Consider the following 115,343-nt stretch of genomic DNA (forward strand, 5'->3'; position numbering starts at 1 on the left):
AAATTTAATGAAAAGAGAAATATTCTTGCCCAGGTATGATTTTCGGACTTTTTAAAACTATGTATTTTTTTATACTACATTTTGAAGTGCGGAATCTGGGTTAGAGAATGCCCGTTCAACAGGAGATTTAGGTTTAGCTTATCCCATTGAAATTGTCATCAAAAAATTACAGGAATGGGGAATATTGAAAGGAGTTCGGAATTAGGATTTAGGAGTTAGGAGTTAAAGTTTTGATAGGGAGACTGGGGGAAATTGATCAGATAAAATATGATCAGTAAAAGATATAGCAGGACAAAGATTAGTGAGGATATTTTTGTTTGTTTATCTGTCATTCCGAAGAACGAGGAATCTCCTAAACATCTGAGTTATATAGCAATCAGGAATTATTTATAAAAACTTCGAGACTTCGAGATCCCCCTTCAGTTCCCCCCTTTAGTTCCCCCCTTATTAAGGGGGGAACTAAAGGGGGGATAAGAATTCACTTAATTCTCACAACTGATAACTGATTGCTATAATATGTGTTGCTATTGTTTGTAGCTTTGATACTCTCTAATGATTATGAAAAAGAAAAAATTACTTTTATCCCGTTTATTTCCCTTCTTCATCAGTGTTTATCTATTAAATATGACAAGTTTAACTGCTAATGCTTGTCCCACAGGTAGACCAAGAGATATTAGTTATATTCGTCGAGATAATAACCGTTGTGAGGGAATATTAGATAGTCGACCTATTAGTAATAATTTTGAATTAGTTGCCTTTTCTAGCAGCAATCTTACTAATTATCCTGATACCCTAAAAATTAGAGTTCCTGGTACGGGAAGAGATAAACCAATTATTAGTATTCAATCTTATACAAAAAATTATCGATTGGATGAAGTAGAAGCAATATATAGGGATTCAGGATTTATATTTGATCTCAAAACAAATACTATTTTACAACGGGTTAAAATTCCTTTTAATAGTTTATTACCTTTGGCTTTTGTTGAAAAAAATTCTAGAAGGATTTATTATCCTGTAATTTTAGAACAACCATCAAACGCTTATAAATTTGTTATATATACGCGCAATCGCCGAACTTTTCCCAAAGTAGAAATTAGTCAAAACGGTAGAATTATTCCCAGTAATCTCCAACCGAGAAATATTCCCAAGCGAGGACAAATTACCTTTGATTGGCAACCTAGAAATAACCCGGCAGGAACCTATCAATTTTATTTAGAAGATGGTAATGGAAGATCCATAAGTTTTTCTTTTAAACATGATCTCAATTGGTTATAAATTATTCATTATTTTTTGATAAAATCTAAACGGTAGGGTGGGAAAATCAGAAATTTATCTTAACAACTCATCATCTATAAAATTTTGCCCACCTAAAAAAATGGTTGTTAATTGTACTTTTAAAAAAAGATTATAACTTCTAATTTTTGACTACTATTCTACCTCAAATTTATAAATTTGATGCTTCTATGGCTAATATATTTGACCGTTTTAAAGAAAAATTTGATAATTGGTATGGTTCCTTAACAACGATTAGAACCATAGATAAATTTTTTGCTATTTTTTTGTTAACTATTTGGATTATTATTCTTGTTAGTTATTTTATTCCAGGTAATTATATTTTTGAAGGAAACTTAATCATTGAATCTTTAAACTTTACCTATAATGGAAATGATGATAAACTTTTTTTACAAAAGATTGAAGCTATTAAATCTATTGATTTTCAAGGAAAATTAGAACAACCCATTGCTTTATCTGGGACTTTTTCCACTGATAATGATCCTGAGTTACAAAATAAGTTAGCTAACATCGATACATTAACCGTTGAATTACCTTTTCCTGAAAGTCGTTTTATTATTAATCAGAAAAATAATCTAGAAACAACACAAGTATCATTAATTGAACTACGAATTGAACCAGAAACAAATATTAATCAACTAAATTATAACAATACAAATAATAGTTTAGAATTTTGTTTGCATTCAATAAAACATAGTTCAGAATATTGTGAATTTCCTGAAAATATCGATAATTATGAGCTACCTGTTAACATAGGTCAATTAAGATTAGAATTAGGACAAGATACCCTAGAAATACAACTGGGACAAATTAATATTCCTGAACTCAATCTTAATCGCACAGAAGAAATAACTCTACAATTTACCCCTAATAATAATGACACAATAAATATAAATTTACTCTCCTCCCATCAATTATTTATTACCTTACCTAAAGAAAAAGATGAAAATAATGCAATAACCTGGTTTAGAAAAGATATTGATGTCAAAAATGTTCAATTTAGTCGCTATAAAACAACACAAATAGTTACAGATGAACTAAAAATATCAACCATTTTACAAGGAGAAATACGCTTGGGTAAAGAGAAAATAGAGCTAGAAAAAAATCAATTTTTAACAACCAAATCACCAGAAACAGCCATAAGAAAAATTAGATCCTTAACCATCACAAATGATCCGAAATTACCCCCAGGAATACAAACATTTATTACAGGAGAAACTAATAGTATTTCCGTAGGACTTTATCCTGATTTTCCCGTAGAAAGCATCCAACCTAACCTCTTATCGAAACATCTATCCTCAGAAGCAATCACAGCTATTATCACCTTCATAACTACCCTAACAGCAGTTTTCCTACCCCGTCTCTTCCCCTACTCACCCGACGACTGATAACTAAGCATTCCTGAGAATTAGGTGATTTCCAAGAAAAAGTTTTCCACCCATTCTCAGAATCTGTTTGTAGAACATCTCAAATAAGCGAAAAGGGAAAAATAAAAAGTTGTTCGCGGATACTTTCCGCGAACAAAAACCTCTTTTTTACATCCACTATTGACTGATTGTAATCCTAAACACACTATCCCAGTTCGTTTTTCATGTAATCCAAGTTGAACATTTTTTCTCCCCCCAACAAACACGATTTCGGTTTGTCTGGCACTTCCTCCACAATACTTGAGACACATTTCAGCTTGAAATGAACGACGCTCTGCTCCCGTCATTTTTGAGGCTGCTAAACGTAAATCATCGACCATCGACGGGGTTAAGGGATGATTTGTCTGTTTTAGCTTCAATTTACTCTCTCTAATCTTTTTACCTCTTCATTTTAATCTATTTCTTCTGTTTTTTCAGACAAGCCAATTATGAAATTTTAAAGTTGTGTACCAAGATCCGCTAACTCTCTGTTCCTTTTATTTCTTGAAAGCCTTTAGTCCAAGCGATTACCCCCTATGGGAAAAGCTTTCTCGGAAATTACCTTGGCCGAAAGTGTCCATGTAGGAGTCTGTTACTTCCCGACGGGTGGCGACTAACAACACTTGTATTTTTTCGATGCCATCTTCGTCTTCAAAGAAGCCCAATTTTTGATAGTCCAAATCGACTTCTTCTCTGGGATAGGGTAAATACAAGGCAGCTTCGTGGTTTAAAACCATATCTCGTAATTCTGCTTCGTCTAATTCCGCAGGAACGGGAATGATGCGGATAATGGCTTCTCGCATGGGAACAGCAGTGGCAATCTTTTTCGCTTTGATCTTATGTTCGGCAAAAAATTCCTGAATCAATTCTGCTAACCCTGGAGAATCGATAATTTTACCCTCTTCAAAAATGCCTTCAGGCACTTCCGTACTGCAAAATTTTGCTATTTTATAACCTTAACCTTGTTTGGCTAGTTTAGCTAGGTTCAGTCTCTCTGGTGTGATTTCTAAACCAACCCCATCCGACTTTCCTGCAAATAAACCGCCAATCTTATCTTGGATACGGCTTAACATATCTTTAACTAAATGAATCTTGATCGATGTGCTAATGGATAACCCTAGAAAGCAATGTTGATCGACATCACATTGTAGTGGCTACCGTTCTAATGTAACTCAATTTTTCCTAACGTCCCAGGTTGAACAAAATCGTTTCGCGCAGTCCCCATCTAATTTATTTTTGCTGAAAATATAGTCAAATCAATAAAAAGGTGTTATTTAAATCTATTCTACTGGGTAAACTTCTTTGACACGGAGAAAGTAAAGTGTGAGAAAGGACCGAAAAAATCGACTAATCCAACTCACCCTAAAGATCAAGAATTTTGGTTAAAGACTTCCCCTATTAGAAAAAATCTGTTAAGATTGTTTAAGAGTACAAGGGGCAAGCCAGTAACCCAAACATCATCTTTAGCTAAAAAGCTATACTGGAGGATTTGCTTGGTTTTTAGCCCCAGTGGAAGATAAGGGGTAAAACCAAATAATACATGGGCAACAAGCCAACTATTGCTATATCTCACCTCGGTTGTGAGAAGAATCGTATAGATTCAGAACATATGCTAGGCTTACTAGCAGCCAAAGGTTACGATATCGATGCTAATGAGGAGTTAGCCGACTATGTTATAGTCAACACTTGTAGCTTTATTCAAGAAGCCAGAGAAGAGTCAGTCCGCACTTTAGTTGAACTGGCCGAAGCCAATAAAAAGATCATCATATCTGGTTGCATGGCGCAACATTTCCAAGAGGAGTTATTGGAAGAGTTACCCGAAGCTGTTGCCTTAGTGGGAACAGGAGACTACCAAAAAATCGTAGAGGTTGTTCAACGGGTAGAAACAGGGGAAAGAGTTACAGAAGTTACTCAAAATCCTAGTTTTGTCGCTGACGAAACCACTCCCCGTTATCGTACCACCAACGAAGCAGTTGCCTACCTTAGAGTGGCAGAAGGATGTGATTATCGTTGTGCATTTTGTATTATCCCTTATTTGCGGGGTAATCAGCGATCGCGTTCTATAGAATCTATTGTTAGGGAAGCACAACAACTAGCAGAGCAAGGAGTACAGGAAATTATCCTCATCTCTCAAATTACAACAAACTACGGCTTAGACCTTTATGGAAAACCCAAACTAGCTGAACTCTTAAGAGCATTAGGACAAGTGGATGTTCCCTGGATTCGTATCCATTACGCCTATCCCACAGGACTAACCCAAACAGTCATCGATGCTATCAGAGAAACCCCAAATATATTACCCTATTTGGATTTACCTCTGCAACATTCCCACCCAAATATTTTAAAATCCATGAATCGTCCCTGGCAAGGGCAGGTGAACGATAATATTATCGACAAGCTAAAAAAAGCAATTCCTAATGCTATTTTTAGAACCACGTTTATAGTGGGATTTCCTGGAGAAACAGAGGAATATTTCGAGCATTTAATAAAATTTGTAAAACGACACGAATTCGATCATGTGGGTGTTTTTACCTTTTCTCCCGAAGAAGAGACCCCTGCTTATCAAATGCAGAATCAAGTTTTACCAGAAATTGCTCAAGAAAGACGCAACTATCTAATGGAAATACAACAACCTATTTCCGCTCAAAAAAATCAAAATTATGTTGGAAAAACAGTCGAGGTATTAATTGAACAAGAAAACCCTCAAACCCAAGAACATATTGGACGTTCAAGTAGATTTGCCCCCGAAGTTGATGGCGTTGTTTATGTTCAAGGAGAAGCCCCATTAAACTCGATCATTCCCGTCAAAATAACCCATGCTGATATTTACGATCTCTATGGAAAAGTTATCTAAACAGAAAACTAAAATTCTGTAGAAAAACCAGTGGTAACTAATAGTTACTTATGCTAACATAGGTAATAATAATAAGCAGTTTGAAAAGCCACTATAAAAAAATTTAGCTGCATCTGGCCGAATGTTTAAACCATAGTCAACTTAACCAAGAAAGCGACCTTATGACCATTTCCTTCGAGAACTTAGGACTATCCGACGCCCGTGTAAACAAGTTACAAAGACTGGGCTTTGAAAGTCCTACCGAGATTCAAGAAAAAGCAATACCCTTAATTTTAGAAAGCAACGATATCTTAGGACAATCCCAAACAGGAACGGGAAAAACTGCGGCCTATTCCTTACCTATTCTGGAACAAATTGATACCAAAAATCCTAATGTTCAGACATTAATACTAACCCCAACTCGTGAACTTGCTCAACAAGTTGCCGAGGCGTTAAAAGATTTTTCGACAGAACGTCGTCTATATATTTTAACGGTTTATGGGGGTCAATCCATTGAAAGACAAATCCGTAGTTTAGAACGAGGGGTACAGATTGTTGTCGGAACACCAGGACGAGTTATAGACTTATTAGAACGGAAAAAATTGGTTCTAGACTGTCTGCGTTGGGCGGTTCTCGATGAAGCAGACGAAATGTTAAGTATGGGCTTCATTGATGATGTAAAAACGATCCTGAGAAAAACCCCTGAAACTCGTAATACAGCTTGTTTCTCTGCCACCATGCCCCGAGAAATACGAGACTTAGTTAATCAGTTCCTCAAGTCTCCCGTCACCGTATCTGTAGAACGCAAGCAAGCCGCCCCTACACACATTGACCAGCATCTCTATTATGTTCCCAGGGGATGGTCAAAACGCAAAGCCCTACAACCGATCTTAGAGATGGAAGATCCAGAGTCGGCCATCATCTTTGTCCGTACTAAGCAAACTGCCTCAGAATTAACCACCAGGCTACAAGAAATCGGTCATAGTGTGGACGAATATCATGGTAACCTCTCCCAGTCCCAAAGAGAAAGATTAGTCTATCGCTTTCGGGACGGAAAAATTAAGTTAGTGGTAGCCACAGATATTGCGGCTCGGGGTTTAGATGTAGAAAATTTAAGTCACGTTATCAATTACGACTTACCCGATAATAGTGAAACCTATATCCACCGTATTGGTCGTACAGGACGTGCAGGAAAGACAGGGACAGCTATTTCCCTCATCGAACCGGTTGATCGCCGTATGGTAAGACAAATTGAGCGGAAACTGCGACAAAAATTAGAAACCTGCAAGATCCCCAGTCGTTCTCAAGTAGAAGCAAAACGCATCGAGAAACTGCAAAATGAGATTAAAGAATCTTTAGCAGGAGAACGCATGGCCTCATTTTTACCCTTGGTAAGGGAATTGAGTGATGAATACGATCCCCAAGCGATCGCAGCGGCTGCTTTACAGATGATCTACGATCAAGACTGTCCCGAGTGGATGAAAACCGATTGGGAAGTACCAGAGTCCGCCGTACCTAAACCCGTCATTAAACGCAAAGGAAAATATAATCCCAATAATTCTAAGCGTCATGGCAATTCTAACCGAGGTAATCGCAAGAAAGTTATTCATCCACAAACTCGTTAGAAATTAATAAAAACTCAACTCTTATAGCTCCTATCCCTTGGATAGGAGCTTTTTCAATACTGGTCGGTCGAGAATATCATCTCTCTAGATAAAACTTCTGTCAAAATTATACCCACCATAACAAGCTGGTGGGTTATTGCTGTAGAGCTAAAAGCAGATATTATCCTTGAGTTGTTGGAAAAGCAAGCGAGTGGCATAGAACGTTAAGCGCATAATAGCATCTTTCCCCTTAGCTTGCTTAGCGTCCTTGAAATTGTCCCATTTCTTCCCCAACTTTTTCCCTATCTCTGTATTTAACCGCTTAGGTGGTTTAGGACAAATACTGGATAGACACCATATATAATAATGTGACCGCATCATTTTTGAGTTAAACCACCGTATATTCTCTTTATCTCCTGATTGCTCAACTTGACGGGACAATCCTAAGTAGGATTGAAAATGTTGTAAACTGCGGTTGCGCTTTTGTCTCCCATTGTTCTTAGTTTCTATCCACTCAACCACAGGAAATCCATCTACTAAGAACTTCTCGAAAGGGTACACTTTCATTAATGTTAAAGCTTCCATTCCTATCCCCCACCGAAACCCCTTAAAAGCTTGTAGGTAGGGATTGGACTTTGGACAAAAAAAGTTTGTTAGCGTATATTTTACGCTAAACTAAAATTCCAAAATATCGGCTCTGTATCAGTCAATAAAATTGGCTGACAAATAGGGCTAATCTATAGATTCTGAGGAAAACTAAGGAGCTTTTAAGTTTTCAGTTGATTTTTTGCTCCCTTTCTTGATAACATCATGACGAGTTCGTGGGGCTTTTTTGTAACCTTTAATACGTCCGGAAGAAAAACCTCGACGTTTGGGAAATTTGGCGAAAGTAATCCACCAGATTTTTACAGAAACTTTCGTGACTAGCCACGACAATGTGTTTCAATGAAACTAACGGAAGAATCTCGAAGTTGATGTCCATGATAAAAGCATTGCCAATTAACCTCTCCAACCTACAGAAAACAGTACTCCAACAAATAGTGAGAGGGACAACAAACCCCTATCGCCTTGTTAGACGAGCCAAGCTAATCTTAGCCGCAGCATCAGGAGAGAGCAATAGTTCGATTAGTCGAAGATTAGAATTAGACCGGGTACAAGTGCGTCAGTGGCGATCGCGATGGTTTGAGGAGAGAGAAAAACTGAGTGCCGCCGAAGAACAACAGGTAACGGAGAAAGCATTAATGGTCTTGATCAAAGGAATTTTAAGCGATCGCCCAAGACCTGGAACAACAAAATCCTTTACGGTCGAACAAGTAGTCCAGATTGTAGAGATCGCTTGTGAAGAATGTGAAAAATCAGACAGACCAGTGAGCCATTGGACACCTTCAGAGTTGGCGGATGAAGCCATAAAAAGAGGAATTGTCGAAAAGATTTCCCCCCGTAGTGTGGGGCGTTTTTTAAAAAGAAGCGACATTACAACCACATCTCGTTCGTTACTGGTTAAATGCCAAAATTGATGATCCCTTAAAATTTAAAAAGCAAGTCAAATATATCTGTGAACTTCATCAAGAAGCTAAAACTTTGTTAGAACAAGGAATTCATTTAATTAGTACAGATGAAATGACAGGGATTCAAGCTCTTGAGAGATTATTTCCGAACAAAAGAATCAAGCCTAAACAAGTAGAAAAAATCGAATTTGAATATGAAAGACACGGAACTTTAAGCTTGATTGCGAACTGGGATGTGGCAAGAGGAAAAGTTGTTAGTCCCTCTATTGGACCGACAAGAACAGAACAAGATTTTTCTGAACATATCCAGAGAACGATTAAGATTGATGAAAAAGCAGAATGGATTTTTATTGTAGATAAACTCAACACTCATAAATCGGAAAGCTTAGTCAAATTAGTAGCAGAAAGCTGTGGAATTACTATTGATTTGGGGAGAAAAGGAAAGGAGGGGATTTTGCAATCTATGGACAGCAGAGCAGATTTTTTATCAGATGAATCTCATCGAATTCGCTTTGTTTATATTCCCAAACATACATCGTGGCTTAATCAAATTGAGTGTTGGTTTTCGATCTTAGTCAGGCGTTTACTCAAAAGAATTACTGTCCGTTCAACTGAAGAACTATCCCAAAAAATTCTCAATTTTATTGATTACTTTAATCAACATTTTGCTAAGCCGTTCGTTTGGAAATTTAAGGGCTTTAAAGATCATAAGTGACTGGTGGATTATTTTTGCTAAGCTACACTAGTTTGTTCCCTGCAACTTAGTGTAAACCCTGTTCTTAACCATAGGCTTTTATGGGTTTAGGTGTTAAAAATAAGGGGTTGAGGAATACATTGTCTAACCCCTTATTTAATAATTATAGTAGTTTTAAACTTATTCAAAACTAATAAACTATCAGTTTACATTGTTTATTTATCCTATTTTCATCAACCGAGACTACATAAGTTAAGGTTCTAGGTTTCAACGGTTGTTGAACCTTCAGAGAATGTGTAGGGGTTAACGGCCGTTAACCCCTACTTTGGGAAACTGGTCTTATATCTAAGAAATTAAACTCTTTTAAAGAAAAATGATGCAACTTAAACTATCAATTCAAGATAGCAAAAGAGTAAATCCTATAGCATTTTTAACTCTTATTATCGCTTTAATTTCCATCTCATTTTCTCCGATTTTTATTCGTATTAGTGAAATTGAACTAGGTGCAAATGGGACTGTTTTCAATCGGTTACTGATATTTTTTATTATTTTTGGCTTCGCTCAAACTATTAGACAGCGATTTAATTCTCCTGAAGATATATCAACAAAATCACCTTTAACTACTAAAGATTGGCTGCTTTTATTATTAGTAGGTATAATTTCAATTACCTCTTTAGGACTCTGGGCAATCTCTTTAGAATATACCAGTGTTGCTAACTCTATGTTATTGAATAATATGACTCCTATGTTTACCAGTATTGGGGCTTGGTTATGCTTTGGAAAACGCTTTGATAGTAAATTTATCTTAGGCATGATCTTGGCGTTATCAGGGGCAATTTTTCTTGGCTTAGAAGATTTACAAGGGACTGGCGGTCATTTGATTGGGGATTTTTATGCCCTATTATCGGCAGTTTTTTTGGGTATTTATTTTTTAATTGTTGAATAGTTAAGAAGCAGGTTTTCTGCTACAAATATTTTATTATGGCGGTGTGGAATTGGTAGTATTTTATTAGTTCCTTTTGTTTTACTAACAGAAGGACAGTTGTTTCCCATAACTTTGCAAACTTGGTTAGCAGTTATAGGATTGGGAATTATTTCTGAGGGTTTAGGACAAAGGTTATTAGCGGATTGTTTGGATAAATTTTCCTCTAGTTTTATTGCAATGTTTTTATTATTAGAACCCATTGTAAGTGCGATGTTAGCTTGGTTTATTTTTGCCGAAGCATTAAGTTCAATAACATGGATTGGTTTTGTTATTATTTTAACAGGTATTTATCTAGCACAATCGAGTAATGCGGCTGTTCATGAAGGATAATTATTAATCACTATTGATCAATTTGTAGGGTGGGTTAGGTAAGATTAGTTTCTCTCAAAGAACCATAATTAATCTGTTACGAAATAACCCACCAAATTTTTGATAGTTTATTGTTAAACCACTATAATTACCTTATTAATTATAGTCATTTTGAACACACTTAATGGTTCTTAAAATTGCGGCTGCGGTATAGTCCCGTTTTGCTGGTTCATTAGGAGCAAAATTAGTTCCCTCTTCATTAAGAGGGGAAGCAACACCACAATAGGCAGACATTTGTAGGGTTAACTGCTGATTGTACCCTGAAACATCGCTAAATTTAACCGCGCTTTTGTTGGCACTTAAAACAGTTTCTCTACCTAACTTCGCTTTGAGAAGTTCTGCCGAACGACGGAGAAAACCCAATAATTCTGCTCGAGTAATATAGTCAGTCGGGCGGAAATTTCCTGTTGCCGTTCCTTCGGGAATAATATTCCATTGCGCCCAGTTAATTTTAGTGGCACTCCAACGGGAAGCATCAACATCCAGAAAAGGCCGCACACGACGGGTGGGTTTTTCATTAATATTGACGGCAACCAAGGTCTGAAGTCCGTCTATAATCATAGAGATTGCTTGTTCTCTGGTTACAGTTTCTTGAGGACGAAAGGTTTTATCAGGAAACCCCGAAATAATTAGCATTTTAGCCGCTTGGTCAATTTCCGACTCATAGGGGTTCCCCTTGACATCTGTGAATTTTTGAGCAGAACTAACTGATGTTAAACCCATCCAAAAAGTTGCGGCCGTAGCTGCGATCGCTATTTTTTTTAACACTGTTTTACTCCTCCTATTTGTTTAAGTATATTTTGAAAATTTCATAGCTCACTGATAAGGTAGAATCCTTACTATGAGTTGATAGAATTCTCACAGACTTAAATGTTCCCATGAAAAGTGCCATTAAATATGCCTTCGTCCATGAGTGGTTAACCCCCAAAGCAAAAGGGGGTTCAGAATTGGTAGTCAAAGAGATTCTCAAGCATATTAAAGCCGATATCTATGCCTTAATTGACTTCGAGTCAAACAACCCCGAGAGTTATCTTTACGGGCGTACTATTGGTCACACATTCTTACAAAATTTTCCCTTCGCTCGTAATGGGGTACAAAAATATTTACCCCTTCTGCCCTTAGCTATGGAGCAGCTAGACTTAAGAGAGTATGATGTAATTCTTTCCTCTTCCCATGCAGTAGCCAAAGGAGTCTTAAGCAGTCCCCAACAACTCCATATATGTTACTGTCATACTCCCATGCGCTATGCTTGGGATCTCACCTTTGACTACCTCAATCATTCTCAGGCCGGAAAAGGAATACCAGGAATTTTCACCCGTTACCTATTGCATCGTCTCAGACAATGGGATGTGATTTCAGCCAACCGTGTTGATTATTTTATAGCCAACTCCCATCATACTGCCCGTCGCATTTGGCGTTGTTATCGACGGGAGGCAAAAGTAATTTATCCCCCTGTCAATGTGGAGAGATTTCCCTTTAGCTCAGAAAAACAAGACTTCTACCTGACGGTTTCTCGATTAGTTAGTTATAAAAAAATTGCTTTAATCGTGCGAGCTTTTAATCAATTAGGTTATCCTTTAGTTATTATTGGCGATGGGCCCGATCTGGCCAAAATTCGTCAAATGGCTCAAGGGAATATCAAAGTCATGGGAGCGCAGAACAATCAAGTGGTAGAGCAATATATGACTCAAGCCAAAGCATTCGTCTATGCTGCCTGTGAGGACTTTGGCATCGCCTTGGTGGAAGCCCAAGCCTGTGGAACGCCTGTTATTGCCTATGGAGGAGGAGGTGCCTTAGAAACCGTAATTGATATTCGTCAAGATCAAGATCAAGGGACAGGGATTTTCTTTTTCCCTCAAACCCATCAAGCTCTGGCAGAAACCGTTGAAACTTTCTCTAGGTTTCAGCATCAAATTAGACCAGAGAGTTGCCGTAACCAGGCGGCAAAATTTACTCCCAAAGTCTTTGAAACGTCCTATCTGGCGTTTTTGGAGCAGTGTTATCAGGACTTTACTAAAACAGTTCGATAACTCAATTTTCGATCAATCTGATCTTTATTGCTATGATTTATGTCATTGGGCTTTAAGATCATGATTAGTGTGGTGTGATGTGATGTGAAGGAGTAAGATGACTGCTAATAGCCAATTTATTGCTGTTAAGGCTATACAAGCTTTGACAAGAAGGGGCATACCGGCCTCAGTTTCCCGAGGAATGGATCGTAAGGCCGACTCGGGAGCAAGATTAAACGATCAAATCGTTAAGAGAACCTTTGATATTGTCTTTTCCCTGGCGGTGCTGATTGTATTTTCCCCTCTTTATTTCTTGTTGGGACTATTAATCGCCGTAAGTTCCCCCGGTCCAATTTTTTACTACCAAGAGAGGGCAGGGAAAAACTTTAAAAAGTTTAAATGTATCAAGTTCCGAACAATGGTGCAGAATGCCGATCAGGTTCTAGAAACTATGATGGCTAACTGTCCAGAAATGCGGGCTGAGTTTGAAGATAACTTTAAGCTCAGAGAAGATCCTCGTATTACTTGGATCGGTAAATTTCTGCGTCTAACCAGTTTAGACGAATTTCCCCAGTTTTGGAATGTTCTTAAAGGAGATATGAGTGTCGTCGGTCCTAGACCCTTAGTGCCTGAAGAATTGTGTAAGTATGGCAGTAAGATTGAAAAGGTACTGACAATTCGCCCTGGAATTACCGGATTATGGCAGGTTTCAGGACGTAATGATATTCCTTATCCTCAACGAGTACAAATTGATGTTTACTACGTCAACTACCATAATTGGTTGATGGATATCTGGATCATTGTCAAGACCATTGGAGTGATTCTTTTCCCGAAAAACAACGGTGCTTATTGAATATACACTACAATGAGTCTATAGCCTCACTAACAAGCTTTCTCTACTATAGAGGGAGCTTTATTTTTTTGCTGAAGTGGTTCCCGAAGCTTGTCATTGTGAAGTAAAGTCTGTTATCAAGACTCAAGCGGATTAAAAAACTTAATTAATTTTTTCTCATATTTTTAGGATAACTAACTCATGACCGAAACAAAACGCGCCCTGATCACTGGTATTACTGGACAAGATGGTTCTTATCTCAGCGAGTTGTTATTAGAAAAAGGTTACGAAGTTCATGGGATTATCCGTCGAACCTCAACCTTTAACACCGATCGCATCGATCATATGTACATTGATCCCCATCAAAACGACGCTCAGTTATTTCTCCACTACGGAGACTTAACCGATGGGACTACCCTGAGACGTATTTTAGAAGAAGTACAACCCTTTGAGATTTACAATTTAGGGGCCCAATCTCACGTTAGGGTTAGTTTTGACTCTCCAGAATATACCGTGGAATCTGTGGGTATGGGAACTCTCCGCATCTTAGAGGCGATCCGAGACTATCAACAACGAACTGGGATCGAAGTCCGTTTCTATCAAGCTGGCTCCTCAGAAATGTTTGGTAAGGTTCAAGATGTCCCCCAAAAGGAAACCACCCCTTTTTATCCCCGTAGTCCCTACGGCTGTGCTAAAGTATATGCCCATTGGCAAACCTTGAACTATCGTGAATCCTACGATTTATTTGCCTGTAACGGTATTCTCTTTAACCATGAGTCCCCCCGTCGTGGAGAAACCTTTGTGACTCGTAAAATCACCAGGGCGATCGCTCGCATTGTGGCTAAAACTCAGAAAAAACTCTATTTAGGAAACCTCGACTCAAAACGAGACTGGGGCTACGCCAAAGACTATGTCAGAGCAATGTGGTTGATGCTACAACAGAATGAAGCTGATGATTATGTTGTGGCCACAGGAGAAACCCATTCTGTGCGAGAATTCTTGAAAATTGCTTTTGAATACGTAAACTTGAACTGGGAAGATTACGTAGACTTTGATAAGCGTTATCTACGCCCGGCCGAAGTAGATTTATTAATCGGTGATCCCAACAAAGCAAAAACAAAATTAGGATGGGAACCCTCTGTCACCTTTGAGCAGTTAGTTCACCTCATGGTAGAAGCGGATCTGACTGCTTTAGGTCTCTCTTCTCCTAACGAAACATCTAATGACAAAGCGTTACTCTTCAAGGATAATGCTTATGTGCGTCAACCTATGAGTGTCATGGTGGACTAATTTCAGTGGTCAGTTGTTGATAAATTAGAGGTTAAGTTCACCCTTGACCACTAATTTATGAACAACTTTTAACTTCAGGGATCAAGGGAGTATCAAGACAATGCTAGATTTAACGGATAAAAGAATTTTAGTCACCGGTGGGGCTGGTTTTCTCGGTAAGCAGGTGGTTAACGAGTTGGTAACTGCCGGCGCACAACTAGAAAAAATTACCATTCCTCGATCCCGTGATTGTGATCTCAGGAAACTCGATCACTGTCAACGGGCAGTACAACAACAAGATCTTGTCGTTCATTTGGCTGCCCATGTGGGAGGGATCGGCTTAAATCAGGAAAAACCGGCTGAATTGTTCTACGATAATTTAATGATGGGCGCACAGCTAATTCATGCAGCCTACGAAGCTGGAGTGGAAAAGTTTACCTGTGTGGGAACCATTTGCGCCTATCCTAAGTTCACCCCTGTTCCTTTTAAGGAGGATGATATTTGGAATGGTTACCCAGAAGAGACCAATGCACCCTATGGTATCGCTAAAAAGGCTCTATTGGTTCAATTAGAGTCCTATCGTCAACAATATGGGTTTAATGGCGTTTATTTACTACCAGTTAATTTATATGGACCGGAGGATAATTTTAACCCCAACAGTTCCCACGTTATTCCTGCTTTAATTCGTAAGGTCTATGAAGCACAAAAAGAGGGAGAAAAAGAACTTCTTGTTTGGGGTGATGGTTCTCCAACTAGAGAGTTTTTATACTCTACCGATGCCGCACGGGGCATAGTTATGGCCACCCAATCATATAACGAATCTGAGCCAGTAAATTTAGGAACTAATGAAGAAGTCCCTATTAAATATTTGGCTGAGTTAATTTGTGAGTTAATGGGGTTTGATGGAAAAATTATTTGGCAAACTGATAAACCCAACGGTCAACCCCGTCGTTGTTTAGATACACAACGAGCTAAGGAAAAGTTTGGTTTTGTGGCTAAAATGGACTTTAAACAAGGGTTGAAAAATACCATTGACTGGTATCGACATCATCCAGGATAAACTTTTCACTAAACGCCTCCGACAGTTTAATCTTAACAGTCCCATGAAGCAGAACTCCCCTCCTGAAACCGTCACCATAATATTAAAAGGGGAGGTTTTAAACCTCCAATTAATCAATTGTTAACTCTTAATTGTTAATTCTTAATTAATAAGCTTTATGACTTCAGAAAAAAAACAAAATAACCAATTAAAATGGCGGTTAAATCCAGGTTATTTGATAGAAAGAGGCTCGGATTTAGAATCAACCTTAATATTCTTCGGTCGCTTTCTGGCTGATCGCAGTTCTCAAGATCCTCTACCAGAAAAAACCTTATTCAGTGAACAAGGAACTTTTGAATGGGGAGAGATACCTCCTTTAGAAAAAGTTATTAATTCTGAGGAAGATTGGCAGTTTATTCTGCAAAATCCCCAAATTTTTCGTAGTTCTTTATTTATTATTGAACCTTGGGATCATGTGGGAATCAATGAGCTTAGTGAAACCGTCAGAGCCTCTAAAAATATTGCCTTCATAGCACAAAAAATTGCTGATTGTGACTCCATTTTGTTTCCAGTTTGGCAGACAGGAACCCTGAACCTAGATTCAGTTATTCCTATTTTGTCAGCCAGTATGGCAGTAATTTTAGAAGGGGGAAATGCTTCAGTTCATAACCCAACTGAATGGACTTATCCCAACTGTTCAAGGGAAAATATGTTGACATTAGTTGAGCATCTTCTTTTGTCACGATCTCCCCAAAGTGCGCCTGTTATTATGATTTGTGTTAGTCATCAACTAGCAGCAGAAAGCAATATTCGACTACTACAAAATGCAGTTAACGATGTTATAAACACAGAAAAAAATTCTCGTGATGAAGACGATGAAGCCTTGCTCTGTCTCAAAGCAATTTGCGAAAAAATTCGCTCTGTTGGAGAAAATATTAAGATAGAAAAACGAGATGGTCGCATTGTTGCTCAAGGGTGGAACGATATCAATTTTTCGGTTGTTCTTAATGAAGATAAAGAAATTGCTGAACGTCATTTACTACCCTATAAAACCCCCAAGGCTAAAAATTCAATGATTCCTATTGAATTACTCGAAGCACATCAGGTAATGGCTCATGAATATGAGGGCATTATTGATCGGATGATTTTAGAACATGGCCGAGATGTGGCTATTTCTATGTTTCATTACGATGAAGTGAACGAAGAGTCAATTCTCTTTGCTAACTGGGCTTATATGGCTCTCCATAATGCCATCGTTCCTCATCGCTATATTATTGCAGGTAGCCATCTTTCTTGGTTATTACAATTACCCTATTCTGTGAAAATCTTGGCTTCCACTGAAGCTAATGGGGAAATTTTAACGGAATGTTCTTGTACTTGTATCAACTACAAAGATTTTGAAACTAATAAAATTCGCCGTTCTTTTACTTGTCAGTTTCATCCAGAACTTTTAAATGACCTCCGAGAAATTGGCAAACGCCCTGAACCTTCCTACTCAGAACTTAAAGAAAGCGATGGTATTAGATTATTGATTAGATTGCTTTATCATGGAATGCAAGAATAGAGGATACTAAATTATTATGCTCAACCCAATTAGAGAAAGAAAACTAAGTCATTTATTTCACATTTTAGATCGCAATCACGACGGGGTACTGAGTCGACAAGATTTTGAACAGGTTATTGAGGAGATTACTAATATTAGACAATGGAAATGGGGAACATCTGAATACGAAGAACTCCATTTTTTTTGGATGGGTTTTTGTAATCGTTTGGAAGTTTGGGCTGATCGCAATGGTGATGGCAAAGTTACAGAAAGTGAATGGTTATGGTATCTAGAACAAATGTTAGATCGTTTTTCAGCTTCCTATATCCAACAAGCTTTTATTAATATTAGCTTAAAAGTCATGGATTTTTCCCGAGATGATCGGGTAAGTCTCGATGAGTTTAAACAATTTTATCAAATCTATGAAATTGACCCCCAAGAAGCTGCTCAGGCTTTTGTACACTTAGACTTAAATCAAGATGGCTATTTGACAAAAGATGAATTAACCAGTCTATTTCAGGAATTTTTTTACAGCGAAAATCCTCAGTCTCCTGGGAATTGGTTATGGGGAAATATCGATGGATAACCAAAATCCAACTCATCTTGTAAAATTAAGTTAAGAACATTAACTTAATTTTTTATTTTGTGTTATGGAACAAACATCTTTAAACTTAGTAGCGATCGCAGTTTTTGTCATGACTTTATCGGCGTTACTGAGTCCTGTCTTAAATATATCTCCTTTCATTCCTGCGGCCACCACCTTCGCTGTTTTAGGACTAGCTACCGTTGATAGTTTCAGTTGGGGAGGAAAAGGGTTAACCTTATTTTTGGACTTATTCACTTCTTCGGAGGAACGTAAACGCATTATCCATCATGAAGCAGGGCATTTTTTAGCTGCTTACTGTTTAGGTGTTCCCATCACCGGTTATAGCTTAACTGCTTGGGAAACCTTTAGACAAGGGGAAAAAGCAGGAATAGGAGGGGTACAATTTGATTTTAGCCTCTTATCCGATCAAGAAAAAGTAAGTAGAAATCCCTTAATTGTGGAGCGGACTTTTACTGTTTTAATGGCTGGTATTGCCGCCGAGAAAGTCATCTACAATAATGTTGAAGGAGGAGAAGAAGATAAACAAAATTTACGAGAACTACTCAAAATTTTAGGACTTCGTGCTGAGCTTTACCAACAAAAAGAAAATTGGGCATTGTTACAAGCCAAAAATTTACTCATTCGTCATCAAACTGCCTATGAAGGGTTAGTGAAATTGATGGAAAGACGGGCATCGGTAGAAGAATGTCAACAACTAATTCAAGAAAAAATGAACTGAACTATAGCAACCAGTAATTATATCTAGGAAGTTAACATATATAGCAATGACAATCATGATTCATGAGATATGATTTTTGTTTATCTGTTATCTGTTCTCTGTTTGCTGTTTCCTTGTCCTCAAAGTTAATTCTCACAACTGATTACTGATTACTATATTAAGCCATAATGGTAGTAGCTCCCTACAAGTATATCTTTGTAGGGAGCTAAGACTGTATTTGATCTCTAATCTCGATTTCCGAAGTCGTGCTTAAATATTCTTAAACTCTAGGTGAACACTTTGAGAAAATTTTGGGAATACTAACTATAGTTACCAAAAAAACAGCAGAACATGAAAGCCAGGTCATTTTAAGACTTGGATGAAAAGCCACCTAACCATGAATGTCATCAATTTACCCTACTAAAAATTATTATGAGTAATTGGAAACCTGGAACAAGATTACAAAATGGTCGTTATGAAATTCATAAAGTTTTAGGATATGGTGGCTCAGGAATTACCTATCGTGCCAAAGAACATCCTTATGGACATCCAGTTGCGCTCAAGACCCTCAATGCCACTATTCAAAATAAACCTGATTTTAATAAACATCAAGAACAGTTTATCCAAGAAGCGTTTTGTCTAGCAAAATGTAATCATAACCATGTTATTAAAGTTCATAACGTCTGTCAAGAAGGACACATTTGGTGTATGGTTATGGACTATATCGCAGGAGGAAACCTTAAACAATATGTTAATTATAAACATGGTATTTCCCAAGACGAAGCAATAAAATATATTCAACAAATAGGTTCAGCTTTAACCTATATTCATGAACAAGGATTTATTCATAGAGACGTTAAACCTAGTAATATTATGCTTCGTAAAAAGGATATGCAAGCTATTTTAATTGACTTTGGTTTAGCTAGAGAATTTGTACAAGATAAAACCCAAATTCACACCAATTATAGGACAGAATCTTTTGCTCCTTTAGAACAATATGAATTAACAGCTAAACGGGGATCTTATACCGATGTTTATGCTTTAGCTGCAACTTTATACTATGTTCTCACCTTAAAGTTGCCCTTCCCTGCCCCTTTTCGTCAACAAGGAGCTAATCTTATTCCTCCAAAACAGCATAATCCTCATATCAGTGATACTGTTAATCTTGCTATTCTTAAAGGGATGGAATTGCGGTCAAAAAAGAGACCGCAATTGATCCAAGAATGGCTAAAATTATTACCAAAAAAAAAGCCAAAAGTAGTCGAAGATGTAATTGGAGACAAGCTCGGAAAATCATACTCGATCCTGCCAAAAAGGAGCAATTACCCACGGCAAAAGTTTCTCAAAATTCCGTAAAAAAAGCCCCAAAAACATCTATTATTCAATCCAGAAAACAAACAATAAAACCTCAAGAAAGTTCACAGATAGTGGCTATTTACAACTCAGAAGATGATTGTATAAAATTAAGAGAATTACTAATGCTAGGTAAGTTAAAAGAAGCAGATCAAAAAACAGCACAAATCATCTTAAAATTAACCAACCGAGAAAAACAAGGATGCTTATATCAAGAGCATCTTGCAGATTTACCTTGTCATCAATTGAAAATTATTAATCAAATTTGGTATGAAGCTAGTAATGGATATTTTGGCTTTTCAGTGCAGAAAAAACTCTATCAAGATTTAGGAGGAAAGCATTATTATGACCCTAAAATCTGGTGTGCTTTTGGGGAAAAAGTGGGTTGGAGAAAAAACGATAACTGGCTATCTTACACAGACCTTAATTTTAATCTTTGGGCCCCTCAAGGTCATTTACCCATGCTAGGAATGCAGTTTTGGGGGTTGAGAGGATGGTTAACCCTATTGATTAATAGATTGAACAGTTGTCAAATTTAGCTCAAAAATAACTGATTAGTCGTTCTATTTTGAATCAAGGGACAATGTTTGGTAAAATAGAAAACAATCAGTAAAAGAAACTAAAAGAAAATGAACTTGTTATTAGCAACCTCCGGACAATTCCCCACCTATTTTGTCATCGTCTATGTTGTAGGTTTCATCGCTGCTGTCACCATTGGCTCTATTGCTTGGTATAATTCAAAACGTCCTGCCGGCTGGGAAAATGCACAAAAGCCCGATTACATCCCCGATGTAGAATCAGAGGAACCTGCGGATAGTAATTCATAGATTAGCGGCTCAAACTTTCTTGAAAAAATATTGAATAATCCTTGAATTATTATCGTGAAGTCTACAAAAATAGATCAGTTATTACAAGACTTGAAAAAAACGGATGAAGTAGCCCGGCAAAGGGCTACCTCTCAATTGTGGCAACTATGGTTTACACAGAAAGGAGAAATTGGCCGAGAATTGTTGCGGCGATCTCAATCTTTTCTAGACAAGGGAAATTTCCAAAAAGCTGAAGAGTTACTAACAGAAGCGATCAAAAATTATCCTGATTTTGCTGAAGCTTGGAATCGAAGGGCTGTACTTTATTTCTCCCTGGAAAGGTATGAACAAGCGAAAAAAGACTGTGAACAGGTGATCCAATTGATACCGTATCATTTTGGGGCTTTACACGGTTTAGGGTTGTGTTTACTAGCCTTGGGAAATTACCAAGATGCGATCGCAGCCTTTCGTCAAGCGTTAGAGGTACAACCCTATGCTTTAATCAATCAAAAATTGATTTTGGAATGTACGGCACTGCTTTAAGGTTTTTCTGCTTCAGGGGGATAATAAAGCTCCTTGTACAATAGCCAACCTGTTTGCTGCTGTACATAAGCATGGGTACTAAGTCCCAGCTTTCGAGCCGTTTGGGCAACTTCACGATAGTTCATTCCTAGATATTCGCATAACTCTCGTTGACGTAATCCGTGGGAGGGATGATTAGATTGAGTCATCAGAAAATTTGGGTAGAAACCCCGTCGTTCTACGACGGCTTTGTATTAGAATGTAAATGGCCAAGTACCCACCCGAGACGATGGATTCAGAAAGCCTAACGAGCGAAGTCCAGTTAGACTGGCTGCGCAGAAAAATCGGTAGACCGGGAAAAGAGGATAGGGCAATGGGTATAAGCATCCCTAGAATCAAAAAACATAAGAACTCTCGTGTTTGAGATTTCAACACATAAAAATCGCAGGGCTTGCGGGGATAGTCTGTGGAGCGAACGTAAGGCCATAAAACTCCTTGTGGGTAGAGGCAGTTGCATTGAAGCAGAAACCTAAATCGTGAGGTTTAGGAATCACCGCCGTTTTACGGCGCGTGAGGATGTCAATTGATCAAGTTTTTCTGGAGCGTTGCTGCAAAATTGGAAAGAATCTGTAATCCATTATCCGATGATTTTTCCGGGTGAAATTGTACCGCCATCAGATTATCACGGGCGATCGCTGCTGTAACTGTTTGGCTCCCATGAGTCACAACAGCAGCATTAATCTCAGCATCAACGGGATCGACATAATAGGAATGCACAAAATAGACATAGGGATCGGGGGTTAACCCTTGCCATAAAGATAAATTTGCTTGAGCCAATTGTAACTGATTCCAACCCATGTGGGGTATGGTTAAATTAGGCTCGGATTTGAAACGACGTACCATCCCTTTGATAATGCCTAACCCTGGTTCTTTCCCTTCTTCTGAACCATCAAAAAGAATCTGTAAACCCAAACAAATACCTAAGAATGGCTTACCTTCAGCGATCGCCTTTTTGATAGGTTCCTCTAAATTACGCGATCGTAAATTTTGCACCGCCGGATCGAACGAACCCACTCCGGGCAGAACAATGGCCTCAGCTTCTGCAATATCTTGGGGAGAATTGGTTATTTTTGGCTGAATTCCTGCTTTTTCTAGCCCCTTACAAGCGGAGTGCAGATTACCCATGTCATAGTCAATAACAGCCAGAAAGCCCATAAATATTCCTTGTGATTAATCTTTCCTATCTACCATCATAACCTGATTGAGTTCTGCTTCATGAAACCTAGACAAACCTAGACAGGCTTGATGTTCAATTCCTGCTTCAACCAAGGGAGACGGCTCCTTCTTGTCCACAGACGTTCACCCTTCGACTTCTAGAGACTTCGCTCAGGACAAGTCGCTCTGGGTTTACCGATAAGCCATCGGCATTGTTTGTCCAATTTTCGAGATTAATTGACGCATTTAAGTCCCTATCCATAACTTGACCACAATTTTGACAGTGATAAACCCTTTCACATAAGGGCATATCTTGTATATTTCCACACACGGAACAAGTTTTTGAACTGGGAAACCACCTATCTACTATAGTTAGCAAAAAACCAAAACATTCTTGTTTATAACTCAATAATTCTCGAAAACGATATAATCCTAAATTAAATAAGGCATCAGATAATTTGTGGTTAGCCATCATGCCTTTAACGTTTAAGTCCTCTACGAGAATATGTTGATAAGTTTTAGCTAATAATGTGGTGGTTTTTTGCAGAAAATCTTCTCGAATGTTGCTTATTCTTTTATGCTTTTTTCTTAGTTTCTGGTAATATTTAACCGCATTTTTAGATGCTTCTATTCCAGAACGACGGTTGGTGAGCATCCTTATTCCTGTTTCTCCACTGTATCTTTCCTAGCTTGGTTTTCGCTTTTTTTATGGAAGATGGAGATTCAAAGGTGTTTCCGTCACTAAGAGTAGCAAAAGTTTTTATTCCTAAATCAATTCCTACTTTTTTATAGCTGTGTTTCATCTCAGGTATATAAGATGCTGAAACAGCAAAACTTACATACCATTTCCCTGCTTCTCTCGAGATAGTAAAGGTTTGAGAAACACAGTTATAAGGGATGCTTTCTTTTAAGGAGAAAGTTCCCAAGGTAGGAATTTTTATCTTTTTTCCCTCCTGGACTAATACCTTGCCATGAGAACTATCTACTGTAAAACTACAGTTATGTTTCTTCTTTTTAAAACGAAGTAAGTCTGCTTTTATTTTAGGCTCTCTCCAACGAGAAAATGCTTTTTTCAAGTCTCTAAACGCATTCTGATAGATGCGAGATGAATATTTATTTGTCCATAAATATTCTGTCTGCTTTTTAGTAATGTTTGTAAAGACTTTCTTGATAGCATCTAACCGTTTTGAGTCACTGCCACAAATTTCGGGAATATCCCAGGTGGATTTTAGTAAAGATAGTCCATGATTGTACACAAAGCGAGAGAAGCCAGCACAGCCAGCAAAAAAGCTCTTTTCTTGATTATTTAGCTTTAATTCCCTTTTGATTGCGTACATATATGAATAGTGTTTATCTTATATTTTATTATATCTGAATAAATGCTCTATTGAATTGACAATTTTCGTGGAGCGGACGAGATATCCTAGACATTATGTACAGGTATGTCTAGGATTGTACAGGTTTTTGTCTTCTAGAAGAAACTCACAGCTTTTTAGGTTTGGGTTGTAACGAAACGCCTAATTTCATCTGTTTTGAAACCAATAGCCATCGGTCGTCTAATTTGAGGCAATACTTCTACATCATATAATTCTTCTACTACTCCTTCAATACGTAAGGAATGGACAATATCTCCTGTTCTTAAATCAATAATGAGTAATCCACAACGAGGATTGGCTTTTTTCTCTTTTAAACGTTCGTCTAAAGGCAACCCATGAAAGGTTTTATTGTGTCTAGGTTCAGATATTCCCACCACAGCGAAATCGTTGTACAAGGAAAATCCTCGTAAATAACCAGGACAAAAAGTAACGGGGTTAAATTTACCTGTTTCTTTTTCAATAAATCCTAATTCACCAGTTCCTGAGTTTAAAATCCATAATTTTTCTTGATACCATCGAGGAGAATGAGGCATAGATAATCCTTCTGCAATGATTTCATTATTGGTAATATCCATGACACAACCCCCGTTAATACGATGTTCTCGCCACCCGTCAGCAACATCAGATTGGCTTACCATTGTTACAGAATAAGGTTTTCCCTCTCTCATAGCTAAACCGTTAAGATGACAGCGATCTTCGGCCGCTAATTTAGAGATAAAAGGGGGTTTCCAAAGGGGTTTAAAACTATGGGTTTCGCTCACTGTTGCTAAACAACTAAAGAGGGTATTAATAAAGACCGGTTTTTTATTGTTCTGAGCTACTCTAATATCATGAATATCAAGATTCCCTGTTACGTATGATAATTGGGGTAGATAAATAGCATCATAGTTGTTGTAAATTTGTCCTTTTTCTAAGGTATTTTCAAATCGCCATAGTTGATAGAGGGTACTAACATATAAACTATTGTCGTCAAGACATAAACCCATACAACGATCTAGGATTCGTTCAAAGACTGATAGTTTTCCATCCGGTTGTAATCCAATAAAAAATATTTTTCCTGCTTGATAAGTGGTAAAAACAAGGCTTACTTTTTGCTCATATAACCAGGATGTAAATTGACGGGAGGCTGTAATTTCTAGATTTGGTTTTGCTTGATTCATTGTGGTTAAAATCTTTGATGAGCGATGGGGTTAGGGTTACTAACTGTAAGTAGTAATCTATGATAATTTAGTATTATCTATGATTTTCTGCTCTAATCCTCTGACTAGCTCCCTTAATACATCACTTTGGGTGCGCTCCTCTTGCTGGCAAAACCTTTTTAGTATTAAATGTTCTTTCTTAGAAACGTTGACATTTAGTCTAGTGCAGCTTAGCAAAAATAATCCACCAGTCACTTATGATCTTTAAAGCCCTTAAATTTCCAAACGAACGGCTTAGCAAAATGTTGATTAAAGTAATCAATAAAATTGGGAATTTTTTGGGATAGTTCTTCAGTTGAACGGACAGTAATTCTTTTGAGTAAACGCCTGACTAAGATCGAAAACCAACACTCAATTTGATTAAGCCACGATGTATGTTTGGGAATATAAACAAAGCGAATTCGATGAGATTCATCTGAAAAAAATCTGCTCTGCTGTCCATAGATTGCAAAATCCCCTCCTTTCCTTTTCTCCCCAAATCAATAGTAATTCCACAGCTTTCTGCTACTAATTTGACTAAGCTTTCCGATTTATGAGTGTTGAGTTTATCTACAATAAAAATCCATTCTGCTTTTTCATCAATCTTAATCGTTCTCTGGATATGTTCAGAAAAATCTTGTTCTGTTCTTGTCGGTCCAATAGAGGGACTAACAACTTTTCCTCTTGCCACATCCCAGTTCGCAATCAAGCTTAAAGTTCCGTGTCTTTCATATTCAAATTCGATTTTTTCTACTTGTTTAGGCTTGATTCTTTTGTTCGGAAATAATCTCTCAAGAGCTTGAATCCCTGTCATTTCATCTGTACTAATTAAATGAATTCCTTGTTCTAACAAAGTTTTAGCTTCTTGATGAAGTTCACAGATATATTTGACTTGCTTTTTAAATTTTAAGGGATCATCAATTTTGGCATTTAACCAGTAACGAACGAGATGTGGTTGTAATGTCGCTTCTTTTTAAAAAACGCCCCACACTACGGGGGGAAATCTTTTCGACAATTCCTCTTTTTATGGCTTCATCCGCCAACTCTGAAGGTGTCCAATGGCTCACTGGTCTGTCTGATTTTTCACATTCTTCACAAGCGATCGCTACAATCTGGACTACTTGTTCGACCGTAAAGGATTTTGTTGTTCCAGGTCTTGGGCGATCGCTTAAAATTCCTTTGATCAAGACCATTAATGCTTTCTCCGTTACCTGTTGTTCTTCGGCGGCACTCAGTTTTTCTCTCTCCTCAAACCATCGCGATCGCCACTGACGCACTTGTACTCGGTCTAATTCTAATCTTCGACTAATCGAACTATTGCTCTCTCCTGATGCTGCGGCTAAGATTAGCTTGGCTCGTCTAACAAGGCGATAGAGGTTTGTTGTCCCTCTCACTATTTGTTGGAGTACTGTTTTCTGTAGGTTGGAGAGGTTAATTGGCAATGCTTTTATCATGGACATCAACTTCGAGATTCTTCCGTTAGTTTCATTGAAACACATTGTCGTGGCTAGTCACGAAAGTTTCTGTAAAAATCTGGTGGATTACTTTCGCCAAGCTGCACTAGGGACAATAACACCCTTGCTAGTAGCAACCTCAGATAAGTGATTATCCAATGAAGCATTAAAAGCTTTGTTTTCACTTTCTTGTAATTTAGATGTCAATTCTTCCATTTGAGCTTTGAGGATTGACATCTCATCGGTTGGCTTATTATCTTTCTTTGGTTCTTCTTTCTGAGGAGGAGGCTCGGTGATAGCTGCTTCAATGGGGGCTAAAGAACCATCGACATATTCTTTCACTGAGGACTGTAAATCAGTGAGGAGTGGTTTAATTGCTGATAATACTTCTTTTAGAAACCCTTCTTTATCGAATTCCATATATAGAAAAATGCCTTAGTAGTGTAATTTCACTAAGGCAATTGTCCTAATTTAGTAAGGTCTTTATAATAATGATAAGTAAATTTAATTAATAATATATTGATACTGTGTGAGATATCGGTTACTATATAAGAGTAGTCAATCACAAAGAGGTCAAACACCATGTCCTCTTTGGGTTTTGTCAACCAACAAAAAATAGGGAGGAACAGCCAAGCTGCTCTCCCTAACTACAAATGTATCTATTTCCATTATGCTACAAAACAAAGATTTTCAACCCACTCAAGGGTTGCAACCATATGCTATGTGCGCTGATTGTCCGATGTTCTCTGACTTCCAGGACTCACGCAATCGAGGGTGGTGCAGTGCGTTTGAAAAACTGGCAAGGACTCACCATCCCCGTACCAATAGCTGCGAATTTGCCATCAAGGAGTACGAAGAACAGAACTCTATTGAAGTGGCTGTAACTCTGTGTAGCCACGAGTTAGACATTGATGACGATGGGGCTATTTTTCCCAAGGAAGAAAGGATTATTTCCTTGTTTGTAGAGGAAATTACCAAAAAAGCAGTCTATGAAGCTTTTGAAGCACATCAACACGATTTTCCTGGATTCTATATCCTTGCTTATCATCGCTGTTATCCTGATGCCGAATTCTAGGCAATGAAAAAATCGAACCCCCCCTACCACTGGGGGAATTGTAAATCAAGGGGGAATTGAAACTCTGTAACCCAATCAGCGTAAGGGATACAGAGATTTTTTTACTTAGAAGTGGACACGCTGTAACCCGCATTCTCTCGTGTCCACTTCTCAAGGATATCAAGCCCCTTACTATATAGTAGCCCCAAGAGAAGTGGACACACAGTTATAAATTTTCTCTGTAATTGGTTATGTGTACACTATATATCACTGAAACTGTCTCAAACACTGATGATATATACGTTACACCGTGTCCACTTCTTTTCATCGTGCTATATAGTAAGGGGCTTCATATCAAGTAGAAGTGGACACGGTGTTATTGGATATTTGCCCTTGTGTATTGACATTTATGATTTATATGTATAAGACCAAGATTAACGGTGTCACTTGTGAACTAAGAGAACCTATTATCAAAGACCTTCTATTTATCGGTGATAAGATTGATACTCTAGGTAAATCAAGGGTCTCCGATATTCAATCAGCATTGTTGCTATTTTCTTGTCTCTGTGTTAAATGGGGCAACAAAGATGGTACCACCATTGAGGAGTTAGAAGCGTTGCCCCTTAATGCTTTTAAGGAGTGTCACTAGTTAGAGATAATGTTTAATTTTGATGCTTCATTACATAAATCACAGTTAGAAGTGTTTAATGACCCTCAGAAATTTCAAGTTTTAGTTTGTGGTCGGAGGTTTGGTAAATCACATTTACAGGTTACAAAGCACGTTATCGATTGTTTAATGTTCCCTAAGCTAATGCCTGGATACAACGTTAAACAACAAACTATGGAAACGGCTGTACTTGTAGGTATGCCAACCTTGAAACAAGCCCGTAAGATTTTATGGAAACCACTGGTTAAAACACTGGAAAATTGCCCTTATGTTGACAAAATATCTCGTAGCGATTATACTATAAGGTTTAAAGGTAATAGACCCGATATCATACTCGCAGGCCTTAATGACAATGCTGGGGATAGAGCAAGGGGCCTTAAACTATGGCGTGTGTGCATCGATGAAGTTCAAGACGTAAGGCCTTCAGTTATTGACGCTGTAATCATACCTGCAATGGCTGACACACCCCACTCAAGAGCTTTATTTACTGGTACTCCCAAAGGTAAAAATAATCATCTATACAACCTATTTACAATGGAAAGGGATAATGATGATTGGAAGTCTTATAACTTCCCCACATGGACTAATCCTTTGATATCAAAGGATGAAGTAGAGAGAGCAAGAAAACGACTATCACCTCGTTTATTTTCCCAAGAGTTTGAAGCACAGTGGAAAGAATCCCCCGTTAAACTGCGTTGTAACGGGGGAGTATGTCAATTCTTGTAGCCTCTATCGCTGGAAAAAATGACAATGAGATTGAGGTATCAGGGCTTAATGAATTTGACCTTGATATAGTAACATCTACCTTGGAGAATGCAGAGAAAGTTACTAAGGTAGATAAAAACTTGACGGAAACTGCTAAGAAACTATACTGGAAGTCAGTAGCTAAAACTATAATTCCTGATTTATCCAATGAAGATGAGGAAACTATTAACATAGAGTACGAGTTTTTCTCATTTTCTGACGCTCTCGAAAAGCCCTCTGCTTCTCAGAATTCCAACGATGACCCTCAACAGTCTTCTTAGGATAACAATGACTGCAACAACCTATATATTTGGTACCCGTCTCAATGCAAGTAACTTCTCTGAGGCGGTTTTTACTACTCTTCATTACAGCGTCACAAAATGAGCAAGTAGGCAATTCAATCCCATCTTTTAATCGTTCTCTATAAGCTCTAGTATATTCCTTGCTAGTTTTCATAGTAAATATCTCCAATGTAATTTAGTCTATGTAACTATTATATCACAGTACATCAAAAGTGGCATCAACCCCGATGATATATACGTTACACCGTGTCCACTTCTATTCATCGTGCTATATAGTAAGGGGTTTTATATCAAGTAGAAGTGGACACGGTGTTATTGGATATTTGCCCTTGTGTATTGACTTCATAGCACTTATATGTTAATTGCCGACATCAAGGTAAAATTATTTTTCCCCGTAGATGAGGGAACCCTTGAAGCATTAGATATACCTATTGATTACTTCCTGATTGAGTACCCTGACTTATCACCAACTAAGGAGTATTATCACTTATTCAAGTCAATTAACAACACGGTAACTTATATCAAAGAATTCTCTTTAATCAAGGAGTTTAAAACGAAAGAAGAAGGTAGATACTGGTTACGATTGTTTTTTGATACTTTATCTCTCTTAGACGTACTTTATAGCGAGTTCTTTATATCTTACACCGAATAATATGGTAGAATGTTTAATTACTGGAAAATTTGATGATAGTGGGTCTTTTCCCATTGATGGAAAAGTAGTGGTGACACTAGATGCACCTTTGATTGCTACAGACATGACTGTCCATCTCCCTATCCCCCAAGAATATCCATTTACTAATGGTGAGTTTTCATTTACCCTAGAATCCTCAGACACACAGCAGATAACTTATTTCTTTGAAGTCTATAATCAGTTAGACGACTTATCTTACCCTGTTGAGGCTATCTATAGTTTTCATTCAGTAGTGCCTGTACTGACTGAGGTTAATTTCAGGGATTTAATACCCTCTCAGATTTCTACTGACCAGTTACCCTCAAACATTCGCCGTCTTCTACAACTCATTGCGTTTGACCCCAACTATAATAACCTTTTAAGATGGGGTAGACCTGCTGGTTTCTATTCTCCCTCTACTCCTTATGTTTACGGTGATATTGTAACTTATGACGGTAGTAGCTACCTTTGCATCAACGAAAATGGTGCTTTAGGCGATAATCCTTCGATTGTTGAGAATGAATACTGGCAGCCATTAGGAATTCGTGGTGAGCCGGGTACTGGTACAGGTGGTAATGACACACCGTTTTCTTTTGCAGCGTGGACATCACAAACCGATGCACCCACTAGGAATACCTTGTCTAATGCTCTCATTGACCGTAATGACCCTAGAGTTGTTGACCTCAGTGATGGTATTGACCTTGACACTTTACCCGATGATAAGTTAGTCCCTGCAAAATATTTAACTAAAATGTCGGGCTAAGTCCCACCCTATAAACGAGGGGGATACATCGAACCGCAGGTGAGTACCCCCAATGTTTTAGGGTTGGTATACAGCCCGACCAATGTATTAACGTGCTACAGCACAACCTTGCTTAAAAAGTTGTACTACCATGTTATTTTTTTATGGTAGAATGTTATCATGACTCCAACACTTAACTACTCATACCGAATTTATCCTGATAGCAAACAAGAGACAATGTTAGACGAATGGCTAGAGATTTGTCGTCGTTCCTATAACTATGCCTTGCGAGAGTTAAAAGACTGGATTGCTTCGAGAAAGTGTCCAATAGATCGGTGTTCGTTGGAGTCAGAATATATTATGGCTGCAAGCTATCCTTTCCCTGGCTATCACCAGCAACAAAACCAATTACCAAAGGCTAAAAAAGTATTTCTTGAATTAGCTAAAGTGTCAAGCCAAGTCTTACAAACTAACATAAGAAGATTACATGATGCTTGGGATTTCTTTCGTAATAGAGGTTTTGGCTTTCCGAGATTCAAAAAGTATGGACAGATGAAGTCTTTGCTGTTTCCTCAATTCAAAAGCAATCCCTTAACTGGATGGCAAATAAAATTACCAAAATTGGGAAAAGTTCAAATTAACCTTCATCGTCCAATACCTGATGGTTTTGTCATCAAGCAGATACGAGTTGTTAAGAAAGCAATGGGATGGTTTGCCGTAATTAGTATCCAGTCAGACATTAACTTACCTGAAGTTAATGCTCCTTTTGGGCATCCTTTAGGGTTAGATGTTGGGTTATCTAGTTACTTAGCTACCAGTGATAACTATGTAGAAAAAGGGCGTAAATTCTTCAAGACCGAACACCGTCGGCTGAAAGTGCTACAACGTCGGTTAAGTAGAAAACAAAAGCGTTCTAATAACTACGAGAAGGCTCGGAAAAAGGTAGAAAAGCAACACAATCATATTGCTTTCAAGCGTAAAGATTACCAATTCAAATTAGCGCATAAAGTCTGTGATATGGGAGACAGTATCTTTATGGAAGATATTGACTTTCGCACAATGGCTAAGGGCTTTCTGAGTAAGCATACTCTAGATGCAGGTTTTGGGCAATTCAGGGATATTCTGAAATATGTATGTTTGATAAGGGGCAAATATTTTGGATTAGTTGACCACCGAGGAACTAGCCAAACCTGTCCTAATTGTCGTACAGAAGTTAGGAAAACTCTTTCTGATAGAGTTCATGATTGTCCTGAATGCCACTATCGCTGTGACCGTGACGTGGCATCAGCCCAAGAAATCTGTAATCGAGGCATAGAAACTACTACTCTGGGACTCAGAGGAAAGGAAACCGTCTGTCAAGTCGAGGTGTCGGGGGTGATGAGCCTAGATAACTGGCGTAGGGGAATACCTCTGTGGGCAGAAATATCCCGTCGTGAGTCGGGAAGCCCACGCTATACTGCCTAGCAGTTAGCGTGGGAGGATGTCACCTAACTTAGTTCTTGATGATGATGTCGTTAACATCATCTATATTGATGACCAAGGTGATTTACGAAAATCATCGACCGCCCCACAAGTAGGATTATTGATTGCAAGGGCAGAAACCAGTGGTGGTTCTATATCAGGGCAAATTGAAGACTTAAGGCCGAATGTTAATATGCTGGTTCAACCACTCGTTGACAATGTCGGTTCTATAATACCGAAATCGAGTATTGTAGTATTCGGTGGTGCGGTTGCCCCTAACGGTTGGTTATTTTGTGATGGTACACCTTATGACCCTTCTACTTATCCTCAGTTATTCAGTGCCATTGGTTATGGTTTTGGTCAGGTGGGTTCATTATTTCGTGTACCTGACATGAGGGATAGAAGTCCCGTCGGCGCGGGTATCTCCTTCGATAGAGGCACTTTCGGAGGAAGTGCTACAACGAGTTTATCTGTGGATAATATGCCAGCGCATAGTCACAACGTCATTGACCCAGGACACACTCATTCTATGAATCACGGCCCGGGGCAACATTCCGCTGTTGCCTTAGACTATCATAATGCGGGTAATGGAGTTGATGCTTATGTTCCACAGTGGGGAGGGCATGCCCATACTATTTATGCAAGCGGTGTAGGGATATCATTAGAAAACACTGGCAGTGGTACGCCAGTGTCTGTTCGTAACCCTTATGTAGGGTTTGCTGAAAAAGTTTCTCCAAAATTTATGCCACTTTTGACCAAGAATTTTCTGACAAATCAATAAGTTTTAGTACATAAAAATTGTTTAAAGTATAATCAAAATTAATGAAAGGCGGTTTGATGAGTTCCCCTGTTCTATTATTAGTGAATAAGGACAAAAAAAGCGACACAAACTGCCTCAGAAGTTTAGAAAGATTGACAACTAAAAATGTAATATCAATAGATGTAATGGAGGTTTCAGGGAGTTTTGTTATCACGAAATTTAGGCTAAATCTTCGTTTAGCTTGTCCAAACTTTCCCTCAATAGCATTACGGAAGCATTCATCGGAGTGGGCTTGTTTCTTTTCTTCTTCACTGACATTTTTCGGAGGTCTTCCTAACTTCGGATCACTGATTCTTATCCCTCTTTCCTTACACCAATTTCTGTTTTCCCTAGTTCGATAAATTTTATCTACATGGACGGATTCGGGATAATAGCCAAACGTTTCTTTATACTTTTCTACTTGTTCTTTTAAATGACAAGATTCATTGAAGTTTTCCCAACTTATTTTGTCTAGAAACACATAGTTATCTACACAGCTTACTGAGAGTTTAGCTCCAAACTCTATTGGTTTTCCTGCTTTTCCCCTCACTATTGGACGAATATGCGGTTGAGTTAAACTTACAATTCTTTGAGGAACACTCTGGGTCTTATTCTCCCACATTGACTGTTGTTGTTCATAAACTTTTTTGATAGTCTCTAGACAATTTTTCTGTTTTTTACTCAGATTTTCCAGGGAAGCCCCAGCTTGAATTAAGTCTTCTATATTTCCTAAATTTTTCTTAAGGTATTTTAACTGTTTCCCGATAGCTTTTCTTCTTTCTTGATAAGATACTTTTCGTTTTTTAGCTACTTTTAAGTATTCCTTTCTAGCAATTTTTCTAGAAGTTCTCGGCTTTTTTCTCAATTTTACTCTTAATGGTTTATAAAGATTATCTATTATTCTTTCTGTCTCAATTCTGGCTTGATTTAATATGCCTAAATCCGTTGGGTATTTGATGTCTGCTGGCGCACAAGTCGCATCTAAAATTAGTTTACCTTTGTTTTTTATTTTTTCTCCTTTTTCTTGGAGACAATCCTTTTTTTTTACTTCTTTATCACTCTTGTCTATTTCTCTTTTTACTATTTTTTTATTGATTTTGTTTATCAATTCTCCATCAATTCTTTTCCTAAAATGAACTAGCATTGAAGATTCCAGTGGTGGCTCTTGTTGATAACAATTTAAACCTATAAAGTATTGTAGATAGGGATTTTCTCTAATCTGTTCTATAGTTTCTCTATCACTTGTTCCTAATTTTTCCTTAATAATTAATGTCCCTAATGCCATTCTAAATAGTTTGGCTGGCGCACCTTTTTCTGCTGAAAAAAGTTTAGCATATTCTTCCTCAAAATCATCCCAAGGTATCAACTCTGCCATGATTACCCAACGATTATTGGGGGACAATTTGCCCTCGAAAGGTAATTCAAATTTTTCTGGGGGCGGTAAAGGTTGCTCCTCTTTTCGATACATTTGTTCTTGACCAACAACTGGGAGGTGTTTCTACCAATTATAGCGGTTTGTAGCCGACAAAGCTGATCTTTTTTGCGATCGCGAATATGGGTGTAACCTTTTAAAGAATAGGGTTTTGCTTTTATTCAGCAAACCCTAAATAGTCAAAATCATCTAAAAATGTCAAGAAATTCGTTGATTTTTTTAGTAAGTGGTTTAGTTTCTGCATTGATCTCTTTTTCTAGTTATTCTCAACCTTGTCCTAGTCCCAGCAATGTTTTGGATACCAGTTATAGTTGGAGGCGAACCCACTGTGAAGGAATTAAGAAAGGAGAAGAAGAACAAACTCGTAACGGAAGTTTTCGTTTAGTTTCTTTCTCAACTGGGAAAATTCAGAAATATGATAATAGACTACACTTAAACATTCCTAGTAGTAACCCAAAGCAACTTAGATTAAAAATAGAATCTTGGTTTAACGATTATGAAGCAAATTGGCAAAAAGTTTCTCTTCCTTTCTCTTTAGAAACAAGAATTTTAAAACGGGAAAAAGTACCTCCAGAAAATTTAAGATTCCTTGCCTGGGAAAGGTTGAATAGTAATCAGAGTATCTATTTACCCGTTATCCATAATAATAATACTGCAACCACTTATGAGATAGTTTGGTATAGTCGCCATAAGACTAACATTAATCTTTTTGAAATTAGAAGTCAAAGTAATTAAACTATTTTTTCTTGTGGGGAGGATGTTAGTTATCCAGCTAATAATGAAATTTCCTGTCAATGGGAGGCTCAAAATACTCCAGTAGGAAAGTATTTAATGTATCTAGATATTGAACAATTTCCCTATAATAAAGATAAAAGAGAATTTACAAGAGAGATAACATTTTTCCATGATCCCCAATGGTTAAAGAAATGATAAGTTATGAATATTGTTCAAAAACTGTTTACATTAATAGTCAAAATAGTAGAAATCTTAAAACACTTAATAAAAATACTCTGGGGATTTATTTCCAGTATTGTTATGATTCTTTTAGGTGAACACAGAACCTTTTTTTTGAATTTAAAGCTTTTGATTGTTTCATTTTTATCAATCATTCTATTCTTTTTGACAAGTTTTTCGGCTCTTAATTATTTTGAGGGAGAAGTAATTACTAATCAGTTAACGTTCGTTTTAGATGAAAAGAAAAATTTTCTTAAAGGACTAGATGACCTTAATTTGAGAAAAATTAGTTTTTGGGGTTTACCTGAACTAGAATTATCAGGAGAAAAGTTTAATTATAAAAATTTTACTGAATTGAATCAAACAAAAGTTATTAAACTCAAAAAAAATGAAGGTCAAAATATTACTCCTCAACTGGAAATAAAATCATCTAATAAGGAACAAGAAAATTATTTAAAAGTTTTATTAATTGAGTTATCTAAATCAATCGCAGTTAATTGTCTCAAGTATGATAAGAGTCGTAATTTAATTGAGTTGTATCTAGATTTTGATATTGCAAAATCCTGTTCTTTTCAAACAAATTATAATGATTCAAAAAAAATTGCTGATATTGAAATTGAACTAGGTAATCAACCCTTTGATGTTACTTTACAGGGATATGAAATACAGCAACCCAAACTTCGTAATCAAACGAATTCAATGAAATTAGAATGGACACACAAATCTGGAAATAAAACCCTAGATTTTGAAGTGATTCACCCTCTTTTTATTGAACTAGAATTAAATGAAGATGAAACTAAAGACAATGATATTCTGCTTCAAAGAATTTTATCAGTTACAGATACTCGCTTATTTCATCAAGAACAGAAAGATTATGTTACCAACATTATCAAGGGTAGTGTTCGTATGACTGATCAAAAGCTGAATATTGAACCTAGTCAATTTCTACAGTTTCAAGGTGGGAAAGGAATTGAAAGACTATATAATATTAGTCTAACTTCTCAAGGAATTAAAGTCTTGTTTAATGGAACTGCTAGAAAAGTTTTGAGTGGACTTAATTTTGACTCACCTGGTTATAATATTCGAGGTGAGTTTTTGGCTAAGTTTATGTCCAAAGAACAAAGAATTGCTATAATAGGTTTTTTAATAGCTATAGTTTCTACTCTATTAATAGAATGGATTAAAGAATTTTCTGAAAAATTATCTAATAATAACAATGAAGATTAACTTAAGTTTGTTTAAAATCTCATCTTCTATCATCAGTTTATTGGTGATGGTTGATATTTTTACATTTACTCTGGTAAGTAATGCAGTAGAAAACAAAAAAGTGACAGCAGACTGTAGAACGATTCCTGATGTGGCAGATAATAGTACCGTAAAAATTAGTCCTGTTGACGATGAACCTAGTTCGGGGGTAATTATTTCTAAAAAAAGTAACATCTATACAGTTCTAACTGTTGCTCATGGTGTTAAATCTCAAGATATATTAGATTATAACCCTCTTAAGATACAGTCACGATATGATGAATATAATGTTATCGCTGGTCAACTGTTAGATGAAGGAGTTAAATCTCTTGATTTAGCAATTATTCGTTTTGAAAGTTCAAAAAATTATATACCTATTATTTTTGGAAGTTCTCAACAAACTCAAAAATGGGATAAAGTAACTATTTTAGGTTATCCCATTACTTCTACTAATAGGACTGGTCAACCACAAATTTATCCTCTAGAAACAACTCTTATAGAGATAAATGCTAACAGAGGAAAAGGATATGATATGAGTTATGCTGGGAATGGATGGGAAGGAATGAGTGGGGGAGCTATTATTAATGATTGCGGTAGATTATTAGGGATTCATGGTAGAGGTGATAGTCTAGGAACAATAAAAAATGAAGAAAGCAACGAAGAAATGTCCCTTAGAGGTCCCTTCGCAGCAGGTATTCCTATTGACTATTTTGTTAATTTATTACCTTTACCCAATTTAAAGATATCTGAAATTGCCATTAATATAAAACCTAATTTCAATTCATTAGTTAGTGAAGATGTACAAAAATCTTTCATTGATCTCGGTCTTTCTGAATTAGAGTCTAATAATTTGGGATCAGCAATTAGTTATTTTACCCAAGCTATTCAAAAAGATTCTAAAAATCATCTAGCTTATTCTTATTGAGGATTAAGTTATTCATTGATTGGGGATAAGCAGCAGGCAATTAAAGACTATTCAAGAGCAATTGAGTTAAATTCTAACTTATCGAATGCTAGATACAATCGAGGGTTAATTCTTTCCCGTGATTTGAAACAATACGATGAAGCTTTAAGGGATTTTGAGGAACTAATAAAAAGAAACCCCAGAGATGCAGATGCTTTGTTTGAAAGAGGAAATATTTATTTTCAAAAAGGAAATAAACAACAAGCATTAAATGACTATACGACTGCTATTCCTCTTAATAAACAGCTAGGAGACGCTTTTTATAATCGAGGAATTATTTATCATCAAAAGAAGAAAAATGAGCAAGCTTTAGAAGATTTAAGACGTGCAAGAGATATTTTTGCATCACAGGAAAATCTTAAAAAGTTTGGTCGTGCTAATGATGCAATTATGGACATTCAAGGAGGAGTAAAGAAATAGAGGTGTAGGTTGGGTTGAGGAACTAAGTTAAAATCAACAATAAATAAGGTTTTGTTGGGTTAAATGATAGTGAAAACCAACCTACAAAATCTAATTGACTCAACTAAAATACTTTCCAAATCTCCTCAACTTTTTGACGTAAATCGTCTATTTCTTCGATGACATTCTGGGTATCTTCTATTACGTCTTGTGTCGTTCGTGAAGGCGATTCCTCTACATTATTTTCAATGATTATCTCTTCAGGTACATTATTAGGGGAAGAAACATAAATTTTATTTTCTTCAATTGTTCCGAATAGCATTGAAGCATCAACAATATAAAAATAATGGTCTGTATATGCTTGCTCAGAATATTCAACTTCAATTGCCACACTATTCACATTCTTAATGTCAAGTGCTGCTGTGTGTAATTTTCCCCTAACAACCGTCCAGGGATCTTTTAATTGTCCATCTAGATAAATTCTAACCTGCATCGTATTTATTTTATAGTAATTTTCTCCATCTTCAATGCCAAATTTTAACCTTAAAGTTGAAGGATTATAGCCTCTAGATCGGATAATTCTACAAGACATTATCACCGTGTTTCCTCTAGAAGCATCCATCCTGAAAAGATATTCAAACGCTTGTTTACCAACCGAAACTAATTCACCATTTCCATACCGATGATCTCCTCCACTTTCCCTACAATGATCTTTTGATATTAAGGATCTTATATTAGGGGAATCCGTTGGCCGTTGACCATAACTTATTGGACTTATACCTAAAACTAGACCGAGAGAAATAAGTCCAGTTAACCCTAATTGTTGGATAGAATGAATTATTTTCATTGTTGACACTCCTCTATATCGATTGATTAAGTTAGATGATGATAATAAACTTGTTTAGATTAATTGTTAAACAGTCATATTATACTGAAAATTTGACGTTAGTGGTAATAATTTCTTTGTAATTGGGGGAATCTATCTGCACCTGAATTATGCCTAGCTCTGTACTAATTCTGTCATAACGACGGATCACTTCTGCACCTTTAGATCGATAAACAGTAAACCCCACATTAGGATTATTGCCAATACTAGGATCATTATCTCCTTGCCAGGTTGTAATATCTTCAAATAGTTCCTGTGTGGGTAATAAAAGTTCGCCAACTTCTGTAGGAGAAAATCGATGTTGTTCTTTTAATACTTTACTCGCTGTATTGATTCCCACAACAGTTGAGGCAGTAAAAATAGAAGGAGCAACATAATAATCTAAATCATTAGCGATCGCAAAACCAGGGTTAGGAATATGAGAACGAGAATCAGGATCAAATTCTCGCTTTTCATCTCCAAACATAATGCTTTGATCCCTAATTTTTCCATATTCCGTTCTTTGCTCTCTAAACCCATTTTCAGTTAACGTATTTTGAGCAACAGTAATCGCTTTTTCTGTAGCTGGTTTAGGGGTAAAAATTCTATCAATAATCCTAACTCCAGCATGAACTACCAAACCCGTAAGCATCTTACGAGAACTAGCATCTTTGATCAAAAAATCTAGGTTTAAAGACTCAGCATGTTTAGGAAAAAATATGCCCGAAGAAGTTGCACAAGAAGCACTACTTAATAACGCCAATTTAGTGAATTGTCGACGGTTTAAAGTCATGTTAATTTATCCCTCACAGCCTAAATCAAGGTTGAGGATCTATTTTAACGAGAACTTGCATGATAATTGTGCAAATCTTGACCTGGTACTAAAGCGCAATAGAAGAGTCGAGAATTAATATCTCACCCCTTGAGCAATTTCAACTTGTCACCTCAACGTGATATCATTACCACTGGTTTGCTATAAAACGTTGTATAGCGTTTTCTTTATGTCTGTATGCCATTGACCCAAACCATATCCCAAACTACCGAAACAGCATCAGCGAAAACTGATTCTATGCAAGACTACTATCGCTTGCAACGAAACCTGTTGTTGCTGAGTTTAGTCTTAACCGGAATTATTTTTGTGTCTGTGTGGAAATTCTACACCCTCAATTTAGCCCTCAACTACCTGTTAGGGGCTTGTGTTGGCATTGTTTATCTAAAACTGCTGGCAGGAGAAGTAGAAACAATTGGCACATCTAAACAAAAAGTTGGCACCAAAGGGTTAGCCATCTTTGCTGCTATGATAATTGTCGCCAGTCAATGGCGACAACTGCACATTATCCCAGTTTTCCTGGGATTTTTGACTTATAAAGTCTCTATAATCGCCTACACAATTCAAAGTGTCATGGACCTAGAGTTAAAGTAGGGATTAAACCTTGATTTTGTAACCAGATTCGGTATCCTAGCCAATGACAATGTTAAATGGTTTACGCATTATAGACACCTTGCCCCTTGCTGCCTTAGAAGTGGGTAAGCACTGGTATTGGGAGATCGGCAACCTCAAACTACACGGACAGGTATTTATGGCCTCCTGGGTAGTGATCGCCTTACTGATTATCGCTTCCTTGTTAGCAACCCGTGACATCCAAAGGGTTCCTAGCGGAATGCAAAATTTCATGGAATACGTCCTGGAATTTTTGCGTGACTTAGCGAGAACTCAGTTAGGAGAAAAACACTATCGTCCTTGGTTGCCCTTTATCGGGACCCTATTCTTATTCATTTTCGTTTCCAACTGGTCAGGATCTTTAGTACCTTGGAAACTGATAGAAATTCCCGAAGGAGAATTGGCTGCTCCCACCAACGACATTAACACCACCGTAGCCTTAGCCCTGTTAACCTCCCTAGCGTACTTTTATGCAGGTTTGAGTAAAAAAGGACTAGGATACTTTGCCAACTATGTCCAGCCTATTCCCGTTCTCCTGCCCATCAAAATTCTCGAAGATTTTACCAAGCCTCTCTCCCTGAGTTTCCGTCTATTCGGGAACATTTTGGCCGATGAATTGGTGGTAGCTGTGCTAGTATTTTTAGTCCCTCTGTTTGTGCCATTACCCTTAATGGCCTTAGGACTATTCACCAGTGCCATCCAAGCCTTAGTATTTGCCACCTTAGCAGGGGCTTATATCCATGAGGCCATTGAGTCAGAAGAAGAAGAAGAAGAACCGGCTTAAAAGTAAAATCTTTTGGAATAAACAAGAGACAGAGCAATATCTCTTGTTCAAAAGTGACCAAAACGTAAGACAATAACAGAGAAGTCCAAGAGAGAAAAATTAAACCAATCTTTTCTCTGACATCTCAAGTCCTTACAGATTGGGATTTCCCATACTTCGTAACCCAAAAGGGAAACTTCTCGCTCCTAAACGTTTAAGCTAACCATTAGCTTGCAACTTATACTGTAAATAAAATCGAGGAAGAATTAACATGAATCCCACCGTTGCTGCTGCTTCTGTTATCGCTGCTGCTTTAGCTGTAGGTTTAGGTTCCATTGGACCTGGACTTGGTCAAGGAAACGCTTCAGGCCAAGCTGTATCTGGTATTGCGCGCCAGCCCGAAGCAGAAGGAAAAATTCGCGGAACTTTACTATTAACCCTAGCGTTCATGGAATCCTTAACCATCTATGGTCTGGTTATTGCCTTAGTTCTTTTATTCGCTAACCCCTTCGCTTAAAACCTAAGCAATGGTAGAGACAGTAGCTATGCTGTCTCTGCATCAAATAAAAGCGTTAAACCAACCAAGACATAGATGGGTGAACCATGTTTGATTTTGATGCAACTTTGCCCTTGATGGCATTGCAATTTATTTTATTGGCGATCATTCTCAACGCCATTTTTTACAAGCCCTTGAATAAAGCATTAGATGAAAGGGCAGACTATATCCGCCAAAAACAAAGCGGTGGACAAAAAGAGTTAGCTGAAGCCAAGGAACTAGCCGCTCAGTATGAGCAGCAATTGGCCGAAGCCCGTAAACAGTCTCAAGAAATTGTCGCCCAAGCTCAAAGCGAAGCTAAGCAATTGGCCAGTGAAGCTGTGGCCGAAGCACAAAGAGAGGCCATAGCTAAAAAAGAAGCTGCTGCCCAAGAAATTGAGCAGCAACGTCAAGAGGCTCTAAAAACTCTAGAACAACAGGTTGATACTTTAAGCCGTCAAATTCTAGAAAAACTCTTAGGGCCAGAATTAGTCAAATAACAATACTGTCCCTTGACTTCAATAACCGGTATGATCGATTCTTTTTTATTATTAGCCACCGAAAGTCAGGCTGAAGGGGAAGCTCTGATTAGTTTCCACTTTGACTTCTTAGAAAGTAACATCCTCAATTTAGCCATTTTGGTAGGGGTTTTGTTCTTTTACGGTCGCAAAGTTGTGGGTAATATCCTCACAGAGCGACGTAATCAAATTACCCAAGCTATCCAAGAGGCTGAAGATAAACAACGTACAGCGGCCGCCGCTTTAGCTAAAGAACAAGAAAACTTAGCTCAGGCCAAGAAACAAGCCGAGGATATTGTTAAAGCTGCCAGTGAAAGAGCTAAAACAATTACAGCAGAAATTAAGGCACAATGTGAACGAGATATCGCTCGTCTCAAAGAAACAGCCGCAGCTGATCTGTCCTCCGAGCAAGAACGGGTAATGGCGCAGTTGAAAAAACAAATTGCAGAAGAAGCCATTGCTCAAGCAGAAAGTCAACTCAAAGCACAAGTTGACAACAATGCTCAGCAGCGACTGATCGATCGCAGTATCGCTACGTTAGGAGGTTAAAGGTGAAAGGATCTCTATTTAGTTCAGAAATAGCTGAGCCTTACGCTCAAGCATTAATGTCCCTCGCACAATCCCAAGACATTACCCGCTCCGTTGGGGAAGACTGCCGTAGTATTTTGGAAATGTTAGGTCAATCTGCGGATTTACAGTCCTTTATTAGCTCTCCTGTCATTAAGGATGAGGATAAACGAGCGGTTTTAAATCAGCTACTAGGAGATGATATCCATCAGTATTTACGCAACTTTATTATGTTGTTGGTGGATAAAAGACGCATTGTTTTCCTAGAAGCTATCTGTGAACAATACTTGGCTTTACTGCGGAAATTGACCAATACGGTTCTCGCTGAAGTCACCGCTTCGACGGAGTTGAGCGATGGCCAACGCCGGGACGTGATCGACAAAATCAAGACATTGACCGGCGCAGAATCCGTAGAACTCAAAACCGATAATGACCCCGAATTAATTGGCGGTGTCATTATCAAAGTCGGCTCCCAAGTATTTGATGCTAGTTTACGAGGACAACTCCGTCGCATTAGTGTCAGTCTTGCCGGAGCTTAATCAGTTTAACCCATTGTAATTCATTTAATTGCGAAAAAGATCCCACTATGGTTAGTATCAGACCTGACGAAATCAGCAGCATTATTCGCCAACAAATCGAGTCCTACGACCAAACTGTTACCGTGTCTAATGTGGGAACCGTTCTCCAAGTTGGGGACGGAACTGCCCGTATTTACGGCCTAGAACAGTGCATGGCTGGGGAATTATTGGAATTTGAAGATGGAACCATTGGTATTGCCCTCAACCTAGAAGAAGATAACGTTGGAGCAGTATTAATGGGAACCGGTTTCGGTATCCAAGAAGGGAGTACCGTTAAAGCCACAGGCAAAATTGCTCAGGTTCCCATAGGAGAAGCTATGATCGGTCGGGTGGTAGACTCCCTCGGTCGTCCCATCGATGGTAAAGGCGATATTGCCACCACAGAAAGCCGTTTAATCGAATCCCCTGCCCCCGGTATTATTGCCCGTAAATCTGTGTGTGAACCCATGCAAACAGGGATCACCGCTATCGATGCTATGATTCCCATCGGTAGAGGACAACGGGAATTAATTATCGGTGACAGAAAGACAGGAAAAACTGCGATCGCGATCGATACCATCATTAACCAGAAGACAGAAGATGTTATCTGTGTTTACGTTGCCATCGGTCAAAAAGCTTCTACTGTAGCTCAGGTGATCGGAACCCTGGAAGAAAAAGGCGCAATGGACTACACCATTGTGGTTGCTGCTAACGCCAACGATCCTGCTACCCTACAGTATCTTGCTCCTTATACCGGTGCAACCCTGGCAGAATACTTCATGTACAACGGTAAGGCTACTTTGGTGATCTACGATGATTTATCCAAACAGGCTCAAGCATACCGTCAATTATCCTTGTTACTAAAACGTCCCCCCGGACGGGAAGCCTATCCTGGAGACGTTTTCTACATCCACTCTCGCTTATTAGAAAGAGCCGCTAAACTCAGTGATGCTCTTGGTGCTGGTAGTATGACGGCTTTACCTGTGATTGAAACCCAAGCAGGGGACGTATCCGCTTATATTCCCACCAACGTTATTTCTATCACCGACGGACAAATATTCCTATCCAGTGACCTCTTTAACGCTGGTTTCCGTCCCGCCATTAACGCAGGTATTTCAGTGAGTCGGGTGGGTTCTGCTGCCCAAACCAAAGCCATGAAACAGGTGGCTGGGAAGTTAAAATTAGAACTGGCTCAGTTTGCTGAACTAGAAGCCTTCTCTCAGTTTGCTTCCGACTTAGACGCTGCCACACAGGCACAGTTAGCACGGGGTCAACGGTTACGTCAAATCCTCAAACAGCCCGAAAACTCTCCTTTAGCGGTTTGGGAACAGGTAGCTATCTCTTACGCCGGACTCAACGGTTATATTGATGAAGTTCCTGTGGATAAAGCCACGGAGTTCGCTGCTGGTTTAAGGGAATATATCGCCGCCAGTAAGCCCAAATATACTGAAATCATCAAGAGTGAGAAAAAACTCACCGATGAAGCAGAAAGCTTGCTCAAAGACGCGATTACAGAATACAAGCAAGCCTTTGGTGCTTAATAATGTCGAGTTGTTGAGTTAGTGGTTCTATCATGGATCACTGACTCAGGCCTATAAGCTAATTATTAATCAAAAATCACTCTCACATTATGCCTAACCTAAAAGCCATTCGTGATCGCATTCAGTCGGTGAAGAATACAAAAAAAATTACTGAAGCCATGCGCTTAGTGGCCGCCGCTAAAGTACGTCGGGCCCAAGAACAAGTTATCTCTACTCGTCCTTTTGCTGACGCTTTAGCAAACGTCCTTTTTAACTTACTCAACCGTTTAAAGTCGGGGGATGTTAGCTTACCTCTCCTAGAACAAAGAGAGGTAAAAACCGTTGCGATCGTCGTTGTTTCAGGTGATCGGGGTTTATGTGGCGGTTACAATAGTTATGTCATCCGTCGCACCGAACAACGGATTAAAGAGTTACAGGCACAAGGTATCGGTTATCGTTTAATTACGGTAGGCCGCAAAGCCACTCAGTATTTTAGCCGTCGCTCTGCACCCATCGAAAATACATATACAGGGTTAAACCAAATACCTACCGCCGATGAGGCAGCTAGTATTGCCGATGAGTTACTATCCTTGTTTTTATCGGAAACAGTGGATCGTGTTGAGTTAATTTATACTCGTTTTGTCTCTTTAATTAGTTCTCGTCCTGTGGTGCAAACCTTAGCCCCTTTAACCATACAAGGTTTAGAAACAGAAGACGATGAAATTTTCCGTCTCATTAGTAGTGAAGGAAAATTAGGGGTTGAAAGATCAAAAGTTACTCAAAACATGAGTAGTTTTCCTCAAGACATGATTTTTGAGCAAGATCCTGTTCAAATTTTAGACGCTTTGTTACCTTTGTATGTTAATAACCAGTTACTAAGATCATTACAAGAGTCAGCAGCTAGTGAGTTAGCGGCGAGAATGACAGCAATGAGCAATGCTAGTGATAATGCTGGTCAATTAATTGGTACTTTAACCTTATCTTACAACAAAGCCCGTCAAGCAGCTATTACCCAACAGTTAATGGAAGTGGTTGCCGGTGCTAATGCTTTGTAACTTTTGGCTTTATTTTTGTGAACAAATTGGGCGTTTAGAAGTTTCTAAACGCTTTTTTAACAAAATTATTGGCAGAAGTACCCACCTATACATTTTCCAAGAAATACTCATATTTTAGGTGGGAAATACTAGAATCCATGTTATTCAAAGCATGGAGAATTCAAACTAATACAAACCCAAATCTTCGATGAGTAGTCAATTAAGCGAAAGAGCTAAACAATTAATTCCAAAAGCCAGAATTGTGAGTTTTAACCGTTGGAAAAGTTCACATTCAGATGAAGTCCTGCAAATTTTTCAGCAAGCAGATGATCAAGGTCGCTATCTTACAGATGAAGACTTAAATAACATTAAAACTCTAAACACAGAGCAGTCATCAGCAGTTGAAAAAGCAAGATTTTTGCGAGACAACGCCGATTTAATTGTTAATTACGCCAGAGAACAAGTTTTGGCCACGTATCCTCAAATTACAGAGTTAGGTGGTGGCCTTTACCCCCCTGAAAGAGCGGAAGCTTGCTGGCGAGATTTCTGGCATTTTCTACGCTGTATCACCTATGGAATTGCTGGAAACAGTTCTCAATTTACTAGCCTAGAAGGACTGCAAAATATGGATTTGCTCTATCAAGAATTGCAGGTTCCTCTTGATGCCATGATCTGCGGCTTAGAAAACTTGAAAATCTATAGCTTACAGCAATTCAAACCTGAACAACAGCAGGAACTGACTCCTTATTTTGACCATTTAATTAGTCATCTTAAGGATTTTCACAGAAATCCTATCTCAGATAAAATTTAGGATTTTTTCACTACATGGGAATCACTACCGCTTTAGCTAAGATGCGTCAAAAAAACTTGATTTTCGTAGTTTAGATGAGTTTTTATAGGACATAATACCATTATGTCCTATAAATATACCCTTGTAGGGATTTAACACTGTTAAATCCTGAACACTGTCACATCCTGAACTATATCCTATGCAAAAATAACTAAAGATTGACCAAGTAAGCGATCGCATAGGAAAATTAGGATAAGAACAAACCGAAATAATCTAGATGACTGCAACCCTACAAGCACCCCCAAAAACCCATCGCGTTGTCTTTCCCTTCACTGCCATTGTCGGTCAAGAAGAAATGAAACTGGCCCTCCTCCTCAATGTCATCGACCCCAAAATTGGTGGTGTGATGATTATGGGCGATCGCGGAACGGGAAAATCTACCACTATCCGCGCTTTAGCTGACTTACTCCCGGAAATCGATGTGGTAGAAAATGATCCCTTTAACTCCCATCCCTCTGACCCCGATTTAATGAGCGATAGCGTGCGTCAGATGCTGGAAGAACAGGGTTCTTTGCCCATTTCCCACAAAAAAGTCATTATGGTTGACTTACCCCTTGGAGCCACAGAAGATAGGGTTTGCGGTACCATTGATATTGAAAAAGCTTTATCAGAAGGGGTCAAGGCGTTTGAACCTGGGTTATTGGCTAAAGCTAACCGAGGGATCTTATATGTAGACGAGGTTAACTTACTCGATGATCACCTGGTGGACGTATTATTAGACTCTGCTGCCAGTGGATGGAACACGGTAGAAAGGGAAGGTATTTCTATTCGTCACCCGGCCAGATTTGTTTTAGTGGGATCAGGAAACCCAGAAGAAGGGGAGTTACGGCCTCAATTATTGGATCGCTTTGGAATGCACGCAGAGATCCATACAGTCAAAGAGCCTAACCTACGAGTACAAATTGTCGAACAAAGATCAGAATTTGATGGAGATCCCCAACAATTCTGTGAAACTTATCAAACACAACAAGATGACTTACAAAATAGTTTAGTGCAAGCGCAAAATTTACTCCCTTCCGTTAACATCGATTATGATTTACGGGTGAAAATTTCGGAAGTTTGCTCAGAATTGGATGTGGACGGGTTAAGGGGTGACATTGTAACCAACCGTGCATCAAAAGCTTTAGCAGCGTTTGAAGGACGTACAGAGGTCACTGTGGATGATATTCGTCGAACCATGGTTTTATGTTTGCGTCACCGACTTCGTAAAGATCCCCTAGAAACCATTGACTCAGGTTATAAAGTAGAAAAAGCATTTAATCGAGTCTTCGGTATAGAAACAGAAGAATAACACAGTCTTCTAGACTATCCTCATGTTGAGTGATAACAAGCAAGATGCTTATGTTAAAGTGCATAGGTAGGGTCAATTGATAAGTTGATCCTACTGGTTTCTCTTGAGTCCCAATACACTATGAAAACCCTCACCAAACCACAGGCAGAAAATTATATGATTTTGTATCCCATCAGTTGGGAAACGTTTGGACGGATGAGTGAAGAATTAAGTGAAAATTCTGCTAAAAGGTTGACTTATGACGGAGAATATTTACAGATTATGAGTCCTTTAGTGGAACATGAAAACAATAATTGGTTTATTTCTCGTCTTATTTTTATCATGGCAGAGGAATTGGATCTGAACATTAAAAGTGTTGGGTCTCTAACCCTAAAAAGAGATGATATTAAGAAAGGAATAGAACCAGATGCTTGTTTTTATTTAAAAAATGAACCATTAGTTAGGAATAAACAATATATTGATTTGAATAAAGGAGATGTTGCTCCAGACTTAGCCATTGAAATTGATATTACAAGTGGTTCCCTTGATAAGTTCCCTATTTATGCTGCTTTGGGTGTAGAAGAGATATGGCGATATGATGGTCAAGTTTTACGATTTTATGGATTGAATAAAAACAGAGAGATTTATGAGGAAATGAGTAAAAGTATAGCTTTTCCTAAGTTAGATATTGCCTTGATTCCTCAATGGTTAGAACAACGTTTAATTATTGGAGAAACAGCAGTTCTTAAACAAGTAAGAAAATGGGTAAAAGAACAGAAAAATTAAACCATTTAACAAAGACTTATGAGAGTGTTTTTCACACTCTCAAACTTTAATTTTACTAAGCTGCCTTTGCGGTTTCTGTTTCTTTTTTAGCTGATCCCTGGGTTCCTATTTGAATCAACTCAACCTTATAACCGTTAGGATCTTCTACAAAAGCAATAACTGTTGTCCCGTGTTTCATGGGACCCGGTTCTCTGGTAATATTGCCACCTTGCTCTCTAATTTTTTCACAAGTTCCATAGATATCATGGACTCCTAAAGCAATATGTCCATAAGCATCACCCAAGTCATAGGAGTCAACACCCCAATTATAGGTTAATTCTATAACTGAATTATCGGACTCATCACCATAACCAACAAAAGCAAGAGTAAACTCACCCCCTGGATAATCTTTTTGGCGAAGTAGTTTCATGCCTAAAATATCACAATAGAATTTAAGGGATTCTTCCAGGTCTTTAACCCTTAACATCGTATGTAAAAGACGCATAATTTATTTTCAAATTAAACAACAAGGTGATCACTGGGATCGTTATTCTTCATATTACCATTTGTAAACCAAATTTTTTGTTGTGGAACAGGTAGGGGCAAACCTTGCTTATCAAATTCCATTTTCAGACGACGACGAAACTCCCGAGAAACCAACCATTGTTTGAGGGGTTTTGTTTTAATCCAAACCCGAATAATTAACCCTCGTTGTTCAAAGTTATTGTAAATAAACAACGACCATCCAAGCGAATGCAAGTGGTTACATTTGTCTCTTGAGATTTGTCAGATAGCCAGCTATTACTATCTGTAATTCCTGGTAAAAAAGGGATTAGTTGGGGTTGTGCTGTTGCTGGTAATTTTCCTTGAAATATTGTTGTTAATAATAAGGCCGTTGTAAAAAGTTTGTAACGTAAAGAATGAGTGTATGAGGATTGATTTTTCAAAAATTCAAACATAAGTTCCCAGTAAACGAAATTGTTTAGTTTCCCTTTGATGTTATGAGTTCATACCTATCATTATAAGGGTGATGGTTTCTCTAACAAATCCATACTAGATAACTAAACTTTTCTGGTTATAAGAGCCTTTTTCTTAAATTTAGCCTATTAACTGTGACCATTAAAAAGGAAATATGTTGCTTCATAAAACTGTCCATTATTTAAGCTTTTAAAGCTGGTTTGTAATTCAAGACACGAATTAATGTTCCTTCTTTGGGTAAATCTTCAAATCTTAAGCGAAGTTGATTATTATTAACCTGTTTAATATTCATGTCTTCAACTAGGTTCAAAAAACCAGCTAAGGGATCAATATCACAAGTTTCTTCATCGGCGGCTGAGGTGCGATAATGGGTAGGAATCATCACCTTAGGACGCAACGTTTCCATTGCTTGTTTTCCCTCGTTAGCATTATAGGCTTTTGGACCACCCCCAACAGGAATTAAAGCAACATCTGGACTACCTAATAAAATTTTTTGTTCTATATCAATGGGAGCAGCAGCACCTCCCAAATGGACCACACGGATACCCCCTTGAGTCCAACGCCAAGCCACATTAGTTCCGAAACGTTTACCACCCTGGCGATCGTGGGCAATACCAACCCCTTGTAGTCGGAAACCATTAATTTCGTAAACCCCTGGTTCATACAATACTTTGGGGTTTCCTGGTAGGTTTTCAGCCGCCCCTTCATCCCACATTTGACTACTAATAATTACTAGATCCGCCTCAACCCGAGGTAAACGATAACCTGCTGTACAACCGATCGCTCGAAAAGGGTTAGCTAAAATTCTGATACCACCACCAGTAAATAAGAAGGCGGTATGACCTAAATATTGAATTGATAAAGAGTCTTTACTTTGGGCTGAAACTGTTTGAAAACGAGAGGATACAGACAAACCAGTGGCTGCCATAGCACTCGCCCCAGCATAACGCATAAATTGTCGCCGTTTCATAATTAATCTTAAAAATAGAATTTATTGCGGGTTTAATACTTTGAGAAAGTTCTCTAACAGGGATTTTCCCGATGTGGTTAAGATACTTTCTGGATGAAATTGTACCCCTTGGAGGTGCGGATAGTCTTTATGTTGTAGTCCCATAATGGTTCCATCTTCAGTCCAAGCTGTAATTTCTAGGACATGGGGCAGGGTTTCTCGTTCCACTACTAAACTATGGTAACGAGTGGCTTCAAAAGGATTATCTAAACCCTGAAATACCCCTTGATCATTGTGATAAATAGGGGAAGTTTTCCCGTGCATCAAGATAGACGCAGAAACCACTTTCCCCCCAAATACTTGCCCCATACTTTGATGGCCTAGACAAACCCCTAAAATGGGGACCGTTGGCCCAAGTTCTTGGAGTAGGGCTAAAGATACCCCTGAGTCTTCGGGGCGGCCTGGCCCTGGAGAAATAACAATGCCATCTGGGTTGAGATGACGAATTTTAGGGATATCGATTTTGTCATTACGGTAGACCTGGATATCCGAAGCGACGGGCCATTTAAAGCCTAATTCCCCTAGATACTGCACTAAGTTATAGGTGAAACTATCGTAATTATCGATAACGAGAATCAATGCTTATCTCCTCGATGATGGTTATTAATGCTTTTAGCTTAGAAAGGAAAGACGATGGCGACTAAGGGGGGAGCAATAATGAACCCGGCTACTAACAAAGCAGCTAGGGCTGAAATCATTACCGCACCGGCTGCGCAGTCTTTGGCAATTTTCGCTAATTCATGATAAGACTGACCGACGGTTAAGTCTACCACAGATTCTAAAGCGGTATTCAATAATTCTAAGACCATAACCAAGGCACAAGTTAAGGCAACGATCGCCATTCCTAGAGTATTGATGTGGAGAACTAGGCCAATACTCAAAGCTATGGCTGTCATAGCGGTATGAATACGGAAGTTGCGCTGAGTCATGAAGGCATAACAAACACCTGCCCAAGCGTATTTGAAGCTAGAAAATAGGTTGGGGGCGATGTGCCAAGCAGTATTTTTTCTTATCTCTGAAACGCTTTCTTCTCCTGAATATTGGGGAAGATGGGACTGTGTTAAGGTTGCTGCACTGGAAAATAAGGGGCTAGGGGAGGACTGACTCATTTTAAAATCGGCTTTCATAATTTTAAGTTTTACTAAGTTTGGTACAGAATAATTAAATATTTTTACGAAGTCTGTTCAATTAGAACATACAGTTTAGCAATTTTCCACTTAGAGACCGACTAATCTTAATAATGTTTCCTGTTGTTGAAGCATTTCTTCTAAACTCGGTTCATCTGGGTGGTCCCATCCTAACAGATGTAGGAAGCCGTGGGTGGCTAACCAAGGGAGTTCTCGCTTAAGGGGGTGATCTTGTTGTTGTGCTTGTTTTCGAGCCGTTTCCACGGAAATAATAATATCTCCAAGGTACAAAGGTTCTAACAAGTCTTCTGGTGGAGTAACAACAGGAAAATCCCACTCTAGGGTAGCAAAGGCCAAAACATCAGTTGGTTGGTTTTTCTGACGATATTGGGCATTTAAGCTTTGTATTTCCTTATCTCCAGTTAATCTCAGGGTTAATTCATAATTAGAGGCTACTGGGAGATGAAAACCCAGGGTTTTGCACCATGTTTGAAACCACTGCTTCCAAGTTTGAGGGGAAATAGGGTTGGCTATTGTCCTTTGCTCTGAATTAACCCAGAAAACGTCTTGAATATTTAGCTCGATCACTATATTTGAAGTTTCAGAAGCTATCATCCTGTTATATTAGCGAGTTAAATAAGAAATGCCTATTAAGAAAGCTAAAAGTCCCAGGGTGGTGAGAAAAAAGTGCTTCAGGGATAGTCCTCCCTTGCGAACCATATTACGCATCGCTAGTTTTGTATAACTGGGTGGTGGCTCACTTTTAGGGGTGTCTGCGGTGTTTTCTGGGATAGATGGGGGTGTATTTGTCATAGAACTCTTCCGTATTTTTCCATAAGTTCGTCTTTTAATGTAACAGTTTGTTACGAAAGATCAATGATTTTGGACAAATTGCTCATTGATCTCAATCACATCTCTATCCTTAAGGGTTCCCAAATTTGCCCATAGCACTATCAATGTCTTTGCTGTGTTCTTAGTATTGGCAGGGGTTATGGCTTATAATTTATTTTGTAAAGAAAAAACCTAAAATTAGCTCATTTATGCTAAGGAATCTAATTATCCCTTCTACCCTTGTTATTAGTACCGTTGTTTGGGTGGAGATTGTCCGGGACTGTTATCATGTCCTTTCCCATGTTTGGCAACCGTTATACCGTCTTCATGGTTGGCATCATAAGGTATTTAAGCCAGACTTAACTCGGGTCAGTGAAGAAATTTACCGTAAAGCACACTGGTATAATGATATTCCAGAAGCTTTGGTTATGCTCACTCTAAGCTTAATTCCTGGGGTGATCTGTTATTACTATAACATCTCCTATGGTTGGTTGGCTTGGTCGGGATCTATTTATACCTTGACTTTTTTGGGTGGGGCGATCGCCAGAGGTGCAGGGGTTCCCTACATCGATGAGTTGACGGATATTACTCACCGTCCTGGGGATTTTACCACACTTCCTAATCCTTGGTTTGTCAATCGTTCTTATCATTGGCGACATCATTTTGATGATCAAAAGGCTTATTATTGTGGCACATTAACGTTAGTTGATAAAATTATGGGAACTTCTTTATCTCTTAAAGGAAAGACTGTTGCTGTTACTGGTGCATCGGGAACGTTAGGTTTAGCTTTATTGAAGGAGTTACGGTTAAATGGGGCTAAAGTTGTTGCTTTTACTTCTCAAAGGAAAACAATCAATTTAGAGATTGATGAGCAATTTGTTCCTGTTAAAACTTTAACTTGGAAGGTGGGGAGAGAAAGCGAATTATTGGAAGATTTGGCCAAGGTAGATATTTTAATTATTAATCATGGCATGAATGTTCATGATAAGAGAGATCAATCTTCTATTATTAATTCTTACGAAGTCAATACTTTTTCTGGTTGGCGATTGATGGAAACTTTCTTTCAAACTATTAAAACAAATAAGGATAAGGTTTGTAAGGAGGTTTGGATTAATACCTCAGAAGCAGAGGTAAACCCGGCAGTTAGTCCCCTTTATGAACTGAGTAAAAGAACTTGGGGCGATTTAATTACTTTGCGGCGTTTGGATGCCCCTTGTGTGGTCAGAAAGTTGATTTTAGGACCATTTAAAAGTAATTTGAATCCTATTGGGGTGATGTCAGCAGACTGGGTTGCTAAGCAAATTATTAAGGGTGCAAAATCGGATATTCGTAATATTATCGTTACTATTAATCCCATTACTTTTATTGCGTTCCCTATCAAAGAATTTTGTCAAAGTTTATACTTTAATTTGTTTACAAATTCTGTTGAAGAATGAAAAAAGTAGCTGTATTTGGTAATACTGGTGGGGGTAAATCTACCTTGAGTAGAAAGTTATCTGAGATGACAAATTTACCCCTTTATGTCTTGGATAAAATTCAATATAAACATGGAGGTGTTGCGGTTCCTTATGAAGAATTTAAACAAAATCATGCGGAAATTATCAACAAGTATGAATGGGTAATTGATGGTTTTGGTTCTCTAGAAACTGTCTGGTTAACCTTGGGAAAAGCAGACACTTTGGTTTATATTGATTTGCCTTTACCTGTTCATTTTTGGCGGGTGACAAAACGGTTTATTACAGGGTTTTTTGTACCCCCAAAAGGTTGGCCAGAAAATAGTCCTTTGTGGAAAAGTTCTCTGCAAAGTTATAACAATCTTTGGTTATGTCATCAGCGTTTAACTCCTAGATATCGAGACTATGTTTTAGAAGCAGAAAAGACTAAAAAAGTTTATCATCTGAAATCAACTAAAGATATTAAAGAATTTTTTGAGTCAATCGCTTAAATTTGTATTACTTTTCTATTATTAGGTATTCAAGTTATGAGTTATTCCTCTACTCTTACCTATACTACCGCAGAAATACTTAAACGTATTGAGGATAATTATTAGAATATATCCGTGGAATTCCGAGGGACGAGGAATTTATTTAAACCTTTAAGAACATGAATAAACAACAATTACAAACCTATTTTAATCCAATCCAAGAATTGCTAAACTGTCCTCAAGGGGAAGAAACCGCCATCCTGCAACAAAATGATGGGTTAAGTAATCAAGAGTTTATCCCAGTAGTTAAGCAATATGCAGACTTATGGCAAAAACAAGAAACAGAAAGCAATAATGCTGCTTGGTTAAGTAATATCCCCCAAACATTAACAGAATATCTCAAGGGCAAAGGAAATAAAATCCAAGACTATCTCAACTTTTTACAACAAGCATTACAAGCAGAAATAGAAAGTAATAATAACCCTGCGGTGGTTTATCCCATCTTACAGCAGCATCAACACCTATTAGATGATGTCTTTGCCCAACTCCTGCCACAATGGTTAAAAAATACAGTTTCTCAAATGAACCCAGAAGAAGCTACGGCCATAGTCGAGGTGATTGAAAATTTATGTATTGATATTAATGAGTTTCCTTTAGGGAGTCGGGCAAATAATCTAGAAATTGCCATTAAAGGGTATGAAACGGTGTTAGAAATGCGTCCCCGTGCAACAATGGCAGAACAATGGGCTATGACACAAAATAATCTGGGGAATGCTTATTATAGTAGCATCCGAGGGGAAAGAGTCCAGAATATAGAAGATGCTATCCAAGCTTATGAGCAGTCGTTAGAAGTCTATACCTGTGAGGCTTTTCCTTATGAATGGGCTATGACACAAAATAATCTGGGGACTGCTTATAGCGATCGCATCCAAGGGGAAAGAAACCAGAATATAGAAGCGGCCATCCAAGCTTATGAGCAGTCTTTAGAAGTCTATACCCATGATGCTTTTCCTTATGAATGGGCCACCACACAAAATAATCTGGGGACTGTTTATAGCGATCGCATCCAAGGGGAAAGGAACCAGAATATAGAAGCGGCTATCCAAGCTTATGAGCAGTCTTTAGAAATAAGAACCCGTGAGGCTTTTCCTTATGAATGGGCCATGACACAAAATAATCTGGGGACTGTTTATAGCGATCGCATCCAAGGGGAAAGGAACCAGAATATAGAAGCGGCCATCCAAGCTTATGAGCAGTCAACAAAAGTCTTAACCCTTGAAGAATATGAATGAAGAACCATTACAAATATACCTTAATCTAATCGAAGAATTATTAAACTGTCCTCAAGGGGAAGAACCCAAGATCCTGCAAGAAAATGAGGAGTTAATTAATCAAGAGTTTATCCAAATAGCAAACCAATATGCAGACTGGTTGGAACAACAACAACCAGAAGGCAATAATGCTGCTTTCTTACGCAATATAGCCCGAACATTAACAGAATATCTCAACCGTAAAGGAAACTTGGACTTTGGACAAAAAAAGTTTGTTAGCGTAAAATATACGCTAAACTAAAATCCCAAAATATCGGCTCTGTATCAGTCAATAAAATTGGCTGACAAATAGGGCTAATCTATAGATTCTGAGGAAAACTAAGGAGCTTTTAAGTTTTCAGTTGATTTTTTGCTCCCTTTCTTGATAACATCATGACGAGTTCGTGGGGCTTTTTTGTAACCTTTAATACGTCCGGAAGAAAAACCTCGACGTTTGGGAAATTTGGCGAAAGTCCCCAAGGTCGTAATTATTCTTGAAAAGTCTCTTTGAACTAGACTAGGGGTGATTTTGATGGATTTATTAGTCTTCAAATACTGTTCCCAATCACGGGGTAAAACCACAGCTAATTTTCTGGCAGCCCACAAATTTACATAAGAAAGAAGTGTTAGTTTAAACCAATTTTCTTCATGATGTACATCGGGAGTTAAATAAGATGTCATCAATAATCTTTGTTTACCAAATCGAAAAAGATGTTCCATGTCATAACGTTGTCGATAACACTGATAACAATCAACTAAACTTAACTCATCGCGCCGAGAACCAATAACAATAAGCCACATAGGTTTCCAAATACTATTTCTTTCTTGATCTCTGACAACAATCTGGAGTAAAGTAAAGGGGTGATTGTTCATTTTATAGTTTTTAGTTCCTCTCATTAACATCTGTTTCCATCCCGAAATAGTCACTGTTAATTGACGACCTTTTTTCGTTGTAAAGGGAACATGATGAACTTCATCAGGTTCAGTCCAAGGTTGGTCATCTTTAAGGTCAAATTTATCCCCATACCAACGGGGATGTCCCGAAGTTTTGGCTTGATTTGGGTCCCGAATAAATTGACGATAAAAAACTCGGTCACTTCTAACTCTTGTAATAGTAACTACGTCTTCATGCTTAACTTGTTCCCCAATAAAATCCTTTTGGCTGTAGTCACTATCAGCCACTAAGACAGATAATTTATCAGAAAATAAAGAACTTTGCCAGATTTTTTTTAGTTGTTGATTGCCTTGATTTACTCCTTTATGTTTAGAGGGGACTCGCTCTCCTGATAAGGGGACAGCCCAAGGGACTTTTTCTGTGTCTATTTGGTCAGGTAAAGCGCAGACAACGGAATAACAATGTCCAATATTAATGGGTTTATTTCCCTTAATTGGATTGGGGTAATGAATAAAGGTTTTATCCGCTAACGTTTCGGCAAACGGTCGTGTACAGGGAGTTGTGTCAATACCAAATAAGTTATAATGTTTTGAAGTGGGAGGAATTGTTCTCGATACCGCTGAAAATAAAGTCTCAATTCTCTGTTCATAATTAGGGTTTGCTGAAAAAGTTTCTCCAAAATTTATGCCACTTTTGACCAAGAATTTTCTGACAAATCAATAAGTTTTAGTACATAAAAATTGTTTAAAGTATAATCAAAATTAATGAAAGGCGGTTTGATGAGTTCTCCTGTTCTATTATTAGTAAATAAGGACAAAAAAAGCGACAAAAACTGCCTCAGAAGTTTAGAAAGATTGACAACTAAAAATGTAATAGCAATAGATGTAATGGAGGTTTCAGGAAGTTTTGTCATCACGAGATTTAGGCTAAATCTTCGTTTAGCTTGTCCAAACTTTCCCTCAATAGCATTACGGAAGCATTCATCGGAGTGGGCTTGTTTCTTTTCTTCTTCACTGACATTTTTCGGAGGTCTTCCTAACTTCGGACCACTGATTCTTATCCCTCTTTCCTTACACCAATTTCTGTTTTCCCTAGTTCGATAAATTTTATCTACATGGACGGATTCGGGATAATAGCCAAACGTTTCTTTATACTTTTCTACTTGTTCTTTTAAATGACAAGATTCATTGAAGTTTTCCCAACTTATTTTGTCTAGAAACACATAGTTATCTACACAGCTTACTGAGAGTTTAGCTCCAAACTCTATTGGTTTTCCTGCTTTTCCCCTCACTATTGGACGAATATGCGGTTGAGTTAAACTTACAATTCTTTGAGGAACACTCTGGGTCTTATTCTCCCACATTGACTGTTGTTGTTCATAAACTTTTTTGATAGTCTCTAGACAATTTTTCTGTCTTTTACTCAGATTTTCCAGGGAAGCCCCAGCTTGAATTAAGTCTTCTATATTTCCTAAATTTTTCTTAAGGTATTTTAACTGTTTCCCGATAGCTTTTCTTCTTTCTTGATAAGATACTTTTCGTTTTTTAGCTACTTTTAAGTATTCCTTTCTAGCAATTTTTCTAGAAGTTCTCGGCTTTTTTCTCAATTCTACTCTTAATGGTTTATAAAGATTATCTATTATTCTTTCTGTCTCAATTCTGGCTTGATTTAATATGCCTAAATCCGTTGGGTATTTGATGTCTGCTGGCGCACAAGTCGCATCTAAAATTAGTTTACCTTTGTTTTTTATTTTTTCTCCTTTTTATTGGAGACAATCCTTTTTTTTTACTTCTTTATCACTCTTGTCTATTTCTCTTTTTACTATTTTTTTATTGATTTTGTTTATCAATTCTCCATCAATTCTTTTCCTAAAATGAACTAGCATTGAAGATTCCAGTGGTGGCTCTTGTTGATAACAATTTAAACCTATAAAGTATTGTAGATAGGGATTTTCTCTAATCTGTTCTATAGTTTCTCTATCACTTGTTCCTAATTTTTCCTTAATAATTAATGTCCCTAATGCCATTCTAAATAGTTTGGCTGGCGCACCTTTTTCTGCTGAAAAAAGTTTAGCATATTCTTCCTCAAAATCATCCCAAGGTATCAACTCTGCCATGATTACCCAACGATTATTGGGGGACAATTTGCCCTCGAAAGGTAATTCAAATTTTTCTGGGGGCGGTAAAGGTTGCTCCTCTTTTCGATACATTTGTTCTTGAGCAACAACTGGGAGGTGTTTCTACCAATTATAGCGGTTTGTAGCCGACAAAGCTGATCTTTTTTGCGATCGCGAATATGGGTGTAACCTTTTAAAGAATAGGGTTTTGCTTTTATTCAGCAAACCCTAATTAAGATGCTCCTCAAAACTATACTCAATAATAATTATTTAGGATCAGACTCAGAAAATTCTGCGTCAATGACATCATCGCCACCGCTAGAAGTTCCGCCACCAGGAGGGGTTCCAGCATCAGCACCAGGGGCCTCACCAGGCGCACCACCAGCTTGTTGATAAACGCTGCTACCAATGCTGTAAAGCAGTTGTTGTAACTCTTCGGTTAAAGACTTGATTTTATCATCATCGTCTTGGGCGATCGCATCTTTGAGGTCTTTGATCAACCCTTCAGCTTTAGTTTTGTCTGCTTCAGGAATTTTATCCCCTAACTCACTCAGTTGTTTATCAGCTTGATAAACTAAAGAGTCAGCTTGGTTCTTACGGTCAATTTTTTCCCGACGTTCCTTATCTTCATTAGCATTAGCTTCCGCTTCTTTAACCATGCGATCGACTTCGTTATCCGGTAAGGTAGAAGCCCCGGTAATACTAATGGACTGTTCTTTACCGGTGCCTTTATCCTTGGCAGTCACATTGAGGATACCATTAGCATCGATATCAAAGGTAACTTCGATTTGAGGAACGCCACGAGGTGCAGCAGGAATACCATCTAAGCGGAATAAACCTAAGTCTTTGTTATCATTGGCCATTTCCCTTTCCCCTTGCAGAACATGAATTTCTACATTACTTTGGCCATCAACCGCAGTGGAGAATACCTCGGATTTTTTGGTGGGAATGGTGGTGTTACGGGGAATAATTTTGGTCATGACACCGCCCAAGGTTTCTACACCCAAGGAGAGAGGTGTTACATCCAACAGAAGGATATCTTTGACTTCCCCGGCTAATACACCCCCTTGAATGGCTGCACCCATAGCCACCACTTCATCGGGGTTAACCCCTTTGTTGGGTTCTTTGTTGAGGATTTTTTGGACTAACTCTTGTACCGCAGGAATACGGGTGGAACCCCCAACCAGTACCACTTCATCGATGTCGCTATTGCTGAGTTTAGCATCCTTCATAGATTTTTCTACGGGGATGCGACTGCGATCGATGAGATCGGAACAGAGTTCTTCAAATTGCGCCCGTGTTAAAGTAGTGTCGAGGTGTTTGGGACCTTCTTGGGTAGCGGTGATGAAGGGCAGGTTAATTTCGCTTTGGGTGACGCTAGAGAGTTCAATTTTGGCTTTCTCGGCTGCTTCGGTCAACCGTTGTAAAGCTTGTTTATCTTTGCGTAGATCAATCCCTTCATTTTTTTGGAATTCTCCGGCGAGAAAGTCGACAATTTTTTTATCAAAGTCGTCCCCTCCTAAGTGGGTGTCTCCAGAAGTAGCTAATACTTCAAATACACCGTCCCCTACTTCGAGAATGGATACGTCGAAGGTTCCACCCCCTAAGTCAAAGACGAGGATGGTTTCGTTACTCTTTTTATCTAACCCGTAGGCCAAAGAAGCGGCGGTGGGTTCGTTGATAATCCGTTTTACTTCAATTCCGGCAATTTTTCCCGCGTCTTTGGTAGCTTGACGCTGAGAGTCGTTAAAATAAGCAGGAACGGTAATTACTGCTTCGGTAACGGTTTCACCGAGGTATTTACTGGCATCTTCGACTAATTTACGGAGAACCTGTGCCGAGATTTCTTCGGGGGCAAATTGTTTGCTTTGGGCCGGACAATCTAGTTTAACGTTGGCGTTGCTATCTCGTAAGACTTTATATGATACTTCTGTAGCTTCGTTGGTCACTTCTTCGTGTTTACGACCAATAAAGCGTTTCACTGAATAAAAAGTGTTATCGGGGTTCATTACCCCTTGACGCTTAGCGATCTGTCCCACTAAGCGATCGCCGTTTTTGGCATAAGCGACTACAGAGGGGGTGGTTCTAAACCCTTCTGCGTTGGCGATAACGGTGGGTTTTCCCCCTTCCATTACCGCTACACAAGAGTTAGTGGTTCCTAAATCAATACCGACAACTTTTCCCATATCCTAGACTCCGTAATTACTATATGACTTACTCAATGCTGTTAATCAGCCTAAGTATTAATAATGGGTTTTCTTGAGTATTTATGACTCATATCTATGGTGACTGGATCGGGGTTCTCTAGGGTAGTGTAGTTTTCCGAACCTAGAAATGACGGTTTGAGGGATCACTGAGTTCTTAGATTTCTCCTTTTTCTAATTGTTTGATGGTATTTAAAAATTTTTCGGCATGATCTGTGTTACCTTGTTGCCTAAATAATTGTGCTGCTTTTCTGAGATCGGCGATCGCTTTTTCTTTTTCTTCTAGTTTAAATCGAGTTACTCCTCGGTTATGATAAGCATCAGCAAAATTGGTATTAAATTGAATGGCTTTACTGTAATCTTCCACTGCTTGTAAGGATTTGCCTAAACGATTATAAGCTAAAGCACGATTGTAATAAGCTTTGGGGTTATTGGGGCTAATAATTATGGCTTGGTTATAGTCCAAAATAGCTGCTTCGTGCATTTCTAAATCATCTTTTGCATTGCCCCGATAAATATAAAAGTCTCCATATTTAGATTCTAATTCAATGGCTTTTGAACAATCGGTAATGGCTTGTTCATGATTTTTTAGTTGATAATAAGCATAACATCGGTTTCCATAGGCATAGGCAAAATCGGATTTTAATTCTATGGCTTGATCGTAGTCCTCAATGGACTCTTCAAATTTCTCTAAAACTAGGTAAGAATAACCCCGATTATAATAAGCGTCTGCATCAGTTGGGTCGAGTTTAATGGACTCACTAAAGGCTGCGATCGCTCCTTGATAGTTCCTGGCTTCTATTTCATCAACCCCTTTATTATACCAATCTATAGCTGTCAAGGATGGGGTTTCTTCTGGTTCTTCTAAAACATTTTCTTGGGGGGTTTCTGGGTTGTCTTGAGCAAAACTCTCTGCAAGATTTAAAGCGATATTTCCAAAAGAAAAACAACCACCAATGAGCAAGGTAATATATATTTTTTTGAGTTTAATCATGGTTTTAAAATTAGGCAAAATAATCAATATTTTGTTATTAGTCTTCACCGTAATCTGCCTTATTATAAATGACGAGGACTAGAAACGGCAACCACCCCTAACACTTTAATACCATTATCCCGTAAAATTTTAGCAGCTTCTTTAAACGTTGTTCCTGTGGTATAAATATCATCAACTAATAAAACTGGTCTGGATAAGGAATGTTTTTCTAGGGTTTTTCCTAGTTTAAATGCTCCTTTAATATTGTTTCCTTTTTCTTGAAAAGTCAAACTAAACATAGCTTTGGTTTGACGTATTCTTATTAAACCTTTTGGGTTTAAAGGATATTTTGTACCTTGACAAAATCCCCTTGCTATGATCTCTGCTTGATTAAATCCTCTTATTTTTTCCTTTGCTTTGTGGAGAGGAATTGGAATAATTAAAGGTTTTATTTTACTATTAATTAAATAATTTTTTCCCCAACTTTCTGCTAACCAAAACCCTAAAAGTTCTCCAATTTGAGGACTTTTATCGTATTTTAAGGCTGCGATCGCCTGTTTTAATTTACCGTCGTATTCTCCCCAAACAAATAAGGGTAAGTCCCCTTGCGAAGATTTTTTAGGATCTTTTAGTTGGTGACTTTTAAGTTGTTTCTGACAATATTTACAAATTTCTTCCGTGGTTGCTCTTTCACACAAAGGACAATTTGGCTGGAGAAAAATTGAGAGAATATTTTTTAACATAATCAATTGCTCCAGTTATCAGTTACCAGTGATCAGTGAGCAGTTTTCTTGACAATTTACCGATCACTGTTAACTATCTTAACTATTAACAGGAACTTCAGGATAGAAGCCTAATTCTTTTGATAATTGACGGGCGACGTGGATTAAGAATTTTGCTCCATCGGGGTTATTTTCGTGGGCCATCATAGTAGAAACTTGGACTAAAGATTCTATAAAACCCTGATCCAATAATTCACTATTGGAGGTTAATACGTTGGGTTCTTCTCCATTGGGACAACGCATTAATTGATCGATCAAATTAAAATACTGTTCTCGACGAGATTCTGTCATGATGTCTCCTTAAAATATGAGAGATAAGAGTGATGATGTAATGTGTGCCTTCATTCTAGCGGTAAGTTTTCGGTTTCTTGGATAATTCTTAAGCTTTTTTTCGCAATTTTCAGGGCAATTTGTCCCCTATTGATTTAGGATTTAGAATATTGGGAGATAATCAGCAAATGCTTTACTATAGCAATCAGTTATCAGTTGTGAGAATTAATGTTGAAACTGATCCCCTCTAACCCCCAAACCCCATCGTTAACGACGGGGTCTTAAGGGGGGTTAGGGGGGATCTCGATAATCTCATGAACCATTACTGATTGCTATATCTGCAAGTCTATAGGAAATGTCTTCTTAGTATTCCCAAATTAAGAAAAATAATTACCATTATTAATTAACTAATTAAATAGGTAAAGTTTTCTAAATAGATTTAACCAGTTTGGCAACTAATCTATTCACTACTTAGTTATAATCTCTGTTGACCAATGTTAATATTTTTATTAAATTAGTAATTAAAATAGGTAATATTTTCTCAAATTAACAATAATTTTAAAGAGGTTTTGTATGAAAATTTCCAATCGGGCTAATTTCTTATTTTTCGGGATTGTTCTTCTAATTTGCTGTCTCTGGGGTAACTTAAATAACGCCCCCATTTACTCAGCAGTTCCATCTTATACTACTAGAGTTAGTCAAATAGCCCAAACTAGCAATGGTGATTTTGTTCAAGCTCCTTTACCTTATGATTACAATGCTTTAGAGCCTTTTATAGACGCTAAAACTATGGAAATTCACTATACTGGGCATCATGGAGGCTATCTCAAAAAGTTTAAGAAAACCCTGGAAAAACACCCAGAATTAAAGGGAAAAACCCTTGAGCAAATACTAGGAAATATTGACAACATTCCCTCAGATATTCGTACTTCAATTCGTAATAACGGTGGTGGTCATTACAATCATACTGTATTCTGGGCGATTATGACTCCTAATGGTGGTGGTGAACCCAATGGTGAGTTTGCTACAGCTATTAATAATTCTTTTGGTAGTTTTGAAGAGTTTAAGGCGCAATTTAAGGCTGAATCTTTTAAACGTTTTGGTAGTGGTTGGGTTTGGTTAGTTAGAGATAAAAATGGTCGTCTAGAAATTACCAGTTCACCAGGACAAGATAACCCTATCATGGAAGGAAAATATCCCATTTTAGGTACTGATGTTTGGGAACACGCTTATTATCTCAATTATAAAAATTCTCGAGGAAGCTATGTCGATGCTTGGTGGAATACCATCAATTGGGATGAGGTAAACGCGCGATTTAAAGAATCACAAACCGTTTAATTTTGAACAGCTTATAGGATTTTCATCAATTTAGACTATAGATGTTTATATTGTAGGGGTTAACGGCCGTTAACCCCTACTTTTTGAAATTTATATTATTTAATAATCATCATCATCGGGGTCTTTTGTTAATACTTCAAACACAGTTGTAGCACAAGATTCTCTTTTTTCATCAATAGTTTTTACTTGTTCTGTAATAAATTTTGCTTGTTCAATTTGACCCATTTTTGCTAAGATATAACCTTGACAGGCATAAGCATTGATATAAAGTCTGATATTTGCTTCTTTTTGACGCTCCTTTAAAATGGGCTGTAGTTGCTCCCATTTTAAAGGTAAATTTTCTTTTTTTTCGATGAGTCTTAAGACTTCTCTAGCAATTTTTAGAGCAATTTCTGTCTTATTTTTATAGAAAAAGAAACGATAAGCTCCCACCAAAACGTCCATATTATTCCCTGCTTTTTCCAAAGCTTGGTTAATATATTGTTCAGCTAAACTGCTATTTTCCCAGTTATCTGTTGCTAATATTAATAGTTCTTTTACTTCTTCTGACGCATCGTACCAAGAAAGTTGATTCATAATGTTAAGCTGTATCATTTATAGCGAGTCTAAATAATTGATGAACAGTAACACAGGTATCCTGCATATTACAAGCTAGAAGCTTGTGCTACATTTTTTACTATTTATTTAGACTAACTATAGCAATCAGTTATCAGTTGTGAGAATTAAGTGAATTCTGATCCCCCCTAACCCCCCTTTGTAAGGGGGGAACTAAAGGGGGGATCTCCAAGTTCTCATGAATCATTCCTGATTGTTATATATATATTATCTTCTAAGATCGCAGAATTCCATCAAATTTTAAAGAGAATTAAAGTATTAAAGAGCGCACTAGATCCAGTTCTCTATTTTTAGGTCGGGAATTCTTTCAAATTATCGAGTATTATTAGTAACTAAGATATAATCTTGACTTTGACAATGTGCTGCAATCAACATATCCATGTTACCAATAGGAGTCCCTTTTGCTTCTAAATAATTACGAATTTTACTGTAGCATTGTACTGCTGTTTCTTGCCATGGTAAAACTTGCAAGCGTGAGATAAAATCATCTAAAATCTCTTGATTCTTACTTTTAGCATTAGATTTATCCACACCATATTGTAATTCAGCTACAGTCATCACAGAAATATATACATCTTCGGAAGCAACCGCTTGAAAAGGAGTTAATACAGTGGATGGACGCTTTTTAATGATATAGATACAAATGTTAGTATCTAACATATACATTTAGAATAAATCCTCTCTAGTTTGAAGAGGTAAATCAATTCTTTGTTCCATAAAATCTTCTGAGGGTAAAGGGGTTTTTTCAAAAAAATCTTCCCAGGTAGTAGGTTTAGGAGATGGGATAACTTTTCTATCTTTCCACATCCCCACAAAGGGCTGATTTTCTAGAGAAAAAGAAGCAGAAGATGAGACGGTTAACTCTTGTTTTTCTACTTCATTAAGAATTATTTTAGCAATTCTTTCTTGTTCAGACTCGGGTAACTGCTCAAGTTTTGTCATCACTTTATTAAGAGCTTCAATCATATTTATCTCCATTCAATTTAACTTCCCAGTATCTGGAATAACAGAAATTAAAACAAAATTTCCCATTTTCTTCTAGATTAAAATAGAATTAAAGTAATTAAATAATTCATAATATTGTTGGGTTGAGTACCGAGCCCAACCTACAATGTCGATGCACTGCTACGGGTATCTAACATATACATTGAGAATAACTATGCTCACAAAAATATTCACTCGGCCAAGAAATGATTAAATAAGATAGAATAATCAATATATTAATTTATGCAATGATTATGGTAGAACCAATATCTTTAACTGTTTTAGCTACATCTATTGTGGGGTTTGTCTTTACAACTGCTTCAACAACAGTGGTTCAAAAAGCAACGGAAGCAACCCTTGAAAAGATTAAGACATTAGCAGATATGGTTAAAGAAAGATTAAAGTCTAACCCACAAGTTGTAACTGAGTTAGAGAAGGAGTCAGATGAAGACAAAGATTTAGAAACTATCCGATTTTATTTAGAAAGTGAACTTAGACAAAATAAAGACTTCAGAGAAGATGTTCAGCGTCTCTATGATGAGATTAATCAAGCATTAGAAAATGAAGGAGAAGGTTCTAATATTATGAACGTTTATGGGGGAAAAGCGTATCAACAAAATCAAAATAAAGGAAAGATTTATAACGCTGATCAAATTACTATTAATGAAAAATAATTATGAATAAGTCTTATGAGCAAACTGGGAATAAAGGAAGGATTTATAATGCTGATCAAATTACTATTAATGAAGCATTAGCACCCCCTCAAAAGATAATTGGAATACCTGAAAATATCCCTTATACGGGGACAGAGATTTTTATGGGTAGGGTAAAAGAGTTAGAAAAAATTGATGAACTTTTGAGCGATGATCAACCATTAGCTATTACTTCGGTAATAGGTATGGGAGGTGTGGGAAAAACAGAATTAGCTCTACAATATGCTCTCAGATATCAACAAAAGTATCAAGGTGGTATCTGTTGGGTAGAAGCAAATAGAAGCAATAGTGATGTTTCAGGACAAATTATTTCTTTTGCTCAATCATCGGTTAATGTTATTATTCCTGATCACTTAAATACTCTCAAGGAACGTCTACAATATTGTTGGAGTCATTGGCAAGAAGGGAATGTTTTGGTAATTTTTGATAATGTAGAAAATTACAAAAATATCAAGAATAGTTTACCAACAAAAAATGAAAAGTTTAAGGTTATTGTTACCAGTCGCCAGAAGTTAGGACGATTACAAAAGTTAGAATTAGAAGTATTAAAACCATCAGAAGCTTTAAACTTATTAAAACAAATTATTGGGGAAAAAAGGGTTAATGATGAATTAGAAATAGCGCAAGAATTATGTCAATGGTTGGGTTATTTACCGTTAGGATTAGAATTAGTTGGACGGTATTTAATTATTTATGAGGATCTAACTTTACGTAAAGCTTTACAACGACTCAATAAAAAACAATTACAAGCAAGAGCATTATTAGATCCTAAAGATAATGAAGCAGATATGACAGCGCAATTAGGAATTGCTTCTGCGTTTGAATTATCTTGGGAAAAACTATCACCAGAAGGGAAAAAATTAGGCTGTTATCTCAGTTTATTTGGTTCGGAATTATTTGACTGGTCATGGGTAGAATTCAGTCATTTATATCCTAATGAGGATGAAGAGGAGGAAATTGAAGAATTAGAAATATTAAGAGACGAAGAACTGCGAAACTTCAATCTTTTACAAAGCAGTAAACAAACTAATAAACAAGCAATTTGTATTATCTATTATTTAATTATTAATCATTTATACCAACTTGCATTTTTAAGTTTACTAGATTATCGTAAGGAAAATGCTAAGGCGAAACCCTTATATAGTTATCATCCCCTGATTAGTTATTTCTTTAAAAGCAAGTTAAATAATACAGATAAGAGTAATTTTATTGAGTTAGAAGATAGAAAAGCATTAAAACATAAATTTTGTAAAAGTTTGATTCCTGTTGCTCAGTCTATTGATTATGATCCAACTTTAAATGATATTAATAAATTTACCATTGCTGTCCCTCATCTGGAGATGATAGCAACATAAATGAGAGATAATATTGATGATGAAGATATTAAGTGGCCGTTTGTCGGACTGGGAAGATTTTATCAAGGACAAACCAATTATCAAGAAACAGAAAAATGGGATAAAGACTGTTTATCGGTTTGTAAACGGCGTTTTGGGGAGGAACATCCCGATGTTGCTAGTAGTATCAATAATTTAGCAGCACTGTACAAATCACAAGGAAAATATAAAGCAGCTGAACTTCTTTTCGTCAATGCTTTAGGTATGATGAAAAAGCTTTTAGGGGAGGAACATCCCGATGTTGCTCTGAGTATGAATAATTTAGCAGCACTGTACCAACCACAAGGAAAATATAAAGCAGCAGAACCTCTATATGTAGATGCTTTAGCTATGAGAAAAAAGCTGTTAGGGGAGGAACAGCCCGATGTTGCTCTGAGTATGAATAATTTAGCAGCACTGTACGATTTACAAGGAAAATATGAAGTGGCAAAACCTTTGTATGTAGATGCTTTAGCTATGAGGAAAAAGCTGTTAGGGGAGGAACATCCCGATGTTGCTCTGAGTATGAATAATTTAGCAGCACTGTACGATTTACAAGGAAAATATGAAGTGGTAAAACCTTTGTATGTAGATGCTTTAGCTATGAGGAAAAAGCTTTTAGGGGAGGAACATCCTGATGTTGCTCTGAGTATGAATAATTTAGCAGCACTGTACAAATCACAAGGAAAATATGAAGTAGCAGAACCTTTGTATGTAGATGCTTTAGCTATGATGAAAAAGCTTTTAGGGGAGGAGCATCCCGATGTTGCTAATAGTATGAATAATTTAGCAGCACTGTACAAATCACAAGGAAAATATGAAGTAGCAGAACCTTTGTATGTAGATGCTTTAGCTATGAGAAAAAAGCTGTTAGGGGAGGAACATCCCTATGTTGCTAGTGCAGCTTGGCGAAAGTAATCCACCAGATTTTTACAGAAACTTTCGTGACTAGCCACGACAATGTGTTTCAATGAAACTAACGGAAGAATCTCGAAGTTGATGTCCATGATAAAAGCATTGCCAATTAACCTCTCCAACCTACAGAAAACAGTACTCCAACAAATAGTGAGAGGGACAACAAACCCCTATCGCCTTGTTAGACGAGCCAAGCTAATCTTAGCCGCAGCATCAGGAGAGAGCAATAGTTCGATTAGTCGAAGATTAGAATTAGACCGAGTACAAGTGCGTCAGTGGCGATCGCGATGGTTTGAGGAGAGAGAAAAACTGAGTGCCGCCGAAGAACAACAGGTAACGGAGAAAGCATTAATGGTCTTGATCAAAGGAATTTTAAGCGATCGCCCAAGACCTGGAACAACAAAATCCTTTACGGTCGAACAAGTAGTCCAGATTGTAGAGATCGCTTGTGAAGAATGTGAAAAATCAGACAGGCCAGTGAGCCATTGGACACCTTCAGAGTTGGCGGATGAAGCCATAAAAAGAGGAATTGTCGAAAAGATTTCCCCCCGTAGTGTGGGGCGTTTTTTAAAAAGAAGCGACATTACAACCACATCTCGTTCGTTACTGGTTAAATGCCAAAATTGATGATCCCTTAAAATTTAAAAAGCAAGTCAAATATATCTGTGAACTTCATCAAGAAGCTAAAACTTTGTTAGAACAAGGAATTCATTTAATTAGTACAGATGAAATGACAGGGATTCAAGCTCTTGAGAGATTATTTCCGAACAAAAGAATCAAGCCTAAACAAGTAGAAAAAATCGAATTTGAATATGAAAGACACGGAACTTTAAGCTTGATTGCGAACTGGGATGTGGCAAGAGGAAAAGTTGTTAGTCCCTCTATTGGACCGACAAGAACAGAACAAGATTTTTCTGAACATATCCAAAGAACGATTAAGATTGATGAAAAAGCAGAATGGATTTTTATTGTAGATCAACTCAACACTCATAAATCGGAAAGCTTAGTCAAATTAGTAGCAGAAAGCTGTGGAATTACTATTGATTTGGGGAGAAAAGGAAAGGAGGGGATTTTGCAATCTATGGACAGCAGAGCAGATTTTTTATCAGATGAATCTCATCGAATTCGCTTTGTTTATATTCCCAAACATACATCGTGGCTTAATCAAATTGAGTGTTGTTTTTCGATCTTAGTCAGGCGTTTACTCAAAAGAATTACTGTCCGTTCAACTGAAGAACTATCCCAAAAAATTCTCAATTTTATTGATTACTTTAATCAACATTTTGCTAAGCCGTTCGTTTGGAAATTTAAGGGCTTTAAAGATCATAAGTGACTGGTGGATTATTTTTGCTAAGCTGCACTAGCCACTCAATCATGAAGACATTGTTCGCCAACTGTTCATCGGCGATAGCTCTAACTAGCTTTGAATCAATGGTAGCATTTGTGGTCATAACCCCCACTATACATAAAAATCCCCGATTTTACCTTTATGTTGTCAAGACAGATTCTTTATTGCGGTGAGCAATTACCCCAAAACTGTTAGTCTGACAACACATTGTTAGATATTAATAGGTTTTTAGTAGGTGCTTACAGTTAGTTGGGGAGGATGTCACTAGATTGCAACGCCATTTCCATAAAGGTTTTTTGAGAACTTTGTTCATACTCTTTGCTTTGAGGTTGACGTTGAATATAACTACCATCGGATTGTAATTCCCACCCTTGACGGTTATCTGCTAACATAACCCCTAAAATTTCTTGTAATTGTTGAGCAATTTTCGGATCTTCTACAGGGGTGATCGCTTCAACTCGACGAGAAAGATTACGAGTCATCCAGTCTGCACTACCAATATAAATCTCTTCTTCTCCCCCATTATGGAAGTAAAAAATTCGTGAATGTTCCAAGAAACGGCCAACAATACTAATAACATTAATATTATCACTCACCCCCTTGATACCGGGTTTTAAACAACAAATTCCCCGTATAACTAAATCGATATTAACCCCTGCTTGACTAGCTTTATAAAGGGTTGCAATGATTTGTGGATCTACTAAAGAATTCATTTTTGCCACAATACGACCACTCCCTCCATTGCGACAATGTTCTGCTTCTCGATTAATCATAGAAACCATGCGCTCGCGCATATTAACAGGAGCAACTAACAATTTACGATAGGATTTTTGTCGAGAATAACCAGTTAAAAAGTTGAATAAATCCGTTAAATCTGCCCCTAATTTCTCTCGACAACTTAATAGACCTAAATCCGTATACAATTTAGCAGTTTTAGGATTATAATTACCCGTGCCAATATGAACATAACGACGTATTTTCTCTCCTTCTTTACGCACAACTAAAATAATTTTTGTGTGGGTTTTTAATCCCACCAATCCATAAACAACGTGAACCCCTGATTGTTCTAAACGACGGGCCCAAATAATGTTATTTTCTTCATCAAATCTAGCTTTTAATTCCACCAAAGCAGCCACTTGTTTCCCATTAGCAGCAGCAGCAATTAAAGCATTAACAATGGGTGAATCTCCTGACGTTCTATAGAGAGTCATTTTAATAGTTAAAACATCGGGATCATAAGCAGCTTGAGTAATAAATTGTTGCACAGAAGCACTAAAAGATTGATAGGGATGATGAACTAAAATATCCTCCTGACGAATTAGAGAAAAAATATCCTCTCCATCCTGTTGAATTTTCCCGTCATCGTTACCATCTATAATCTCTTTTATACGTTGTAATTTAGGGGGAACTACTGCGCTCCAGGATTTATCTTTCAAGTCTGGACAAGGAAGAGACATAAAATAAAATAGGTCTTTTAATCCTAATAAACCCTCGATATCATAGACATCAATTTCCTCTAAGCCTAAATCTTCTATCAGTTGTTTTCTGATGGGTTCAGGGGTCGCTGCATGAATTTCTAATCTTACCGCAGACTTACCAATATGTCTTTTTCTTAACTCTTGTTCAATGGCCAAAAGTAGGTCATCTGCTTCGTCTTCTTCCACGGAGAAATCTGCATTTCTTGTCACTCGAAAACCATGACACTCTTGCACAATCATCCCAGGAAATAATGCCTCAAGATTGTGGGCAATAACTTGTTCTAAAGGAACCCCCGTCCAAATAGCTGTTTGCTCGTCTTCTTGATGTCTTAATTCTGGGGGGAGTGCCACAAAACGAGGCAAAACTCCAGGTACTTTTACCCTTGCAAAATGTTCTTCTTCTGTATCAGGATCACGAACCACCACCCCCAAGTTTAAACTAAGATTAGAAATGTAGGGGAAAGGGTGAGAAGGATCAACTGCTAAGGGGGTTAAAGCAGGAAAAATATTATCTTCAAAATACTGATGTAAATAAGTCCTTTGTTCTTGATCTAAGTCTACATAATTAATTAAATAAATGCCTTGATTAATTAATAAATTTCTCAGGGTATATTCAAAAAGATGATCTTGATCTTTCACTAAAGGACGAAGGCGATCGCTAATAGCTTTTAATTGTTCTAAAGGGCTTCTTCCATCGGCGCTTAACTTTCTTACACCTGCTTTAAGTTGTTGCTTTAATACAGCAACCCTAACCATGAAAAATTCGTCTAGGTTAGAACTAAAAATGGCGGCAAACTTCAGTCTTTCTAACAAAGGAGTCCGACTATCTAACGCTTCGTTTAAAACACGATGATTGAATTCTAACCAACTCAATTCACGATTAAAATAGTATTGGGGATCTTTAAGATTGATATTGTCTTCTTTAACTTTTGCCTGTGCCATAGTTCCAAGTATTTATGCAGCTAGATATAATAGTAATTGCTCTCGATTTTAGCTTAAATTATCATCGAGAGCTTTATTATGAGGTTAAGAAAAAAATGTTATTCTTTCTTCAAATTTTCTAACCCTGATACCACTTTAGCCGAGTCAATGCGATCGCCTTGTTTAATGGCATCTACCACATCCATTCCTTGAGTCACTTTTCCAAATACAGCATAGTCTCCATTAAGAAATTCTAAATCTGATAAGGCAAAATAGAATTGAGAGGAAGCTGAGTCGGGCATTCCTGAACGAGCCATGGCCACTGCTCCCCGTTCGTGCTTGAGGACTACTGGTTGAGAGGCCACTGTACCGCTTCCCTGTTGACCCAATGCTTTGCTGTAGGTGGGTGTTTCGTCTCCTTTTAGCTTAATTTCTAAAGGAATACGTCGTTCTTGTTGGGTGTCAGGGTCAATAAACCCCCCCGTTCCGTTTCCTTTGGGATCTCCTCCTTGGGCCACAAAGGGTTTTGGATCTGTAACCACACGATGGAAGATCAACCCATCATAAAAGCCTCTTTCAACTAGATCCACAAAGTTTCCGGCGGTAATAGGAGCATCTTCTCCTTTAATTTCGATGGTAACAGGGGAACCCTTAATAGTCATTTGTACCACAGCATTACCCTCTAATCTGGGAAAAGAGATTTGTTCATTGTCCGTTGTATTAGCACTGGATATGGTTTCGGAGTTGCTAGGAGCATCAGAACACCCAGTTATCATCAACCCAGAAACTAGGAGCAGACAGACTAAAATGTTTAACCAGCGTTTTTTGGGGTTTCTCATGGATATTTTCTCAGTTATCAATTATCAGTTTTTCTGTTTCTCAAGTCTTATAACCCTTCCAGGGGAACTCCTAAGAAACTAGCTAACTCCGCTCCTTCGTTTTCCAGTTCAGAGAGGGACATGGGTACGCCTACACGGGTTAGGGGAACGTCTCGTTTTTGTTTAACCCGTAGATAAAGTTTTCTCTTGGTATTTAACCCTTCTTGGATGTCCGCTTTAACTGCTTGTACATCTTCTAGGGGACAAGTAAATTCAACTCGACGATTCTTGCCAGGAAACCCCCAGCGAAAAATTGTTAGTTTGTTGGTTTGTTTATTGAATTCGTTGTAACCACCCCCAATATTCAAAATGACCGTAAACCATTGATAAAGTGCCAAAAGAGATCCGGCTATTCCATAGAACAGTAAGGCAACTCCTTGAGGTATGAATTGTAGGGAGGAGGTGTCGCTAACAATGAGTAGGTTGGTTTGTAAATAACTCGAAATTCCTGCTAAAAGGAAACCAATACCGCCAATGGAGGAAACTGCCGCCCACCAGTAATTACTGAAGCGACGAGAACCGAGAACGTCTTGACGAAAAATGAGGCGATCGCTTGTCATGGCCGCTGCTTTTGTTCAATTTTCCTAGATAGTATCCGCCCCATTGTATCATTGTTTTGAATAACTAATTAAGTTATTTCTCACCAGTTAACCTTCACCAAGCTTTGGGTTTAAAACCCATTTACTTCTATTTATTAAGAAGTATTACAAAGGCTCAAATCCTTAACTATTCACTATTCACCAATGCCTTATAATACTATCTGCAGAGTATCGTTACACCTCATACAAGGCATAAGCATTCATGACATTTTATCAAAGAGCCAGTGGGATTTTGTTGCACCCAACCTCTTTACCCAGTCGCTTTGGTATTGGTGACTTAGGTGAAAGTTCCTATCGCTTCATTGAATTTTTAGCAGCTAGTGGGCAAAATTTATGGCAAGTCTTACCCTTGGGACCCACAGGATTTGGCAATTCTCCTTATCTATCCTATTCGGCTTTTGCTGGCAACCCTCTATTAATTAGTCCAGATATTCTCTGTGGAGATGGTTTACTTACCAAAGCTGACTTAGATGCTTATCCAACTCTACCAGATGATCGAGTTGATTACGATTTAGTCATTAAGCATAAGTTACCCTTACTAAAAAAAGCAAGTGATACCTTTAAAAATGGCAATTTCCACGAACTAAGAGGACAGTTTGACCAATTTTGCCAGAGTAATACCTATTGGTTAGATGATTATTCCTTATTTATGGCTATTCATGACGATAACCCTGAAAAAGCATGGTCCGAATGGGATCGAGACATTGCTAAACGGGAACATCACGCCTTACAAGCTTATGGGACTAAGTATGCAGAGGCAATTTTTTATCACAAGTTTTTACAGTTTGAATTTGTGCGTGAGTGGAAACGGGTAAAAAAATACGCCAATGACCGCAACATCAAGATTTTTGGGGATATTCCTATCTATGTGGCCTACGATGGCGCAGATGTTTGGTCTCATCCTGATATTTTCTGTGTTGACTCGGAAACTTTAGAAGTGAACTTAATGGCAGGTGTTCCCCCGGATTATTTTAGTGAAACTGGTCAATTATGGGGCAATCCCGTTTATAACTGGCAAAGACTTAAGGAAACGGGTTTCAGTTGGTGGATTGAACGGTTTAGAGGGACTTTAGAATACTATGACGTGGTTAGGGTTGACCATTTCCGAGGGTTTGAAGGCTATTGGGCCGTTCCTAAAGGGGAAAAGACTGCTATAAATGGCCAATGGTTACCAGCTCCAGGAAATGACCTTTTTGCCTGTCTCAAGGAAACATTGGGAACCTTACCCATCGTCGCCGAAGATTTAGGGGTGATCACCGCCGAAGTGGAAGCTTTGCGGGATAGGTATGAGTTTCCAGGGATGAAGATATTACACTTCGCTTTTGATTCGGATCGGTCTAATCCTTTCTTGCCCTACAATTATTACAATCGTAATTGTGTGGTTTATACAGGAACCCATGACAATGACACAACCGTTGGCTGGTTTGCTGAACGAAATTTTGAACAACGAACGAGGGTAACAAATTATTTGGATGGTATTTCTCCTCAAGGGATACACTGGAGCTTAGTTGCTTGCGCTATGAGTTCGGTAGCGAATCAAGCGGTGTTCCCTTTACAGGACATTTTGGGTTCAGAAAGTGATTGTCGTATGAATACCCCAGGTTTAGCTGCTGGTAACTGGGAATGGCGATATCGTCAGGAAATGTTGACCCCAAAATTAACAGAATATTTGCATCAAATGACCCAATTATACGGAAGACTTCCTTCTTAATGTCTAGAATGTAATAGCAGTAAAGAGACAGGATCGGTCTATCTATGGGTTTTTCACCTGAACGCTCTGTTGATGACAAGGAGAGCAGAGGAAAGTTCATCGGCTTTACTTTCTTTTGTTTAGCCATTGTTATGGTGACTTATAGCACTTTTGGCTGGTATGTAGGTAGTTCTGCGATCGCCTGGAGTCATTGGTTAGCTAACCAAGGGGAAGCTTGGGGATGGGTTTTAAAGGATGAAGTAATCTTCTTGCTGCTTCATCTTCTAGCAGCAGGAGTCGTTTTACTAATAACCGCTAGTTTAGCCGCTCCTGTCGCTATCATCACCATTGTTTTTGGTAGTAGCTTTAAATCGGATAATAAAGCTATTATCGCAGTGTTATTATGGTCGTTTGTGGCAGTCGTCATGCTGCGTTGGATTGGGGATTTTTCCCGCATTCTTTTGTTACTTTCTGCTGCTATTTTAGCTAAACTAGAGTTACAAAAACTAGGGTATCCTCAATGGCTAGTTATGTTTCTCTTAATCATCATTTGTTTAGGTGGGTTTACTTTAGGATTACTGGGTTATTACCAGTTGCAATAACTTTTATTTGTACTGAGTCAGAGGTTTCTCTTGGCGAAGGGCGCGAGTTTGTTCTAGAATGTTCTCAATATTTTCTTGGGAGAGATTTTGAATATAGTTTATCTTAATTTCTTCCAATAGATCATTGAGTAAAGATTCAATTTGTTCAATACTATGTTCTGCTTGTAATTCGCTTCCTAAAGATTTACTAAATTTCTCAACCAACTTTTCTAATAGTCGATCAAAGTCTGGATCTTCTATTAATAGTCCTTGCAGTCCAACGGATAACCCTTGATACAGTTGAGACACTAATCTTTCTGTTAGTTGGCTTTGCATTACTTTAACCCCTGGCACGTTTTCTAAGCCTTGATAAGCAGGGGTTTGGGTTAACGCCTTGTCTACATTATAGCGTAAAAATTCCTCTGCCTCGGTACGAATTTCAGGAATAACTTTATTAATAATTAAATTAGCCATGAGTTTCACTAATTCTGAAGTCTCATTAACATCGTTAATATCAATATATTGCGTGGTATTTTGTTTAATTAGAACTTCACGAATGGTTCCATTATTAATAGTTCCTTGAACTTGATCCACAACTTGAATAATAACAACTTCTGTAATATCTTGGGCAATTCCTGCTACAAATCCTTGACTTGCTTGTTTTTTAATTGCTTTGAAATCAATTAACTTTGCCTGGTCTAAACGAATAGTTAAAGGAATAATTCTTAGGAAACGAAATATAGGGATAAGCAAGAAAATATCGTACCAACGCCATAAGGTAGCATCGAACCAACTAACCCCAGCATGACGACGGCTAATGAACCATGTTCTTGCTAAAAATCCTGTCAAAAATAACAGAAAGAAAGGGGTATCAATTAAACCAAAATTATCAAAAGGTTCCCCACTTTCTCCCACAGGACGAAAGTAGTTAGTTGCAATTAAAGGGGCAATCTCTTGGTCAAAAAAATCTAGTTCATTTCGCCAACCATTTTGCTGGAAATTTTTAGCACTCCAAAACTTCCTAAAAGAATCTTTTGCCGAACTTTCTGGGTTATCAAAGACGTGTCTTCGAATCTTATTTTTAATGCGTTCTAATGTCCCTGTTTTATTAGCTATTTGAAAGGGATTTTGTTTGACCATTTCCACACTTCTTTGACGGAGATCAACTAGGATTTCATCAATATTTTGCTGAGTTTCTTTTGTTTCTGTTAAATTAGAATCCGTAAATGCTTGTTGACTGATAAGCTGATTAACAGCTTCATTCAAATCTTCTACTCTTCGTAAATATTGATCAGTATCTCGATAAGGCTCAATGCCTTTGATAATATCGTACTGAGTAATTAATTGTGATAAACGACTAGGTATAGGTAGTAGAGTAATTTCTCTTTCAAATGTACCAATTTTTATGGACCAGGTAATTCTCTCCTGTATCAAAAAATCTCGCAAAGGAATATAACTTAAATCAAAAATTACTAATATATAATTGGCTAAGACTATCGAGGCCATAATTTTCTCAAACCAAAGACGGGGGCGCAAGAATTTTGTTTGAGATCCTGGAGACACTTTTGTTATTGTCATAGAGAAATCACACCACCTATAAAAATTTTACTAAAGTTATTATAAAGGAACTTTCTCATTTGTCTAGGAAGTCTAGACTTTTATTACTATAGTAAGAGATATCTGACTGAGATGATAAGTTAGCTATTTCTTCATCTTAGTTCTCATACTCTGTCACTAACTCAATATTAAGAATGACTGCAAATATTCAAAAATCCTATAGCTATAAAGTGGGTGGAAGTCTAGGTTTTGCTCATCCTACTTATGTAGAAAGACAAGCAGATCAAACCCTTTTAACCGCTTTAACAGCAGGTAAATTTTGCTATGTTTTTAACTGTCGTCAAATGGGAAAATCAAGTTTAAGAGTACGTGCAATGCACCAACTACAAGCAAAAGGAATGAGTTGTGCTTCTGTTGATATTACCAGTTTAGGCAGTGATATTAGTCAAAAACAATGGTATAGCGGTATCATCACCCAATTATTTTTAGGGTTTAATTTAATTGGCAAAGTTAACTTAAAAGTTTGGCTCAGAGAACGAGAAGAATTATCAGGTATTCAAAAATTTAGTGAGTTTTTAGAAGAGGTATTACTGGTTCATTGTCTCGGAGAAAAGGTTTATATTTTTATCGATGAAATTGATAAGATTCTCAGCTTGAATTTTTCTCTAGATGATTTTTTTTCCGTGATCCGTTTCTTTTATAATCAAAGGGCAGAAAACCCTAAATTTAATAGATTAGTATTCTCTTTATTTGGAGTTGCTACCCCAACAGATTTAATTCAAGATAAAACCCAAACCCCTTTTAATATTGGCTTTCCTATTGAATTAACTGGATTTACTTCAAAAGAAATAGAACCCTTAGCCCCCGGTTTAACTTCTATTACTGACCATCCTCAAAAGGTTCTTGAGACAATTTTAGACTGGACAGGGGGGCAACCTTTTTTAACCCAAAAAGTTTGTGATTTACTGTTAACTCAAGGTAAGATTATTCCTGCTGGTCAAGAAAAAGAATGGGTCAATAAACTCATCAGAGAGTTTATTGTTGAAAATTGGGAATCCCACGATGAACCCGTGCATCTAAAAACCATTAGAGAGCGAATTTTTAGGCAGGAAAAAAGAGCAGGAAGACTGTTAGGTATGTATCAACAAATCTTGCAAGAGGGTTTCTTAAAAAGTGATGAGAGTTCGGAACAAACAGAATTAAGATTATCTGGTTTGGTGGTTAAAAAAGATGGCAACTTAGTTGCTTATAATAAAATATATCAATCTGTATTTAATGAAGAATGGGTAAAAAAAGAATTAGAAAAGATTAGACCTTATTCTGAAATGTTAACAGGTTGGATGAATTCTAATTATGAAGACGATTCTCGCTTATTAAGAGGTAAACTTCTCAAAGATGCTCTAAGTTGGGCAATGGATAAAAGCTTGAGTGATCTTGATTATCGATTTTTAACCGAAAGTCAAAACTTAGATAAACGGGAAGCAGAAATTAATCTCAAAGCTCAACAAAAAGCTAATGAGATTTTAACCAGAGCGAACCAAAAAGCTCAACGAATGATCCGCTTAGGCATGACAATTTTAGGGGTTTCTGTAGTAGGTGCAACTTTTGCATTTACTCAAGCTAGGATAGCCTTTCAGAAGCAAAGAGAAGCCCAAATAGGTACTCAACTAGAGCGAAGTGGAGATAGTGCTTGGCGACAATTTGAATTTGAACAATTAGACGGCTTAGTATCAGCAATAGAAGCTAATCAAGAATTAAAAACTATTGTCAAAGATCAACGACTTTTAGAAGATTATCCCGCCACTAGCCCTATTTCTGCTCTAGAACAAATTCTTAACCGTATCCAAGAAAAAAATAAATTAATCGGCCATCAAGATGCGGTTAATAGTGTTACCTTTAGTCGTGATGGTCAATGGATAGCCACCGCTTCCAGTGATGGAACCATTCGTTTATGGAACCGACAAGGGCAACAAAAAGCTGTTTTAAGGGGCCACGAAGGTAATATTTATGGGGTAGCTTTTAGTCCCGATAGCCAAACCCTGGCCACTGCGGCCCAGGATGATACTGCTAGGGTGTGGAACCTACAAGGGAAACAACTGGCCTTGCTTAAGGGTCATGATGCTTCGGTTTATAGTGTTACCTTTAGTCCAGATGGTCAACGTCTTGCCACCACTTCACGGGATAATACTGCCAGAGTTTGGGATAAACAAGGAAATTCCCTCTTAGTGTTGAAAGGTCATAAGAAATCCGTGGATGACGTTGCTTTTAGTCCCGATGGTCAATATATTGCTACGGCCTCACGGGATGGAACCGCCAAGTTATGGGATAGTCAAGGAAATTTAAGGAAAACTTTACAGGAAAAGGCAACACCTTTGTTTAGTATTAGTTTTAGTCTCGATAGTCAACGTATCGCCGCAGGGGCTAGGGATGGAACCATTTACATTTGGGATAAACAGGGAAATTTGACCTTAAATTTGAACGGTCATCAAGAATTGGTCAATAGTGTTGTCTTTAGTCAAGACGGCAACTTAATAGCCAGTGGTTCGAGTGATGGAACCGCTAGACTTTGGAGTACAGAGGGAGAAGAGATAACAGTTTTAAAAGGTCACCAAGATCCTATTTATGATGTGGCTTTGAATTATCAAAGCACAGAATTAGCTACCGCTTCCAGTGATGGCAAGGTTAAATTGTGGGCTGTTAAACAAACTCTAAATAATGGGTTTAATACCTTAGATAGTTATGTTACCAGTGCTGACTTTTCTGAGGATGGTAAATTCTTAGCGATCGCCGATGAAAGGGGTCAGGTTTATACCTGGAATTTACAGGGAAAAAATCTAGAAAAATTTGAGGCGCATGGTAGTGGAATTAATGCCATTCGTATCGCTCCCAATGGGCAAATAATGGCTACAACTGCTAATAATGGGGTGGTAAAAATATGGGATTTACAAGGGAATTTATTGGGAAATTTGAGGGATAATAAGGTGAGAATTTATAGCCTTGATTTTAGTTCTGATAGCAAAAAGTTAGTCCTGGCAAATCGTTCGGGAGAAGTGGAACTATGGGATTTAGAAAAGCAGCCCTATCAATTAATTAAAAAATTTCAAGCTCATGAAGATACCATCAACCATATTGTTTTTAATCAAAACAGTACCAAAATAGCCACTGCATCCGCCGATAAAACCGTCAAAGTCTGGGATAAGCAAGGGAATTTAGAACGATTATTATCTGGACACCAAGAGAGGGTTAATTGGTTGAGTTTTGCTCCAAATAGCAACTATTTAGCCACAGCATCGGAAGATAGCACTATCAAGTTATGGGACTCAAAAGGAGAATTGATTACCACATTAAAAAGCGATTTATTTCCTATTTCCCGTGTGAATTTTAGTTCTGATGGAGAGTATTTTGTCACCGCTTCTCAAGATGGAACAGTAAGATTATGGGATCGAGAAGGAAAACTACATACAAAGATGAAAGGTTATCAAGAATCCCTGGAAAGTGTCAAATTTACCCCCGATAATCAAACCATACTGACAGTGGCTAGAGATGGTACAGTAAAAATGTGGCCTCTAGAATCAGAATTTGTTCGCTTAAGTTCACTTTTAGAGCAGGGATGTCATTGGTTAAAAGATTATTTAATTAGCCATCCCTCTGAGCAGCCTAAATTATCCAGTTGTCCTCATTCAAATGATGCCAAAAAACCCTTAACTCAATATTAATATTTCATTTTGTTACAAAATATAGGGGTTTACACTGCCCAAGTTGACCAGGCTATGTTAGGGTATAAATGATTGAGAGTTTTTCGAGTTCGGTTTCAGCATTGGTTATGATTAGTAATTGGTTCTTTCCTGTCTACATCGCCTGGTGGGTTTCCGAAATTTTAGTTGATTCTCTCGTAACCCTATAACTAATTTTGGAGATATCCCATGACAATCTATGTAGGCAATATATCTTATGATGTAACCCCTGAGGATTTAACAGAGGTTTTCGGCGATTATGGTACGGTTAAACGAGTTTCCCTGCCCACAGATCGTGAAACAGGAAAACCTAGAGGATTTGGTTTTGTAGAAATGGACAACGATGACGAAGAAACGGCCGCCATCGAAGAGCTAGACGGTGCTGAATGGCTAGGAAGACAGATGAGAGTCAACAAAGCAAAACCTCGTGAGAACAAAGGTGGAAGTTTTCCTAAGCAGAAAAGTTTTTCTTAGTAAGATCCGACTAAAAAGTATCTATAGTTTCCTTAATTACTCGCGCTTTTCGTCCTCAAAAAAGCGTGTTTTTTGTTATTGAAACAAAAGAACTAGGTGTCAAGCATATGATATATCAACCCATATTTCCCATGGGCTGAAGTTGAGAATGGCAGGAAGAAGCCTAAAATGTAGTTAGATTTGATAGTATTTTTAGATGGGGACTTCTTGTAACATTTTTGTTAATGTAATGGTGTCTTTTTGCCAAAACTTTGTTATTAACTAACCTATGGACTTTTCTAGTAACGTTGCCAGTCAACTAAATGCGGTGACAATTCTACCGGAAGGAATTGTTATCATTACCTTGATGCTGGTTCTCATTGGTGATCTGATTGGGGGTCGTAATGCCAGAACATGGCTACCCTACTTCGCTATCGCTGGTTTATTAGCGGCTTTATTTGCCCTTTACCGAGCTTGGGATAGCCCTGATACCTTGGGGTTTCTCGGGGCGTTTGATGGGGATAATTTAAGTATTGTCTTCCGCGGGATTATCGCCTTATGCACTATTGTCACCCTTCTCATGTCTATTCGCTACGTGGAACAGACGGGAACCTCCCTGGCGGAATTCATCGCCATCATGTTAACAGCTACTTTGGGGGGAATGTTTCTCTCCGGGGCTAATGAGTTGGTGATGATTTTTATCTCTTTGGAGATGTTGAGTATCTCTTCTTATCTGATGACGGGATACATGAAGCGAGATCCTCGTTCTAATGAAGCTGCTTTAAAATATCTGTTGATCGGAGCTTCGAGTTCGGCTATTTTTCTCTACGGTAGTTCCTTGTTATACGGTTTATCGGGAGGGGAAACCACTCTAAACGCAATTTCAGAGAAAATTTTGACCAACGATAGTAGTTCTTCTTTGGGACTGGCGATCGCTTTAGTATTCATTGTTGCAGGTATTGCCTTTAAAATTTCTGCTGTTCCTTTCCACCAATGGACCCCCGATGTCTATGAGGGTTCCCCAACTCCGGTGGTGGCGTTTCTCTCGGTGGGATCGAAAGCAGCAGGGTTCGCCTTAGCTATTCGCTTACTTGTAACGGCTTTTGCTTCTATTGTGGATCAATGGCATTTAATTTTCACCGCCTTGGCTATCCTCAGTATGGTTTTGGGTAATGTGGTAGCTTTGACCCAAACTAGCATGAAACGGATGTTAGCCTATTCTTCCATAGGCCAAGCTGGGTTTGTGATGATTGGTTTAACGGCCGGAACCGATGCTGGATACTCTAGCATGGTGTTTTACTTATTAGTTTATCTGTTCATGAACTTAGGAGCCTTTAGTGGGGTGATTTTGTTCTCCCTACGCACCGGAACTGATCAAATTAGTGAATACGCAGGACTTTATCAAAAAGATCCCCTTTTAACTTTAGGGTTAAGTCTTTGTTTACTGTCTTTAGGGGGTATTCCTCCCCTGGCTGGATTTTTTGGCAAGATTTATATTTTTTGGGCTGGTTGGCAAGCAGGACTTTATGGCCTAGTTATACTGGCTTTAGTAGCTAGTGTGGTATCTATTTACTATTACATCCGTGTGGTGAAAATGATGGTAGTAAAAGAACCCCAGGAGATGTCCGATGCAGTTAAAAACTATCCCGAAATTCAATGGAATTTACAGGGAATGCGTCCTTTACAAGTGGGATTAGTGTTATCGGTCATAGCCACCTCTCTGGCAGGGATTTTATCTAATCCTCTCTTTACTTTAGCCAACAATTCTGTGACCACTACCCCGATTTTACAATCATCGGTGGTTAATACTCGTATTTCTCAAGTGGAAACTCCTTCTCCTAGCATTAACCCATAATTTTCTGTAGTGTGGGCATTGCCCACACTACTACTTGATAAACTTACAAACCTGAGTTCGATATAAGGAAATTTATAGACAACTGGTCAAAATTAAGAGTCTTAAACCCTGATTATCTGATGGAAAAAACTCGAACTCCGAACTCCGAACTCCTAACACCGAACTCAGCTTACAAGTAATCCTTCAAATAAGATCCGCCCTTCTGTTGCCCTTGTAAGGGGATCAGAAGCCCTTTCCGGGTGGGGCATCATTCCCAAGACATTACCCTGTTTATTGCTAATTCCTGCAATATTAGAAAGGGAACCATTGGGGTTTGTATCTTCGCTTATTTCTCCCGATAAGTTGCAGTAGCGAAAAATAATTTGTTGGTTATCTTCTAACCCTTTGATTGTCTCTTCATCCCCATAATAACGCCCCTCTCCGTGGGCAACTGGGAGGGTAATGACTTGTTGAGGGGTGTATTTTTTTGTCCAAGGTAATTGATTATTTTCTACCCTGACTGGAATGCGATCGCAGATAAAATGTAAATCTCGGTTACGGATGAGGGCCCCTGGTAATAAACCTACTTCTGTTAACACTTGAAAACCGTTACAGATCCCTAACACTAATTTACCTTGGTTAGCGTGTTCTATGACCGATCGCATCACAGGGGAAAAACGAGCGATCGCCCCACAGCGAAGATAGTCGCCATAACTAAACCCTCCAGGGATGACCATAACATCAATATCGCTGATATCCGTGTCTTGATGCCAGATCATGCGGGTGGGTTGATCGAGTAATCCTTCTATAACGGTTACTAGATCGCGATCGCAGTTTGATCCAGGAAAAACAATAACTCCAAACTTCATTAGTGACTCCCACTGGTTGTTAGTGCAGTGATTTCATAACTATAATTTTCGATCACAGGGTTGGCCAAAAGGCGATCGCACATTTCATCCAGTTGGGTTTCGGCCTGGGTTTGATCTTCTGCGGTCATGGTAAGCTCAATGTACTTCCCTATTCTTACTTTTTCTACACCTTCGTATCCTAGCTGATGTAGTCCTGATTGTACTGCAACACCAGCCGGATCTAAAACCGACGGTCTGAGGGTGACATATATGCGACAATGGTATTCTTGAGACATTGGCAGTCAGTAATTAAGCTATATTTTCCAATATTAAATCTACTTGTTCTCAGACTAACATGATTAGAACAGGAAATTAATTTATAGGCATAATATTATTATGTCCTGATTCCCATAGATTAGCTTATGGCAGAAGAACCTAAAAAAGATCCTAAATTATCTGAACAGTTAACGGATGCTTTAATTAAACTATTGGTGGCAGGAAGTGGCGGATCTTCTCTTTATTTTTTGTTTACTGATAGTATTCCTAAAGCAATAATTGCAGGGGCGATCGCTACAGGGACAAGTTTATTAACTGGTTTTTGGCAAGGGGTTATCGGTGTGCTGCAACCCCGTTCAAAAAGTTTAGGAGAGCAAGCTGGAAAAGCCATAGAAAAAGGTTTAAGTGGTTTTAGTTCTCAATTGTCTAATTTTTCCGAGTTGTACCTAGAATCCTTGAAAACCTATTGTTATGCTTTAGAAGTCGAGGGATTTCAGGACTTGCCAGGTTTGGCGTTAAAGGATGTTTTTGTTCCCCTCAATGTTTACTCAAAGGAGGGAATAATAGAACAAGGATTTAAAGAAATTTGGGATTTTTTACCAAGTCAACAAGCTGAAAATTTACCCCATAGACGGATTATTGTTATTGCTGATCCAGGTTTCGGTAAAACAACTTTAATGCGTCATTTAGCTTATTCTTATAGTACAGGAAATTATAGAAATACAAAATATTTTATTCCTATCTTGCTACGGTTTCGAGATATTTATTCCTTTATTCTTTTAATGAATTCTGAATCTGAGTCAGAAAAGAATAATTTTGTTGATTTAATTAGTTTGATTATTACTCATTTAGAAAGACAACCAGAATTTAAAGAACTTAAACCTGATCGTATCTGGTTAAAAAATAATCTAGATAATGGTAACTGTTTAGTTATTTTTGATGGGTTAGATGAAGTACCAAAAGAACAACGAGAGAATATAAGACGTTGGACAGATAGCGTTATGAAAGAATATCAAAATACTCAATTTATTTTAACTTCTCGTCCTCACGGTTTTGAATTAAATGCTGATCAACCTAGCTATCCTATTAAAATTGATTTAAAGTTACGCATTCGAGAATTTACTAATGATCAAAAAGAGCAGTTTATTAATAAATGGTATCGTACCGTTATGTGGGAAATGAAATGGAAAAAACTCTATGAAAATAGTTTAAATAATCCACCCAATGAACAATTAACGAAAAAGGTAACGAGAATTAGAAGTGATCAAGAAGCACGAGAAAATGCTGAAGATTTGAGAAAACAATTGTTTGCTAATCTTGCACTAAAAGATTTAGCTCGTAATCCTTTATTAATTACAATGATTACTACAACCCATCGTGCTGAAAGAACTTTACCCACAGAACGAGAAGAGTTATATCGCAAAATCACAGATTTATTACTATCAACTCGTCCCCATCATAAGAATACTTTACTAACGTTAAAACCTGTAAAATAATAAGATTATTTTACAGGTTTTAGCTTGGCATTTAATGGAAGCAGAAGAAACAACTTTTACCCCAGAAGAAGGAATTCAATGGATTGAATCAACTTTAAAAGATTGTTGTCAAGAAAATTAGTCTTTAACAGGAAAACAATTTTTAAGAGAAATGTTAGAAATCACAGGGTTATTACAAGAAAGAGAATTAGACACTTATGAATTTAGTCACTTAACTTTTCAAGAATATTTTGCTGCTTTATATCTTAAGGATCTAGGAAATGAAGGACAAGCAAAAGTTATTGAAAGATTAGGAGATAAAACATGGGAAGAAGTGATTTATTTTTATATGAGTTTAGCCGATGCAAACCCTATTATTACTGCAATTTTAAATAATCCTAATTACAATACTTTATATATAGCAAATCAGTATAAATCTTGGTCACTCGTAACAGCTTCAATTAGAGAAAAAATAAATGATTGCAATAAATCTTATTATGCTAGTCATGAAGATCATCCCCTTATTTTTTATGACCAAATTCTTGCTTTGACAACCTTGGAAAAACACTTTAATAACTTAACAGCTATCGATGAAAAAACGCTATTTCTGAACCCATAACTTGGGTAGAATATAAACTATTTTTGGACGCACAAATATCGGGACAGTTTCATTCTACTGCTGAAGTGATTGATATTTCTGATAAGATTTTTAATAGCCCTGTTATTGGTATAAAATGGCAGGATGCACGTTGGTTTTGTGCTTGGTTAGCGACTCGAAAAGACCTACAATCATCAGAGGAAGTTTATGATTATCGTTTACCTACTGCTGATGAAATGTTGCAATCAGCAAGAAAGGGGATAACGGAAGATTATGAAGGGATAGGAGACTTTTTAAGAGTGGTACGAGTTACTATTCCTTCTTACTACCAAACCTTAATTAATTACTTGTCTTCTGGACGTTGGAAAGACGCAGATGAAGAAACTGTTCAAGTCATACTTCAAGTTGCTAACCGAGTTAAACAAGGATGGTTAGATTTTAAGGATATCGATAACTTTCCTTGTGAAGATTTACGTATTATTGATCAACTTTGGGTGAAGTATAGTAACGGACAATTTGGTTTTTCTGTCCAAAAGCAAATCTATATGGATGAACTAGGAGGGACAAAAATGTATAATGAATAAATATGGGACAAGTTTTGTGATGTTGTTGGGTGGAGAATAAGAGAAGAATATCTAGATTACTTGGACATGACTTTTAAATTAGGGGATACTACACCAGTAGGACATATCCCAACTTTTTTGTTTATTCGTTTGTCAAGTGTAGGGCGGTTATTCTTTCGCGAAAATACTTGTCAACTGTAGCGTATAAACTTTACAATCTTTTGTAAAACCATGAATATTCGCTCTTTTTTACGAGTTTGTTGGTTTTAAGAGTATTAAACATTGATAGCAACATTCTTATAATAGAAAGTATCAAATATTTTGACAAGAGAAATGAAAGATATTTATAAATTACCTTTAATTTTGGAACCTCAACCTGAAGGTGGTTATACGATCACCTGTCCTTTAATTCCTAACTTAATTACAGAAGCAGATAACTTAGAAGAAGTCATCCCCAATGTATCTGACGCATTAGCAGCATTAATAGAAACCTATGAAGATTTAACCCAACCTTTAATATTTTGGCTAAAATTAAATAATATACATAACAATAGAGAATGAACCAATGAAAAAGAAATATGTTTATTGGCAAAATGACGATATGTGGTTAGGATATTTTGAAGAATATCCTGATTACTGGACACAAGGAGAAACAGAAGAAGAATTGAAAGAAAACCTCCTTGATATTTATCATGAATTAACCAGTAATAATCTTAGCCATATTCGTAAAGTTGCAGAACTTGAAGTATTATGAAGCGAAGGGATTTAATTAAAAATTTAGAGAAAATGGGTTGTATTTTTGTTCGTCATGGATGGAAACATGATTGGTATCAAAACCCTAAAACGAAAATTTCGCAACCTATTCCTAGACATCGAGAAATTAAAGAACAACTTGCTAAACATATTATCAAAATGCTGACTGATAATGAAAATTCAAATGCTTAAACCTCTATTTTCTAATGATAAACTAGAATTAAACTAATGCTGTAACGCTCCAGAATTTTCACTTTTCTAATAATTCCCAAGCTAGTTTAGCTGCACCCACCATTCCTGCTTGATTACCTAATTTTGCCGTTAATAGCTGTAAATTTTCGCGAGAACTGAGCAAAACCCGTCTCTCTATCTCTTCTAGAGTCGCCGGAAAGAAAAACTTTGTACTGCCGCTAATACCTCCTCCAATAACGATCGCTTCTGGGGTCAAAACATAGATCAAACTAGCTAAACCTGCACCCAATAAACAACCGTAGCTTTCCCAAAATTCCAGGGTTGGTTTATCACCTCTTTCCGCCAATTCTCCCAATTCTGCTGGTTCTTTCCCCGTCATACGGCGTATCGCTTGAATAGAACCATACTGTTCTAGAGAGCCATTATTACCACTGTTACACACCGGACCATCAAAATTCAGCGTAATTAACCCTAATTCTGCGGCCGCCCCCAAATGACCGGTAAATAGATGGCCATTGAGGATAATAGCACCACCAACCCCCGTTCCCAAGGTCAACATAATCAGGTTTTGATAGTCTTTCCCTGCACCTAACCAAGCTTCCCCTAAACCGGCACAGTTAGCATCATTAGCGACGGTTGTGGGTAGTCCGGTTTGTGCCTCTAACCAGTCTGCCAGAGGAACATCTTGCCACCCAGACAAGTTAATAGCTGCCTTAGCAATCCTACCACTTTTATCAGCCGGGCCAGGGGTTCCTACCCCTAAAGCGAGACAGTTTCCAGTGGGGGTAAGTTGGGCGATCGCCTCCACCATACTTTTTACCACAGCTTCGGGGGTTGCCGGTTGGGGGGTAGCAACGGTTAAGGAGTTGATGCAGGTACCATCTGCGAGAAACTGTCCGAGTTTAATGGCAGTCCCACCGAGATCAAGGCCAATGACTGAGGGTTTTTCCATACAATTTAATTAATCTCTTTAATTAGATAATTTTACTAGAATAGACTGAAAGCTATTCTAGTCTTTTGTTAATTTTAAATGACTATCTACCTGTTGAGGATGGTGGTTATTATCGATAGTAATCACTAAATCGACTAAAGTTGGGTTTTGGGCTAAAGGTGTTATAAATAGTTCAGGATGTAAAGCTTTCCAAAAATAGTTAACAAAGTCTTCTACTTCTTGATCATCCATCCCTGTTTTACCTGATAAAATCATTTTTTGTTCTGCTTCTTTGCGCCATTGTTTACTAAAACGATAATCTTTAGGATAGAGAATAATCAGGCGATCTAATTTTTCCCATAAAGGTAAATAAGCTTTTAACTTTTCATTGATATCTTTAGCAAACTGTCTATCTTCTTCTGTCTTAATAGGTAATGGTGCATCATGAAATTGAGTTTCATTGATGGGTTGAACTCCCAGAAAACAGCCTTCAAATAGGATAATATCAGGCTTCTTATTAATCATTTCTGGTTCTTTTCTATCCCCCTGACCATTCCATAAAGATTTATCAAAACGAGGAATAGAAATAGGTGATAAATGATTAGGATATTTTAACTGATTTAAAATCTTAATTCCTAATTCTATATCATGGGTTCCTGGAGGTCCACGCCAAATCAAACGGGGGTCAATTTCTCGTAATTTTTGACGTTCACTATAGGTTTTATAGAAGTCATCAATGGAGATAGTAATGGTTGTATATTCTAGTTGTTTTAAAATTAAACAAAGAACTTTTGATAAAGTTGTTTTTCCTGTTCCTTGTCCTCCTAAAATTCCTTGTATTAACGGTGATTTTTGTTGACTTTTTTCTTGACTTAATTGAACAGCTAAAGGGAGCAATAGTTTCCACATAAATGACATTATGTCAAGAGTATTAAAGCCTAAATCATGACAATATTGAGCAATTAAATGATAACTTTTACCCAATAAATCAAGACGGTTATTTATTTTTTCTCTACCATTTTCTGGATTTATATTAAATATATTACAGAAAGATTTATCTTGTAATTCTTCCTGTAATAAAGTTTCGATTTCAGAAGGAGACAAAGCAGAAGATTGATTGATTTTTTCTAGTAACTTAAGAGATTCCATGCTATTTTATGAACCCAGTTTGAGGGCTTCAACATATAAACTATAAGTTACCCCAATTTTAAAAAGATTGAGAATATCGAGACTTAGTGATCGCCCTTCCTTTTTACTTCTACTATAGGTGATTCTGCTAATTCCTTCAGTAAAAATTAACAGAAAAATTCCTACAGTAATATCCCAATAAGTCTGTTGTCCTGCTGTAATAGAAACAGCTTGGCCAACAAAAAAGCCTAAAAGAACACTAATTAAACTTAAAGAAATCCGTCGCCAAGGATTACTAAAAGTTTCGTTAAACTTAGTTTGAGTAACTTCTACTAAAGTGTTTAATCTCGTTCTTTGCATAGGTTAATTCTCCTCATGTTTTTTTGTGACTATCTATCCAAACGGTCTAATAAATATAAACCCACAACAATACCAGCAAAGTGACAGAGAATGGTGTGAGTATTAGCAAGAAGCAATAAAATTTCGCTAGGAGTCGGTAACTTACTGGTATCATAAACCGCTGCACCTTGAGGAATATTAGAAAGTTTGCGCCACAAAATACCAACAAAACCTTCTGCACCAATAATTGAGAGGAAAATCCCTACTAAATTTGATAGTAAACCGACCCGAATTAATTGTAGTGTAGATGACTTTTTCGGCCGTGATTTTGCTTCGGGGTTTCGCATCAATTGGGCAATTTTTTTATAACGAAAACAAATTAAAATACTTATCACCAGTGCGATAACGCCAGCAATAGAACAAAATACACTAAAAGAAGTCCCTTCTGTTGAGGTTTCTTGAGCTACTAAACCAGCTAAGGCCAAGAATAACAGAGCAGCAGCTAGTACCCCTAACACTAACTGTCCCCAGAAACCAATATTTCCGGACCATTGCAGAATTCTCGCAGCACGTTTGACATTGGGGGGAAGGGGAGGGAGGGGTCGAGAAATTTCGTAGTTTTTACTCATAATCTGATGGTGAAAACTTTGATAGTTTTAACTCTGTGGGTTCTTCTTTAATGATGACACAGTTGAACTATTAAGTCTGGGTTCGGAGTTCAGAGTTCGGAGTTCGGAGTTCGGAGTTCGGAGGCTCGATATTAGGTGTACCGTTCGGAGCCGCGCTCACGGCGAAGCCTCATGAGTCCGAGAAACGCTATATATTAAGGTCAAAATTTCTGTTCAGGAAGCGTTTAGAAATAACTTTTTTGACTCATCCTAAACGATTGGACTTTGGATAAAAAACAATTGTTAGCGTAAATTTTACGCTAAACATATCTCCAGAGCTAAAATAGAGAATTAAGGTGATTTTAAAAACTCCCTTTCCATCTTTTTAGGGGATTTTAAATATTAAATAGCTTCATTCAGTTTCGGTTCCAATATAGATATCTAAGTAGCTTTCAGTTAGAGATTGAATGACTCGTTCTAATTCATCAATGAGATTTCTTCTAGTGAGTTTTTCTACAGCATCAATATGAGCAGAACTTCCGGCTCGTCCTAAATATTTATATTTGGTTTTTTTCTCATTATTAGTGGCCATAGGAAAAATTGATTCAGCAGCCTGTAGTTTATAATACCAGTAGATTGTTCCCTTTCCATTAACCTGATAACGAATAATATGACAATTAGCTGGTGCTACTTCCCCTTCCCGTTCAATTTTCTTTATTTTCTGTTTAAGAGAGCGAATTAGACTCTTAATTTGTTTGGCTCTCAGGTGGACATCTTGACTGGTCTTAAGTTCGGAATGTGATGACATTAGCCTTAACTGTAACAAACAACCTCTTTTGATGTTAGCGTATATATTCAGCTAATTTATAAGGTAATAAATTTTAAAAATGACCAAAAATGAAACGGCTACGTCTGTCGAGGAATTCCTGGTGTGGAGGTCTAACCTCTTCCAAGGACTAAAAGCTAGAAAAGAAACTATTATAGAATTACTCGATGCCCTCTCCAGTAACCAACAAGCTCACTCAGTCGTTGAATTGTCTCTCAATCCTTTATTTAGGGTTTGCTGAATAAAAGCAAAACCCTATTCTTTAAAAGGTTACACCCATATTCGCGATCGCAAAAAAGATCAGCTTTGTCGGCTACAAACCGCTATAATTGGTAGAAACACCTCCCAGTTGTTGGTCAAGAACAAATGTATCGAAAAGAGGAGCAACCTTTACCGCCCCCAGAAAAATTTGAATTACCTTTCGAGGGCAAATTGTCCCCCAATAATCGTTGGGTAATCATGGCAGAGTTGATACCTTGGGATGATTTTGAGGAAGAATATGCTAAACTTTTTTCAGCAGAAAAAGGTGCGCCAGCCAAACTATTTAGAATGGCATTAGGGACATTAATTATTAAGGAAAAATTAGGAACAAGTGATAGAGAAACTATAGAACAGATTAGAGAAAATCCCTATCTACAATACTTTATAGGTTTAAATTGTTATCAACAAGAGCCACCACTGGAATCTTCAATGCTAGTTCATTTTAGGAAAAGAATTGATGGAGAATTGATAAACAAAATCAATAAAAAAATAGTAAAAAGAGAAATAGACAAGAGTGATAAAGAAGTAAAAAAAAAGGATTGTCTCCAAGAAAAAGGAGAAAAAATAAAAAATAAAGGTAAACTAATTTTAGATGCGACTTGTGCGCCAGCAGACATCAAATACCCAACGGATTTAGGCATATTAAATCAAGCCAGAATTGAGACAGAAAGAATAATAGATAATCTTTATAAACCATTAAGAGTAAAATTGAGAAAAAAGCCGAGAACTTCTAGAAAAATTGCTAAAAAGGAATACTTAAAAATAGCTAAAAAACGAAAAGTATCTTATCAAGAAAGAAGAAAAGCTATCGGGAAACAGTTAAAATACCTTAAGAAAAATTTAGGAAATATAGAAGACTTAATTCAAGCTGGGGCTTCCCTGGAAAATCTGAGTAAAAGACAGAAAAATTGTCTAGAGACTATCAAAAAAGTTTATGAACAACAACAGTCAATGTGGGAGAATAATACCCAGAGTGTTCCTCAAAGAATTGTAAGTTTAACTCAACCGCATATTCGTCCAATAGTGAGGGGAAAAGCAGGAAAACCAATAGAGTTTGGAGCTAAACTCTCAGTAAGCTGTGTAGATAACTATGTGTTTCTAGACAAAATAAGTTGGGAAAACTTCAATGAATCTTGTCATTTAAAAGAACAAGTAGAAAAGTATAAAGAAACGTTTGGCTATTATCCCGAATCCGTCCATGTAGATAAAATTTATCGAACTAGGGAAAACAGAAATTGGTGTAAGGAAAGAGGTATAAGAATCAGTGGTCCGAAGTTAGGAAGACCTCCGAAAAATGTCAGTGAAGAAGAAAAGAAAAAAGCCCACTCCGATGAATGCTTCCGTAATGCTATTGAGGGAAAGTTTGGACAAGCTAAACGAAGATTTAGCCTAAATCTCGTGATGACAAAACTCCCTGAAACCTCCATTACATCTATTGCTATTACATTTTTAGTTGTCAATCTTTCTAAACTTCTGAGGCAGTTTTTGTCGCTTTTTTTGTCCTTATTTACTAATAATAGAACAGGGGAACTCATCGAACCGCCTTTCATTAATTTTGATTATACTTTAAACAATTTTTATGCACTAAAACTTATTGATTTGTCAGAAAATTCTTGGTCAAAAGTGGCATAAATTTTGGAGAAACTTTTTCAGCAAACCCTAATTAACTTAGGAGAAGTGGAAGATGGTTACGACGATCCCCGGGAGTCTGCCTATCTCAATGGTCAACCTGTAGTAGGTTTTTCCGTCTTTCGTAGCAGTGGCAGTGTCTTAGTTGGCGTAGAAGAAGAAGTTCGCAAAACCATCGCTGAGTTGGAGAAAACCCTCCCCGATGACCTGAAATTTTCCCTCATTTTTACCCAAGGAGATTACATTCGCAACAGCTATAGAGGAACCGTTGATGCGCTAATTTTAGGATGTGCCTTAACGGTGGTTGTAGTGGGATTGTTCCTCAAAGATTGGCGTGCCACCTTGATCACCTCCATCGCCCTTCCCCTCTCCCTTATTCCCACCTTTGCAGTCATGAGGCTATTTGACTATACCCTCAACGACATGACCCTATTGGCCTTAGCTTTGGCTATTGGGAACTTGGTGGACGATGCTATTTGTATGATCGAAAATATCGACACCCACCTACAGATGGGGAAAAAGCCTTTTCAGGCGGCCTGGGATGGGGCTGTAGAAATTGGCTTAGCCGTGGTAGCTACCACCGCAACTATTGTCGGGGTATTCCTGCCAGTGGCCTTTATGGGAGGCATTCCGGGTCAGTATTTTCAACCCTTTGGGGTAACAGTAGCGGTTTCCACCATGTTTTCAACCCTGGTGGCTACTACTATGATTCCGATGTTAAGCGCGGCTTTACTCAAACCGAAACGTCGCCAACCACAACATCAATCTAACCTTCGTCAACCTTCCTTCACACCTTACCGCAGTCTCTTAACCTGGTCCCTACGCCATCGTATTTTCACCATGTTATTAGCGATCGCCTTTTTTATCGCTAGTTTACAATTAATACCTTACATCCCCAAAGGATTATTTAGTAACTTAGATGCCGGGTTGAGTAGGCTTAATGTTGAGTTACCCCCAGGATCTACTCTGCAAGAGACAGAGGCAGTGGTACAACAAGCAACCAAAATTCTGGAACAGAGTCCAACAGTGGATCTAATTCTCGCTGATGTTGGAGATGATGGGGTTAATACCGCCTTAATGTACGTGAAACTCATCCCCAACGACCAACGAGACATATCTCAAGCCGTCTTTGAAGACCAAATGCGCCCCAAATTAACAGAAATTCCTGGAGCCAGGGTTACTTTTCGTCGGGAGGGTGCCGGAGGTGGTAGCAAGGATTTGTCCATTATCCTCAAAAGTGATAACCCAGTAGCCCTCAAGCAGGCTGCTGATACCATAGAAGAAGAAATGGTTCAAACCCCAGGATTAGTAGAAGTTACCTCTAGTTTGAGTCTAGTCACACCAGAAATCATTATTGAACCAGATCCCTTGCGAAGCACGGATTTAGGGGTTTCTGTCCAGGCGATCGCCAGTACGGCAGCTTTAGCATTTTTAGGTGATACAGACTCCAACTTAGCTAAATTTAACCTCCCTGATCGTCAGATTCCCATTCGTGTCAAGGTGGCTTCAGAAAAACGCAAAGATATTGAAACCTTGAAAAACCTACGGGTTCCCAGTAACGATGGCACTCTGGTTCCTTTAAGTGCAGTGGCAACCATTCGTTTAGGGAGTGGCCCTGCGGCAATTAAACGCTTTAACCGCAACCGCCAAGTGGAACTTTCGGCTAATTTAGAAGGGGTTTCTTTGGGAGATGCCCTCGAAACAGTACGGGGTTTACCAGGGATGACTTCTTTGCCCCCTGATGTTTCTGAGGAACCGTTTGGAGATGCCAAAATCATGCGAGATGTCTTTGCTCGCTTCGGAGCAGCTTTAACTATGGCTATTCTCTGTATTTATGGGGTTTTGGTGCTACTTTATAACCCAGATTCCGCACTTCAAAATGTAGTATAAAAAAATACATAGTTTTAAAAAGTCCGAAAATCATACCTGGGCAAGAATATTTCTCTTTTCATTAAATTTTTAGGAAAAATAATCAAATTAAGAAGATTTATACTCATTGAAAACTTAGCAAGACTCAGCACAAACGAAGGAGATTTTCCTCTTCTCATTTGATATCATTAGACTCTTATTCTTTTATTATTTTTGCTTTATCCAATTCAATTTATAGATAATATCTTTGACAAGATGCAGGTAATAAACTCAATATAAAACGCCTTTCTTCTGTTAAATTGACAATTTGTTTAACTCCGTTTAAAATCACATAATGAATACCTTGAAAACATTGAAATATCCACCTCAAAGTCGGACGCAATGTTACTTTCCCTACTTGATTATTTATTCCTTTTTTGACTCTTTTTAAACAATTTCTTAATTCTCTTTGCCCCAAGTTATAAATCAACAAACACAAAGACATTAAAAATAACATTGTTTCTATTCTTTCTGGTTTTTCAACGAAGAAACTATCAGTAAAAAACAAGGGATCTTTCAAAAATCGAAATCCTCTTTCCGTAGATTGCTGATTTTTATAAGTTATCAGAATTTCACTAGCTTCTAATTTATTTTCCTCTACTAAGTTAGTTGCTAAAATAAATTTTCCTGCTTCTTTAGTCTTTCTACTTATCTCTTCATCTTTTTTGATGATCAGACTAATCATTTTATAAATCTTTTCCTTTTTTTTCGAGTAAGTTTCAATCAGTTCAACTTCTTTTCTTTCCAACAATCTCAATTTTTTATTAATAGCTTTTAATTTATATCGAGCAGCTTGAGGATGTTCAAATTCTTCAGATTGTATTTCTTTAAGAAATTTTTGGGATTTCTTCTCTTCTTGGGAAAGTTGTTTTTCTAGTTTTTCCAAATCACTTTTCTGTCTTTTTTCACTCAAGACTATTAACCAAGTTTGCTTGATTCCACCATAAGTAACAATTTCTTCTTTCCAGGTATAACTTTCTAAATTCAGGTCACTTCTTTTTTCTTTATCTTCATCTTTTACTTCTTCCACCTCTATATTTTGCACTAATTCTTTTGCTTTTTTTATGGTCATTGGAACTCTCGTTATCCATTTTAAATGTTGGATTAGTTGGAGATTTTCTTGACCATATAAAGCACTATCACAAACCATGATACTATCAAACTTTATTTGCTTTTTGAATTCTACTAAAACTTTTCCAAATACAGCTTTATCAGATTCATTTCCATCTCCTACTCTCACAAATAATGGAATATCTCCATCTTGGCTTGTTATTAAATCCAAGACACATTGTTTTAAGTCTGGTCTATGATCCCGAGAATATCCTTTCTTAATAAAAATTGGTCTTTCTTTAATAATTTTTTCTTCTTCCTGTTTCTCTTTATCTTCTTCCCTTTTATATTCTCCATCTAAATGAAATGATGTGGAATCTAAATGGGAGTATTTAAGGTCTATTTTAAATTTTTTAATTACTTCTAAAACTACTTCAATAAAAATATCATTTAGTCCATATTTATATAATTCATCCATTACTCTCCCAATTTTATCATCATTAAGGTAATCAGGTTTAATTCTTTCTCCTAACAATTTCTCAATGGCTTTATCTTGAAAAAACTGACTGAATAAATATAGAGGTCTTGAAACAAATCCTAGTCCATTGATTAAAATAGACTTAACTACTGTACCTGCTGAGATTTTTTCTCTAACATCTATTCCTAATTTATTATTAATTATTTTGACTATTCCTATTTCATCAATTAAACCAGCTACTATCCCTAAATGGTCTAAATTTTTAACTTGTATTTCTTCTAAATAAGACATTTTTCGCTCTTTTTTTACAGAGGAAACAACTTAAGCAATTATCCTACTTTTTTGTCTTCAAGAGCTTAAGCAATTATACTTAATTATTAACCCCAGGCTTGTAGTATTTAATGCTACTTTTTGAAGTGCGGAATCTGGGGTAGAAATAAATAGGGCTAAAGTCTATATTTAAGGTGGCATCTCGTCCAGAGGTTTTGGTGATACGTCTGGCACTGATATCCACTGCTCCTGTGGCTACCATCTCGAAGCCTTCGGTAAAGCTAGGATTTACTAACTCAACTTTTGTGGCATCCCCAAATATAGCAGCAGCCATCGCATTGGTAAATTCTAAGTCAAATTCTGCCCCTGATACTGCGGTAGCGACTTTTAGATACCCTCTTTCAATAATGTCATCATAGATAGTGACTTCGGGATTGGCTACCATATCTAGGGTTGCTGAGTTATACAGTGTCTGACTCTCTTCTGGGGATTGAATTTCTAGATTTACCCCAGTAGGTTGATTGACTAGACTAATAATCTGGGTTAAATCGGCAATTGGATTGACTGCTATTACCAAAAAGATTGTTGTTATTAGCTATTACCGTGCCATAAATTTCGTCTCCTGAGTTGGCATTATTCCCAGAAACGATACTACTACTAATATTTGTTGTTCCTGAAAGGTTGAAAATTCCCCCGCCACTATTAGTAGCAGAGTTACCTGAAACTGTGCTATTACTAATACTTGTTGTTCCTGAGTTTAAAATTCCTGCGCCACCAAAACTAGCAGAGTTATCTGAAACCGTGCTATTACTTATATTTGTCGTTCCTGATAAGTTTAAAATTCCTCCACCAAACGCATCACTAGAGTTACCTGAAACTGTGCTATTACTTAGGGTTAAATTCTCACTGTTATAAATTCCTCCGCCATTACCAGAAGAATTGCCCTGTGTAATCGTTAAACCACTAATATTAACTACCTGTTGTGTATTATTATCACCATCGTTAATATTAAATACTCTACTGTTATTGTTTCCACTTACAGTGATATTATTTGTGTCTCCATCGATGGTGACTGATTTATCGATCACTAATTCTGTGCCGTTGAGGATAATTGTGCCGTTAGCAATACTATCAGCAAAGGTAATTGTGCCTCCATCAGTTATCATCCTTAAAGCATCCCTTAAACTGATTTCACCGTCTGCAATACCGTCGTCTTCGTCGTTTAAGGTATTAACTTCTAACTCAAATACTGATTCAAATGCCCCAATATCTGATTGTTGATTAAAAACTCGCGTAAATCCTGTACCCCGTTGATCTGTTGATAAGTTATCATCATTATTACCTGCATTAGTAGCAGGAGAACCCAGCACAAGGGCGATCGTTTTGTTTGAACCACCATTATCCTGTAAACCGTCGGGGTCTAGAATATTGTCTAGGGCTACATTCTCACCATCCGTTGTGGCATTAATATCATTTGCCCCGGGTGTGAAATTAACAAAAGCATCACTATTGGATTGACTGCTATTACCAAAAAGATTGTTGTTATTAGCTATTACCGTGCCATAAACTTCGTCTCCTGAGTTGGCACTATTCCCAGAAACGATACTACTACTAATATTTGTTGTTCCAAAAGCGTGGTAAATTCCCCCGCCTTCAGGAGCAGAGTTTCCTGAAACCGTACTATTACTAATATTTGTCGTCCCTGCGTTTAAAATTCCCCCACCTTCATCAGAAGCAGAGTTACCTGAAACCGTTGTATTGCTAATATGCATCGTCCCAAATAAGTTTAAAATTCCCCCGCCATAAGCAGCAGAGTTACCTGAAACCGTAGTGCTACTAATGTTTGTTGTTCCTAATACGTTGTTAATTCCCCCGCCATTCCCAGAAGCAGAGTTACCTGAAACCGTGCTATGGCTTAGGGTTAAATTCTCACTGTTGTTAATTCCTCCGCCATTACCAGAAGAATTGCCCTGTGTAATCGTTAAACCACTAATATTAACTACCTGTTGTGTATTAGAATCACCATCGTCAATATTAAATACTCTACTGTTATTGTTTCCACTTACAGTAATATTATCTGTGTCTCCATCTATGGTGACTGATTTATTGATCACTAATTCTGTGCCGTTGAGGGTAATTGTCCCATTAGCAATACTATCCGCAAAGGTAATTGTACCTCCTTCTGAGATCGCTCCTAATGCTTCTCTTAAACTTATTTCACCGTCTGCAATACCGTCGTCTTCGTCGTTTAAGGTATTAACTTCTAATTCAAAAATTGACCACTCATAAGCCCCAATATCAACTTGTTGATTGATCACTCGCTCAAATCCTGTACCCCGTTGATCCGTTGATAAATTATCATCATTATTACCCGCATTAATGGCAGGAGAATCAGTGACAAGGGCGATGGTTTTGGTTGAACCACCGTTATCCTGTAAACCGTCAGGATCTAGAATATTGTCTAGGGCTACATTCTCACCATCCGTTGTGGCATTTATATCATTTGCCCCCGATGTGAAATTAACAAAAGCATCACTATTGGATTGACTGCTATTACCAAAAAGATTGTTGTTATCGGCTGTTACCGTACCGCTATTACTATAAACTTCATCTCCTGATGTTGCACTATTTCCAGAAATAATACTACTACTAATATTTGTTGTTCCTGCAAGGTTGAAAATTCCCCCGCCATTCAAACCAGCCGAATTACTGGAAACCGTGCTATTACTAATATTTATCGTTCCACCCCAGTTACCAATTCCTCCAGCACTATAAGTAATCGAGTTACCTGAAACTGTGCTATTACTAATGCTTGTCGTTCCTCCAACGTTGAAAATTCCCCCGCTAAAACCACCCGCCAAGTTACCTGAAACTGTGCTATTACTTAGGGTTAAATTTTCTATATTCTCAATTCCTCCGCCATTCCCAGAAGAATTGCCCTGTGTAATGGTTAAACCGCTAATATTGACTACCTGTTGTGTATTACCCGGATTTCTCACAAATTAATTTGAAAGCCCAATCCAGAGATGAAAAATGATAATTTTTAGGACTAATAGAAATTTTGAATATAGATGAATAAAAAAATTGACTTTGATTATCCAAAAATTGAGTTTAAGAGGGAATAATTATATTAACTTTTGATTTTCTCCACTATAAATAAGACTAAATGAAAGTATCAGTCAGTCAACAACTTATGATAGATATCTTTTTTAAAAAACAACTTATTCTACTTATCCAGTATTAGGAATAGTTTTAATTCTTTTGTTAGCAATAGACAAAATATCTTGATAAGGACAAGCACTAGCTATAGCGATAATAATTCTTCTACAACTAATCTTTATTCTGGCTCCCAACTTAAGAAGATTTAGACGTATTCTTCCCACAGTTGCTTTAGCCAATGAAGTTTTTTTAAACAGTGTTGACGAAAAGCATTTATGAGAACATAAGCCCAGAAATGTATCCATAATCTTAGTTGATTACTTTGAAATGTTTGAGTTGAAGTTCTATCAGCTAAAAAGTCTAATTGTTGTTCTTTAATCCGATTTTCCATCTCGCCTCTCGGACAGTATTTTTTTGTATAAAGTTTTGAGGGTGGAATTTTTGAAGCGGGCAAAGATGTCACCACCTGGCGCATTTTTAAGCCATCACTTCCATAACAAACTTTTGTCACTACTCTTCTTTGACAACTCCATGACTTTTCTGTTTTATAACGAATAGAGCGATACCAAGTAGAAATTGGTACTAATTTTTTAACTTCTTCTAAATCTTCTTTTTTCTGAAATAAACTATCCATTAATTCAGTTATTGGAGCTAGTTTTTTTTCATATTCATGTTTGGCTTTTTCAATTACATCATCCGCTCGTAACTTAAGAACGCCATTTGTTCCCATAGCTATAACATAATCAACTAAAGGCTGATTTTCACAAAAATAGAAGATTTCTTCACGGGCATAGGCACTATCACCCCTAACTAGGATATGAGTCTCTGACCATTTTTCTCTAATTAGTCCGATAATTCTTTGTAATTTGTCTAAGGCTCCATCGGCTGGATCTACATTAGATGAACGAAGTTTAGCCACTAATAAATGATGCCCACAGAAAATATATAAAGGAGCATAACATACTCCGTGATAATAACTATTAAAAAATGCCCCTTCTTGATTACCATGTACTTGGTCATCCGTGACATCCATATCTAATATAATACTTAAGGGAGGTTTTTTATAAGACTCTAAACAAAATTCGACAAAAGATTTTTCAATGGCTTCAAAGTTGGGTTCTATTTTATGATAACGACTCGTTTTTTGGTCAAGAATAGTCTCAGGACAATATTCCAATCTATTAATTGTACTTTTTCCAGCTAACCATCCCTTTTTATCTTCAAGTTCATTAAGCTTTTCTAAAGCGATCTTAAGGGCAGGATCGTGACTTAATTTATCATGGTCATTGACATCTTCATAGCCTAAAATAATTCCATAAAGCCTTTGTGCTAATAACTCATGAACGGAATGATCTACATAAGATTGATGACGATGATCTTGAAAACAGTTACCAAACTTCTCGGTAATTCCCAGTTTTTTATCCAACTCAGCTATCCAGACAATCCCCGCATCTGAAGTGATTAGTCCCCATCAAAATTAGCGATTATTTCTTTTCCTTTCTGTTTACTAAAGTTGATTACTTGACGAGGGGTTCGGGGATGACTGGGACTCATTAAATCAGTTTAAGGTAAATTGCTTTAATAATTAAATTATAGCATATTTTATTCTAACAATCTAGTACTATTAGAGATTTTATTAATAATTTTTTTGGAAAAATGAGTGATTGATTTATCTTTTCATCTTTGTCTAATTCGGGTTGATTTTAACTTAAAATCTGACAACAGACTGTTGGTTGGGGAAATCTGCGACCGCTCTGTTCAAACCCACTTCCTGTAAGGCTTCTGTGTTTGGCGATCGCAGATTTTGTGAGAAATTCGGGATTAGAATCACCATCACTAATATTAAATACTCGACTGCTATTATTTCCACTTATAGTAATATTATCTGTGTCTCCATCGATGGTAACTGATTTATTAATAACTAATTCTGTGCCGTTGAGGATAATTGTTCCGTTGGCAATACTATCGGCAAAGGTAATTGTGCCTCCATCTGCGATCGCTCCTAATGCTTCTCTTAAACTGATTTCACCGTCTGCGATACCGTCGTCTTCGTCGTTTAGAGTATTAACTTTTAACTCCAAATTTGACCACTCAAATGCCCCAATATCTGCCTGTTGATTGATAACTCGCTCAAATCCTGTCCCCCGTTGATCTGTTAATAAGTTCTGATTATTATTACCTGCATCAATGGCAGGAGAACCCACTACCAAGGCGATCGTTTTGGTTAAACCACCGTTATCCTGTAAACCGTCAGGATCTAAAATATTGTCTAGGGGTACATTCTCACCATCCGTTGTGGCATTAATATCATTCGCCCCCGGGGTGAAATTATCAAAAGCATCACTATTGGATTGACTGCTATCACCAAAAAGATTGTTGTTATTCGCTATTACTGTACCAGAAATATTCTTTACTTCGTCTCCTGAGTTCGCAGCATTATTTCCAGAAACGATACTGCTACTAATATTTATCGTTCCCGCCCCGTTGTAAATTCCTCCAGCACTATCGCTAGCATAGTTCCCAGAAATCGTGCTATTACTAATATTTATCGTTCCGAAGAAGTTATTAATTCCTCCACCCCCACTAATAAGACTCATAGCATAGTTCCCAGAAATCGTGCTATTATTCAGGGTTAAATTTTCTCTGTTATCAATTCCTCCTCCAAAATGAGTCCTACCCTTTGTAATAGTTAAACCGCTAATATTAACTACCTGCTGTATATTAATATCACCATCGTCAATATTAAATACTCTACTGTTATTGTTTCCACTTACAGTAATATTATCTGTGTCTCCATCTATGGTGACTGATTTATTAATAACTAATTCTGTGCCGTTGAGGATAATTGTGCCGTTGGCAATACTATCGGCAAAGGTAATTGTGCCTCCATCTGCGATCGCTCCTAATGCTTCTCTTAAACTAATTCCTCCTACTCCAATGCCATCATTTTCATCAACTAAGGTATCTACTACTAAACTGGTATTTGCTTCTGCTTGATATACTTGTCGATCAATTACTACTTCTACTTGATCATTTTCTGCTCTTGCTAATGCCAATTGTTCATCCGTTAAGCTTTCTCCTCTCACCAAAGCTGAAAATATAAAACCTTCATCCCCTTGACTATCTTGGAAATTAATTAAATGATCAATTCCGTGAACATATTCTTCTAAAATTACGGCTATGATTTGACTTTCTGGGGCGTTGTCAATAAATTCTTGAGCGAGGAATATTTTATTTAATTCTGCCACATAAACCCCATTAGCACCACCTAACTCACTCTGTGATTTAATATCGACTGTGGGCAAGGAGCTAAAATCACCCTGAATTAACTGTTGAGCTAAATTTTCAAGGGCAAGGTGATTAAACCCGTTTCCGAAAGCTAGGGTGAAATTTTCGGAAGTAAAACCTTGATTAATAATAAAGTTTTGTAGTAGATATTGACTAGTTGTGAGCAGAGAGCTAATTGGCATGAGAAAGGATTGAAGTAAATCTAAAAGAATTCTGAGTTTATGCTTGATAGCTTAAATCAGTTCCTATTAGTCTATCAACTGCTTTTTAAAAAATCAATAAAGCCCTAAACTAAAAGAGACAGCACCCAAATTATTCTCAATTTTATAGATGACATCTTTAAATCCCTCATCACCACAACAAGAACCTTTACTCAGTATTCATAGCGACTCCCTGACAGAAATCTTAAAACAAATGGGTATTTCCTTAGTTGTTTCCACTTATCAAGCCGGTAAATTAATTGTGGTGCGAAGCGAGCAAAATTATGTTAATACCCACTTTAAAATGTTTCCTAAACCGATGGGAATTGCCGTTAAAAATAACCGTATGGCATTAGGGGTGAAATCCTCTATTTGGGAGTTACACAATAACCCTTCAGCCGCTTCTCATCTTGAACCTCAAGGTAAACACGATGGTTGCTTTGTACCTCGTAATGTACACTTTACCGGGGATATTGACATCCATGAAATGGCATGGTGCGCTCAAGAATTATGGTTTGTTAATACTCGTTTTTCTTGTCTTTGTACCCTTGAAAAAGAATATAGTTTTGTGCCTCGCTGGAAACCCCCTTTTATTACGGCCTACGATTTACGGGATCGATGCCATCTCAATGGCTTAGGCATCAGAGACGAGAAACCCAGATACGTTACTGCTTTAGGAGAAACTGATCAACCCAATGGATGGCGGGGTAATAAAGCTAATGGAGGGATCTTGATCGATATTGAAACCAATCAAATACTGCTCAGAGGTTTATCCATGCCTCATTCTCCTCGTTGGTATGATCATCGACTTTGGCTACTAGAATCAGGACATGGGGGCTTATGCTATTTAGATAATAACTCAGGCAAGTTAATCACCATCGCCAAATTACCCGGATTTACTCGTGGTTTAGACTTCTATGGTAATCTAGCCTTTGTGGGTTTATCACAAATTAGAGAATCTGCCGTTTTTGCTGGTTTACCTCTCACTCAAACCCTCGAACAAAGAATCTGTGGCGTTTGGGTTGTAGATATTCGCAACGGAAATATTCTCGCCTTTTTAAAGTTTGAAGAGGCTGTGCAAGAGATTTTTGCTGTCTCCGTCTTGCCCAATATGGTTTTTCCCGATGTCATCGATGCTGATCTAGAGTTTATTGGTATGAATTATGTTTTACCTGATGAAGCTATAAATCAAACCGAGATGCCTTCATCGGATTGGCAATTTGCTGAAACTTATTTCGCCAAAGGCAATCAACTTTATACTCAAGGGAAATTACAAGAAGCGATCGCTTCTTTTGAAAAATGCTTAGAATTAGATAGTAGCTATTTATCTGCCCGTTTCAACTTAGGCGTTATCCTTGGCAATCTAGGTCAATACTCCCAAGCCATTGAGCAGTTAGAGCAAGTTATTCAAGCTGAAGCCCGACACGCAGAAGCCTACAATAGCTTGGGTTTTATCTATAGTAAACAAAGACAATTAGATAGAGCAATTACATATTATCGACAGGCTATTAATGTTGCTCCCAAGTTTGCTCAAGCCCATTACAATTTGGGTATGACATTACTGCAATTAGGAGAATATCAAGAAGGCTGGAAAGAGTACGAATGGCGTTTGCAAACTCCACAATTTATGGCTTTTGATCCGCCTCAATGCCGTTGGCTTTACCTTACAATTCTGACTGGCGTTGGTTATTAGATAGAAACGATAGTCCTTGGTATCCTTCTATGGAATTATTTAGACAACCTCAACCACAAGATTTGCATTCTGTTTTTACCATTATGTCCGTTGACATCCTCACCGTCCTCCGCTACGCTAAAGAACGGTGATTCCCTAAAATAAGCTTAACTGCCTGTATTTAGGGGTGGTTGACGCTTCACAGGATGCTGCTACAGATGAAGTAGTCTTACGCCTTCCTCCACGTCCGTTTTTAGTGTCCAATTGACCACATAGTTTTTGGAACGTGAAAATTAAGTTTCTCCACCGGATACTATAACCAATGTTGACGGGGGTTAAATTGTTCTTTTTCCCGAATTTGTTGATATAAAGCCCTTTCCTCCTCACTTATTTCCGAAGGGATAGCAATTTGTATTTCTACCAGTTGATCCCCCCGTTTTCCCGAACTGTCGGGATAACCTTTATTAGCTAACCGTAACCGTTGGCCGGGACGCACCCCTTTCGGTACAGTCATTTTAACCAAACCATCGATAGTAGGAACCTCCACAGAACCCCCTAAAATGGCTTCACTAGGGGTTACAGGCACTTGACAAGCGATATCGCTACCCCGTAACTCAAAAACAGCGTGAGGGGTGATGGTAATCTTAAGATAGAGATCCCCTCCTTGGAGTCCTTGACCTTTGAGGCGAATTTTTTGCCCATCGATCATACCAGAAGGCATATCCACTTCCAGCGATCGCCCATCTTCTAAGCGAATGCGTTCCCGTCCCCCCCGATAGGCTTTTTCTAGGGGAATATTTAACTTCGCTTCCACATCCCTCGCACTGCGAGAAGGGTTAACTACTTTAGCCCGTTTTGTCCCCCCAGGGTTGTAGTCTTGGAACCGCCAAAACTCGCTATCCCTTTTGTAACCACTGTTATTGTTGCCATTACGAGGGGGTCGAGATTGGGGACGAGGAGGACGACGTTTGCTTTTGCCAAAAAGACCGCGATCGTATTCAGCACGCTTAGCTTCATCGGAGAGAATATCGTAAGCTTCGTTAATACCCTTAAATTTTTCCTCTGCTGTCTTATCCCCCGGGTTAACATCAGGATGACACTGCCGAGCGAGTTTCCGAAAAGATTTTTTAATCTCCTCGGCGGTGGCATCTCGAGAAACCCCTAAAATGGCGTAGTAGTTACGAAGTTGCTGCATATATCAGTGTAAAACGGGACTGGGAATCGGGTATGATTTCTATTTTAGCTTAACTGCCAGAAGCCCCACGCTGTATTTTCCCCAAAAACACCCACGCACGAGAGCGTGGGATGAATGGCAGTCAGAGCTTTTAACACAAAACAGAAATCTTGTGCTAGAATAATTTATATAAAATTAAATTTCCTCTAAAATGCTACGAGCTATCAAGGTAAGGTTATATCCAAATACAGAACAAAAGCAGTCACTGGAGCAAAGCTTTGGTAACTGCCGATGGTTGTGGAATTATTGCCTTAACTTGATGAACCAAACGTATATAGAGACAGGTAAGGGTTTGTCAGGGTATGAGGTAAAAAAACTTATACCTCAGTTAAAGAAGCAATACGAATGGTTATCCCGAATTTCTCACAAAATCTGCGATCGCCAAACACAGGAGCCTTACAGGAAGTGGGTTTGAACAGAGCGGTCGCAGATTTCCCCAACCAACAGTCTGTTGTCAGATTTTAAGTTAAAATCAACCCGAATTAGACAAAGATGAAAAGATAAATCAATCACTCATTTTTCCAAAAAAATTATTAATAAAATCTCTAATAGTACTAGATTGTTAGAATAAAATATGCTATAATTCAATTATTAAAGCAATTTACCTTAAACTGATTTAATGAGTCCCAGTCATCCCCGAACCCCTCGTCAAGTAATCAACTTTAGTAAACAGAAAGGAAAAGAAATAATCGCTAATTTTGATGGGGACTAATCACTTCAGATGCGGGGATTGTCTGGATAGCTGAGTTGGATAAAAAACTGGGAATTACCGAGAAGTTTGGTAACTGTTTTCAAGATCATCGTCATCAATCTTATGTAGATCATTCCGTTCATGAGTTATTAGCACAAAGGCTTTATGGAATTATTTTAGGCTATGAAGATGTCAATGACCATGATAAATTAAGTCACGATCCTGCCCTTAAGATCGCTTTAGAAAAGCTTAATGAACTTGAAGATAAAAAGGGATGGTTAGCTGGAAAAAGTACAATTAATAGATTGGAATATTGTCCTGAGACTATTCTCGACCAAAAAACGAGTCGTTATCATAAAATAGAACCCAACTTTGAAGCCATTGAAAAATCTTTTGTCGAATTTTGTTTAGAGTCTTATAAAAAACCTCCCTTAAGTATTATATTAGATATGGATGTCACGGATGACCAAGTACATGGTAATCAAGAAGGGGCATTTTTTAATAGTTATTATCACGGAGTATGTTATGCTCCTTTATATATTTTCTGTGGGCATCATTTATTAGTGGCTAAACTTCGTTCATCTAATGTAGATCCAGCCGATGGAGCCTTAGACGAATTACAAAGAATTATCGGACTAATTAGAGAAAAATGGTCAGAGACTCATATCCTAGTTAGGGGTGATAGTGCCTATGCCCGTGAAGAAATCTTCTATTTTTGTGAAAATCAGCCTTTAGTTGATTATGTTATAGCTATGGGAACAAATGGCGTTCTTAAGTTACGAGCGGATGATGTAATTGAAAAAGCCAAACATGAATATGAAAAAAAACTAGCTCCAATAACTGAATTAATGGATAGTTTATTTCAGAAAAAAGAAGATTTAGAAGAAGTTGAAAAATTAGTACCAATTTCTACTTGGTATCGCTCTATTCGTTATAAAACAGAAAAGTCATGGAGTTGTCAAAGAAGAGTAGTGACAAAAGTTTGTTATGGAAGTGATGGCTTAAAAATGCGCCATGTGGTGACATCTTTGCCCGCTTCAAAAATTCCACCCTCAAAACTTTATACAAAAAAATACTGTCCGAGAGGCGAGATGGAAAATCGGATTAAAGAACAACAATTAGACTTGTTAGCTGATAGAACTTCAACTCAAACATTTCAAAGTAATCAACTAAGATTATGGATACATTCCTGGGCTTATGTTCTCATAAATGCTTTTCGTCAACACTGTTTAAAAAAAACTTCATTGGCTAAAGCAACTGTGGGAAGAATACGTCTAAATCTTCTTAAGTTGGGAGCCAGAATAAAGATTAGTTGTAGAAGAATTATTATCGCTATAGCTAGTGCTTGTCCTTATCAAGATATTTTATCTATTGCTAACAAAAGAATTAAAACTATTCCTAATACTGGATAAGTAGAATAAGTTGTTTTTTAAAAAAGATATCTATCATAAGTTGTTGACTGACTGATACTTTCATTTAGTCTTATTTATCGTGGAGAAAATCAAAAGTTAATATAATTATTCCCTCTTAAACTCAATTTTTGGATAATCAAAGTCAATTTTTTTATTCATCTATATTCAAAATTTCTATTAGTCCTAAAAATTATCATTTTTCATCTCTGGATTGGGCTTTCAAATTAATTTGTGAGAAATCCGGGTTTAGCATATTCTTCCTCAAAATCATCCCAAGGTATCAACTCTGCCATGATTACCCAACGATTATTGGGGGACAATTTGCCCTCGAAAGGTAATTCAAATTTTTCTGGGGGCGGTAAAGGTTGCTCCTCTTTTCGATACATTTGTTCTTGACCAACAACTGGGAGGTGTTTCTACCAATTATAGCGGTTTGTAGCCGACAAAGCTGATCTTTTTTGCGATCGCGAATATGGGTGTAACCTTTTAAAGAATAGGGTTTTGCTTTTATTCAGCAAACCCTAATTAAGGACGCTTTACAATCAGGTTATAACGTCCTAGCGGAAAAACCCTTAACCCTTGATCCTGGGGAATGTTTAGAATTAACTCGTCTAGCAAAACAGCGACAGCGACAGTTAATGATTGATCATACTTATTTATTCCATGCTGCTGTCAATCAAGGCAAATCTTTTCTAGAAAAGGGTGAGTTAGGAAAATTGCGCTATGGTTATGCCAGTCGTACTCATTTGGGCCCAGTTCGTCAGGATGTAGATGCACTTTGGGACTTAGCTATTCACGATATTAGCATCTTTAACCATTGGTTGGGGGAATATCCTGATCGAGTCCAAGCACAAGGAAAGGTTTGGTTACGGGGCGATCGCCTTACTGCTTTGTCTCCTGATGGTTTAGGGGACATGGTTTGGGTCACTCTATATTATCCTAGCGGATTTCAAGCAACTATTCATCTGTGTTGGTGTAATCCTGATAAACAGCGTCGTTTGTGTGTGGTAGGTAGTCAAGGAACGTTAATTTTTGAGGAAATGTTGTCAGATGAACCCCTCGTTTTGCAACAGGGTTATGTGCAACCGCAAGGGGAAAAATTTATCCCTCAAGGACTAGAAAAACAGGTTATTTCTGTGGAGAAAGCGGAACCCCTCAAAGAAGTTTGCGATCGCTTTTTAAACGCTGTTCATACCAATACCCCTTGTGAATTTTCTTCGGGAATAGTTGCCACTAAATTAGTACAAATTTTAACTTGTTTAAGTGATTCGCTACAAAAAAATGGGGCAATTATTTCTATTCCTGAGTTAGATTTTCCTGGAGAATAGAAAGCGTTCTCATTAATAATCGTCAAAGGGCTGTTAATCTAATTTTCTACGACTAGCAATGGGCATTCTCCAACCTGTACCAAATGCACGATCGCTTACTTTTAATCCAGGAGGAGCCTGTTTACGCTTAAATTCTGCACGGTTCACCAATTTTACTATCTTACAAATTGTATCATAATCAAACCCTGCTGCTGTAATTTCTTTTACAGATTGATGACGATGAATTAATCTGTCGAGAATAGCATCTAAAATGTCATAAGCTGGTAAAGAATCTTGATCCAGTTGATCGGGCTTTAATTCGGCACTAGGGGGCTTAACTATGATATTATGGGGTATTACCTCTTGATGTCGGTTTAACCACTTACACAGGCTAAAAACACGGGTCTTAGGAACATCTGAAATAACCGCTAAACCCCCATTCATATCCCCGTATAAGGTACAGTAACCTACTGCCATTTCTGATTTATTTCCGGTTGATAATAGTAAATGTCCGAACTTATTGGCGATCGCCATCAACAAATTACCACGAATTCTGGATTGTAAATTTTCTTCTGCAACCCCAAACTCTGTATTTTTAAATAAGGGTTCTAACAACAAATCATAAGCTTTCATAACATCCCCAATAGCTAAAGTATGACTATTAATTCCTAAGTTATTAACTAACGCTTCTCCATCACTAATAGAATGACTTGAACTATAGGGTGATGGCATTAATATTCCTAACACATTTTCCTTACCTAATGCTTCAACAGCAATAGCAGCAACTAAAGATGAATCAATACCACCACTTAACCCTAAAATAGCTTTAGAAAAGCCACATTTAGTAGCATAATCTTTTAATCCTAACACTAAAGATGACCAGATTTCCTCTTCTTCTGTTTCTATAGAATTAGCAATATAACTGGTTTTTAAGTCTTCATTATTTTGGTCATATTCAATAACTTCTATGGCAGTTTGATATCCTTTTGCACGTAAGCTAATTTCGCCTTTTCTGCTAACAGCAAAACTATTACCATCAAAAATAAGGTCATCATTTCCTCCTACTTGGTTAGTATAAATAATGGGAACCTGATAACGTTCTGCACTATGCTTTAACATAGCTTCTCTTATCTTTTGTTTACCAACACTATAAGGAGAAGCAGATAAATTAACCACTAAATCTACCCCATATTTAACCAAGTCTTGTATAGGGTTATTTTCATAGTTTCTTTTACCCCAAAATTCTTCATCATTCCATAAATCTTCGCATATTGTAACCCCAATTTTAAGAGGTTTTGTATTGGGAATGTTAGAAGATAATTGAAAGAAATTACTTTCTTTTCCTGGTTCAAAATATCTATCTTCATCAAAAACATCATACGTGGGTAAAAGCCGTTTATGAAAAATTTGTTTTATAGTTTGATTTTCGATTAATACAATACTGTTAAACAAGGGTTTCTTTCCCTCATTATAAGCATTAGGATTTTCGATAACTGTTCCCACTAAAACAGTTAAATTATTGGGGATTGTTTTAGCTAGTTTTTCTAATTCTGCCCATAACATTTCTACAAAACTAGCATTTAATAGTAAATCTTTGGGAGGATAGCCACATAGAGAGAGTTCAGGGGTTAATAATAATTGTGCTTCTCCTTGTACAGCTATTTCTGCCGCTTTACAGATATTTTGAGCGTTGTTTTCAATATCACCAATAATCGGATTAAGTTGAGCGATCGCAATTTTCATAATAGTAGTAATTTCTAGGTTTAAATAAAAACAAAAGGTTTATCTTTTAACGGGGCAAAAGCTTCAGGATCAAAGCGATATAAAGTTGCTGGCCTTCCTGCACCTCTAGATACTTTTTTCTCAGTATCTATCAGAAAACCCAACTTAAGTAAACGGGTTCTAAAATTAGAATAATCAGCAAATTTTTCTCCTAAGACAGTGGTATAAAATTGATATAAATCATTTAAAGTAAACACATCAGGTAAAACATCAAAAGCAATGGGACTGTATTCTAATTTACTCCTTAGTCGTTGATAACCATAGTCTAAAATAAGATTATGATCAAAAGCTAATTCAGGAACTTTTCCTATCATATACCAAGTAGTGTTATAATCCTTTCTGATTAATTTTGCTTCTTCAAAACGCAGCAAAGCAAAATAACTAACTGATAGATAACGAACCCCATAACTTAATGGTGATTCTCTGGGATCTCTTTCTGGTCCCCCGAAGGTATAGAGTTGTTCTAAATATAAATTATTAGTCTCTATTTTTTCCGATAAAATACGATAAGCTGCTGCTTCTAAAGATTCTCCTTTTCTTACTAAAGTTCCTGGTAAACCCCACTGATTAATATAAGGTTTATCTGAGCGTTTAACCAATAAAACTAAGAGCCTATTTTTTGAAGAATCGATGGAAAAAATTACATTATCAACCCCTACTTTAAAATTCTCTAAAGTCAATTTATTACTATTGGAATTCATGCGTATAGTTTTTCCTGATGAATATAATCTTGAACTGGTTGAATTAAGACATTCTCGTTACCATCTTTTCGGTAAGCAGTAGAAGAAACAGCAGGGGCATTTAAGTCAGCAATTTGACATTTACCTCCTATATCTTCTAAAGCTTTTAAGTCAGATTCATTGATAGTATAACCAGGACGAGGAACAATTAAAAGGGAAACTTGAGCTAATAATTCATCAATGCGATACCATTGACGAATTTGTTTAACTATATCAGAACCAATCACGAAAAAATAGTCAGAATTTTCTCCCCATATTTCCTTAGCTTTGCCAACACTAATCAAACTGCGGCGATGACTTAAACTTTTAGAAAGATAAATATTATCTCCAGGGGAATCAACATCATCAATTAATAGCTTTAACATAGCTAGACGATGATCCAAAGAGGTTTTATGATCTTTATATGGGTTATCAGCAGCCCAAATTCCTACATAATCAAAATTATTGGATAACCAGTGAATAATCGATTGATGGCCGGCAGTTGGGGGATCAGCACTGGTTCCAAATAAAGCAATTTTTGTCATCTAATTTTTTCCCACACTTAAACAATTAAAGATTGACGTAAGGTTTCTAAGGGTTGAGAAATATTCACTTGAATAGGACTCGGTTTGGTTATCTTATGAGTATCTTCAGGTAAACTTTTAAGAGAAGTTTGAACCCGTTGACGAATGGTGTCTAAAGATTCATTTTCTTTTAACAAGTTACCTTCTGTTATGACTAACTCTAATAAGGGGGTTTCTCCTGATTCAATCTCTTCCTCTATTAAGGCTAAGCGATCGCTTTCTATAATTCCGTTATTATAGCGACGAAATATCTGTTTTCTTCCCGGATAAGTCATCTTATTGCTAGATTGTTTCATGGTAGGAACGTTATCTATTTCTACTAATTTATAGACCCCATTAACCGGATGTCCCGTCACCAAACGAGTTCCCACCCCATAACCGTCAAAAAGAGCGTTTTCTGATCGTAACCGTTGCAACTCCCATTCATCAATATCCCCACTGGCAAAAATATTTACCTTTGGTAGTAGCGATCGCACTTTTTGAGATAAACTCCCCAAGTCCCCAGAGTCCACACGAACCCCTTTAATCTCTATTTCCCTGTTTTCGGCTAACCGTTGCGCCGCAGCTAAGGTATCATAGGTATCGATCAATAAGGTTGCCCCTGGAAAGTGACGATTAAAAGCCATAAACGCCTCGTCTTCGCTGCCAGATAAACCTTTAATAGCCATCACCAAAGCGTGGGCCATAGTGCCACTGGGTTGCTGGTTAAGTTCCTTCGCTGCTAAAACATTAGAAGTGGCATCAAAACCCGCTCCTAAAGCTGCTCTAGCCGCCCAAATTGCCCCTTGAGGGCTAAATGCTCGCCTTGTACCAAATTCTAACAAAATTGCCTTTTCCCCTGCTATATCGCGCATTCTCGCTGCTCTGGTGGCGATTAGGGTCTGATAGTTGATGGTGTTCAAAAGGTAGGTTTCTACTATTTGTGCTTGCCATAACGGTGCCTCAACCCGCAATAAGGGTTCATTGGCAAAGATAGGGATTCCCTCGGGAACAGCCCAAACATCTCCCGTAAAGCCTTGATT

General features: G+C 37.6%; 114 protein-coding genes and 12 pseudogenes (1 of these 126 cut by a window edge). 70 read left to right on the forward strand and 56 right to left on the reverse strand.

Translation table 11 applies throughout. The features are described from left to right. Positions 1–624: 624 nt before the first annotated feature. Both CWATDRAFT_RS02265 and CWATDRAFT_RS02270 read left to right on the forward strand, forming a co-directional pair. Complete coding sequence (locus tag CWATDRAFT_RS02265) at positions 625–1,275, forward strand: hypothetical protein (protein ID WP_232286936.1); 651 nt, start codon at positions 625–627, stop codon at positions 1,273–1,275. Between the two features lie 146 nt (positions 1,276–1,421). Next, a complete protein-coding gene (locus tag CWATDRAFT_RS02270) occupies positions 1,422–2,681 on the forward strand; it encodes a hypothetical protein (protein ID WP_007303462.1) in 1,260 nt (419 codons plus the stop codon). Positions 2,682–2,737: 56 nt separating this feature from the next. Here the strand turns inward: CWATDRAFT_RS02270 and CWATDRAFT_RS02275 are convergent, their stop codons facing one another. Continuing rightward, positions 2,738–3,040 carry a hypothetical protein gene (locus CWATDRAFT_RS02275; RefSeq protein WP_007303463.1) on the reverse strand — a complete coding sequence of 101 codons (303 nt, stop codon included), beginning with the start codon at positions 3,038–3,040 and terminating at the stop codon, positions 2,738–2,740. A gap of 210 nt (positions 3,041–3,250) precedes the next feature. Continuing rightward, a pseudogene (gene pilM / locus CWATDRAFT_RS02280) lies at positions 3,251–3,772 on the reverse strand (type IV pilus assembly protein PilM); the annotation flags it as partial. A 467-nt stretch (positions 3,773–4,239) separates the two neighbouring features. On the opposite strand from pilM, the gene rimO reads away from it, so the two are divergent. Continuing rightward, entirely contained in the window at positions 4,240–5,553 is a 1,314-nt protein-coding gene (gene rimO / locus CWATDRAFT_RS02285) for a 30S ribosomal protein S12 methylthiotransferase RimO (protein WP_007303465.1), read from the forward strand. Positions 5,554–5,714: 161 nt separating this feature from the next. Then, positions 5,715–7,157: a DEAD/DEAH box helicase gene (locus CWATDRAFT_RS02290; RefSeq protein ID WP_007303466.1), complete on the forward strand. Its 1,443-nt coding sequence runs from the start codon at positions 5,715–5,717 to the stop codon at positions 7,155–7,157. A gap of 147 nt (positions 7,158–7,304) precedes the next feature. Here the strand turns inward: CWATDRAFT_RS02290 and CWATDRAFT_RS02295 are convergent, their stop codons facing one another. Beyond that, a complete protein-coding gene (locus CWATDRAFT_RS02295; protein ID WP_007303467.1) occupies positions 7,305–7,721 on the reverse strand; it encodes a hypothetical protein in 417 nt (138 codons plus the stop codon). Between the two features lie 171 nt (positions 7,722–7,892). Further along, positions 7,893–8,072: a hypothetical protein gene (locus CWATDRAFT_RS36900; protein ID WP_042711087.1), complete on the reverse strand. Its 180-nt coding sequence runs from the start codon at positions 8,070–8,072 to the stop codon at positions 7,893–7,895. On the opposite strand from CWATDRAFT_RS36900, the gene CWATDRAFT_RS02305 reads away from it, so the two are divergent. From CWATDRAFT_RS02305 to CWATDRAFT_RS39250, 4 genes and pseudogenes are all read left to right on the forward strand, one after another. Then, the gene (locus tag CWATDRAFT_RS02305) at positions 8,072–8,653 is read left to right on the forward strand and encodes a helix-turn-helix domain-containing protein (RefSeq protein ID WP_007303067.1); all 582 of its coding nucleotides are present in this window, start codon (positions 8,072–8,074) and stop codon (positions 8,651–8,653) included. The genes CWATDRAFT_RS36900 and CWATDRAFT_RS02305 overlap by 1 nt on opposite strands. A 64-nt stretch (positions 8,654–8,717) precedes the next feature. Further along, positions 8,718–9,359 (forward strand): transposase, encoded by a 642-nt coding sequence (locus CWATDRAFT_RS02310; protein ID WP_007303468.1) that lies wholly within the window; start codon positions 8,718–8,720, stop codon positions 9,357–9,359. Positions 9,360–9,711: 352 nt separating this feature from the next. Further along, on the forward strand, positions 9,712–10,284 hold the full coding sequence (locus tag CWATDRAFT_RS39245) for a DMT family transporter (RefSeq protein ID WP_007303469.1): 573 nt from the start codon (positions 9,712–9,714) through the stop codon (positions 10,282–10,284). A gap of 18 nt (positions 10,285–10,302) precedes the next feature. Then, a pseudogene (locus CWATDRAFT_RS39250) lies at positions 10,303–10,653 on the forward strand (EamA family transporter); the annotation flags it as partial. 135 nt (positions 10,654–10,788) lie between these two features. Here CWATDRAFT_RS39250 and CWATDRAFT_RS02320 read toward each other — a convergent pair. Continuing rightward, complete coding sequence (locus tag CWATDRAFT_RS02320) at positions 10,789–11,460, reverse strand: S-layer homology domain-containing protein (RefSeq protein WP_007303471.1); 672 nt, start codon at positions 11,458–11,460, stop codon at positions 10,789–10,791. A 110-nt stretch (positions 11,461–11,570) separates the two neighbouring features. Between CWATDRAFT_RS02320 and CWATDRAFT_RS02325 the strand changes: the two genes are divergently transcribed. The 11 genes from CWATDRAFT_RS02325 to CWATDRAFT_RS02370 all read left to right on the forward strand — a co-directional run bounded on the left by CWATDRAFT_RS02325 (position 11,571) and on the right by CWATDRAFT_RS02370 (position 21,390). Continuing rightward, a complete protein-coding gene (locus tag CWATDRAFT_RS02325) occupies positions 11,571–12,722 on the forward strand; it encodes a glycosyltransferase (protein WP_007303472.1) in 1,152 nt (383 codons plus the stop codon). A gap of 97 nt (positions 12,723–12,819) precedes the next feature. Continuing rightward, the gene (locus CWATDRAFT_RS02330; protein WP_007303473.1) at positions 12,820–13,554 is read left to right on the forward strand and encodes an undecaprenyl-phosphate galactose phosphotransferase family protein; all 735 of its coding nucleotides are present in this window, start codon (positions 12,820–12,822) and stop codon (positions 13,552–13,554) included. A gap of 180 nt (positions 13,555–13,734) precedes the next feature. Next, positions 13,735–14,823: a GDP-mannose 4,6-dehydratase gene (gene gmd, locus CWATDRAFT_RS02335; protein WP_007303474.1), complete on the forward strand. Its 1,089-nt coding sequence runs from the start codon at positions 13,735–13,737 to the stop codon at positions 14,821–14,823. A 100-nt stretch (positions 14,824–14,923) separates the two neighbouring features. Further along, on the forward strand, positions 14,924–15,862 hold the full coding sequence (locus tag CWATDRAFT_RS02340; protein WP_007303475.1) for a GDP-L-fucose synthase family protein: 939 nt from the start codon (positions 14,924–14,926) through the stop codon (positions 15,860–15,862). 157 nt (positions 15,863–16,019) lie between these two features. Further along, entirely contained in the window at positions 16,020–17,405 is a 1,386-nt protein-coding gene (locus CWATDRAFT_RS02345) for a hypothetical protein (protein WP_007303476.1), read from the forward strand. A 16-nt stretch (positions 17,406–17,421) separates the two neighbouring features. Continuing rightward, entirely contained in the window at positions 17,422–17,970 is a 549-nt protein-coding gene (locus CWATDRAFT_RS02350) for an EF-hand domain-containing protein (RefSeq protein WP_007303477.1), read from the forward strand. A 64-nt stretch (positions 17,971–18,034) separates the two neighbouring features. After that, positions 18,035–18,709 carry a hypothetical protein gene (locus CWATDRAFT_RS02355; RefSeq protein WP_007303478.1) on the forward strand — a complete coding sequence of 225 codons (675 nt, stop codon included), beginning with the start codon at positions 18,035–18,037 and terminating at the stop codon, positions 18,707–18,709. Between the two features lie 354 nt (positions 18,710–19,063). After that, positions 19,064–20,044, forward strand: a complete 981-nt coding sequence (locus CWATDRAFT_RS39255; RefSeq protein ID WP_232286940.1) for a serine/threonine-protein kinase — start codon at positions 19,064–19,066, stop codon at positions 20,042–20,044. A 71-nt stretch (positions 20,045–20,115) separates the two neighbouring features. After that, positions 20,116–20,580 carry a GUN4 domain-containing protein gene (locus tag CWATDRAFT_RS39260; protein WP_232286941.1) on the forward strand — a complete coding sequence of 155 codons (465 nt, stop codon included), beginning with the start codon at positions 20,116–20,118 and terminating at the stop codon, positions 20,578–20,580. A 90-nt stretch (positions 20,581–20,670) separates the two neighbouring features. Further along, on the forward strand, positions 20,671–20,868 hold the full coding sequence (gene psb35 / locus CWATDRAFT_RS02365) for a photosystem II assembly protein Psb35 (protein WP_007303481.1): 198 nt from the start codon (positions 20,671–20,673) through the stop codon (positions 20,866–20,868). 54 nt (positions 20,869–20,922) lie between these two features. After that, positions 20,923–21,390 (forward strand): tetratricopeptide repeat protein, encoded by a 468-nt coding sequence (locus CWATDRAFT_RS02370; RefSeq protein ID WP_007303482.1) that lies wholly within the window; start codon positions 20,923–20,925, stop codon positions 21,388–21,390. Here the strand turns inward: CWATDRAFT_RS02370 and CWATDRAFT_RS02375 are convergent. The 8 genes and pseudogenes from CWATDRAFT_RS02375 to CWATDRAFT_RS36915 all read right to left on the reverse strand — a co-directional run bounded on the left by CWATDRAFT_RS02375 (position 21,387) and on the right by CWATDRAFT_RS36915 (position 27,012). Further along, a complete protein-coding gene (locus tag CWATDRAFT_RS02375) occupies positions 21,387–21,578 on the reverse strand; it encodes a hypothetical protein (RefSeq protein ID WP_007309051.1) in 192 nt (63 codons plus the stop codon). The two genes, CWATDRAFT_RS02370 and CWATDRAFT_RS02375, sit on opposite strands and share 4 nt — an antisense overlap. Before the next feature lie 370 nt (positions 21,579–21,948). Further along, a complete protein-coding gene (gene hisH / locus CWATDRAFT_RS02380; protein WP_007303483.1) occupies positions 21,949–22,584 on the reverse strand; it encodes an imidazole glycerol phosphate synthase subunit HisH in 636 nt (211 codons plus the stop codon). A gap of 106 nt (positions 22,585–22,690) precedes the next feature. Next, entirely contained in the window at positions 22,691–23,239 is a 549-nt protein-coding gene (locus tag CWATDRAFT_RS36905) for an RNA-guided endonuclease InsQ/TnpB family protein (protein ID WP_007303484.1), read from the reverse strand. Beyond that, on the reverse strand, positions 23,202–23,921 hold the full coding sequence (locus CWATDRAFT_RS36910) for an RNA-guided endonuclease InsQ/TnpB family protein (protein ID WP_007303485.1): 720 nt from the start codon (positions 23,919–23,921) through the stop codon (positions 23,202–23,204). Before CWATDRAFT_RS36910 ends, CWATDRAFT_RS36905 begins: the two co-directional genes overlap by 38 nt. 155 nt (positions 23,922–24,076) lie before the next feature. Then, positions 24,077–25,120 (reverse strand): TIGR03032 family protein, encoded by a 1,044-nt coding sequence (locus tag CWATDRAFT_RS02390; RefSeq protein WP_007303486.1) that lies wholly within the window; start codon positions 25,118–25,120, stop codon positions 24,077–24,079. 230 nt (positions 25,121–25,350) lie between these two features. Further along, positions 25,351–25,991: pseudogene (locus tag CWATDRAFT_RS02395) on the reverse strand (transposase). A 64-nt stretch (positions 25,992–26,055) separates the two neighbouring features. Further along, positions 26,056–26,637 (reverse strand): helix-turn-helix domain-containing protein, encoded by a 582-nt coding sequence (locus CWATDRAFT_RS02400; RefSeq protein WP_007303488.1) that lies wholly within the window; start codon positions 26,635–26,637, stop codon positions 26,056–26,058. A 42-nt stretch (positions 26,638–26,679) separates the two neighbouring features. Continuing rightward, positions 26,680–27,012, reverse strand: a complete 333-nt coding sequence (locus tag CWATDRAFT_RS36915) for a hypothetical protein (RefSeq protein WP_007303489.1) — start codon at positions 27,010–27,012, stop codon at positions 26,680–26,682. Positions 27,013–27,262: 250 nt separating this feature from the next. Here CWATDRAFT_RS36915 and CWATDRAFT_RS39265 point away from each other — a divergent pair, with 250 nt between their 5' ends. The 7 genes from CWATDRAFT_RS39265 (at position 27,263) to CWATDRAFT_RS31490 (ending at position 33,013) form a co-directional block, all read left to right on the forward strand. After that, a complete protein-coding gene (locus CWATDRAFT_RS39265; protein WP_007303490.1) occupies positions 27,263–27,667 on the forward strand; it encodes a hypothetical protein in 405 nt (134 codons plus the stop codon). A 637-nt stretch (positions 27,668–28,304) separates the two neighbouring features. Further along, positions 28,305–29,039 (forward strand): terminase large subunit domain-containing protein, encoded by a 735-nt coding sequence (locus CWATDRAFT_RS02420; RefSeq protein WP_007303491.1) that lies wholly within the window; start codon positions 28,305–28,307, stop codon positions 29,037–29,039. Further along, positions 29,024–29,338, forward strand: a complete 315-nt coding sequence (locus CWATDRAFT_RS02425) for a hypothetical protein (protein WP_042711090.1) — start codon at positions 29,024–29,026, stop codon at positions 29,336–29,338. The genes CWATDRAFT_RS02420 and CWATDRAFT_RS02425 overlap by 16 nt, the downstream gene beginning before the upstream one ends. A gap of 376 nt (positions 29,339–29,714) precedes the next feature. Beyond that, a complete protein-coding gene (locus CWATDRAFT_RS02430) occupies positions 29,715–30,011 on the forward strand; it encodes a hypothetical protein (protein WP_042711091.1) in 297 nt (98 codons plus the stop codon). A gap of 1 nt (position 30,012) precedes the next feature. Further along, positions 30,013–30,792: a hypothetical protein gene (locus tag CWATDRAFT_RS02435; protein ID WP_007303492.1), complete on the forward strand. Its 780-nt coding sequence runs from the start codon at positions 30,013–30,015 to the stop codon at positions 30,790–30,792. Positions 30,793–30,951: 159 nt separating this feature from the next. Beyond that, complete coding sequence (locus CWATDRAFT_RS02440) at positions 30,952–32,235, forward strand: RNA-guided endonuclease InsQ/TnpB family protein (protein ID WP_007303493.1); 1,284 nt, start codon at positions 30,952–30,954, stop codon at positions 32,233–32,235. Between the two features lie 16 nt (positions 32,236–32,251). After that, a complete protein-coding gene (locus tag CWATDRAFT_RS31490) occupies positions 32,252–33,013 on the forward strand; it encodes a phage tail protein (protein ID WP_007303494.1) in 762 nt (253 codons plus the stop codon). Here CWATDRAFT_RS31490 and CWATDRAFT_RS02450 read toward each other — a convergent pair. Continuing rightward, a complete protein-coding gene (locus CWATDRAFT_RS02450) occupies positions 32,973–34,499 on the reverse strand; it encodes an IS5-like element ISCwa2 family transposase (protein ID WP_007303495.1) in 1,527 nt (508 codons plus the stop codon). The two genes, CWATDRAFT_RS31490 and CWATDRAFT_RS02450, sit on opposite strands and share 41 nt — an antisense overlap. Before the next feature lie 159 nt (positions 34,500–34,658). Here CWATDRAFT_RS02450 and CWATDRAFT_RS02455 point away from each other — a divergent pair, with 159 nt between their 5' ends. The 4 genes and pseudogenes from CWATDRAFT_RS02455 to CWATDRAFT_RS02470 all read left to right on the forward strand — a co-directional run. Further along, on the forward strand, positions 34,659–35,198 hold the full coding sequence (locus CWATDRAFT_RS02455; RefSeq protein WP_007303496.1) for a hypothetical protein: 540 nt from the start codon (positions 34,659–34,661) through the stop codon (positions 35,196–35,198). A gap of 201 nt (positions 35,199–35,399) precedes the next feature. Then, a complete protein-coding gene (locus tag CWATDRAFT_RS02460) occupies positions 35,400–36,644 on the forward strand; it encodes a hypothetical protein (RefSeq protein WP_007303497.1) in 1,245 nt (414 codons plus the stop codon). Further along, complete coding sequence (locus tag CWATDRAFT_RS02465) at positions 36,634–37,587, forward strand: S1 family peptidase (RefSeq protein WP_007303498.1); 954 nt, start codon at positions 36,634–36,636, stop codon at positions 37,585–37,587. Before CWATDRAFT_RS02460 ends, CWATDRAFT_RS02465 begins: the two co-directional genes overlap by 11 nt. A gap of 12 nt (positions 37,588–37,599) precedes the next feature. Then, positions 37,600–38,046: pseudogene (locus CWATDRAFT_RS02470) on the forward strand (tetratricopeptide repeat protein); the annotation flags it as partial. Positions 38,047–38,149: 103 nt separating this feature from the next. Here the strand turns inward: CWATDRAFT_RS02470 and CWATDRAFT_RS02475 are convergent. Further along, positions 38,150–38,872, reverse strand: coding sequence for a hypothetical protein (locus CWATDRAFT_RS02475; protein WP_007303500.1), 723 nt, complete (start codon positions 38,870–38,872; stop codon positions 38,150–38,152). Between the two features lie 79 nt (positions 38,873–38,951). Further along, positions 38,952–39,683 carry a hypothetical protein gene (locus CWATDRAFT_RS02480; protein WP_007303501.1) on the reverse strand — a complete coding sequence of 244 codons (732 nt, stop codon included), beginning with the start codon at positions 39,681–39,683 and terminating at the stop codon, positions 38,952–38,954. A 216-nt stretch (positions 39,684–39,899) separates the two neighbouring features. On the opposite strand from CWATDRAFT_RS02480, the gene CWATDRAFT_RS02485 reads away from it, so the two are divergent. The 11 genes from CWATDRAFT_RS02485 (at position 39,900) to CWATDRAFT_RS02535 (ending at position 48,731) form a co-directional block, all read left to right on the forward strand. Next, the gene (locus CWATDRAFT_RS02485; protein ID WP_007303502.1) at positions 39,900–40,313 is read left to right on the forward strand and encodes a hypothetical protein; all 414 of its coding nucleotides are present in this window, start codon (positions 39,900–39,902) and stop codon (positions 40,311–40,313) included. Between the two features lie 43 nt (positions 40,314–40,356). Then, on the forward strand, positions 40,357–41,115 hold the full coding sequence (atpB, locus tag CWATDRAFT_RS02490) for a F0F1 ATP synthase subunit A (RefSeq protein ID WP_007303503.1): 759 nt from the start codon (positions 40,357–40,359) through the stop codon (positions 41,113–41,115). 250 nt (positions 41,116–41,365) lie between these two features. After that, the gene (atpE, locus tag CWATDRAFT_RS02495; protein WP_007303504.1) at positions 41,366–41,611 is read left to right on the forward strand and encodes an ATP synthase F0 subunit C; all 246 of its coding nucleotides are present in this window, start codon (positions 41,366–41,368) and stop codon (positions 41,609–41,611) included. 86 nt (positions 41,612–41,697) lie between these two features. Beyond that, positions 41,698–42,129 carry a F0F1 ATP synthase subunit B' gene (locus CWATDRAFT_RS02500; protein WP_007303505.1) on the forward strand — a complete coding sequence of 144 codons (432 nt, stop codon included), beginning with the start codon at positions 41,698–41,700 and terminating at the stop codon, positions 42,127–42,129. 30 nt (positions 42,130–42,159) lie between these two features. After that, the gene (locus CWATDRAFT_RS02505) at positions 42,160–42,696 is read left to right on the forward strand and encodes a F0F1 ATP synthase subunit B (protein WP_007303506.1); all 537 of its coding nucleotides are present in this window, start codon (positions 42,160–42,162) and stop codon (positions 42,694–42,696) included. Between the two features lie 2 nt (positions 42,697–42,698). Then, on the forward strand, positions 42,699–43,253 hold the full coding sequence (atpH, locus tag CWATDRAFT_RS02510; protein ID WP_007303507.1) for an ATP synthase F1 subunit delta: 555 nt from the start codon (positions 42,699–42,701) through the stop codon (positions 43,251–43,253). 47 nt (positions 43,254–43,300) lie between these two features. After that, positions 43,301–44,812 (forward strand): F0F1 ATP synthase subunit alpha, encoded by a 1,512-nt coding sequence (gene atpA / locus CWATDRAFT_RS02515; protein WP_007303508.1) that lies wholly within the window; start codon positions 43,301–43,303, stop codon positions 44,810–44,812. A gap of 89 nt (positions 44,813–44,901) precedes the next feature. Next, positions 44,902–45,846, forward strand: coding sequence for a F0F1 ATP synthase subunit gamma (locus CWATDRAFT_RS02520; RefSeq protein ID WP_007303509.1), 945 nt, complete (start codon positions 44,902–44,904; stop codon positions 45,844–45,846). Between the two features lie 187 nt (positions 45,847–46,033). Next, entirely contained in the window at positions 46,034–46,636 is a 603-nt protein-coding gene (locus tag CWATDRAFT_RS02525; RefSeq protein WP_007303510.1) for a globin family protein, read from the forward strand. A gap of 256 nt (positions 46,637–46,892) precedes the next feature. Further along, a complete protein-coding gene (bchI, locus tag CWATDRAFT_RS02530; protein ID WP_007303511.1) occupies positions 46,893–47,966 on the forward strand; it encodes a magnesium chelatase ATPase subunit I in 1,074 nt (357 codons plus the stop codon). 120 nt (positions 47,967–48,086) lie between these two features. Further along, positions 48,087–48,731: a Uma2 family endonuclease gene (locus CWATDRAFT_RS02535; protein WP_007303512.1), complete on the forward strand. Its 645-nt coding sequence runs from the start codon at positions 48,087–48,089 to the stop codon at positions 48,729–48,731. Positions 48,732–48,786: 55 nt separating this feature from the next. On the opposite strand, the gene gloA is transcribed toward CWATDRAFT_RS02535, so the two are convergent. The 8 genes from gloA to CWATDRAFT_RS02570 all read right to left on the reverse strand — a co-directional run bounded on the left by gloA (position 48,787) and on the right by CWATDRAFT_RS02570 (position 52,637). Beyond that, complete coding sequence (gene gloA / locus CWATDRAFT_RS02540) at positions 48,787–49,215, reverse strand: lactoylglutathione lyase (protein WP_007303513.1); 429 nt, start codon at positions 49,213–49,215, stop codon at positions 48,787–48,789. A 14-nt stretch (positions 49,216–49,229) separates the two neighbouring features. Further along, positions 49,230–49,469, reverse strand: a complete 240-nt coding sequence (locus CWATDRAFT_RS41270) for a mechanosensitive ion channel family protein (protein ID WP_007303514.1) — start codon at positions 49,467–49,469, stop codon at positions 49,230–49,232. Beyond that, on the reverse strand, positions 49,412–49,669 hold the full coding sequence (locus CWATDRAFT_RS36920; protein WP_007309088.1) for a hypothetical protein: 258 nt from the start codon (positions 49,667–49,669) through the stop codon (positions 49,412–49,414). Before CWATDRAFT_RS36920 ends, CWATDRAFT_RS41270 begins: the two co-directional genes overlap by 58 nt. Positions 49,670–49,869: 200 nt before the next feature. Further along, positions 49,870–50,658 (reverse strand): MBL fold metallo-hydrolase, encoded by a 789-nt coding sequence (locus CWATDRAFT_RS02550; RefSeq protein ID WP_007303515.1) that lies wholly within the window; start codon positions 50,656–50,658, stop codon positions 49,870–49,872. A gap of 21 nt (positions 50,659–50,679) precedes the next feature. After that, positions 50,680–51,276 (reverse strand): anthranilate synthase component II, encoded by a 597-nt coding sequence (locus tag CWATDRAFT_RS02555; protein WP_007303516.1) that lies wholly within the window; start codon positions 51,274–51,276, stop codon positions 50,680–50,682. A gap of 38 nt (positions 51,277–51,314) precedes the next feature. Further along, positions 51,315–51,824, reverse strand: a complete 510-nt coding sequence (locus CWATDRAFT_RS02560; RefSeq protein WP_007303517.1) for a diacylglycerol kinase — start codon at positions 51,822–51,824, stop codon at positions 51,315–51,317. Between the two features lie 90 nt (positions 51,825–51,914). Then, positions 51,915–52,439 carry an rRNA maturation RNase YbeY gene (gene ybeY, locus CWATDRAFT_RS02565; RefSeq protein WP_007303518.1) on the reverse strand — a complete coding sequence of 175 codons (525 nt, stop codon included), beginning with the start codon at positions 52,437–52,439 and terminating at the stop codon, positions 51,915–51,917. Between the two features lie 9 nt (positions 52,440–52,448). After that, positions 52,449–52,637: a DUF3285 domain-containing protein gene (locus tag CWATDRAFT_RS02570; protein ID WP_007303519.1), complete on the reverse strand. Its 189-nt coding sequence runs from the start codon at positions 52,635–52,637 to the stop codon at positions 52,449–52,451. Positions 52,638–52,864: 227 nt separating this feature from the next. Between CWATDRAFT_RS02570 and CWATDRAFT_RS02575 the strand changes: the two genes are divergently transcribed. The 4 genes from CWATDRAFT_RS02575 (at position 52,865) to CWATDRAFT_RS02590 (ending at position 56,151) form a co-directional block, all read left to right on the forward strand. Further along, a complete protein-coding gene (locus CWATDRAFT_RS02575) occupies positions 52,865–54,091 on the forward strand; it encodes a bifunctional sterol desaturase/short chain dehydrogenase (RefSeq protein ID WP_007303520.1) in 1,227 nt (408 codons plus the stop codon). After that, complete coding sequence (locus tag CWATDRAFT_RS02580; RefSeq protein ID WP_007303521.1) at positions 54,088–54,600, forward strand: P-loop NTPase family protein; 513 nt, start codon at positions 54,088–54,090, stop codon at positions 54,598–54,600. The genes CWATDRAFT_RS02575 and CWATDRAFT_RS02580 overlap by 4 nt, the downstream gene beginning before the upstream one ends. A gap of 158 nt (positions 54,601–54,758) precedes the next feature. Continuing rightward, entirely contained in the window at positions 54,759–55,871 is a 1,113-nt protein-coding gene (locus CWATDRAFT_RS02585; protein ID WP_007303522.1) for a tetratricopeptide repeat protein, read from the forward strand. Next, positions 55,864–56,151: a hypothetical protein gene (locus CWATDRAFT_RS02590; RefSeq protein ID WP_007303523.1), complete on the forward strand. Its 288-nt coding sequence runs from the start codon at positions 55,864–55,866 to the stop codon at positions 56,149–56,151. The genes CWATDRAFT_RS02585 and CWATDRAFT_RS02590 overlap by 8 nt, the downstream gene beginning before the upstream one ends. A gap of 77 nt (positions 56,152–56,228) precedes the next feature. Here CWATDRAFT_RS02590 and CWATDRAFT_RS02595 read toward each other — a convergent pair. The 6 genes and pseudogenes from CWATDRAFT_RS02595 to CWATDRAFT_RS02625 all read right to left on the reverse strand — a co-directional run. Continuing rightward, positions 56,229–57,443: pseudogene (locus CWATDRAFT_RS02595) on the reverse strand (NF041680 family putative transposase); the annotation flags it as partial. A gap of 23 nt (positions 57,444–57,466) precedes the next feature. Continuing rightward, positions 57,467–58,993, reverse strand: a pseudogene (locus tag CWATDRAFT_RS32705) (IS5-like element ISCwa2 family transposase). Positions 58,994–59,166: 173 nt separating this feature from the next. Then, complete coding sequence (gene dnaK / locus CWATDRAFT_RS02610) at positions 59,167–61,086, reverse strand: molecular chaperone DnaK (RefSeq protein ID WP_007303526.1); 1,920 nt, start codon at positions 61,084–61,086, stop codon at positions 59,167–59,169. A 175-nt stretch (positions 61,087–61,261) separates the two neighbouring features. Further along, a complete protein-coding gene (locus CWATDRAFT_RS02615; RefSeq protein ID WP_232286943.1) occupies positions 61,262–62,116 on the reverse strand; it encodes a tetratricopeptide repeat protein in 855 nt (284 codons plus the stop codon). Between the two features lie 44 nt (positions 62,117–62,160). Next, positions 62,161–62,820 (reverse strand): ComF family protein, encoded by a 660-nt coding sequence (locus tag CWATDRAFT_RS02620; RefSeq protein ID WP_007303528.1) that lies wholly within the window; start codon positions 62,818–62,820, stop codon positions 62,161–62,163. 78 nt (positions 62,821–62,898) lie between these two features. Continuing rightward, a complete protein-coding gene (locus tag CWATDRAFT_RS02625; protein ID WP_007303529.1) occupies positions 62,899–63,150 on the reverse strand; it encodes a hypothetical protein in 252 nt (83 codons plus the stop codon). Between the two features lie 552 nt (positions 63,151–63,702). Here CWATDRAFT_RS02625 and CWATDRAFT_RS02630 point away from each other — a divergent pair. Beyond that, on the forward strand, positions 63,703–64,467 hold the full coding sequence (locus tag CWATDRAFT_RS02630; RefSeq protein WP_007303530.1) for a superoxide dismutase: 765 nt from the start codon (positions 63,703–63,705) through the stop codon (positions 64,465–64,467). A 99-nt stretch (positions 64,468–64,566) separates the two neighbouring features. Here CWATDRAFT_RS02630 and CWATDRAFT_RS02635 read toward each other — a convergent pair whose 3' ends face one another. The 3 genes from CWATDRAFT_RS02635 to CWATDRAFT_RS02645 form a co-directional block, all read right to left on the reverse strand. Beyond that, positions 64,567–65,043, reverse strand: a complete 477-nt coding sequence (locus CWATDRAFT_RS02635; RefSeq protein ID WP_007303531.1) for a hypothetical protein — start codon at positions 65,041–65,043, stop codon at positions 64,567–64,569. Between the two features lie 351 nt (positions 65,044–65,394). Continuing rightward, a complete protein-coding gene (vapC, locus tag CWATDRAFT_RS02640) occupies positions 65,395–65,742 on the reverse strand; it encodes a type II toxin-antitoxin system tRNA(fMet)-specific endonuclease VapC (protein WP_231586019.1) in 348 nt (115 codons plus the stop codon). Between the two features lie 6 nt (positions 65,743–65,748). Further along, positions 65,749–66,048, reverse strand: a complete 300-nt coding sequence (locus CWATDRAFT_RS02645) for an antitoxin (RefSeq protein ID WP_007309100.1) — start codon at positions 66,046–66,048, stop codon at positions 65,749–65,751. Between the two features lie 266 nt (positions 66,049–66,314). On the opposite strand from CWATDRAFT_RS02645, the gene CWATDRAFT_RS02650 reads away from it, so the two are divergent. The 5 genes from CWATDRAFT_RS02650 to CWATDRAFT_RS02665 all read left to right on the forward strand — a co-directional run bounded on the left by CWATDRAFT_RS02650 (position 66,315) and on the right by CWATDRAFT_RS02665 (position 70,400). Continuing rightward, the gene (locus CWATDRAFT_RS02650) at positions 66,315–66,740 is read left to right on the forward strand and encodes a hypothetical protein (protein ID WP_007303534.1); all 426 of its coding nucleotides are present in this window, start codon (positions 66,315–66,317) and stop codon (positions 66,738–66,740) included. 2 nt (positions 66,741–66,742) lie between these two features. Next, positions 66,743–68,134: an NB-ARC domain-containing protein gene (locus CWATDRAFT_RS38145; protein ID WP_007303535.1), complete on the forward strand. Its 1,392-nt coding sequence runs from the start codon at positions 66,743–66,745 to the stop codon at positions 68,132–68,134. Continuing rightward, the gene (locus CWATDRAFT_RS38150) at positions 68,135–69,070 is read left to right on the forward strand and encodes a tetratricopeptide repeat protein (RefSeq protein WP_007303536.1); all 936 of its coding nucleotides are present in this window, start codon (positions 68,135–68,137) and stop codon (positions 69,068–69,070) included. It begins immediately after the preceding gene. A gap of 42 nt (positions 69,071–69,112) precedes the next feature. After that, positions 69,113–69,694 (forward strand): helix-turn-helix domain-containing protein, encoded by a 582-nt coding sequence (locus tag CWATDRAFT_RS02660; RefSeq protein WP_007303067.1) that lies wholly within the window; start codon positions 69,113–69,115, stop codon positions 69,692–69,694. A gap of 64 nt (positions 69,695–69,758) precedes the next feature. Further along, positions 69,759–70,400, forward strand: a complete 642-nt coding sequence (locus CWATDRAFT_RS02665; RefSeq protein ID WP_007303537.1) for a transposase — start codon at positions 69,759–69,761, stop codon at positions 70,398–70,400. On the opposite strand, the gene CWATDRAFT_RS40935 is transcribed toward CWATDRAFT_RS02665, so the two are convergent. The 4 genes from CWATDRAFT_RS40935 to CWATDRAFT_RS02680 form a co-directional block, all read right to left on the reverse strand. Further along, on the reverse strand, positions 70,384–70,518 hold the full coding sequence (locus CWATDRAFT_RS40935) for a hypothetical protein (protein ID WP_268742135.1): 135 nt from the start codon (positions 70,516–70,518) through the stop codon (positions 70,384–70,386). The two genes, CWATDRAFT_RS02665 and CWATDRAFT_RS40935, sit on opposite strands and share 17 nt — an antisense overlap. Before the next feature lie 142 nt (positions 70,519–70,660). Further along, complete coding sequence (gene ppk1 / locus CWATDRAFT_RS02670) at positions 70,661–72,835, reverse strand: polyphosphate kinase 1 (protein WP_007303538.1); 2,175 nt, start codon at positions 72,833–72,835, stop codon at positions 70,661–70,663. Positions 72,836–72,933: 98 nt separating this feature from the next. Next, positions 72,934–73,653, reverse strand: a complete 720-nt coding sequence (locus CWATDRAFT_RS02675) for a peptidylprolyl isomerase (protein ID WP_007303539.1) — start codon at positions 73,651–73,653, stop codon at positions 72,934–72,936. A gap of 47 nt (positions 73,654–73,700) precedes the next feature. Next, entirely contained in the window at positions 73,701–74,252 is a 552-nt protein-coding gene (locus CWATDRAFT_RS02680) for a photosystem I assembly protein Ycf4 (protein ID WP_007303540.1), read from the reverse strand. 241 nt (positions 74,253–74,493) lie between these two features. Between CWATDRAFT_RS02680 and malQ the strand changes: the two genes are divergently transcribed. Further along, positions 74,494–76,002 (forward strand): 4-alpha-glucanotransferase, encoded by a 1,509-nt coding sequence (gene malQ, locus CWATDRAFT_RS02685; protein WP_007303541.1) that lies wholly within the window; start codon positions 74,494–74,496, stop codon positions 76,000–76,002. Between the two features lie 44 nt (positions 76,003–76,046). Continuing rightward, a complete protein-coding gene (locus CWATDRAFT_RS02690; RefSeq protein WP_007303542.1) occupies positions 76,047–76,583 on the forward strand; it encodes a hypothetical protein in 537 nt (178 codons plus the stop codon). Between the two features lie 3 nt (positions 76,584–76,586). Here CWATDRAFT_RS02690 and CWATDRAFT_RS02695 read toward each other — a convergent pair whose 3' ends face one another. Beyond that, entirely contained in the window at positions 76,587–78,140 is a 1,554-nt protein-coding gene (locus CWATDRAFT_RS02695; protein WP_007303543.1) for a hypothetical protein, read from the reverse strand. 173 nt (positions 78,141–78,313) lie between these two features. Here CWATDRAFT_RS02695 and CWATDRAFT_RS02700 point away from each other — a divergent pair, with 173 nt between their 5' ends. From CWATDRAFT_RS02700 to CWATDRAFT_RS02710, 3 genes are all read left to right on the forward strand, one after another. After that, on the forward strand, positions 78,314–81,835 hold the full coding sequence (locus CWATDRAFT_RS02700; protein ID WP_007303544.1) for an AAA-like domain-containing protein: 3,522 nt from the start codon (positions 78,314–78,316) through the stop codon (positions 81,833–81,835). Positions 81,836–82,042: 207 nt separating this feature from the next. Further along, positions 82,043–82,327 (forward strand): RNA recognition motif domain-containing protein, encoded by a 285-nt coding sequence (locus CWATDRAFT_RS02705; RefSeq protein WP_007303545.1) that lies wholly within the window; start codon positions 82,043–82,045, stop codon positions 82,325–82,327. Between the two features lie 268 nt (positions 82,328–82,595). Continuing rightward, the gene (locus CWATDRAFT_RS02710) at positions 82,596–84,161 is read left to right on the forward strand and encodes an NAD(P)H-quinone oxidoreductase subunit N (RefSeq protein WP_007303546.1); all 1,566 of its coding nucleotides are present in this window, start codon (positions 82,596–82,598) and stop codon (positions 84,159–84,161) included. A gap of 164 nt (positions 84,162–84,325) precedes the next feature. On the opposite strand, the gene purQ is transcribed toward CWATDRAFT_RS02710, so the two are convergent. Continuing rightward, positions 84,326–85,009 (reverse strand): phosphoribosylformylglycinamidine synthase subunit PurQ, encoded by a 684-nt coding sequence (purQ, locus tag CWATDRAFT_RS02715; RefSeq protein WP_007303547.1) that lies wholly within the window; start codon positions 85,007–85,009, stop codon positions 84,326–84,328. Continuing rightward, complete coding sequence (gene purS / locus CWATDRAFT_RS02720; protein WP_007303548.1) at positions 85,009–85,284, reverse strand: phosphoribosylformylglycinamidine synthase subunit PurS; 276 nt, start codon at positions 85,282–85,284, stop codon at positions 85,009–85,011. The genes purQ and purS overlap by 1 nt, the downstream gene beginning before the upstream one ends. A gap of 126 nt (positions 85,285–85,410) precedes the next feature. On the opposite strand from purS, the gene CWATDRAFT_RS38155 reads away from it, so the two are divergent. The 6 genes from CWATDRAFT_RS38155 (at position 85,411) to CWATDRAFT_RS02740 (ending at position 88,845) form a co-directional block, all read left to right on the forward strand. Next, positions 85,411–86,760: an NACHT domain-containing protein gene (locus CWATDRAFT_RS38155; RefSeq protein WP_007303549.1), complete on the forward strand. Its 1,350-nt coding sequence runs from the start codon at positions 85,411–85,413 to the stop codon at positions 86,758–86,760. A gap of 151 nt (positions 86,761–86,911) precedes the next feature. Continuing rightward, the gene (locus CWATDRAFT_RS38160) at positions 86,912–87,358 is read left to right on the forward strand and encodes a hypothetical protein (protein ID WP_007303550.1); all 447 of its coding nucleotides are present in this window, start codon (positions 86,912–86,914) and stop codon (positions 87,356–87,358) included. A gap of 23 nt (positions 87,359–87,381) precedes the next feature. Further along, the gene (locus CWATDRAFT_RS40940) at positions 87,382–87,921 is read left to right on the forward strand and encodes a GUN4 domain-containing protein (RefSeq protein ID WP_007303551.1); all 540 of its coding nucleotides are present in this window, start codon (positions 87,382–87,384) and stop codon (positions 87,919–87,921) included. Between the two features lie 312 nt (positions 87,922–88,233). Further along, positions 88,234–88,461, forward strand: coding sequence for a type II toxin-antitoxin system HicB family antitoxin (locus CWATDRAFT_RS02730; RefSeq protein WP_021834300.1), 228 nt, complete (start codon positions 88,234–88,236; stop codon positions 88,459–88,461). A 4-nt stretch (positions 88,462–88,465) separates the two neighbouring features. Beyond that, positions 88,466–88,654, forward strand: a complete 189-nt coding sequence (locus tag CWATDRAFT_RS02735) for a hypothetical protein (RefSeq protein WP_007309115.1) — start codon at positions 88,466–88,468, stop codon at positions 88,652–88,654. Beyond that, positions 88,651–88,845, forward strand: coding sequence for a type II toxin-antitoxin system HicA family toxin (locus tag CWATDRAFT_RS02740; protein WP_007303552.1), 195 nt, complete (start codon positions 88,651–88,653; stop codon positions 88,843–88,845). Before CWATDRAFT_RS02735 ends, CWATDRAFT_RS02740 begins: the two co-directional genes overlap by 4 nt. A 58-nt stretch (positions 88,846–88,903) precedes the next feature. On the opposite strand, the gene CWATDRAFT_RS02745 is transcribed toward CWATDRAFT_RS02740, so the two are convergent. The 5 genes from CWATDRAFT_RS02745 to CWATDRAFT_RS02765 all read right to left on the reverse strand — a co-directional run bounded on the left by CWATDRAFT_RS02745 (position 88,904) and on the right by CWATDRAFT_RS02765 (position 92,659). Then, entirely contained in the window at positions 88,904–89,797 is an 894-nt protein-coding gene (locus tag CWATDRAFT_RS02745; protein WP_007303553.1) for an ROK family protein, read from the reverse strand. Positions 89,798–89,854: 57 nt separating this feature from the next. After that, complete coding sequence (locus CWATDRAFT_RS02750) at positions 89,855–90,925, reverse strand: hypothetical protein (protein WP_007303554.1); 1,071 nt, start codon at positions 90,923–90,925, stop codon at positions 89,855–89,857. A 6-nt stretch (positions 90,926–90,931) separates the two neighbouring features. Next, on the reverse strand, positions 90,932–91,264 hold the full coding sequence (locus tag CWATDRAFT_RS02755; RefSeq protein WP_007303555.1) for a DUF565 domain-containing protein: 333 nt from the start codon (positions 91,262–91,264) through the stop codon (positions 90,932–90,934). 29 nt (positions 91,265–91,293) lie between these two features. Continuing rightward, the gene (locus CWATDRAFT_RS02760) at positions 91,294–91,872 is read right to left on the reverse strand and encodes a DUF3611 family protein (RefSeq protein ID WP_007303556.1); all 579 of its coding nucleotides are present in this window, start codon (positions 91,870–91,872) and stop codon (positions 91,294–91,296) included. Between the two features lie 391 nt (positions 91,873–92,263). Continuing rightward, positions 92,264–92,659 carry a hypothetical protein gene (locus CWATDRAFT_RS02765; protein ID WP_007303072.1) on the reverse strand — a complete coding sequence of 132 codons (396 nt, stop codon included), beginning with the start codon at positions 92,657–92,659 and terminating at the stop codon, positions 92,264–92,266. Positions 92,660–92,738: 79 nt separating this feature from the next. Between CWATDRAFT_RS02765 and CWATDRAFT_RS02770 the strand changes: the two are divergent. The 3 genes and pseudogenes from CWATDRAFT_RS02770 to CWATDRAFT_RS02780 form a co-directional block, all read left to right on the forward strand. After that, positions 92,739–92,909: pseudogene (locus CWATDRAFT_RS02770) on the forward strand (NF041680 family putative transposase); the annotation flags it as partial. Positions 92,910–93,043: 134 nt separating this feature from the next. After that, positions 93,044–94,570: an IS5-like element ISCwa2 family transposase gene (locus CWATDRAFT_RS02775; protein WP_007303557.1), complete on the forward strand. Its 1,527-nt coding sequence runs from the start codon at positions 93,044–93,046 to the stop codon at positions 94,568–94,570. 27 nt (positions 94,571–94,597) lie between these two features. Next, positions 94,598–96,427 (forward strand): annotated as a pseudogene (locus tag CWATDRAFT_RS02780) (efflux RND transporter permease subunit); the annotation flags it as partial. Positions 96,428–96,668: 241 nt separating this feature from the next. Here the strand turns inward: CWATDRAFT_RS02780 and CWATDRAFT_RS02785 are convergent. From CWATDRAFT_RS02785 to CWATDRAFT_RS31505, 5 genes and pseudogenes are all read right to left on the reverse strand, one after another. Then, positions 96,669–98,294 (reverse strand): IS1634-like element ISCwa1 family transposase, encoded by a 1,626-nt coding sequence (locus tag CWATDRAFT_RS02785; protein ID WP_007303559.1) that lies wholly within the window; start codon positions 98,292–98,294, stop codon positions 96,669–96,671. 79 nt (positions 98,295–98,373) lie between these two features. Next, positions 98,374–98,850: a type 2 periplasmic-binding domain-containing protein gene (locus CWATDRAFT_RS02790; protein ID WP_007303560.1), complete on the reverse strand. Its 477-nt coding sequence runs from the start codon at positions 98,848–98,850 to the stop codon at positions 98,374–98,376. Further along, positions 98,804–101,272: a beta strand repeat-containing protein gene (locus CWATDRAFT_RS02795; protein ID WP_007303561.1), complete on the reverse strand. Its 2,469-nt coding sequence runs from the start codon at positions 101,270–101,272 to the stop codon at positions 98,804–98,806. The genes CWATDRAFT_RS02790 and CWATDRAFT_RS02795 overlap by 47 nt, the downstream gene beginning before the upstream one ends. A 231-nt stretch (positions 101,273–101,503) precedes the next feature. Continuing rightward, a pseudogene (locus CWATDRAFT_RS35415) lies at positions 101,504–102,986 on the reverse strand (IS1380-like element ISCwa5 family transposase). 149 nt (positions 102,987–103,135) lie between these two features. Then, complete coding sequence (locus tag CWATDRAFT_RS31505; protein ID WP_232286945.1) at positions 103,136–104,737, reverse strand: choice-of-anchor Q domain-containing protein; 1,602 nt, start codon at positions 104,735–104,737, stop codon at positions 103,136–103,138. A gap of 313 nt (positions 104,738–105,050) precedes the next feature. Between CWATDRAFT_RS31505 and CWATDRAFT_RS02815 the strand changes: the two genes are divergently transcribed. Then, positions 105,051–106,613: a TIGR03032 family protein gene (locus CWATDRAFT_RS02815; protein WP_007303564.1), complete on the forward strand. Its 1,563-nt coding sequence runs from the start codon at positions 105,051–105,053 to the stop codon at positions 106,611–106,613. A gap of 292 nt (positions 106,614–106,905) precedes the next feature. Here CWATDRAFT_RS02815 and CWATDRAFT_RS02820 read toward each other — a convergent pair whose 3' ends face one another. After that, entirely contained in the window at positions 106,906–107,787 is an 882-nt protein-coding gene (locus CWATDRAFT_RS02820) for a DnaJ C-terminal domain-containing protein (RefSeq protein WP_007303565.1), read from the reverse strand. A gap of 190 nt (positions 107,788–107,977) precedes the next feature. Between CWATDRAFT_RS02820 and CWATDRAFT_RS32715 the strand changes: the two are divergent. After that, positions 107,978–108,211, forward strand: a pseudogene (locus CWATDRAFT_RS32715) (helix-turn-helix domain-containing protein); the annotation flags it as partial. Positions 108,212–108,445: 234 nt separating this feature from the next. Further along, positions 108,446–109,929, forward strand: a pseudogene (locus CWATDRAFT_RS02825) (IS1380-like element ISCwa5 family transposase). A 224-nt stretch (positions 109,930–110,153) separates the two neighbouring features. Here CWATDRAFT_RS02825 and CWATDRAFT_RS36930 read toward each other — a convergent pair. Continuing rightward, positions 110,154–110,315 (reverse strand): hypothetical protein, encoded by a 162-nt coding sequence (locus CWATDRAFT_RS36930; protein WP_157134030.1) that lies wholly within the window; start codon positions 110,313–110,315, stop codon positions 110,154–110,156. Between the two features lie 138 nt (positions 110,316–110,453). On the opposite strand from CWATDRAFT_RS36930, the pseudogene CWATDRAFT_RS41605 reads away from it, so the two are divergent. Then, positions 110,454–110,567, forward strand: a pseudogene (locus CWATDRAFT_RS41605) (Gfo/Idh/MocA family oxidoreductase); the annotation flags it as partial. Then, positions 110,568–111,257 (forward strand): Gfo/Idh/MocA family protein, encoded by a 690-nt coding sequence (locus tag CWATDRAFT_RS02830; RefSeq protein ID WP_007303567.1) that lies wholly within the window; start codon positions 110,568–110,570, stop codon positions 111,255–111,257. A gap of 33 nt (positions 111,258–111,290) precedes the next feature. Here the strand turns inward: CWATDRAFT_RS02830 and CWATDRAFT_RS02835 are convergent, their stop codons facing one another. The 4 genes in view from CWATDRAFT_RS02835 to CWATDRAFT_RS02850 are tightly spaced (at most 20 nt apart) and all read right to left on the reverse strand, a layout consistent with a single transcriptional unit that may run on beyond the window. After that, on the reverse strand, positions 111,291–112,979 hold the full coding sequence (locus CWATDRAFT_RS02835) for an NAD+ synthase (protein WP_007303568.1): 1,689 nt from the start codon (positions 112,977–112,979) through the stop codon (positions 111,291–111,293). A 20-nt stretch (positions 112,980–112,999) separates the two neighbouring features. Further along, entirely contained in the window at positions 113,000–113,719 is a 720-nt protein-coding gene (locus tag CWATDRAFT_RS02840) for an NUDIX hydrolase (RefSeq protein WP_007303569.1), read from the reverse strand. Then, entirely contained in the window at positions 113,716–114,282 is a 567-nt protein-coding gene (locus CWATDRAFT_RS02845) for a nicotinate-nucleotide adenylyltransferase (protein ID WP_007303570.1), read from the reverse strand. The genes CWATDRAFT_RS02840 and CWATDRAFT_RS02845 overlap by 4 nt, the downstream gene beginning before the upstream one ends. A gap of 17 nt (positions 114,283–114,299) precedes the next feature. Further along, on the reverse strand, positions 114,300–115,343 hold the 3' portion of the coding sequence (locus CWATDRAFT_RS02850) for a nicotinate phosphoribosyltransferase (RefSeq protein ID WP_007303571.1). The gene runs 297 nt beyond the window's last position; only the last 1,044 of its 1,341 coding nucleotides appear in the window; the start codon falls outside the window, past its right edge — the gene reads right to left on this strand; its stop codon occupies positions 114,300–114,302.

The organism is Crocosphaera watsonii WH 8501 (genome assembly GCF_000167195.1).
Classification (GTDB): Bacteria; Cyanobacteriota; Cyanobacteriia; order Cyanobacteriales; family Microcystaceae; genus Crocosphaera; species Crocosphaera watsonii.

Bases quoted from the DNA above. Each gene is read 5' to 3' on its own strand.
- CWATDRAFT_RS02265 (WP_232286936.1), top strand. From the start codon at position 625: ATGACAAGTTTAACTGCTAATGCTTGTCCCACAGGTAGACCAAGAGAT.
- CWATDRAFT_RS02275 (WP_007303463.1), bottom strand. From the start codon at position 3,040: ATGGTCGATGATTTACGTTTAGCAGCCTCAAAAATGACGGGAGCAGAG.
- rimO (WP_007303465.1), top strand. From the start codon at position 4,240: ATGGGCAACAAGCCAACTATTGCTATATCTCACCTCGGTTGTGAGAAG.
- CWATDRAFT_RS02290 (WP_007303466.1), top strand. From the start codon at position 5,715: ATGACCATTTCCTTCGAGAACTTAGGACTATCCGACGCCCGTGTAAAC.
- CWATDRAFT_RS02295 (WP_007303467.1), bottom strand. From the start codon at position 7,721: ATGGAAGCTTTAACATTAATGAAAGTGTACCCTTTCGAGAAGTTCTTA.
- CWATDRAFT_RS02305 (WP_007303067.1), top strand. From the start codon at position 8,072: ATGTGTTTCAATGAAACTAACGGAAGAATCTCGAAGTTGATGTCCATG.
- CWATDRAFT_RS39245 (WP_007303469.1), top strand. From the start codon at position 9,712: ATGATGCAACTTAAACTATCAATTCAAGATAGCAAAAGAGTAAATCCT.
- CWATDRAFT_RS02325 (WP_007303472.1), top strand. From the start codon at position 11,571: ATGAAAAGTGCCATTAAATATGCCTTCGTCCATGAGTGGTTAACCCCC.
- CWATDRAFT_RS02330 (WP_007303473.1), top strand. From the start codon at position 12,820: ATGACTGCTAATAGCCAATTTATTGCTGTTAAGGCTATACAAGCTTTG.
- gmd (WP_007303474.1), top strand. From the start codon at position 13,735: ATGACCGAAACAAAACGCGCCCTGATCACTGGTATTACTGGACAAGAT.
- CWATDRAFT_RS02340 (WP_007303475.1), top strand. From the start codon at position 14,924: ATGCTAGATTTAACGGATAAAAGAATTTTAGTCACCGGTGGGGCTGGT.
- CWATDRAFT_RS02345 (WP_007303476.1), top strand. From the start codon at position 16,020: ATGACTTCAGAAAAAAAACAAAATAACCAATTAAAATGGCGGTTAAAT.
- CWATDRAFT_RS02350 (WP_007303477.1), top strand. From the start codon at position 17,422: ATGCTCAACCCAATTAGAGAAAGAAAACTAAGTCATTTATTTCACATT.
- CWATDRAFT_RS02355 (WP_007303478.1), top strand. From the start codon at position 18,035: ATGGAACAAACATCTTTAAACTTAGTAGCGATCGCAGTTTTTGTCATG.
- psb35 (WP_007303481.1), top strand. From the start codon at position 20,671: ATGAACTTGTTATTAGCAACCTCCGGACAATTCCCCACCTATTTTGTC.
- CWATDRAFT_RS02375 (WP_007309051.1), bottom strand. From the start codon at position 21,578: ATGACTCAATCTAATCATCCCTCCCACGGATTACGTCAACGAGAGTTA.
- hisH (WP_007303483.1), bottom strand. From the start codon at position 22,584: ATGGGCTTTCTGGCTGTTATTGACTATGACATGGGTAATCTGCACTCC.
- CWATDRAFT_RS36905 (WP_007303484.1), bottom strand. From the start codon at position 23,239: ATGCTCACCAACCGTCGTTCTGGAATAGAAGCATCTAAAAATGCGGTT.
- CWATDRAFT_RS36910 (WP_007303485.1), bottom strand. From the start codon at position 23,921: ATGTACGCAATCAAAAGGGAATTAAAGCTAAATAATCAAGAAAAGAGC.
- CWATDRAFT_RS02390 (WP_007303486.1), bottom strand. From the start codon at position 25,120: ATGAATCAAGCAAAACCAAATCTAGAAATTACAGCCTCCCGTCAATTT.
- CWATDRAFT_RS02400 (WP_007303488.1), bottom strand. From the start codon at position 26,637: ATGTGTTTCAATGAAACTAACGGAAGAATCTCGAAGTTGATGTCCATG.
- CWATDRAFT_RS36915 (WP_007303489.1), bottom strand. From the start codon at position 27,012: ATGGAATTCGATAAAGAAGGGTTTCTAAAAGAAGTATTATCAGCAATT.
- CWATDRAFT_RS39265 (WP_007303490.1), top strand. From the start codon at position 27,263: ATGCTACAAAACAAAGATTTTCAACCCACTCAAGGGTTGCAACCATAT.
- CWATDRAFT_RS02420 (WP_007303491.1), top strand. From the start codon at position 28,305: ATGTTTAATTTTGATGCTTCATTACATAAATCACAGTTAGAAGTGTTT.
- CWATDRAFT_RS02425 (WP_042711090.1), top strand. From the start codon at position 29,024: ATGTCAATTCTTGTAGCCTCTATCGCTGGAAAAAATGACAATGAGATT.
- CWATDRAFT_RS02430 (WP_042711091.1), top strand. From the start codon at position 29,715: ATGTTAATTGCCGACATCAAGGTAAAATTATTTTTCCCCGTAGATGAG.
- CWATDRAFT_RS02435 (WP_007303492.1), top strand. From the start codon at position 30,013: ATGGTAGAATGTTTAATTACTGGAAAATTTGATGATAGTGGGTCTTTT.
- CWATDRAFT_RS02440 (WP_007303493.1), top strand. From the start codon at position 30,952: ATGACTCCAACACTTAACTACTCATACCGAATTTATCCTGATAGCAAA.
- CWATDRAFT_RS31490 (WP_007303494.1), top strand. From the start codon at position 32,252: ATGTCACCTAACTTAGTTCTTGATGATGATGTCGTTAACATCATCTAT.
- CWATDRAFT_RS02450 (WP_007303495.1), bottom strand. From the start codon at position 34,499: ATGTATCGAAAAGAGGAGCAACCTTTACCGCCCCCAGAAAAATTTGAA.
- CWATDRAFT_RS02455 (WP_007303496.1), top strand. From the start codon at position 34,659: ATGTCAAGAAATTCGTTGATTTTTTTAGTAAGTGGTTTAGTTTCTGCA.
- CWATDRAFT_RS02460 (WP_007303497.1), top strand. From the start codon at position 35,400: ATGAATATTGTTCAAAAACTGTTTACATTAATAGTCAAAATAGTAGAA.
- CWATDRAFT_RS02465 (WP_007303498.1), top strand. From the start codon at position 36,634: ATGAAGATTAACTTAAGTTTGTTTAAAATCTCATCTTCTATCATCAGT.
- CWATDRAFT_RS02475 (WP_007303500.1), bottom strand. From the start codon at position 38,872: ATGAAAATAATTCATTCTATCCAACAATTAGGGTTAACTGGACTTATT.
- CWATDRAFT_RS02480 (WP_007303501.1), bottom strand. From the start codon at position 39,683: ATGACTTTAAACCGTCGACAATTCACTAAATTGGCGTTATTAAGTAGT.
- CWATDRAFT_RS02485 (WP_007303502.1), top strand. From the start codon at position 39,900: ATGCCATTGACCCAAACCATATCCCAAACTACCGAAACAGCATCAGCG.
- atpB (WP_007303503.1), top strand. From the start codon at position 40,357: ATGACAATGTTAAATGGTTTACGCATTATAGACACCTTGCCCCTTGCT.
- atpE (WP_007303504.1), top strand. From the start codon at position 41,366: ATGAATCCCACCGTTGCTGCTGCTTCTGTTATCGCTGCTGCTTTAGCT.
- CWATDRAFT_RS02500 (WP_007303505.1), top strand. From the start codon at position 41,698: ATGTTTGATTTTGATGCAACTTTGCCCTTGATGGCATTGCAATTTATT.
- CWATDRAFT_RS02505 (WP_007303506.1), top strand. From the start codon at position 42,160: ATGATCGATTCTTTTTTATTATTAGCCACCGAAAGTCAGGCTGAAGGG.
- atpA (WP_007303508.1), top strand. From the start codon at position 43,301: ATGGTTAGTATCAGACCTGACGAAATCAGCAGCATTATTCGCCAACAA.
- CWATDRAFT_RS02520 (WP_007303509.1), top strand. From the start codon at position 44,902: ATGCCTAACCTAAAAGCCATTCGTGATCGCATTCAGTCGGTGAAGAAT.
- CWATDRAFT_RS02525 (WP_007303510.1), top strand. From the start codon at position 46,034: ATGAGTAGTCAATTAAGCGAAAGAGCTAAACAATTAATTCCAAAAGCC.
- bchI (WP_007303511.1), top strand. From the start codon at position 46,893: ATGACTGCAACCCTACAAGCACCCCCAAAAACCCATCGCGTTGTCTTT.
- CWATDRAFT_RS02535 (WP_007303512.1), top strand. From the start codon at position 48,087: ATGAAAACCCTCACCAAACCACAGGCAGAAAATTATATGATTTTGTAT.
- gloA (WP_007303513.1), bottom strand. From the start codon at position 49,215: ATGCGTCTTTTACATACGATGTTAAGGGTTAAAGACCTGGAAGAATCC.
- CWATDRAFT_RS36920 (WP_007309088.1), bottom strand. From the start codon at position 49,669: ATGTTTGAATTTTTGAAAAATCAATCCTCATACACTCATTCTTTACGT.
- CWATDRAFT_RS02550 (WP_007303515.1), bottom strand. From the start codon at position 50,658: ATGAAACGGCGACAATTTATGCGTTATGCTGGGGCGAGTGCTATGGCA.
- CWATDRAFT_RS02560 (WP_007303517.1), bottom strand. From the start codon at position 51,824: ATGAAAGCCGATTTTAAAATGAGTCAGTCCTCCCCTAGCCCCTTATTT.
- ybeY (WP_007303518.1), bottom strand. From the start codon at position 52,439: ATGATAGCTTCTGAAACTTCAAATATAGTGATCGAGCTAAATATTCAA.
- CWATDRAFT_RS02570 (WP_007303519.1), bottom strand. From the start codon at position 52,637: ATGACAAATACACCCCCATCTATCCCAGAAAACACCGCAGACACCCCT.
- CWATDRAFT_RS02575 (WP_007303520.1), top strand. From the start codon at position 52,865: ATGCTAAGGAATCTAATTATCCCTTCTACCCTTGTTATTAGTACCGTT.
- CWATDRAFT_RS02580 (WP_007303521.1), top strand. From the start codon at position 54,088: ATGAAAAAAGTAGCTGTATTTGGTAATACTGGTGGGGGTAAATCTACC.
- CWATDRAFT_RS02585 (WP_007303522.1), top strand. From the start codon at position 54,759: ATGAATAAACAACAATTACAAACCTATTTTAATCCAATCCAAGAATTG.
- CWATDRAFT_RS02590 (WP_007303523.1), top strand. From the start codon at position 55,864: ATGAATGAAGAACCATTACAAATATACCTTAATCTAATCGAAGAATTA.
- dnaK (WP_007303526.1), bottom strand. From the start codon at position 61,086: ATGGGAAAAGTTGTCGGTATTGATTTAGGAACCACTAACTCTTGTGTA.
- CWATDRAFT_RS02620 (WP_007303528.1), bottom strand. From the start codon at position 62,820: ATGTTAAAAAATATTCTCTCAATTTTTCTCCAGCCAAATTGTCCTTTG.
- CWATDRAFT_RS02625 (WP_007303529.1), bottom strand. From the start codon at position 63,150: ATGACAGAATCTCGTCGAGAACAGTATTTTAATTTGATCGATCAATTA.
- CWATDRAFT_RS02630 (WP_007303530.1), top strand. From the start codon at position 63,703: ATGAAAATTTCCAATCGGGCTAATTTCTTATTTTTCGGGATTGTTCTT.
- CWATDRAFT_RS02635 (WP_007303531.1), bottom strand. From the start codon at position 65,043: ATGAATCAACTTTCTTGGTACGATGCGTCAGAAGAAGTAAAAGAACTA.
- vapC (WP_231586019.1), bottom strand. From the start codon at position 65,742: ATGTTAGATACTAACATTTGTATCTATATCATTAAAAAGCGTCCATCC.
- CWATDRAFT_RS02645 (WP_007309100.1), bottom strand. From the start codon at position 66,048: ATGATTGAAGCTCTTAATAAAGTGATGACAAAACTTGAGCAGTTACCC.
- CWATDRAFT_RS02650 (WP_007303534.1), top strand. From the start codon at position 66,315: ATGATTATGGTAGAACCAATATCTTTAACTGTTTTAGCTACATCTATT.
- CWATDRAFT_RS38145 (WP_007303535.1), top strand. From the start codon at position 66,743: ATGAATAAGTCTTATGAGCAAACTGGGAATAAAGGAAGGATTTATAAT.
- CWATDRAFT_RS38150 (WP_007303536.1), top strand. From the start codon at position 68,135: ATGAGAGATAATATTGATGATGAAGATATTAAGTGGCCGTTTGTCGGA.
- CWATDRAFT_RS02660 (WP_007303067.1), top strand. From the start codon at position 69,113: ATGTGTTTCAATGAAACTAACGGAAGAATCTCGAAGTTGATGTCCATG.
- CWATDRAFT_RS40935 (WP_268742135.1), bottom strand. From the start codon at position 70,518: ATGACCACAAATGCTACCATTGATTCAAAGCTAGTTAGAGCTATCGCC.
- ppk1 (WP_007303538.1), bottom strand. From the start codon at position 72,835: ATGGCACAGGCAAAAGTTAAAGAAGACAATATCAATCTTAAAGATCCC.
- CWATDRAFT_RS02675 (WP_007303539.1), bottom strand. From the start codon at position 73,653: ATGAGAAACCCCAAAAAACGCTGGTTAAACATTTTAGTCTGTCTGCTC.
- CWATDRAFT_RS02680 (WP_007303540.1), bottom strand. From the start codon at position 74,252: ATGACAAGCGATCGCCTCATTTTTCGTCAAGACGTTCTCGGTTCTCGT.
- malQ (WP_007303541.1), top strand. From the start codon at position 74,494: ATGACATTTTATCAAAGAGCCAGTGGGATTTTGTTGCACCCAACCTCT.
- CWATDRAFT_RS02690 (WP_007303542.1), top strand. From the start codon at position 76,047: ATGGGTTTTTCACCTGAACGCTCTGTTGATGACAAGGAGAGCAGAGGA.
- CWATDRAFT_RS02695 (WP_007303543.1), bottom strand. From the start codon at position 78,140: ATGACAATAACAAAAGTGTCTCCAGGATCTCAAACAAAATTCTTGCGC.
- CWATDRAFT_RS02700 (WP_007303544.1), top strand. From the start codon at position 78,314: ATGACTGCAAATATTCAAAAATCCTATAGCTATAAAGTGGGTGGAAGT.
- CWATDRAFT_RS02705 (WP_007303545.1), top strand. From the start codon at position 82,043: ATGACAATCTATGTAGGCAATATATCTTATGATGTAACCCCTGAGGAT.
- CWATDRAFT_RS02710 (WP_007303546.1), top strand. From the start codon at position 82,596: ATGGACTTTTCTAGTAACGTTGCCAGTCAACTAAATGCGGTGACAATT.
- purQ (WP_007303547.1), bottom strand. From the start codon at position 85,009: ATGAAGTTTGGAGTTATTGTTTTTCCTGGATCAAACTGCGATCGCGAT.
- purS (WP_007303548.1), bottom strand. From the start codon at position 85,284: ATGTCTCAAGAATACCATTGTCGCATATATGTCACCCTCAGACCGTCG.
- CWATDRAFT_RS38155 (WP_007303549.1), top strand. From the start codon at position 85,411: ATGGCAGAAGAACCTAAAAAAGATCCTAAATTATCTGAACAGTTAACG.
- CWATDRAFT_RS38160 (WP_007303550.1), top strand. From the start codon at position 86,912: ATGTTAGAAATCACAGGGTTATTACAAGAAAGAGAATTAGACACTTAT.
- CWATDRAFT_RS02730 (WP_021834300.1), top strand. From the start codon at position 88,234: ATGAAAGATATTTATAAATTACCTTTAATTTTGGAACCTCAACCTGAA.
- CWATDRAFT_RS02735 (WP_007309115.1), top strand. From the start codon at position 88,466: ATGAAAAAGAAATATGTTTATTGGCAAAATGACGATATGTGGTTAGGA.
- CWATDRAFT_RS02740 (WP_007303552.1), top strand. From the start codon at position 88,651: ATGAAGCGAAGGGATTTAATTAAAAATTTAGAGAAAATGGGTTGTATT.
- CWATDRAFT_RS02745 (WP_007303553.1), bottom strand. From the start codon at position 89,797: ATGGAAAAACCCTCAGTCATTGGCCTTGATCTCGGTGGGACTGCCATT.
- CWATDRAFT_RS02750 (WP_007303554.1), bottom strand. From the start codon at position 90,925: ATGGAATCTCTTAAGTTACTAGAAAAAATCAATCAATCTTCTGCTTTG.
- CWATDRAFT_RS02755 (WP_007303555.1), bottom strand. From the start codon at position 91,264: ATGCAAAGAACGAGATTAAACACTTTAGTAGAAGTTACTCAAACTAAG.
- CWATDRAFT_RS02760 (WP_007303556.1), bottom strand. From the start codon at position 91,872: ATGAGTAAAAACTACGAAATTTCTCGACCCCTCCCTCCCCTTCCCCCC.
- CWATDRAFT_RS02765 (WP_007303072.1), bottom strand. From the start codon at position 92,659: ATGTCATCACATTCCGAACTTAAGACCAGTCAAGATGTCCACCTGAGA.
- CWATDRAFT_RS02775 (WP_007303557.1), top strand. From the start codon at position 93,044: ATGTATCGAAAAGAGGAGCAACCTTTACCGCCCCCAGAAAAATTTGAA.
- CWATDRAFT_RS02785 (WP_007303559.1), bottom strand. From the start codon at position 98,294: ATGTCTTATTTAGAAGAAATACAAGTTAAAAATTTAGACCATTTAGGG.
- CWATDRAFT_RS02815 (WP_007303564.1), top strand. From the start codon at position 105,051: ATGACATCTTTAAATCCCTCATCACCACAACAAGAACCTTTACTCAGT.
- CWATDRAFT_RS02820 (WP_007303565.1), bottom strand. From the start codon at position 107,787: ATGCAGCAACTTCGTAACTACTACGCCATTTTAGGGGTTTCTCGAGAT.
- CWATDRAFT_RS36930 (WP_157134030.1), bottom strand. From the start codon at position 110,315: ATGTATCGAAAAGAGGAGCAACCTTTACCGCCCCCAGAAAAATTTGAA.
- CWATDRAFT_RS02830 (WP_007303567.1), top strand. From the start codon at position 110,568: ATGATTGATCATACTTATTTATTCCATGCTGCTGTCAATCAAGGCAAA.
- CWATDRAFT_RS02835 (WP_007303568.1), bottom strand. From the start codon at position 112,979: ATGAAAATTGCGATCGCTCAACTTAATCCGATTATTGGTGATATTGAA.
- CWATDRAFT_RS02840 (WP_007303569.1), bottom strand. From the start codon at position 113,719: ATGAATTCCAATAGTAATAAATTGACTTTAGAGAATTTTAAAGTAGGG.
- CWATDRAFT_RS02845 (WP_007303570.1), bottom strand. From the start codon at position 114,282: ATGACAAAAATTGCTTTATTTGGAACCAGTGCTGATCCCCCAACTGCC.